This is a genomic window from Pectobacterium carotovorum, from assembly GCF_900129615.1.
Taxonomy (GTDB): domain Bacteria; phylum Pseudomonadota; class Gammaproteobacteria; order Enterobacterales; family Enterobacteriaceae; genus Pectobacterium; species Pectobacterium carotovorum.
The window spans coordinates 576,715-692,057 of the sequence record NZ_FQWI01000001.1; the positions used below are offsets into that span (position 1 = coordinate 576,715).

At 52.9% G+C, this 115,343-nt stretch carries 95 protein-coding genes (2 of these 95 only partly in view); 47 read left to right on the forward strand and 48 right to left on the reverse strand.

The features are described 5' to 3' along the window. The 4 genes in view from sctR to sctU are tightly spaced (at most 13 nt apart) and all read left to right on the forward strand, a layout consistent with a single transcriptional unit that may run on beyond the window. Positions 1–143, forward strand: the 3' portion of a protein-coding gene (gene sctR / locus BUB06_RS02540; protein WP_039471866.1) for a type III secretion system export apparatus subunit SctR. Its footprint begins 511 nt before the window's first position; the window shows 143 of its 654 coding nt (coding positions 512–654); its start codon lies beyond the left edge, outside the window; its stop codon occupies positions 141–143. Positions 144–150: 7 nt separating this feature from the next. Continuing rightward, on the forward strand, positions 151–411 hold the full coding sequence (gene sctS, locus BUB06_RS02545) for a type III secretion system export apparatus subunit SctS (RefSeq protein ID WP_010302163.1): 261 nt from the start codon (positions 151–153) through the stop codon (positions 409–411). Positions 412–417: 6 nt separating this feature from the next. Then, positions 418–1,218, forward strand: a complete 801-nt coding sequence (gene sctT / locus BUB06_RS02550) for a type III secretion system export apparatus subunit SctT (RefSeq protein WP_039471864.1) — start codon at positions 418–420, stop codon at positions 1,216–1,218. 13 nt (positions 1,219–1,231) lie between these two features. After that, complete coding sequence (sctU, locus tag BUB06_RS02555; protein WP_039471862.1) at positions 1,232–2,311, forward strand: type III secretion system export apparatus subunit SctU; 1,080 nt, start codon at positions 1,232–1,234, stop codon at positions 2,309–2,311. A 115-nt stretch (positions 2,312–2,426) separates the two neighbouring features. On the opposite strand, the gene BUB06_RS02560 is transcribed toward sctU, so the two are convergent. After that, positions 2,427–3,359, reverse strand: a complete 933-nt coding sequence (locus BUB06_RS02560; protein ID WP_039471861.1) for a LysR family transcriptional regulator — start codon at positions 3,357–3,359, stop codon at positions 2,427–2,429. Positions 3,360–3,501: 142 nt separating this feature from the next. On the opposite strand from BUB06_RS02560, the gene BUB06_RS02565 reads away from it, so the two are divergent. Then, positions 3,502–4,920 (forward strand): M20 family metallopeptidase, encoded by a 1,419-nt coding sequence (locus tag BUB06_RS02565; RefSeq protein ID WP_039471859.1) that lies wholly within the window; start codon positions 3,502–3,504, stop codon positions 4,918–4,920. Between the two features lie 92 nt (positions 4,921–5,012). On the opposite strand, the gene BUB06_RS02570 is transcribed toward BUB06_RS02565, so the two are convergent. The 6 genes from BUB06_RS02570 to BUB06_RS02595 all read right to left on the reverse strand — a co-directional run bounded on the left by BUB06_RS02570 (position 5,013) and on the right by BUB06_RS02595 (position 10,007). After that, entirely contained in the window at positions 5,013–5,333 is a 321-nt protein-coding gene (locus BUB06_RS02570) for a helix-turn-helix domain-containing protein (RefSeq protein WP_039471857.1), read from the reverse strand. Continuing rightward, positions 5,326–5,715 (reverse strand): type II toxin-antitoxin system RelE/ParE family toxin, encoded by a 390-nt coding sequence (locus BUB06_RS02575; protein WP_051982095.1) that lies wholly within the window; start codon positions 5,713–5,715, stop codon positions 5,326–5,328. The genes BUB06_RS02570 and BUB06_RS02575 overlap by 8 nt, the downstream gene beginning before the upstream one ends. 78 nt (positions 5,716–5,793) lie before the next feature. Next, the gene (locus tag BUB06_RS02580) at positions 5,794–6,618 is read right to left on the reverse strand and encodes a MetQ/NlpA family ABC transporter substrate-binding protein (protein WP_039471855.1); all 825 of its coding nucleotides are present in this window, start codon (positions 6,616–6,618) and stop codon (positions 5,794–5,796) included. 560 nt (positions 6,619–7,178) lie between these two features. After that, the gene (gene menC, locus BUB06_RS02585) at positions 7,179–8,291 is read right to left on the reverse strand and encodes an o-succinylbenzoate synthase (RefSeq protein WP_039471853.1); all 1,113 of its coding nucleotides are present in this window, start codon (positions 8,289–8,291) and stop codon (positions 7,179–7,181) included. A gap of 41 nt (positions 8,292–8,332) precedes the next feature. Beyond that, positions 8,333–8,992: a methionine ABC transporter permease gene (locus tag BUB06_RS02590; protein WP_039471851.1), complete on the reverse strand. Its 660-nt coding sequence runs from the start codon at positions 8,990–8,992 to the stop codon at positions 8,333–8,335. Further along, the gene (locus tag BUB06_RS02595) at positions 8,985–10,007 is read right to left on the reverse strand and encodes a methionine ABC transporter ATP-binding protein (protein WP_039471849.1); all 1,023 of its coding nucleotides are present in this window, start codon (positions 10,005–10,007) and stop codon (positions 8,985–8,987) included. Before BUB06_RS02595 ends, BUB06_RS02590 begins: the two co-directional genes overlap by 8 nt. A gap of 593 nt (positions 10,008–10,600) precedes the next feature. Here BUB06_RS02595 and BUB06_RS02600 point away from each other — a divergent pair. Next, entirely contained in the window at positions 10,601–11,932 is a 1,332-nt protein-coding gene (locus BUB06_RS02600; RefSeq protein ID WP_039471847.1) for an acid phosphatase, read from the forward strand. Between the two features lie 460 nt (positions 11,933–12,392). Beyond that, complete coding sequence (locus tag BUB06_RS02605; protein ID WP_461786853.1) at positions 12,393–13,880, forward strand: methyl-accepting chemotaxis protein; 1,488 nt, start codon at positions 12,393–12,395, stop codon at positions 13,878–13,880. 37 nt (positions 13,881–13,917) lie between these two features. On the opposite strand, the gene BUB06_RS02610 is transcribed toward BUB06_RS02605, so the two are convergent. The 9 genes from BUB06_RS02610 to BUB06_RS02645 form a co-directional block, all read right to left on the reverse strand. Further along, positions 13,918–15,216 carry an aspartate aminotransferase family protein gene (locus tag BUB06_RS02610; RefSeq protein ID WP_039471843.1) on the reverse strand — a complete coding sequence of 433 codons (1,299 nt, stop codon included), beginning with the start codon at positions 15,214–15,216 and terminating at the stop codon, positions 13,918–13,920. Beyond that, positions 15,213–16,337 (reverse strand): phosphotransferase, encoded by a 1,125-nt coding sequence (locus BUB06_RS02615; RefSeq protein ID WP_039471841.1) that lies wholly within the window; start codon positions 16,335–16,337, stop codon positions 15,213–15,215. The genes BUB06_RS02610 and BUB06_RS02615 overlap by 4 nt, the downstream gene beginning before the upstream one ends. Then, positions 16,330–17,064: an SDR family NAD(P)-dependent oxidoreductase gene (locus BUB06_RS02620; protein WP_039471839.1), complete on the reverse strand. Its 735-nt coding sequence runs from the start codon at positions 17,062–17,064 to the stop codon at positions 16,330–16,332. The genes BUB06_RS02615 and BUB06_RS02620 overlap by 8 nt, the downstream gene beginning before the upstream one ends. 501 nt (positions 17,065–17,565) lie before the next feature. Beyond that, positions 17,566–18,384, reverse strand: coding sequence for an ABC transporter permease (locus BUB06_RS02625; RefSeq protein WP_039471837.1), 819 nt, complete (start codon positions 18,382–18,384; stop codon positions 17,566–17,568). Positions 18,385–18,410: 26 nt separating this feature from the next. Then, complete coding sequence (locus BUB06_RS02630; RefSeq protein ID WP_039471835.1) at positions 18,411–19,679, reverse strand: ABC transporter permease; 1,269 nt, start codon at positions 19,677–19,679, stop codon at positions 18,411–18,413. A gap of 42 nt (positions 19,680–19,721) precedes the next feature. Further along, entirely contained in the window at positions 19,722–20,801 is a 1,080-nt protein-coding gene (locus BUB06_RS02635; protein ID WP_039471833.1) for an ABC transporter substrate-binding protein, read from the reverse strand. A gap of 185 nt (positions 20,802–20,986) precedes the next feature. After that, on the reverse strand, positions 20,987–21,124 hold the full coding sequence (locus BUB06_RS22070; RefSeq protein ID WP_153266399.1) for a hypothetical protein: 138 nt from the start codon (positions 21,122–21,124) through the stop codon (positions 20,987–20,989). A gap of 18 nt (positions 21,125–21,142) precedes the next feature. Continuing rightward, positions 21,143–22,615, reverse strand: a complete 1,473-nt coding sequence (locus BUB06_RS02640; RefSeq protein WP_039471831.1) for an NAD-dependent succinate-semialdehyde dehydrogenase — start codon at positions 22,613–22,615, stop codon at positions 21,143–21,145. Positions 22,616–22,625: 10 nt separating this feature from the next. Beyond that, positions 22,626–23,891 (reverse strand): 4-aminobutyrate--2-oxoglutarate transaminase, encoded by a 1,266-nt coding sequence (locus BUB06_RS02645; RefSeq protein ID WP_039471829.1) that lies wholly within the window; start codon positions 23,889–23,891, stop codon positions 22,626–22,628. A 181-nt stretch (positions 23,892–24,072) separates the two neighbouring features. Between BUB06_RS02645 and pdxR the strand changes: the two genes are divergently transcribed. The 8 genes from pdxR to BUB06_RS02685 all read left to right on the forward strand — a co-directional run bounded on the left by pdxR (position 24,073) and on the right by BUB06_RS02685 (position 32,525). Continuing rightward, positions 24,073–25,566, forward strand: coding sequence for a MocR-like pyridoxine biosynthesis transcription factor PdxR (gene pdxR, locus BUB06_RS02650; protein ID WP_039471827.1), 1,494 nt, complete (start codon positions 24,073–24,075; stop codon positions 25,564–25,566). Between the two features lie 192 nt (positions 25,567–25,758). Beyond that, entirely contained in the window at positions 25,759–26,853 is a 1,095-nt protein-coding gene (locus BUB06_RS02655; protein WP_010276935.1) for an ABC transporter ATP-binding protein, read from the forward strand. 367 nt (positions 26,854–27,220) lie between these two features. Beyond that, positions 27,221–28,000, forward strand: a complete 780-nt coding sequence (locus BUB06_RS02660) for an SDR family oxidoreductase (RefSeq protein WP_039471825.1) — start codon at positions 27,221–27,223, stop codon at positions 27,998–28,000. A 165-nt stretch (positions 28,001–28,165) separates the two neighbouring features. Then, on the forward strand, positions 28,166–28,981 hold the full coding sequence (locus BUB06_RS02665; protein ID WP_039471823.1) for a TauD/TfdA family dioxygenase: 816 nt from the start codon (positions 28,166–28,168) through the stop codon (positions 28,979–28,981). A 13-nt stretch (positions 28,982–28,994) separates the two neighbouring features. Next, positions 28,995–30,044: a sulfotransferase family protein gene (locus BUB06_RS02670; protein ID WP_080726770.1), complete on the forward strand. Its 1,050-nt coding sequence runs from the start codon at positions 28,995–28,997 to the stop codon at positions 30,042–30,044. Continuing rightward, entirely contained in the window at positions 30,028–31,272 is a 1,245-nt protein-coding gene (locus BUB06_RS02675) for an aminotransferase family protein (RefSeq protein ID WP_039471822.1), read from the forward strand. The genes BUB06_RS02670 and BUB06_RS02675 overlap by 17 nt, the downstream gene beginning before the upstream one ends. A gap of 54 nt (positions 31,273–31,326) precedes the next feature. Continuing rightward, a complete protein-coding gene (locus BUB06_RS02680) occupies positions 31,327–31,980 on the forward strand; it encodes a 2OG-Fe(II) oxygenase (protein WP_039471820.1) in 654 nt (217 codons plus the stop codon). Then, positions 31,977–32,525 (forward strand): AAA family ATPase, encoded by a 549-nt coding sequence (locus BUB06_RS02685; RefSeq protein WP_039471818.1) that lies wholly within the window; start codon positions 31,977–31,979, stop codon positions 32,523–32,525. The genes BUB06_RS02680 and BUB06_RS02685 overlap by 4 nt, the downstream gene beginning before the upstream one ends. Positions 32,526–32,572: 47 nt before the next feature. Here BUB06_RS02685 and BUB06_RS02690 read toward each other — a convergent pair whose 3' ends face one another. From BUB06_RS02690 to BUB06_RS02700, 3 genes are all read right to left on the reverse strand, one after another. Next, entirely contained in the window at positions 32,573–32,821 is a 249-nt protein-coding gene (locus BUB06_RS02690; RefSeq protein WP_010300843.1) for a GlsB/YeaQ/YmgE family stress response membrane protein, read from the reverse strand. Between the two features lie 308 nt (positions 32,822–33,129). Then, a complete protein-coding gene (locus BUB06_RS02695; RefSeq protein WP_051982093.1) occupies positions 33,130–34,212 on the reverse strand; it encodes a GTP pyrophosphokinase in 1,083 nt (360 codons plus the stop codon). A 170-nt stretch (positions 34,213–34,382) separates the two neighbouring features. Next, positions 34,383–35,006, reverse strand: coding sequence for a helix-turn-helix transcriptional regulator (locus BUB06_RS02700; protein WP_039471816.1), 624 nt, complete (start codon positions 35,004–35,006; stop codon positions 34,383–34,385). Positions 35,007–35,313: 307 nt separating this feature from the next. On the opposite strand from BUB06_RS02700, the gene BUB06_RS02705 reads away from it, so the two are divergent. The 3 genes from BUB06_RS02705 to BUB06_RS02715 are packed head-to-tail and all read left to right on the forward strand — an operon-like array spanning position 35,314 to position 38,379. Continuing rightward, positions 35,314–36,288, forward strand: coding sequence for a threo-3-hydroxy-L-aspartate ammonia-lyase (locus tag BUB06_RS02705; RefSeq protein WP_039471814.1), 975 nt, complete (start codon positions 35,314–35,316; stop codon positions 36,286–36,288). Positions 36,289–36,298: 10 nt separating this feature from the next. Beyond that, positions 36,299–37,240: an ornithine cyclodeaminase family protein gene (locus tag BUB06_RS02710; protein ID WP_039471812.1), complete on the forward strand. Its 942-nt coding sequence runs from the start codon at positions 36,299–36,301 to the stop codon at positions 37,238–37,240. Then, the gene (locus BUB06_RS02715) at positions 37,237–38,379 is read left to right on the forward strand and encodes a DSD1 family PLP-dependent enzyme (protein WP_039471810.1); all 1,143 of its coding nucleotides are present in this window, start codon (positions 37,237–37,239) and stop codon (positions 38,377–38,379) included. Before BUB06_RS02710 ends, BUB06_RS02715 begins: the two co-directional genes overlap by 4 nt. 103 nt (positions 38,380–38,482) lie before the next feature. Here BUB06_RS02715 and BUB06_RS02720 read toward each other — a convergent pair whose 3' ends face one another. Beyond that, positions 38,483–38,950 carry an OsmC family protein gene (locus BUB06_RS02720; protein ID WP_010300828.1) on the reverse strand — a complete coding sequence of 156 codons (468 nt, stop codon included), beginning with the start codon at positions 38,948–38,950 and terminating at the stop codon, positions 38,483–38,485. Between the two features lie 97 nt (positions 38,951–39,047). Continuing rightward, entirely contained in the window at positions 39,048–39,593 is a 546-nt protein-coding gene (locus BUB06_RS02725) for a MarR family winged helix-turn-helix transcriptional regulator (RefSeq protein ID WP_039471808.1), read from the reverse strand. A 62-nt stretch (positions 39,594–39,655) separates the two neighbouring features. Here BUB06_RS02725 and BUB06_RS02730 point away from each other — a divergent pair, with 62 nt between their 5' ends. Next, the gene (locus BUB06_RS02730) at positions 39,656–40,528 is read left to right on the forward strand and encodes an EamA family transporter (RefSeq protein ID WP_039471807.1); all 873 of its coding nucleotides are present in this window, start codon (positions 39,656–39,658) and stop codon (positions 40,526–40,528) included. 268 nt (positions 40,529–40,796) lie between these two features. On the opposite strand, the gene narI is transcribed toward BUB06_RS02730, so the two are convergent. The 5 genes from narI to BUB06_RS02755 form a co-directional block, all read right to left on the reverse strand. Further along, positions 40,797–41,486, reverse strand: a complete 690-nt coding sequence (narI, locus tag BUB06_RS02735; protein WP_010276906.1) for a respiratory nitrate reductase subunit gamma — start codon at positions 41,484–41,486, stop codon at positions 40,797–40,799. After that, positions 41,486–42,205, reverse strand: coding sequence for a nitrate reductase molybdenum cofactor assembly chaperone (gene narJ, locus BUB06_RS02740; RefSeq protein WP_039471805.1), 720 nt, complete (start codon positions 42,203–42,205; stop codon positions 41,486–41,488). The genes narI and narJ overlap by 1 nt, the downstream gene beginning before the upstream one ends. Further along, positions 42,198–43,763 (reverse strand): nitrate reductase subunit beta, encoded by a 1,566-nt coding sequence (narH, locus tag BUB06_RS02745; RefSeq protein ID WP_039471803.1) that lies wholly within the window; start codon positions 43,761–43,763, stop codon positions 42,198–42,200. Before narH ends, narJ begins: the two co-directional genes overlap by 8 nt. Then, a complete protein-coding gene (locus BUB06_RS02750; protein WP_039471801.1) occupies positions 43,763–47,524 on the reverse strand; it encodes a nitrate reductase subunit alpha in 3,762 nt (1,253 codons plus the stop codon). The genes narH and BUB06_RS02750 overlap by 1 nt, the downstream gene beginning before the upstream one ends. A 716-nt stretch (positions 47,525–48,240) precedes the next feature. Next, positions 48,241–49,629, reverse strand: a complete 1,389-nt coding sequence (locus BUB06_RS02755) for a NarK family nitrate/nitrite MFS transporter (protein WP_039471976.1) — start codon at positions 49,627–49,629, stop codon at positions 48,241–48,243. Positions 49,630–49,965: 336 nt separating this feature from the next. Between BUB06_RS02755 and narX the strand changes: the two genes are divergently transcribed. From narX to BUB06_RS02775, 4 genes are all read left to right on the forward strand, one after another. Continuing rightward, entirely contained in the window at positions 49,966–51,774 is a 1,809-nt protein-coding gene (gene narX, locus BUB06_RS02760; protein WP_175552151.1) for a nitrate/nitrite two-component system sensor histidine kinase NarX, read from the forward strand. Then, entirely contained in the window at positions 51,767–52,417 is a 651-nt protein-coding gene (gene narL / locus BUB06_RS02765; protein ID WP_010276892.1) for a two-component system response regulator NarL, read from the forward strand. Before narX ends, narL begins: the two co-directional genes overlap by 8 nt. Before the next feature lie 325 nt (positions 52,418–52,742). Next, positions 52,743–54,017: an acyltransferase family protein gene (locus BUB06_RS02770; protein WP_039471797.1), complete on the forward strand. Its 1,275-nt coding sequence runs from the start codon at positions 52,743–52,745 to the stop codon at positions 54,015–54,017. A 302-nt stretch (positions 54,018–54,319) separates the two neighbouring features. Then, positions 54,320–55,360: a DUF481 domain-containing protein gene (locus BUB06_RS02775; RefSeq protein WP_039471796.1), complete on the forward strand. Its 1,041-nt coding sequence runs from the start codon at positions 54,320–54,322 to the stop codon at positions 55,358–55,360. A 78-nt stretch (positions 55,361–55,438) separates the two neighbouring features. On the opposite strand, the gene BUB06_RS02780 is transcribed toward BUB06_RS02775, so the two are convergent. Next, on the reverse strand, positions 55,439–56,122 hold the full coding sequence (locus BUB06_RS02780; protein ID WP_039471794.1) for a gamma-glutamylcyclotransferase: 684 nt from the start codon (positions 56,120–56,122) through the stop codon (positions 55,439–55,441). Between the two features lie 441 nt (positions 56,123–56,563). Here BUB06_RS02780 and BUB06_RS02785 point away from each other — a divergent pair, with 441 nt between their 5' ends. The 3 genes from BUB06_RS02785 to dauA all read left to right on the forward strand — a co-directional run bounded on the left by BUB06_RS02785 (position 56,564) and on the right by dauA (position 60,664). Further along, positions 56,564–57,367, forward strand: coding sequence for a siderophore-interacting protein (locus tag BUB06_RS02785; protein WP_039471792.1), 804 nt, complete (start codon positions 56,564–56,566; stop codon positions 57,365–57,367). Positions 57,368–57,696: 329 nt separating this feature from the next. Beyond that, complete coding sequence (gene chaA / locus BUB06_RS02790) at positions 57,697–58,797, forward strand: sodium-potassium/proton antiporter ChaA (RefSeq protein WP_039471790.1); 1,101 nt, start codon at positions 57,697–57,699, stop codon at positions 58,795–58,797. Positions 58,798–58,960: 163 nt separating this feature from the next. Continuing rightward, positions 58,961–60,664: a C4-dicarboxylic acid transporter DauA gene (gene dauA, locus BUB06_RS02795; RefSeq protein ID WP_039471788.1), complete on the forward strand. Its 1,704-nt coding sequence runs from the start codon at positions 58,961–58,963 to the stop codon at positions 60,662–60,664. Positions 60,665–60,702: 38 nt separating this feature from the next. Here the strand turns inward: dauA and BUB06_RS02800 are convergent, their stop codons facing one another. Next, on the reverse strand, positions 60,703–61,119 hold the full coding sequence (locus BUB06_RS02800; protein ID WP_039471786.1) for a hypothetical protein: 417 nt from the start codon (positions 61,117–61,119) through the stop codon (positions 60,703–60,705). A 138-nt stretch (positions 61,120–61,257) separates the two neighbouring features. On the opposite strand from BUB06_RS02800, the gene folM reads away from it, so the two are divergent. From folM to BUB06_RS02815, 3 genes are read left to right on the forward strand one after another with little or no spacing between them, the layout of a single operon-like run. Further along, positions 61,258–61,980 carry a dihydromonapterin reductase gene (gene folM, locus BUB06_RS02805; protein WP_039471784.1) on the forward strand — a complete coding sequence of 241 codons (723 nt, stop codon included), beginning with the start codon at positions 61,258–61,260 and terminating at the stop codon, positions 61,978–61,980. A 30-nt stretch (positions 61,981–62,010) separates the two neighbouring features. Next, a complete protein-coding gene (locus BUB06_RS02810) occupies positions 62,011–62,526 on the forward strand; it encodes a sigma-70 family RNA polymerase sigma factor (RefSeq protein ID WP_048329280.1) in 516 nt (171 codons plus the stop codon). After that, positions 62,523–63,326: an anti-sigma factor family protein gene (locus BUB06_RS02815; protein WP_039471779.1), complete on the forward strand. Its 804-nt coding sequence runs from the start codon at positions 62,523–62,525 to the stop codon at positions 63,324–63,326. Before BUB06_RS02810 ends, BUB06_RS02815 begins: the two co-directional genes overlap by 4 nt. Positions 63,327–63,375: 49 nt before the next feature. Here BUB06_RS02815 and BUB06_RS02820 read toward each other — a convergent pair whose 3' ends face one another. Both BUB06_RS02820 and BUB06_RS02825 read right to left on the reverse strand, forming a co-directional pair. After that, the gene (locus BUB06_RS02820) at positions 63,376–63,951 is read right to left on the reverse strand and encodes a YceI family protein (protein WP_039471777.1); all 576 of its coding nucleotides are present in this window, start codon (positions 63,949–63,951) and stop codon (positions 63,376–63,378) included. 210 nt (positions 63,952–64,161) lie between these two features. After that, positions 64,162–65,364, reverse strand: coding sequence for an immunity 26/phosphotriesterase HocA family protein (locus BUB06_RS02825; RefSeq protein ID WP_080726769.1), 1,203 nt, complete (start codon positions 65,362–65,364; stop codon positions 64,162–64,164). A 219-nt stretch (positions 65,365–65,583) separates the two neighbouring features. Between BUB06_RS02825 and rstA the strand changes: the two genes are divergently transcribed. The 7 genes from rstA to BUB06_RS02860 all read left to right on the forward strand — a co-directional run bounded on the left by rstA (position 65,584) and on the right by BUB06_RS02860 (position 73,217). Continuing rightward, a complete protein-coding gene (gene rstA / locus BUB06_RS02830) occupies positions 65,584–66,321 on the forward strand; it encodes a two-component system response regulator RstA (protein ID WP_039471776.1) in 738 nt (245 codons plus the stop codon). Further along, positions 66,318–67,631, forward strand: a complete 1,314-nt coding sequence (gene rstB, locus BUB06_RS02835; RefSeq protein ID WP_039471773.1) for a two-component system sensor histidine kinase RstB — start codon at positions 66,318–66,320, stop codon at positions 67,629–67,631. Before rstA ends, rstB begins: the two co-directional genes overlap by 4 nt. A 178-nt stretch (positions 67,632–67,809) precedes the next feature. After that, entirely contained in the window at positions 67,810–68,277 is a 468-nt protein-coding gene (gene asr, locus BUB06_RS02840; protein WP_039471771.1) for an acid resistance repetitive basic protein Asr, read from the forward strand. A 405-nt stretch (positions 68,278–68,682) separates the two neighbouring features. Continuing rightward, positions 68,683–68,985 carry a type 1 fimbrial protein gene (locus tag BUB06_RS02845; protein ID WP_039471769.1) on the forward strand — a complete coding sequence of 101 codons (303 nt, stop codon included), beginning with the start codon at positions 68,683–68,685 and terminating at the stop codon, positions 68,983–68,985. A 234-nt stretch (positions 68,986–69,219) separates the two neighbouring features. After that, positions 69,220–70,080: a trypsin-like serine peptidase gene (locus BUB06_RS02850; RefSeq protein ID WP_039471767.1), complete on the forward strand. Its 861-nt coding sequence runs from the start codon at positions 69,220–69,222 to the stop codon at positions 70,078–70,080. 472 nt (positions 70,081–70,552) lie between these two features. Beyond that, positions 70,553–72,331, forward strand: coding sequence for a sensor domain-containing phosphodiesterase (locus BUB06_RS02855; protein WP_039471766.1), 1,779 nt, complete (start codon positions 70,553–70,555; stop codon positions 72,329–72,331). Between the two features lie 46 nt (positions 72,332–72,377). After that, positions 72,378–73,217 carry an EcsC family protein gene (locus BUB06_RS02860; protein WP_039471764.1) on the forward strand — a complete coding sequence of 280 codons (840 nt, stop codon included), beginning with the start codon at positions 72,378–72,380 and terminating at the stop codon, positions 73,215–73,217. Between the two features lie 16 nt (positions 73,218–73,233). Here the strand turns inward: BUB06_RS02860 and hrpA are convergent, their stop codons facing one another. Continuing rightward, a complete protein-coding gene (hrpA, locus tag BUB06_RS02865; RefSeq protein ID WP_039471762.1) occupies positions 73,234–77,121 on the reverse strand; it encodes an ATP-dependent RNA helicase HrpA in 3,888 nt (1,295 codons plus the stop codon). 305 nt (positions 77,122–77,426) lie between these two features. Here hrpA and BUB06_RS02870 point away from each other — a divergent pair, with 305 nt between their 5' ends. After that, positions 77,427–78,032, forward strand: coding sequence for an FMN-dependent NADH-azoreductase (locus BUB06_RS02870; protein ID WP_010295909.1), 606 nt, complete (start codon positions 77,427–77,429; stop codon positions 78,030–78,032). A 43-nt stretch (positions 78,033–78,075) separates the two neighbouring features. On the opposite strand, the gene BUB06_RS02875 is transcribed toward BUB06_RS02870, so the two are convergent. Together BUB06_RS02875 and BUB06_RS02880 are read right to left on the reverse strand one after the other, a co-directional pair. Beyond that, positions 78,076–78,309, reverse strand: coding sequence for a YnbE family lipoprotein (locus tag BUB06_RS02875; protein WP_039471760.1), 234 nt, complete (start codon positions 78,307–78,309; stop codon positions 78,076–78,078). A 15-nt stretch (positions 78,310–78,324) separates the two neighbouring features. Then, positions 78,325–80,916 (reverse strand): YdbH family protein, encoded by a 2,592-nt coding sequence (locus BUB06_RS02880; RefSeq protein WP_039471758.1) that lies wholly within the window; start codon positions 80,914–80,916, stop codon positions 78,325–78,327. Positions 80,917–81,288: 372 nt separating this feature from the next. Here BUB06_RS02880 and BUB06_RS02885 point away from each other — a divergent pair, with 372 nt between their 5' ends. From BUB06_RS02885 to BUB06_RS02895, 3 genes are all read left to right on the forward strand, one after another. Continuing rightward, a complete protein-coding gene (locus BUB06_RS02885) occupies positions 81,289–82,842 on the forward strand; it encodes a methyl-accepting chemotaxis protein (protein WP_010295901.1) in 1,554 nt (517 codons plus the stop codon). Between the two features lie 369 nt (positions 82,843–83,211). After that, positions 83,212–84,765 (forward strand): methyl-accepting chemotaxis protein, encoded by a 1,554-nt coding sequence (locus BUB06_RS02890; protein ID WP_010295898.1) that lies wholly within the window; start codon positions 83,212–83,214, stop codon positions 84,763–84,765. 111 nt (positions 84,766–84,876) lie between these two features. Further along, complete coding sequence (locus tag BUB06_RS02895; RefSeq protein WP_010295895.1) at positions 84,877–85,869, forward strand: 2-hydroxyacid dehydrogenase; 993 nt, start codon at positions 84,877–84,879, stop codon at positions 85,867–85,869. A gap of 33 nt (positions 85,870–85,902) precedes the next feature. Here BUB06_RS02895 and BUB06_RS02900 read toward each other — a convergent pair whose 3' ends face one another. The 3 genes from BUB06_RS02900 to BUB06_RS22075 form a co-directional block, all read right to left on the reverse strand. Next, positions 85,903–86,193, reverse strand: coding sequence for a putative hemolysin (locus BUB06_RS02900; protein WP_039471756.1), 291 nt, complete (start codon positions 86,191–86,193; stop codon positions 85,903–85,905). A gap of 578 nt (positions 86,194–86,771) precedes the next feature. Then, a complete protein-coding gene (locus tag BUB06_RS02905; protein ID WP_072012994.1) occupies positions 86,772–87,122 on the reverse strand; it encodes a 2Fe-2S iron-sulfur cluster-binding protein in 351 nt (116 codons plus the stop codon). 36 nt (positions 87,123–87,158) lie between these two features. Continuing rightward, the gene (locus tag BUB06_RS22075) at positions 87,159–87,311 is read right to left on the reverse strand and encodes a hypothetical protein (protein WP_153266398.1); all 153 of its coding nucleotides are present in this window, start codon (positions 87,309–87,311) and stop codon (positions 87,159–87,161) included. 556 nt (positions 87,312–87,867) lie between these two features. Here BUB06_RS22075 and BUB06_RS02910 point away from each other — a divergent pair. Both BUB06_RS02910 and ttcA read left to right on the forward strand, forming a co-directional pair. After that, on the forward strand, positions 87,868–88,137 hold the full coding sequence (locus BUB06_RS02910) for a hypothetical protein (protein WP_039471754.1): 270 nt from the start codon (positions 87,868–87,870) through the stop codon (positions 88,135–88,137). A 374-nt stretch (positions 88,138–88,511) separates the two neighbouring features. Further along, complete coding sequence (ttcA, locus tag BUB06_RS02915; RefSeq protein ID WP_039471752.1) at positions 88,512–89,447, forward strand: tRNA 2-thiocytidine(32) synthetase TtcA; 936 nt, start codon at positions 88,512–88,514, stop codon at positions 89,445–89,447. 121 nt (positions 89,448–89,568) lie between these two features. Here the strand turns inward: ttcA and BUB06_RS22080 are convergent, their stop codons facing one another. The 3 genes from BUB06_RS22080 to BUB06_RS02925 form a co-directional block, all read right to left on the reverse strand. Beyond that, positions 89,569–89,745, reverse strand: coding sequence for a hypothetical protein (locus tag BUB06_RS22080; protein ID WP_162847964.1), 177 nt, complete (start codon positions 89,743–89,745; stop codon positions 89,569–89,571). Positions 89,746–90,309: 564 nt separating this feature from the next. Further along, positions 90,310–91,293: a zinc transporter ZntB gene (gene zntB, locus BUB06_RS02920; protein ID WP_039471750.1), complete on the reverse strand. Its 984-nt coding sequence runs from the start codon at positions 91,291–91,293 to the stop codon at positions 90,310–90,312. Positions 91,294–91,417: 124 nt separating this feature from the next. Beyond that, positions 91,418–93,034: a peptide ABC transporter substrate-binding protein gene (locus BUB06_RS02925; protein ID WP_039471749.1), complete on the reverse strand. Its 1,617-nt coding sequence runs from the start codon at positions 93,032–93,034 to the stop codon at positions 91,418–91,420. Between the two features lie 164 nt (positions 93,035–93,198). Between BUB06_RS02925 and mpaA the strand changes: the two genes are divergently transcribed. Together mpaA and tpx are read left to right on the forward strand one after the other, a co-directional pair. After that, the gene (gene mpaA, locus BUB06_RS02930; RefSeq protein ID WP_039471746.1) at positions 93,199–93,918 is read left to right on the forward strand and encodes a murein tripeptide amidase MpaA; all 720 of its coding nucleotides are present in this window, start codon (positions 93,199–93,201) and stop codon (positions 93,916–93,918) included. 79 nt (positions 93,919–93,997) lie between these two features. Then, positions 93,998–94,501: a thiol peroxidase gene (gene tpx, locus BUB06_RS02935; RefSeq protein WP_039288920.1), complete on the forward strand. Its 504-nt coding sequence runs from the start codon at positions 93,998–94,000 to the stop codon at positions 94,499–94,501. A gap of 51 nt (positions 94,502–94,552) precedes the next feature. On the opposite strand, the gene tyrR is transcribed toward tpx, so the two are convergent. From tyrR to BUB06_RS02980, 9 genes are all read right to left on the reverse strand, one after another. Then, complete coding sequence (tyrR, locus tag BUB06_RS02940; protein ID WP_039471744.1) at positions 94,553–96,121, reverse strand: transcriptional regulator TyrR; 1,569 nt, start codon at positions 96,119–96,121, stop codon at positions 94,553–94,555. Positions 96,122–96,257: 136 nt separating this feature from the next. After that, positions 96,258–97,802 (reverse strand): M20/M25/M40 family metallo-hydrolase, encoded by a 1,545-nt coding sequence (locus BUB06_RS02945; protein ID WP_039471742.1) that lies wholly within the window; start codon positions 97,800–97,802, stop codon positions 96,258–96,260. Positions 97,803–97,908: 106 nt separating this feature from the next. Beyond that, positions 97,909–98,913: a LacI family DNA-binding transcriptional regulator gene (locus tag BUB06_RS02950; protein ID WP_080726768.1), complete on the reverse strand. Its 1,005-nt coding sequence runs from the start codon at positions 98,911–98,913 to the stop codon at positions 97,909–97,911. A gap of 72 nt (positions 98,914–98,985) precedes the next feature. Next, the gene (locus tag BUB06_RS02955; RefSeq protein WP_039471738.1) at positions 98,986–99,291 is read right to left on the reverse strand and encodes a PTS lactose/cellobiose transporter subunit IIA; all 306 of its coding nucleotides are present in this window, start codon (positions 99,289–99,291) and stop codon (positions 98,986–98,988) included. 31 nt (positions 99,292–99,322) lie between these two features. Continuing rightward, positions 99,323–100,612, reverse strand: coding sequence for a PTS sugar transporter subunit IIC (locus BUB06_RS02960; protein ID WP_039471736.1), 1,290 nt, complete (start codon positions 100,610–100,612; stop codon positions 99,323–99,325). A gap of 27 nt (positions 100,613–100,639) precedes the next feature. Continuing rightward, a complete protein-coding gene (locus tag BUB06_RS02965) occupies positions 100,640–100,945 on the reverse strand; it encodes a PTS sugar transporter subunit IIB (protein ID WP_039471734.1) in 306 nt (101 codons plus the stop codon). A 23-nt stretch (positions 100,946–100,968) separates the two neighbouring features. Next, positions 100,969–102,129 (reverse strand): mandelate racemase/muconate lactonizing enzyme family protein, encoded by a 1,161-nt coding sequence (locus tag BUB06_RS02970; RefSeq protein WP_048329276.1) that lies wholly within the window; start codon positions 102,127–102,129, stop codon positions 100,969–100,971. Positions 102,130–102,434: 305 nt separating this feature from the next. Further along, positions 102,435–103,478, reverse strand: coding sequence for a YcjF family protein (locus tag BUB06_RS02975; protein ID WP_039471732.1), 1,044 nt, complete (start codon positions 103,476–103,478; stop codon positions 102,435–102,437). Further along, positions 103,475–104,872, reverse strand: a complete 1,398-nt coding sequence (locus BUB06_RS02980) for a YcjX family GTP-binding protein (RefSeq protein WP_039471731.1) — start codon at positions 104,870–104,872, stop codon at positions 103,475–103,477. The genes BUB06_RS02975 and BUB06_RS02980 overlap by 4 nt, the downstream gene beginning before the upstream one ends. A gap of 375 nt (positions 104,873–105,247) precedes the next feature. On the opposite strand from BUB06_RS02980, the gene BUB06_RS02985 reads away from it, so the two are divergent. The 3 genes in view from BUB06_RS02985 to BUB06_RS02995 are tightly spaced (at most 27 nt apart) and all read left to right on the forward strand, a layout consistent with a single transcriptional unit that may run on beyond the window. Next, on the forward strand, positions 105,248–106,990 hold the full coding sequence (locus tag BUB06_RS02985) for a ShlB/FhaC/HecB family hemolysin secretion/activation protein (protein ID WP_039471730.1): 1,743 nt from the start codon (positions 105,248–105,250) through the stop codon (positions 106,988–106,990). Positions 106,991–107,001: 11 nt separating this feature from the next. Further along, positions 107,002–107,517 carry a toxin-activating lysine-acyltransferase gene (locus BUB06_RS02990; protein ID WP_039471729.1) on the forward strand — a complete coding sequence of 172 codons (516 nt, stop codon included), beginning with the start codon at positions 107,002–107,004 and terminating at the stop codon, positions 107,515–107,517. A gap of 27 nt (positions 107,518–107,544) precedes the next feature. Then, on the forward strand, positions 107,545–115,343 hold the 5' portion of the coding sequence (locus tag BUB06_RS02995; RefSeq protein ID WP_039471728.1) for a hemagglutinin repeat-containing protein. It continues 37 nt past the right edge of the window; the window shows 7,799 of its 7,836 coding nt (coding positions 1–7,799); it begins with the start codon at positions 107,545–107,547; the stop codon falls past the right edge of the window.

Sequence of the window (115,343 nt, forward strand, 5' to 3'; positions counted from 1 at the left end):
TCATTGTCTCAAACGTGCTGCTGGCGCTGGGGATGCAGATGGTCGCGCCAATGACGCTCTCGCTGCCGTTAAAGCTGCTGCTGTTCGTGCTGGTCAACGGCTGGACGCGGCTGCTGGACGGCCTGTTCTATAGCTACTTGTGAGGCCGCGATGGAAATAATCACACTTTTCCGTCAGGCCATGGTGATGGTCGTGCTGCTCTCTGCGCCGCCGCTGCTGGTTGCGGTGATCGTCGGCGTGCTGATTTCTCTGCTACAGGCGGTGATGCAGTTGCAGGATCAGACGCTGCCCTTTGCCGTCAAACTGATTTCCGTCGGGCTGGCGCTGGCGCTCTGCGGGCGCTGGATTGGCGTAGAGCTGATGCAGTTGGCTATCACCGCATTCAACATGATTGCGCACACTGGGGTATAAAGCCGCATGATCGCCACCATTCAGCACGTTTACGATTTTATCATCGCCATTACACTCGGCATCGCCCGGCTGTATCCCTGCTTTATTCTGGTACCGGTTTTTTCACTCAACGTGCTGAAAGGCATGACGCGCAACGCCGTAGTGATTTCCCTGACGCTGCTGCCCGCCCCCATCGTACAGCAGCAGCTGCTGCTGACGCCGCTGTCCTGGCCGATGCTGCCCGGCCTGTTACTGAAAGAGGTTATTGTCGGGCTTCTCATCGCGCTGATTCTGGCGATGCCATTCTGGCTGTTTGAATCCGTCGGTGCCCTGTTTGATAACCAGCGCGGCGCGCTCATGGGCGGCCAGCTCAACCCCGCGCTGGGCTCGGACGCCACACCGCTCGGCCATCTGCTGAAACAGACGCTGATTCTGCTGTTGATTATCGGTATCGGCCTGAAAGGACTGACGCAGCTGATTTGGGACAGCTACCAGATCTGGCCAGTGCTGTCCTGGCTGCCCGCGCCGGGAGAACAAGGATTTGAGGTCTATCTCAGCCTGTTGGCCGACACTTTCACTCATCTGGTGGTGTACGCCGGGCCGCTGGTCGCGCTGCTGCTGCTGTTGGAATTCAGCATTGCGCTACTCAGCCTGTATAGTCCGCAGCTTCAGGTGTTCGTCCTCGCTATTCCAGCCAAGTGTCTGGTGGGGATGGCCTTTTTCATCATCTACCTGCCCATATTGCAATATTTAGGCAACCACAGACTTCAGGGGCTGCCGGATCTCAAGCACCTGCTCCCGCTGATTTTTACGGCATCGAACAACTAATAAGGCGGAGCTGATGAGTGAGAAAACGGAAGAACCCACAGAGAAAAAACTCGAAGACGCGCGCCGTAAAGGGGAAGTCGGGCAAAGTCAGGATGTGCCCAAGCTACTGATTTGCGTCGGCCTGCTGGAATGCGTATTGGCATTAGCAGACAGCACGATGGGGAAACTGCAAACGCTAGTGCAACTGCCGCTGCAACGGCTGGATGCCCCATTTGCGCAGGTGGCGAAAGAGGTGTTTCACGATGCTGCCGTGCTGGCGGGCACGCTCTGCCTGTTAGCCGCCGCCATTGCCGTGTTGCTGCGCGTGGTCGGCGGCTGGCTCCAGTATGGCCCGCTGTTTGCGCCCGAAGCCCTGAAGCTCGATCTCAACCGTCTGAACCCCATCAACCAGTTCAAGCAGATGTTTTCGATGCGCAAGCTGGTGGAAATGCTGACCAATATTCTGAAGGCGGTGGTGATTGGTACGGTCTTTTATAAAGTGGTGGTGCCGGAGCTGGAAGCGCTGGTCGAATTGTCCTATGGCGATCTACACGGCTTCTGGCAAGGGGTGAAAGCCCTGCTCACGCGCATTGCCCGCACCACGCTGACGGCGTTGCTGGTGCTGTCCGCACTGGATTTCGGCCTGCAAAAGTATTTCTTTCTCAAGCAGCAACGGATGAGCCACGAGGATTTACGCAACGAACATAAAGATTCCGAAGGCGATCCGCATATGAAAGGTCACCGCAAGTCGCTGGCGCACGAACTGATGAACGAGCCTGCCGCCCCGCGTCCCAAAGCCAACATAGAAGACGCTGATATGCTGCTAGTCAACCCGACGCACTATGCAGTGGGGCTCTACTATCGCCCCGGCAAAACGCCGTTACCGCGCATTTTGTTTAAGGGGGAAAACCAAGCCGCACGCGATCTCATCGCGCAGGCGCAAAAAGCGGACATTCCGGTGATTCGTTTCATCTGGCTGACCCGTACACTGTATCGCACCACGCCGGAGGGCCATTACATTCCGCGCGAAACGCTTCAAGCCGTCGCGCAGGTGTATCGCGTCCTACGACAGCTCGAAGACGAGCAAAAGCGCGACATTATCGAGATGGAATGAAGGCGTAAAATCGCTCGCGGAAAGATCGAGATACCCGGAGCGACCACGGGGCGAGGCATCCCTGCGGGAACCTCATCCCCGTGTTTCTCCTAATCAGCGACAGCAATGAACCGCATCAAACCGTATCGGTAGCAATCTGGCTCAGATAATACGCTTCTCCCTGACGCAGCTCCGCCATCATGAAATCAAGGAAAGCCTGTTGCTGCGGCGCGTGCGCTTTGCCTGCCAGCGTTTGAATCTGAAGCGAGCGCTGGTCAAGCTGCTTGATGTTCAGCGGCTTCAGGCGCATCGGTTGCTGTAAGCATTTATACATCACGGAATAGAAGCTACAGGCGGTAACCGCCCCCGGCGTGCTCATCGCATAATAATACAGCGTGGTGAAGTTGTTGCAGCACAGCGTCGGTTCCAGAAAGGTACCGTTCATGCGGCATGAGAGGTCGAACAGCTGCCGCAGCGTGGTGGAGGATTCCGGCAAGGCCAGCGGGAAAGGATGCAGATCCGCCAGTTGGATAGACTGCTGAGCCAGTGGGTGATCGTCAGACATCAGCAGCATTAGCGGCGCAGGCAGCGCCAGTTCCACATTCACGCCCTGTTCGGGCGCCAGCGCAAACTGGAGCGCGATATCCACTTCGCCATTGCGGATCATCTGGGACACCTGCATCGCCGACTCGACTTTCAGCGCAAAGGTGGTATCCGGGTCATGCTGGCGGAAACGCGCAAATAGCGTCGGCAGCAGATCAAACGCCATCCCTTCCGTACAGCCGATGCGCAGCAGCGCCCGACGGCTGGCTTTCAGCCCCTGAATCTCCGCCACGGCGGCATCCATGTCCATCATGCTCTTGCGCACATGATTTTCCAAAATCCGCCCCGCATCATTAAGAACCATGCCGCGCGCATGGCGTTCGAACAGCGGCACGCCGATGCGTTCTTCCAGCCGCTGGATTTGGCGGCTGATAGCAGAAACGGCCACAAACAGGTGCTGGCTGGCGGCGCTAAGCGAACCGGTGGTGGCAACCACTAGAAAATAACGAATCTCGGAGCTGTGCATGGCGGCGTTCCTTTCAGACATCACGGGGGATTCGCAGGTTTATATTAAAAGCAAAGCTTAATTGCAATTTTTATTATTGTTGCAAAGCTCGTTTTTTCTTTAAATATCGGTAACTTCGGCACATTATCCAGCAAGGAAAGGCATGACCAACGCAGACCTTATTCGTATCGCCTGTGAACGTTTCGATCGCGGAGAATTTAAACAGACGCTGGCCCGGCGTATTGCCTACGCTAGCGAGAGCCAAAAAGCCGGTAACCATCCCGCGCTGAACCGCTATCTGACTGACGAGATCCAGCCTGCGTTGCAGGCGATGGGATTCAGCGTGAGGCTGATTGCTTCGTCGGATGAACGTCATCCCCCTTTTCTGCTGGCCGAACGTATTGAAGATCCCAACCTGCCGACCGTGCTGTCTTACGGCCACGGTGACGTGGTTTTCGGTGATGAAGAAAACTGGCGCGACGGGCTAAAACCGTGGGAATTGGTGGAAGAAGGCGACCACTGGTACGGGCGTGGCAGCGCCGATAACAAAGGCCAGCACAGTATCAATCTGATGGCGCTTGAGCAGGTATTTCAGGCTCGCGGGCAGCGTCTGGGCTTCAACTGCAAACTGCTGTTCGAGATGGGCGAAGAAATTGGTTCACCGGGACTTGCCGACCTGTGCCAGCAGTATAAACAGGCGCTGGCCGCCGATATCTTTATCGCCTCCGACGGTCCGCGCCTCAGCGCAGAACGCCCGACACTGTTCCTCGGCTCTCGCGGCTGCATCAATTTCCGTTTGCGCATCCAGGCACGCGATCGGGCCTACCACTCTGGTAACTGGGGTGGATTGCTGAGCAATCCGGGTACGCAGTTGGCGAACGCCGTGGCGAGTCTGGTGGATGGACAAGGACGGATGAAGATCGATACCCTGCTGCCACCGCCGTTAACGCCCGCACTGCGGGAAATTCTCAGCACCATCGACCCCGCAAGCAGCGAGGGCGATCCGGCGATTGATGAAAATTGGGGCGAAGACGGTCTCACGCCTGCCGAACGGCTATTTGGCTGGAATACGCTGGAAGTACTGTCGTTCATTACCGGCAATCCGCACAAGCCGGTGAATGCGATTCCCGCCGACGCCACGGCGATTTGCCAACTGCGCTTTGTGGTCGGCACCGACTGGCAGCATCTGGCGCAACATGTGCGCCAACACCTCGACCAGCACGGCTTTACGCGGGTGGACGTTGAGGTGCTTAACACCTCTCCGGCGACGCGCTTTAACCCTGAAGATCCGCTGGTGAACTGGACGCTGGCACTGATGCAACATATCAGCGGCAAACAGCCCGCGCTGTTACCGAATTTGGGCGGATCGCTGCCTAATGACGTTTTCGCCGATATCCTCGGTCTGCCGACGCTGTGGATCCCCCACTCCTATCCGGCATGCGGCCAGCACGCGGTCAACGAACACCTGCTGAAATCCGTCGCCCGCGAAGGGTTAGCGATCATGACTGGCCTGTTCTGGGAACTGGGGGAGCAAGGAGATGCGTTACTAGACGAACACAGAGGGTATGCACATCAGAAGTGATGTTTAGAACCTGGTCACTGCTGTATAAACGCAAAAGTGGCCGTCTTAGGCGGCCACTGAACATAATAAAAACAGACTTCGCAACGATCTTATCAGAGAATAGCGCTTAATCCTTTTCTCTCGATGACCTCCAGTATTCGTAACGCCGCCCCCGTTGGTGCGCTTACTCCACGTTCCCATTTCTGAACGCTGTTGGCTGACATATTAATGATGCCAGCCAGTTGGCTTTGACTAATTTTTTCACGCTCACGGATGGCCCGCACTCTGCTCGCGTCCATACTGGCGCGTGATTCCGTTTTTTGACTTTCCGCCACCAAGCGATTGATAGCGTCAAGGTCGACGTCACTGGCCGTACCTGCGGCATGTTGACGCTGAATCATGCTCTGTATATTTAATAAGCGATTATCAACCATTTATCACCTCAACAAGCTCTTTGTTTTTAAGGTCTGTTTCGAGATCGGCATCAGATTTATTTTTAAACACCGTTGACGCAATTTTAAAAGCCGCCAATACATCATCGGGAATTTCTTTCCCACGCGTTGATACCGTGTTTTTCTCCCATCCTTCAAAGAAAAACACCTTACCTTCTCGATGATAAGCCACTATTGTCCGGGCACCGCCACGTTTACCCAGACTGGTAGCAACGCGCTTCTTATAAACACCGCCACCGAGGCCTCCTTTATCTGGATGATCCATAATGTCTGCCGCAATATCACGTAACTGTTGATCGGTTATGCCTGATTTTCTACGAGATTTATTGTAGTGACGCTCAACAAAAATCCTTTTTTGTCCCATAAAAGAATGCCCGATATTACTATGGTAATAACTACCATAGTAATATCGGGCAATAGCGTCAATCGATTCGGGAGTCGTTTACTCGGATTGCGTGCCTTTCTTCATCCACTCCGGTTTCTGGAACGCGTGGAACATGGAGTTTTTATCCTCAAAGAACGCGGCGAATTCCGGGGATTGAACGGCGGCTTTCAGATCCTGAGCGAACGGTTTATCGGCATCTTCCGCACGCACAACGATCATGTTTTTCAGATCTTCCGGCAGCACGTCCAGTTGAATGGCGTCAGACAGGTTCAGGCCAGCGGAAATCGCGAAGTTGGCGTTAATCAACGAACCCGTTACGCCGCCCAGCGCACGCGGTAGCTGTGCGGCTTCCAGCGGTTTAAAGACCAGCCCTTTCGGGTTTTCTGTGATGTCACGCAGCGAGGCTTTAGTCGGCGTAATCTCTGGATTGATCTTGATCAGACCGTATTTTTGCAGGAAATCCAGCGAACGTGCCAGATTGGACGGATCGTTTGGCAGCGTCACGATATCGCCCGCTTTCAGCTCGTCCAACGAGCGTACTTTGTTGGAGTAAAAGCCCATGCTGGCCGTCGGCACGGTGATCACTTCTGCCAGTTTCAGCCCTTTATCCGCGCTGAAACGATCAAGATAGCGGCGGTTTTGGAACAGGTTGGCATCGATACTGTTGTTCGACAGCGCCAGATTCGGCTGGATGTAGTCGCTGAATTCACGCACTTTTACGTCGTAGCCTTTTTTCACCATTTCCGGCTTGATCGCTTTCGTGACCATATCGCCATACGGCCCCGGCGAGACGCCGATGGTGATTTCTTTGCCTGAATCTGCTGCGTAAGCCTGAGAGATGCCCAACACCAGCATGAGTGGAATGAGTTTTTTCAATCGCATCGTCGCGTTCCTGTCTGTCCGATTTAGTCAGTATTCGCCGTTTTGCTAACGGCATTCTCGTTATGTTAGGCGTCTGTAGCCACGGTTAAGCTCGAGATACCGGGAGCGACCACGGTGTGAGGCATCCCTGCGGGAACCTCATCACCGTGTTTCTCCCTAAATCCCAACTCTTACGCGTGGTGCAACATCGCTCATTATTTTTCTCTATTTTGATAACGTTATTCCCTGGTGTTGGATAACGTTTTACTGCTCACACTTATACCCGTCATACTTCAAGTTGCATGTGCGTTGGCTGCGCTACTCGGTACACTTGCGTGTGCCTCACCCCGTTGGGGCCGCTGCAAGCAGCGTTCAAACCTGCCTCTGGCTGGTTTGTCACTCACCCGAATCACTTACTTATGTAAGCTCATCGGGATTCCTTCTCTTGCCGCGTTATTCGGCCTTATGGCCTCACCCCTTGGGGGTCAGCGCAAGCGCTGTTCAAAAACGCCTTGCCGTTTTTGTCCTGAAACTCGAATTATTTAGGGTATATGATTTAAAATTTCTGATTAAAGAATCAGTTAAAACAAAAAGGTTTCCTGTCCGTAGCAATATTTTTCGTACAGTTCAGGGTTAATATCGAAGCCGATTCCCGGTTTATTTGGCACAGCAACACAACTGTCTTTGTCTAGTTCGACAAACGGCAGCATGAAGTCTTCATGCCAGTAGCGGGAAGATGGCGGAATATCGTGCGCGTAGATAAAGTTCGGTAGCGTAGACACCGCAATGTTGTGCGCTTTGCCGACCGCCGTATCCAGCATACCGCCGCACCACACCGGAATATTGTGGGCCTGGCAGTAATCATGAATCAGCTTAGTTTCGGTAATGCCGCCCACGCGCGCGACTTTAATATTGATGATTTTGGCGCTGCCCAGCTCGATCGCTTTACGCGCATCTTCTACCGACGCAATACTTTCATCCAGACAGATCGGCGTATTCACCGCTGCCTGAAGTTTGCGGTGGTCGATAATATCGTCATGCGCTAGCGGCTGTTCGATCATCAGCAGATTGAATTTATCAATGCGCTTAAAGAAATCGATATCGTCCAGCGTATAGGCGGAATTAGCATCCACCATCAGCGTGATATCACCAAACGTCTGACGCAGTGCCGCAATATAGTCGTAATCTTTTCCCGGCTTGATCTTTATTTTGATGCGCTTGTAGCCTTCGTTCAGGAAATTATCGACCACGCTGACCAATTGATCCGGCGTGTCCTGAATACCAATACTCACACCCGCTTCAACGTTATTCCGCACGCCGCCCAGTAATTGATGTAACGGTACGCCTTTTATCTTCGCGTAAGCATCCCAAATACCGCCTTCGATTGCCGCTTTAGCGCAGTTATTACGTTTTACCGGGGCGAAAATATCGCGCACCTGCGAAGGATGCTCAATATCCCCAACCTGCTTAATCATCGGGATCAGGAAGTCACGCATAATATGCCAGGCGGTGACGTTGGTCTCTTCGTTATAAAACGGCAGCGAAATGGCCGAGCAATCGCCGTAACCAATGTGTCCGCCAGCGTGCACTTCCGCGATGGAAAAGTGTTTTTCCGTCTGTGTCGCAAAGCTGGTGGTAAATGGCGTTTTCAGCGCCATTTTCATTTTTCTTAATACAATTTTGTCTATTTTCATGACATCTCTCCGCTGCCCTGAATACCCTATTCTGCCGTGGTTTAGCGGCGTTCGCGCTTATTCGCACGGCGCGATAGCATATCACCCAGCGTTTGCACGACCTGCACCAGCACCACCAGCGCAATTACCGTCACCACCATTACTTCGGTTTCATAGCGGTAATAGCCGAAGCGGATCGCCAGATCGCCGACACCGCCGCCGCCAACAATTCCGGCCATCGCCGAGTAGCCAATCAGGCTGACCAGCGTAATCGTCAGGCCGCGTAGCAATCCTGCCAACGCTTCCGGTAACAGCACGGTCGCAATGATGCGCGTTGGGCTAGCGCCAAAAGCTTCAGCCGCTTCCACAATGCCCGGATCGACTTCACGCAGCGCGGAATCCACCAGACGAGCATAAAAGGCAATCGCCGCGACCGACATCGGCACCGCCGCCGCAACCGGCCCTATCGTGTTCCCCAGCAGCAGTTGCGTTAATGGCAACAGCAGCACCAGCAGGATCACAAACGGGATCGAGCGGATGATATTCACCAGAATGGTTGAGATCAGATAGATAAAACGGTTCTGCCAGAACAAATGACGATCGGTCACATAAATCGCGATACCTAATGGCAGGCCGAATATCACCGCACAGAGCGTTGAAATACACACCATCGTGAAGGTTTCACCGAAAGCGAAAACTAATTCACCCCATAACTCAGCCATTGATGACCTCCACCCCAAAGGTATTCTGTCGAATATAAGCAATAGCCGCGGTTAAATTATCCGCCGCCGGATCGTCACGGTATGAAATCTGAGCGATAATATGCCCCAGCGCGCGATCGTTAATGTATTCAATATTGCCGTGCAGAATATTGACCGAGACCTGAAACTGCTGCGCCACGTCGGATAATATCGGTTGTTCTACCGAATCATCGGCGAAAAGTATTTTCAGCAAGACGCCTTTATTATTCAGCTTAAAGCGTTCAGGTAATTCGACCGGACTGGTATGGCTAACCAGCTGTTTGGTGTAGGCGTGCTGCGGTGAAGAGAAGATCGTAAAGACGTCGCCCTCTTCCACAATATTTCCACCCGTCATCACCGCCATGCGCTGACAAATACTTTTAATCACGCTCATTTCGTGGGAAATAAGTACGATCGTAATACCTAACCGGACATTGATGCTTTTCAATAGCGCCAGAATAGACGCCGACGTTTCCAAATCCAGCGCCGAGGTGGGTTCATCACACAGCAGCACTTCGGGATGGTTGGCAATGGCGCGAGCGATGCCCACACGCTGTTTTTGTCCACCACTCAACTGCGCTGGATAAGACGTTCCTTTATCCTGCAACCCGACCAGCGCCAAGATTTCCGGCACGCGTGTTGCAATCTCTTCCTTACTCTTTCCCGCCGCACGCAGGCTGAATGCCACGTTGTCATACACATTGCGGGTATGCATCAGATTAAAATGCTGGAAAATCATTCCGATACGCTGCCGATGCTGACGCAGTTCACGGCCGGACGCATCGCTAATCAGCGTATCACCCAGAAATACACGCCCTTCGGTGGGGCGCTGCAATAAATTGATCGTCCGCAGCAGCGTACTCTTTCCCGCGCCGCTGGTGCCGACAATCCCAAAAACTTCACCCTGTTGAATGGTCAGGTTGACGTTGTTTACCGCCCTGGACTGTGCTGCTTTACCGGCGGGAAAATCAACGCTCACGTTTTCTAACCGAATCATTACCTGACTCACTCCTGCTGTTACTGACTATTTTATCGGCATACACAAACGTATACCTGTTTGATGTAGGGAAACCATTGTTCTTGAGAAACCATTGTTCGTAGGTAAAGCTGTTCGTGGGTAAAATCATTTCGCATTAGTTGACGTTGAACCTATCCCACAGGACTGTTTCACTTGCCACTTTGAACAGGGGTAGGCTCGCCATCGCCTTTTTGCGTTGAGGAATAACCGGGCTATTGATGTCTGCCATTTTTGTTATAATTAGATTAATTACTTATAAATCAATAAAATATTGAAAAATAATCGTCTGTTTAAAGTAGAGAGAAATGAGCTTTGCGTCAATGATAAAAAAAGCAAATCACCTTTCCATTTTTTAGAAACTTTTTTATGCCTTTTTCTTCTATATAAGCAACTAGATAAGCTGCTGTTGCCCCCGGTTACCGCGTGAGGTTCACCGCGTCACCAAACATAACAAATCATAATAATGCGTTGATAAGCATCTCAAAATATATCCTGAAACATAACCGTCACAATCAGCACCTAGCCTGATCCCGCACCGACAAGCATTTATCCTCCCAATTAAGGATGCCACCATGCGTTATCGCTCTATGCTGTTCCCGGCGACGGCAACCAACGTGTTACCCGCGCTCAAACTGCTGCCTGTTTTCAGTCTTTTCCTGTTGCCGTTTTCTGGGTTTGCCGCAGCGCCGGAGCCGGATAGCGCGAGTCTCCGCACCATTATCGATTCCACTACGCAGGCCAGTAGCAGCCCTCGCGTTGTTGAACTGGAACAATCCATTCAGGCTGCGCTGCGCAAGGCGATCCAGGGCGATGCACCGAAACTGACCCGCTCGCAGCTAGAGCAGGCGAAACAGACGTCGCTGATGGCAGATACCGAGTGGTTAAACGCCAGCGGTTATGACTTTGCGGTGAAGGCCAACCAGCAGGCTGGCATTGCTTTGCTGGATTCCTTCTCACATCTTTCTACCGATGTGTTGCAGCAAAATATGGCTATCGTGACGCGCATTAATCGCGACGCGACCAAGGGGCAACGCGAACAGGCACTGGTAGATGCCGAGAGTCAGGGATATCTCTACTATCTGGCCGATGCACTGGGCCCAAAGCTCGGTCATGCGTTTATCAGCGCTTATAATCGCGGTGAACTGCGCAAAGCAGCAGCCTTAATCAAGGCTTCTGAAGTCAGTACGTCCGCCGCTAAACAGCATTTCGACTACCCTCGACCTTTCCTACAGCCGAATAACACCATTCATCTGGTGCCGGATACCGCCGTGATTGGCGATAACAAGCCCTACACCGCTTCCGGCGGCGCGTTTCCGAGCGGGCATACCAATACTGGCTACACCGATGCGCTGCTGTTAGCGGAAATGATCCCCGAGCGCTTCGTCCCGCTGATCGATCGCGGCGCACGCTATGGCTATTCGCGCATCGTGCTGGGCGTTCATTATCCATTAGACGTGATCGGTTCGCGGATGATCGCCGAACGCAATGTGGCGCACTACCTCAACGATCCACAGTATCGTCGGCTGTTTGAACAGGCAAAGACGGAGTTGCGCAGCGCGTTAGAGAAAGCCTGTGGCACAACGCTGAGTGCCTGCGCCCAGAATGCGCCACAGGACGACCCTTACGCCGCGCCAGAAATGAAGACGTTTTACCGCTACACGATGACGTACGGTCTGCCAGCCCAACCTGGCGCGACCTCTCCGGTTAGCGTTCCCGAAGGTGCAGAAGTCCTGCTCGACCCCGTGCTTCCGCATCTCTCCGTTACCGAGCGCAGAAGCCTTATGGTGAAAACCGCGCTGGCTGACGGCTACCCGCTCTCCGGCGCACCGGGCGATAAAGGCCCGCAGAATTTCTGGCAGCGCCTCAATCTGCATGACGCCGTACAGTTAGCTCAGCACCAATAACGGCTCTCCTCTTCCCCCGCATTTTCCTGCGCAGGGAAGAGGAACGTCACAAGGTGATACTATTTAATAACGGAAAGTTAATAACGGGAATTTATTATCGCGTCATTATCCCATCGTGGTTTTGTTTCATTTTTTTAAAAATAAACGCCTCTGTTTTTTTAAAAATCGGCAATTATGGCGTTACCTTAAATATTATCTCCGTTAGTTAGCTGTAACGGTAACTTTCCGGACAGGATAATATTTTAATGACTATTTCCCAAGCAGCATAGAATGCCAATTGGTTTGTAAACCAATGTAAATCGACGCTGTCGCAAGTCCCCTGATGCCATTTTTTAATTTTAGTTAGTCTCAACATAAATATTCTCTTTACTCCGTCGATATAGGAATACCGCTCCTTATCCGGGAGTAATTAGAGGTATTTATGAGCATTAAACTTAAATTAATTTCGGTTATGGTATTAATGGCATTATTGCTGTTGGTTGTCTCGCTTATCGGGCTGTTTGGCATGAACAATACCAACCAGTCGATGAAAACCCTGTACCAGGATAGGCTGATCGCACTGGGGTATCTGGACAATATCACCAGACAGGTGAACAGCGTGATGTTTGAGATCGCCAGCGTTGACCTCTCACAGCCGAACGATGTTAAGACTGGGTTGGAGCACATCGCGGAAGCACAAAAAATTTATAATGTGCAATGGGATTTATACAGCAAAACGTATTTAACGGGCGACGAAAAAATATTAGAAGAAAAGTTTGCAGTATTATACAAGCAATACAACGAGAAAGTCTTTATTCCTGCCATTAGTGCAATACAGAAGAATGATAAAGACGCATTAGAATATATTATCAATCACACATTAAAAAGCGAATACGCACCGCTGCAAAAAACTGCCGACCAGTTGATTAAATTACAATCTGATGTAGGCCAGGAGCTCTATTCGGAATCACAGAGTAGTTTCAGTAATATATTATTTTCCGTAGTGATTACCCTTCTGGTGGGGATAGTTATCGTTGCCCTATCCGGCTGGCGGTTGATTCTATCGATTGCCGTACCGATAAAAAATGCCGTGGATTTAGCCAGAAAAGTGGCAGATGGCGATTTGACGCATCGCATCGAAATTACGTCGAACGATGAAATGGGACAGTTGCAAACCGCCCTGCGGGAAATGGTGCTGAACCTGACCGATATCGTCGAGCGTGTACACAGCAACGCCGACATTATTGCGACGGCATCCAGCCAGATCAACAGCGGCAATATCGATCTCTCCTCACGAACCGAGCAGCAGGCGAGTTCTCTGGAAGAAACCGCGGCATCAATGGAACAGATGACGTCCTCGGTCAAACAGAATGCCACCCATGCCGCTCACGCCAGCCAGTTGGCAACCACCGCCTCACAACGCGCTGTCGACGGCGGCAAGATGATGGGTGATGTGACATCTGTGATGCAGCAGATGGTGTCATCCGCAGAGAAAATCACCAATATTATCAGCGTGATCGACGGGATTGCGTTCCAGACCAACATCCTCGCGCTGAACGCCGCCGTGGAAGCCGCCCGAGCAGGAGAACAGGGCCGAGGCTTCGCTGTCGTCGCGGGTGAAGTGCGCACGCTGGCACAGCGCAGCGCCAGCGCGGCTAAAGAGATCAAAGAACTGATCGGAACGTCCGTCGAACAGGCAAGCCGTGGCCACCATGCCGTCATCGACGCAGGCAGCACGATTCAAAGCGTGGTGGAGGATATCAAACGCGTGGCCTCGATCGTGACCGAAATCTCGACGGCCAGCAATGAACAAAGTCTGGGCATCGGGCAAATTAATACCGCGATTTCACAGATGGAAACGGTCACGCAGCAAAACGCCGCGCTGGTGAACGAAGCCGCCGCGGCCGCCAGTTCGCTGTCCGAACGTGCGGGTGAACTCAGCCATGCCGTTGCGGCGTTCCGTATCTAATCCCCTCGCCTTTTTCACAGCACCTGCGCGCGATTGATTATTCCCACGTGCGGGTGTCGATGACCTTTAACACGTCGCTCAATGTGGTTAAAAACACATCGGCGTGCTCTTCCTGAAACACCAGCGGCGGGCGAATTTTCAGCACGTTTGCCGCTGCCCCCGTTGCGCTGATCAGCACGCCGCGCTGGCGCATGGCATTCACCACCTGCGACGCCGATTCACTTGCCGGCGCTTTACTTTCACGATCGCTGACCAGTTCTACGCCAATAAACAAACCGTAAGCCCGAATATCGCCAATCAGCGGGAAATCCTGCGCCAGTTGCTGTAGCCCTTGCCGCAGATAATCACCAACCCGCAGGGCATTTTGCTGCAACTGCTCTTCGCGAATCACCCGCAGCACCGCGTGCGCCGCCTGACAGGACACCGGATTGCCGCCGAACGTATTGAAATAGCGGACATCTCGCCCAAATGCATCGAACAGCTCGGAACGTCCAACCAATCCGGCGATAGGATGCCCGTTGCCCATCGGTTTCCCTAAACTCACCAGATCCGGGACGATGCCGTGGCGCGCAAAGCCCCATAGCGATTCCCCCGTACGCCCAAATCCCGGCTGTACTTCATCCGCAATAAACAGCCCGCCCGCCTGACGGATCAGCGCCGCCGCCTGCGCCATTTCGCCTTCCGGCGCGCTGAACACGCCATCGCTGGAAAAAATCGTATCCACTAGCAGCGCGGCAGGATGAATCCCCTCCTGCTGCATCTGCGCCAACGCTTCACGAATGCTGGTAAGAAATGCGCCGGGCTGACGATAGGTATCCGGTGCGTCGATCAGCTTCACGTGATTGCCACGCGCTACGCCATCCCCCAGCGACGGCGACAGCTCCGCCAGCGCACTGGTCACGCCATGATACGCCCAGCGCGTCACCAGAATCCCCGTTCCTCCCGTGGCATGTCGGGCAATGCGCAACGCCAGATCGTTGGCTTCACTGCCGGTACAGGTCAGCATCACGTTGTTCAACTCGGCAGGAAACTCGCTCAGCAGATCTTCTGCAAAATCGACAATCGCATGATGCAGATACCGCGTATGGGTATTGAGCTGTGCGCTCTGTCGCGCCATCGCTTCCACCACCGCGGGATGGCAATGCCCAACCGAAGCCACATTGTTATAGACATCCAGATAGCGCTTCCCCTGGTGATCGAACAGCCACACGCCCTCGCCACGCGCAACGTGCAGCGGTTCGTTATAAAACAGGCGGTAACCGCTGCCCAATACCCGCTGACGGCGTGCCAGCAAATCTTCTGTCATCGTCATTTCAGAATTGATTCTCTGATTCATCGTACGTTCTCCGGGCAAACCTGCTGTAGGCGAGTCACAAACAGCGCATGGGAATAGGTCGCGATGCGCTGCAAACTATGCCAACAGCGCGGCACATTGCGCAGCAGATACTCCCGATTGTCGGGGTAGCGCGATGCACGCCACTGCGCAATGGTCAGGGTGAGCGCCATGCGGGTCGCTATCAAATCGGGTAGCAGTGCGATCTCCGCCGATGTCAGCGACCTGTGCTGGTGATACGCGGCAATAAACGGCACAACCTGTTCCAGCAGATCCGCCCCATCGCCAATTTGATACGCCAGCGCCGTTGCCACTTCGCAGATTAATGGGGCAAAGACGGCGTCGCCAAAATCGATAATGCCGGTGACTCGCGTCGGCGACGTGCCATCGACCAGCACATTATGCGGATTCAGATCGTTATGAATGACCTGACGACGTAGCGTCGTCAATTCTGGCGCGACGTGGCTGTCATAGCGGTCAAAAACACGCTGAAGATGCTGATACTGCTGCGGTTCAGGAACGAAATCGAGATAAGGACGTACCTGTTCCGCGCGGCTGATATCCCACAGCAGCGAACGGTTCGCTGCCGGATGCGTAAAGCCGTGAAGCGCGTTGTCCAACTGCGCCAGCGAGCCTCCCAACTGCGGCATCAGTGTCGTTGAAGGCGAGGTCAGATATTGCGGCATACCCGCCAGATAGCTCACCAGACGCACGCGCAGCAGTACGCCATCAATCTCAACGCTCGTTTCCGACAGACCCGCCGTTGTCGGCCTGATGCGCGGGACGGGCAATTCGGGCGCCCGCTGAGCAAGGTGCAACAGCAGCGCGGTCTGAAAGTCGCTGACCTCGGCGGGTTCCGCCGCGTTGATGACTTTCAGCATGTAGCGTTCATCCGGTGTGACCGTCAGACAGAAATTTACATCTCGCTCGCCTTGGAGCAGCGCCATCTGCCCGGTCAATCCATATTCTTGCTGCGCGATAGCCAAGGCCTGCTGACAGGAAACCTGCGGGACGGCCTGCGTCATTAACTCATCGCCGTGCGGCGTAGCCTCGACAAAAACGGGCTGATTGGACGCCAGACGTGGGAATGAAGGAAAAAGTGTGCTGAGTCGTCTGTCAGACATGCTGCCCCCCGTTTACGTGAATTTCCGCACCGTTGACATAAGAGGCACCGGAAGTGCAGAGAAAATAGATCAGGCTGGCGACTTCTTCGGGCTTGCCTAAACGTTGCATCGGCACCTGCCGTTCAATGATGTCGCCCGTACCGGGTGACAGAATCGAGGTTTCAATTTCTCCCGGCGCAATCGCATTCACTCGCACGCCGTGTGGGCCAAAATCAAACGCCATTTCTCGCGTCAGCGCAGACAATGCCGCCTTTGACGTGGCGTAAGCCACGCCGGCAAAGGGGTGAACGCGCGATCCGGCAATCGAGGTCACATTAATCACGCAGCCCTGTGAGGCCTTGAGTTCATCGAACAAGCCGTTTGCCAGCAGCGCACAGGAAAACAGATTGACGTTAAAGACCCGCAGCCAGGTCGCATAGTCCGTATCGCGGACGCCCAAGCGCTGTCCATCAGCGCCTTTTGGCGAAATACCCGCGTTATCGACCAGCGCATCCAGCCGCCCGCCCAGCTTTTCCTTAATCAGAGGCAGCGTCTGTTGCAGGCTGTCGATATCTTCCAAATCGAGATGAATATGATTAAGCAATTTTTCCGCCCACGGGCACTCCTCCGCCCAGTTCTGGCGCGACGCGGTAAAGATCCGCCACCCCGCCGCGTGGAAATGCTTAACGGTGGCATGCCCGATTCCCCGGCTGGCACCGGTCAGCAGTAGTGTTTTTTGCGCTGTCATACCGAACCTCCTGAGTCTGTGTACAATCATTTTTTACACAACACACATCAAAATGGTGTTTGATGCATCATAAATTGAGTTTTAAAAAAAGCTGAAGAAATTTTCAGCAAAATTTAGATTCGCCTTTTCACTACTACATGCACCTTACCGTGAAAGTTTCGTGCGTATTAGTAGCAATATTTCTCTGCGACTTCATCACACGCCCGACGCAGGGCGGCTCACTCGCCGTCGCCCTGCGAACCCTGGCTTTTCGGCGCTAATTATGTCGCTGCGCGATGCCTTCGTCGGTATCAGGCTTAACGGACCGCTTGCGACACGTTCCCTACGTGGCGCAAGCTTTCGCGGCATCCATGCCGCTCATCCTAAGCCTGCTATCTCCTCAGCATAATTTCTTACGCCGGATAACAGTCTCCCGTTGTGCTGTGTATTACGTGTGTAAGAAACGGCACGCAAAGGGAGAAATACAATATCAACGCGCACGAAACATAACTCTGACACTTATTAACCCCCACTCCGTAACCGCTCCGAGCGGCGGCGTAAAATCTCCATCACGATTAGCAGGATAAGCGCAGCACCGACCATCATGGTCGCGGCAGCGGCTATCGTCGGGTCGAGGTTTTCGCGGATACCAGCAAACATCTGTAGCGGCAGCGTGCGCTGGCGCGGGCTGGCAAGAAACAACGTGACGATCACCTCATCAAACGAGGTTGCGAAAGCAAAGAGCGCGCCGGAGAACACGCCGGGGGCAATCAGCGGGAACGTGACCTTGCGAAAAGCCAGCAGCGGCGAAGCGCCCAGGCTGGCGGCGGCTCGCGTCAGGTTGTGATCGTAGTTCTTCAATACCGCCGTGACCGTAATCACCACGAACGGCACGCCGAGCATCGCATGGGCCAATACCAACCCCAGATAGCTATTCAACAGCGACAGTTTGGCGAAAAAGAAAAACATCCCTACCGCGACAATCACCACCGGCGCAATCATCGGTGAAATCAGCACCGCCATCACCAGTGACTTACCGCGAAATTCACCGCGCACTAGCCCGACTGAGGCCAGCACGCCAAGCACCGTCGCCAGCAACGTGGCAAGCGGCGCAATCAGCAGGCTGTTGCCCAGCGCGCCCAGCCACTCGCTGGAGTTGAAAAATTCACGATACCAGCGCAGGGAAAATCCCGTCAGCGGATAGCTCAGAAACGAACCGGCATTGAATGAGAGCGGCACAATCACCAGCACGGGCACGATTAAAAACAACAGCATCGCCGCCCCGTAGAAATTAAACAACGTGCTCCACAGGCGGATAACCACTTCACCCTGCTGTCTCATTTGTTATCTCTCCTATAAAAGTGTGCTTAGTGCGCCGCGACTTCCGCATTGGTGCGCGTTACACGGATGTACACGACATACAGCAGCGTCACGATGATCAGCAACTGAGTCCCCAGCGCGGCCGCCATTCCCCAGTTCATGGTGGTATTGGTGAAGAACGCGACAAAATAACTCAGCATCTGGTCACTCGGCCCGCCCAGCAGCGCAGGCGTAATGTAGTAGCCAATCGCCATCATAAAGACCAGCAGCGCTCCCGCCGTCACGCCCGCGTACGTTTGCGGCACGTAAACCCGCCAGAAGGCGATAAACGGATGCGCACCCAGCGAAATCGCCGCGCGTACGTAGTTCGGGGAAATGCCTTTCATCACCGCGTACAGCGGTAAAATGAAGAACGGCAGCAGAATGTGGGTCATTGAGATGTAGACACCGATGCGGTTGAACACCAGCACCAGTGGCTCGTCGATAATGCCGATGTGCATCAGCGAACGGTTGATCAAGCCACCGGACTGCAACAGTACAATCCAGCTTGCCGTCCGCACAATCAGCGATGTCCAGAACGGCAACAGCACCAGAATCAGCAACAGGTTGGCGCGGTTAGAGGGCTGTTTCGCCAGCCAATAGGCCAGCGGGTATCCCAGCCCCACGCACAGCAGCGTCACCACACCCGCCATCAGCAACGTACGCAGCAGCACATCGACATACAGCGCCTGATCGGCAGGCTGCGGGACAATCTGCTGCGTGGTGGCATCGACTTTGTGGTCAAACACCGCCAGCAGGTAATAGCTGGTAAAAGGCCGCGCCGCGCGATCGAACGTTTGCCAGGTCGCCAACTCGCCCCACATCGGCTGTTCACGTATCAGTTGGTCACGAATATCGCTGCTGCCCTCAGCGGGCAGCTTACGCAATGTGCGGGTAATCAGCGTGCGATATTCCGCCCCTTCATACCCCAATCGTTTGGTGATCGTGCTTAACTTGCCGCTGCTGCGGGCATCGCGCAGATCGCCGACTAACGCCCGAAACACCGCCTCATCCGGCACATCGTTGCCAGACCAAAGCCGCATTGCGGCAATGGTCTGTGGCATATTGTCGCGCAATTCCGGGTTGGAGACGCTTTTCCCCAAAATCGAGGTGATCGGGAAGAGAAAACTCACCACGATAAACAGAAACAGCGGCGCAATCAGCAGCAGAGAGCGTTTTTTATAGGCTTTCTGCGCCACCGACAATTGCTGTTTCAGTGTCGAATAATCCTCGTTTCCGCCAGACGGCGCAGCGGTTACGATATCGCTCTGGGACATAGGCTCTTTCTCCATCATCACGTACGGTCACTCACTGCGGCTTTACTGCGCGGCCCAGGCGTTAAAACGTTGCTCCAGCTCTTCACCATGATCGATCCAAAACTCAGTATCGACCTGCAAGGCCTGTGCCAGATTATCCGGTGCGGTCGGCAGATTGGCGGCGACCGCCGGTGCCAGCAGGCTGGTGGTTTTGACGTGCGTCGGGCCATACGGAATATTCTCGGCGAACACCTTCTGATTTTCCGGCTGGTTGGCAAACGCGATAAACAGCTCCGCCAGTGCCTTGTGCTTGGAGCCTTTGACGATCGCCCAACTGTCCAGATCGTAAATGCTGTCAGCCCAGACAATCTTGAAGTCATGCCCTTCTTTCTGCGCCGCCGCGACGCGGCCGTTATAGGCAGACGTCATCACCACATCGCCCGACACCAGCCATTGCAGCGGTTGTGCGCCGGATTCCCACCACTGGATATTCGATTTGATCTGATTCAGTTTCTTGAAAGCGCGCTCGACACCTTCCGGCGTCGCCAACACCGTGTAGAGCTCGTCACGCTTCACGCCATCGGCCAGCAGCGCAATTTCCAACGTAAATTTGGCACTTTTACGCAGCGCACGTTTGCCGGGGTAATCTTTCACATTCCAGAAGTCGGCCCAGCTTTTCGGTGCCTGTTTCAGCTTCTGTGCGTTATAGGTCAGCACGGTAGACCACAGGAAGATCCCCGCACCGCACTCGGTCACAGCGCCTTTGACAAACTGAGATTGATCGCCCAGCTTTGACCAGTCCAGCGGTTCAAACAGCCCTTCGCTACAGCCGCGCATCAGTTCAGGGCCTTCGACTTCCACGACGTCCCAGCCTACCTGTCCGGTTTCCACCATCGCCCGGATACGCGCCATTTCACCGTTATACTCGCCAGCTTCCACCGTGCCTTTGCCTGCCGCGGCGAACGGCTTGTAAAACGCCTTATCCTGCGCATCTTTGTTCAACCCGCCGAATGAGATCACCGTGACGGATTCCGCCTGCGCCTGACAGGCCATCGTCACCAGAAAAACCGTGGCCGCAATTTTCTTCAGTACCGGACGATTGCTGAGGCCTTTCGCTTTGGATGTGTTGTTGAGTTTGGACATCTTTTCGCTCCTGGAGTGTTAGCCAACGTAATAAGGTCAAATACGAACCACAATTTTGCAGACTGCCTTTTTGATGCATCATGTATCATGATAATCATGCAAAAAAATATGAGCATAAATTGTGCCAATTCAAAAATTTTATTGATGTTTTACTGCTGCGGCGGCGGGAACGGTGAGGAGAAGCATCAGGGATACACGACCTCACTCTCCGCCTGATGCCATTTCGCCATTTTTGCCATCTTGTGGTGCAAGCCAGCATTGCCTTGCACCACCCAGACACATTGTGCGTCTGGCGTGCGCGTGCCGATAGGGGCTATCGACACACGTTTCTTACCGACGATCTATCGTGAAAGATCGACGCAGAGATATTTCATTTCCAGATAGTCTTCAATACCGAAACGTGACCCTTCACGTCCCAGTCCAGACTGCTTCACCCCGCCAAACGGCGCGACTTCATTCGAGATCAATCCGGTATTAATGCCTACCATGCCGTAGTCCAGCGCTTCCGGCACCGTCCACTGACGCACGGCATCACGCGTGTAAACATAGGCCGCTAGCCCAAACTCGGTATCATTCGCCATCGCTATTGCCTCCGCCTCATCGCTGAAGCGGAACAGCGGTGCCACAGGCCCGAACGTCTCTTCGCGGGCGAAACGCATTTCGCGCGTTACCCCGCCGACGATAGTTGGCGTGAAGAACGTGCCGCCCAGTTCGTGACGTTTACCGCCCAGCAGCAGCGTTGCGCCGTGCGATAAGGCATCAGCAATGTGCTGCTCAACCTTGCTCACCGCATCGGCATCAATCAGCGGCCCCTGCGTCACGCCCGGCTGTGTACCATCGCCGACGTTCAACTTGCGCACTTCCTCAACCAGCCGTTCGACCAGCGTCGGATAAATACCGTTCTGCACGTAGATCCGGTTGGCACAAACGCAGGTCTGCCCGCTGTTACGGAACTTGGAGGCCAGAATGCCTTTCACTGCCTGATCTACATCGGCATCATCGAACACGATAAACGGCGCGTTGCCACCCAGCTCCAGCGACAGCTTTTTCACCGTTGGCGCGCTTTGCGCCATCAGGATACGGCCCACTTCCGTTGAGCCGGTAAAGCTCAGCTTGCGCACCACCGGGCTATCGCACAGCACTTTACCGACCGACTGCGCATCACCGACGATGACCTGCAATACGCCGCGCGGAATACCGGCCTGCTGTGCCAGTTCCGCCAGCGCTAGCGCGGTAAACGGCGTTTGCTCGGCGGGTTTAACGATCATCGTACAGCCTGCCGCCAGTGCGGGCCCGACCTTACGTGTAATCATCGCCGCCGGGAAATTCCACGGCGTAATCGCCGCACACACGCCAATGGGCTGCTTAATCACCAGTAGACGCTGCTGCCCCTGCGGGGATTGCAGCACGCTGCCTTCAATGCGCTTGGCTTCTTCCGCAAACCAGTCGATAAAGCTGGTCGCGTAGGCGATTTCACCCCGCGCTTCCGCCAGCGGTTTTCCCTGCTCCGCCGTCAGCAGCGCAGCCAAATCCTCCTGATTGTCCATAATCAGGCGCGCCCACGCCTGCAATAGCGCGGCACGTTCTTTTCCCGTCTTCTTACGCCATTCAACTAACGCCAACTCTGCGGCGGCAATCGCCTGCTCTGTTTGTGACACCGTCACTAACGGTACGTTACCCAACACCGCGCCCGTCGCCGGATTGGTGACATCCAGACGTTCACCGTTTTGGCTGTCTTGCCATTCGCCGTCAATCAGGCAGTGTTGACGGAATAAGGTTTGTTGTTTCAATGAAATAGATGATTTCAGTTGCATAGCTTCTCTTCTATCGTGTTAATACGCGCGTCAGGATGCTCATCGCCTTGCTGAACTGATCGTCAGGCACCGTTAACGGATACAGGAAACGGATCACGTTGCCATGTACGCCACAGGTCAGCAGCAGCAGACCGGCTTCCAACGCGCTTTTCTGAAATTGACGGGTAATCTCTGCCGACGGTTTACCCGTATTCGGATCGTTAAATTCTGCCGCCACCATCGATCCCTGTGCACGAATCGCCACCAGTGCCGGACACTGCGCTTTGATTTTCTCCAGCGTTTCCACCAGTGCAGCCCCCAGACGCTGTGCTCGTTGGCACAATTTCTCTTCTTCAATCACGTCCAATACCGCCAGCGCGGAAGCGACCGACAGTGGGTTACCCGCATAGGTGCCGCCCAATCCGCCCGGCGAGGGAGCGTCCATGACGTCAGCGCGACCAACGACACCAGAGATCGGGAAGCCGCCGCCCAGGCTTTTCGCCATGGTGATCAGATCCGCTTTTTCCGCGTAATATTCCATCGCAAACAGCTTGCCGGTACGGGCAAAGCCGGTCTGCACTTCGTCGGCAATCAGCAGGATGCCATGCTCGTCACACAGTTTACGCAGCCCGCTGATAAAGGATGGCGGCGCGACGTGGAAACCGCCTTCGCCCTGTACCGGTTCCAACAGAATAGCGGCAACCTGATCGGCGGCGATGTCGGTATGCATCAGACGTTCGACGCTTTCCAACGCCTGTTCAACGGTGATGCCTTGCTTCTCATTCGGATAAAGCGCGTGAAAAATAGAACCGGGGAACGGGCCGAACCCTGTGGAATACGGTGCCACTTTGCCCGTCAGCGTCATCGTCAGCAGCGTGCGGCCGTGGAACGCCGCGTTGAAGGCGATCACACCCGGGCGCTTGGTGTATGCACGAGCGATTTTCACCGCGTTTTCTACCGCTTCAGCGCCGGTGGTAAAGAACGTAGTCTTTGCCGCCCCTTCAATGGGTGCCAACGCGTTGATGCGCTCGGCCAACGTGACATAACTGCCGTAAGGCACAATCTGGTAGGCCGTGTGGGTAAAGCGATCCAGTTGCTCGCGCACCGCCGCGACAATCTTCGGGTGGCGGTGGCCGGTGTTCAGTACCGCAATCCCAGCGGCAAAATCGATAAATTCCCGCCCTTCAACATCCCACAGGGTGCTGTTTTCCGCACGCTCGGCATAGAAATCACACATGACACCCACACCACGCGGTGTGGCGGCCAGACGGCGTTGATTCAGTTCGCTATTCTTCATGGTCTGCTCCGGTATCCCAAACACATCTGCTAGTCGTTAAGCGATGCTGTAGTTGAATAATGATCTAGTTGAACAATGATCTAGTTGAACGATGACAGGTTGTCGAAAGATGATGATGTCATTTAGACGCGAGATGGTTCTATAATCCAGTGCCAGTTTTGAATATTTGAAGGATCCACTTTTGCGCTCGCTTCTGACCGACTTATTGCTTCAGCGTTTAGCGAACCAGCAAGACGGCGCGCTGAACAAGCGTTTGTACGACTGCATTCGGCTAGCGATTCTTGATGGCGCGATTGCTGCTGGCGAGCGTCTGCCGTCGTCGCGCGATCTGGCGCAGCAGCTGTCGCTGTCGCGCAATACCGTGCTGACGGCTTACGAACAGCTACTGGCAGAAGGCTATATTGAAGCGCGCAAAGGAAGCGGGACCTTCGTCACGGAACAGTTACCCGATGGCAATATGCAGCCGGTGAACAGCGACAACGCCGGGGAGATACGTGAGCCTAAGCATGAGCTCTCGCGTCGCGGCATGCATCTACTGGGCTATGCCGGTGCTTCCGTCCGGCAATGGGGGGCTTTTATGCCCGGCATCCCGGATATCGCCAGCTTTCCTCATGATTTATGGCGGCGTATTCAAACGCGCCTGACAAAGCGTGTTCGCCCCGAACAGCTCTCCTATTCGCCGATTGGCGGTTGCCCCGAACTCCAGTTGGCACTGGTGGATTACCTGCGCGTCGCCCGTTCTGTGGAGTGTACGCCGGAGCAGATTCTGATTACCGAAGGCACCCATCAGGCGATGGATCTGCTGGCCAAAATGCTGTGTAACCCCGGCGATTTGGCGTGGATTGAAGATCCCTGCTATTGGGGTATTCGCAATGTTCTGACGATTAACGGCCTGCGCATTGCTCCCGTCGATGTGGATGAACAAGGGCTGGCACCGCCAGAAACGCTCTCACCCGACGTCGCCCCGCGCCTGATTTGCGTGACACCGTCACATCAATATCCGCTGGGTGCGGTGATGAGTCTGGCACGCCGTCAGCGGCTACTGGCACTGGCGCAGGAACACGGCTGCTGGGTGGTGGAGGATGATTACGACAGCGAGTTCCGCTTTTCCGGCAGCCCGATCCCCGCGCTGCAAGGGCTACAGACACAATCGCCAGTGATCTACATCGGTACATTCAGCAAAACGCTCTACCCCGGCCTGCGTGTGAGCTACATGGTGCTACCGCCGCTGCTGGCGCAGTCGCTAAAGACGGCGCACTCCGAACTTTATCGCGGCGGACACTGGCTCACGCAGGCGACGCTCGCGCAGTTTATCCGTGAAGGCCACTACGCTGCGCATATCCGCCGCATGCGCCTGCTGTATGCCAAGCGCCGCGCGCTATTGACGTCACTAATCGAACAACATCTGGGCGCAGATTACGTCGGGGACAACAGCAACGCCGGGCTGCATATGCTGCTCAGCCTGCCTTCCCATATCGATGATGTCGTGCTGAGCGCCGCGATTTTGCGCCGTGGCGTGATGGTCAAACCGCTTTCCAGTTACTACCTGCAACCGACACAGCAGCGTGGTTTATTACTGGGCTACGCCAGCGTGGAAGAGAGCCAAATGACGCAGGCTTTCTCGGTGATTGTGGCCTGTATTCAGGCGCTACATACACGTCATTCCGACGCCTGACAGCCCCCGTATTTATACGTGCTCCTTCGCACCGTTACGGTGCCATCCTCCATCGATGCGCCCCATTACGGCGCACCCGTTGTGGTGAACAATGGCGTTATGACGCATTGCAGCGCGGTATTTTCTGCTCGTTAAGCATCCGGCATGGTTTATGCATTCTTATGAATAACAGTGACTGCCGGAGAGTGAAAAATGAGAAATTATGTCAGCTTCAGGAATGTTCAGAAGACCTATGACGGCGACCGCCTGATCGTCAAAAACCTCAATCTGGATATCCGTGAAGGTGAATTTCTGACCCTGCTTGGGCCTTCCGGCTCGGGAAAAACCACCAGTTTGATGATGCTCGCCGGGTTTGAAACCCCGACGCAGGGGGAAATTATGCTGCGCGATGCCCCGCTGCACCACCTCCCACCGCACCAGCGCGACATCGGTATGGTGTTTCAGAACTACGCCCTGTTCCCACACATGACCGTGGCGGAGAATCTGGCGTTTCCACTCTCCATCCGTCGCCTGAACCGTGCCGATATCAAAGAGAAAGTGGATCGGGTACTGGACCGCGTGAAGCTCACCAGCCTGGCCGATCGCTACCCCGCCCAGATGTCCGGCGGCCAGCAGCAGCGTGTCGCGCTGGCTCGCGCACTGGTTTTCGAGCCAAAGCTGGTGCTGATGGATGAACCTTTGGGCGCGTTGGATAAGCAACTACGCGAGCATATGCAGTTGGAAATCAAAGAGCTGCATCAGTCGCTGGAGTTAACCGTGGTGTACGTCACCCATGACCAGAGCGAAGCGATGACCATGTCCAACCGCGTCGCGGTGTTTAACGATGGCGTGATTCAGCAAATGGACAGCCCCAGCGACATCTACGAAAAACCGGAAAACGCATTTGTGGCGCAGTTTATCGGCGAAAACAATACGCTGCTCGCCACACGCGCCGAGGCCGAAGGCGCATTCTATCGGGCAACGCTGGACGATGGCACCTCGCTGCGCGCGCTGAAAGTCCGCCCCAGCTCACCGGGTCGAAAAATCACCCTCTGCATCCGCCCCGAACGTATTCACGTCAACGCGGCTCACGTCGATGACGGCATGCAGCACGTCAAAGCCCGCATTCAACAGTTCATCTATCTGGGCGATCACGTCAGGATGATGACGGAAGTGGCCGGTCAGCCGCAGTTTATGGTGAAACTCCCCGCCAGCGAGATTCAGCCGCACTGGAAAGCGGGTACCGAAGTCAATCTGTCATGGCAACCGGAGCACCTGCGCGCGCTGGATAGCATCATTACGCATTAATAGTGCTCTGGCAGCATCAAGAGATGTGAAAAGCCGAACAGAAAAAATAAATACGTTGCCCTGAATAAGGGCAACAGATACTGAATTAATATAGTGGGAACAGAGAAAATAATTAGCGCCATAGGGTATAATTTTTATTTAGGTAATTAATGCGTGACCACTCACAACTCAAAAACATCCTGTTTATTAATGACAGAATATCGCTGGAATTTTTTCCTGATATCTATTTACACTCAATACAGTTGCTCGTGCTAACCCTTCCTATTTTAAGTTTCAGGTACGTTATTCAATAATAACGATTTATTCTGTAACTTGAATTAATAAGGGCACATTCTAATGGACAGAGATCTCATATAAGGGAATACGTATGGATACGCCGCACTTCTTTGATCTGTCTGGAAAAACCGCGCTAATCACCGGAGGATCGCGTGGATTAGGGCTACAAATTGCTGAAGCACTCGGCGCACAAGGGGCTCACATAATCCTCTCAGCGCGCCACGCCGATGAATTGCAGACCGCGCAGTCACACCTTTCCTCATTGGGTATTCGTGCCGAATTGATTGCCGCCGACAATGCGCAGGATCGCGATATTGAGCGCCTCGCAGAGGAAGCCATCGCCAAGACGGGCCAGATAGATATTCTCGTCAATAATGCCGGTACGGCATTCGGTTCCCCAGCGGAAGACCATGCGATTGCTGACTGGGATCGCGTCATGAATCTGAATATCCGCAGCCTGTTTTTATTAACGCAGAAAATCGGCAAAGGCAGCATGATCCCTCGCCGCTATGGGAAAGTTATCAACGTGGCGTCGCTTGCTGGCTTACAGGGCAATCTGCCCGGCTGGCTGGAAGGCATCGCGTACAGCACCAGCAAAGGTGCCGTGGTGAATTTTACCCGTGCATTGGCAGGTGAATGGGGTGAATTTAATATCACCGTCAATGCGCTCGCCCCCGGTTTCTTCCCTTCCGCCATGACACAGAATTTGCTAAATCGCCTTGGCGTTGATGCACTGGCGCAAAAATCACCGCTGCGGCGTATTGGGGACGATGAAGACTTAAAGGGTGCAGCGATCCTATTTGCCTCCGATGCCAGTAAATATATTACGGGTCAAATACTTTCCATTGACGGAGGCATGAGCGCTATATAAACCGCGCCTATATTATTAGCTATCAATTATTCTATCTTTAATCATTCCAAATCAACGAGGCTCATGGAGGAGGCGCGTAATACAGCCAATTGGCATGCAACTTGAAGTATGACGGATATAAATTCATGTACGTTTTCAGTCGAGCTAATTACAGGAGTAATAGCGATGAAAAGTTGCTTTGATGGATGGTCACCACAAGTCATTGATAGTGAAGATAAGAAGGCAGTCATTGCGCATATCGAAAAATATCGCTTTGCCGTCGTTACCCGCGAATGGAAATACGATGATTCCGACTTCCAAAAAATGTCAGCGCTTTATTCGTTGGGTGATATTTATCAGTCAGCCTTTAACCGTCAGGAACACAAAGAGGGCGTATCGACATCCGGGGTGAATCAGATTGGCGGGCTCTCACACGGCACGCATATGGTTTTCAACAGTACCTCACACCTTTCTCTTCATACCGATGGCTCTTATATCCCGATAGGAAGCATAAAAACATCGATCCTCCTTTGTAAACAACATGCAAGCCAAGGGGGTGGAACCGTCCTGTTTGATAGCGTATCCGCGTTTCAGAAGCTCCGGGCTGAGCACCCTGACCTAGCGAATATTCTGCTTGAAGAACAGATTTTCAGACGCCGTTCAACTGGGACACAATCCGGGACACAGTACGCCCATATCGGTCCAGTTTTTCGGCCCGATCGGGACGGCGGATATATTGGCGGGTTTACGCTGGATGTGACCGCCGACTGGGACTATTCACGCAATATCAATCCGCGCGTTGTCGAGGCTGTCGAGTACATGTCGCAGTTGGCCGCTGAAGGTAGCCGCTATCACCTGACATTCCCTCTTTATCGCGGACAGGCCTTGATCATGCGTAACGATAAAATCTCTCACGGACGCCATGCCTATACGGACGATCCCGCCTCCCCAAGAACCCTGCTGCGAGGCATGTTCACCCGCGCCCCCACCCTGATCGCATAATCAAGGAGAGATCATGACCGATCGTTCAATGACGGAATCCGCGTTAGCGGCGCGCTGGGATGGCTGGCTGACGTGCCCGCAAGAGCACCTTCAAGCCCGGATGCGGGATGAGTTAACCGAGCTACCGATAAGCGAGAAAACGCGGGCAGCGATGCTGGCCTTCGTTCATGAATACCGTCTCAACGGCGTCAACTGGAGCGCTCAGGGAATACGCGGAGACGAAGTTCAGGCGCAGCTACAGGATCTTCAACATGACGCGCCGCCTTATTTTGCGTGGTTCTGCGAAAAAATTGCCCTTGCTGAAAAATACAAATGGGTCGGCGGCAGCGTGGATGCGGATGTTCTGGCGGCACAAACCCGCTATCAGAAATTTGCCATCGTCTCTACGCCCAGAGCGGGTACCCACCTGCTCCGCACGCTGTTAGGTTCCCACCCAAATATTGAAATGCACGGCGAAGCCTTCAACCGGTTTGGCCAACATTTGCTGCCCTATTCCGTTAAAGACACCGCTATCGAAACGATCCTACATCGCCACCTGTTCAGACCCTATTTTGAATACGTCGAAGCGGTCGGTTTCGTACTGTTTCGGGATCTTGATACCAACTGGGGCGATGCGCCGATCTGGCCTGCCTTGCTGGCAATCCCCGATCTGAAGCTGATCCTGCTGGAAAGAAGAAGCCGGCTACAGCAATTCGTGTCGTTGAAGAAAAGCCTGCGCGACCGCATCTGGTACGTCGGCCAGCATGATAGTCGCCCGATTTCTCACGAAAAAATGGCAGTGTCGGTCGATGAGCTAACGGCGTTCATCGATAGCAATCTGGAAAATCAGGCCGCGTTTTATCAAGCTTTTCAGCACCATGACATCCTCACCCTTGACTACGAAGAAGTGATGTCAGCGCCCGATATGGCTTCCAGCACGGTGCTGTCTTTCCTGGGGATTTCCGATTCCAGGCTCTGTGCCGGTACAGGAAAAAAAGAGACCCGAACGATTGATTCGATCGTGAGTAACGTTGACGACATCAGAACCGCGCTGACAGGGACACAATATGAATCCTACCTCTAGCCCATACTGGCCACCTTATACGGCTCTCACTGAAAAAGACGAGCGCCCGATTATTCACCGTGGCGAAGGTGTTTATCTTTATGATGAACGCGGGCAGCGCTACTTTGACGGGATGTCGGGCTGTTATAACCATTGCCTAGGGCACTCCCACCCTGAATTCATTGCCGCCCTGCAACAACAATTATCCACGCTGATTCATGCCTGCAATATCTATTCAAATACCCAACTCCCCGGCGAACTGGCCGAAAAACTCGCCACTAAGCTACTCGGTACAGGCCTTCGTAAAACGTTCATCGTCGGGAGCGGCAGCGAAGGCGTTGAAAGCGCACTAAAAATGGCCTGGCAATATCAGGTCAACCGTTCCCGTCCAGCGAGAACGAAAATCGTGGCGATTAACGGCGCGTACCACGGCTGTACGCTCGGTGCGATGATGGCGACCAGGCGCCCTTTTATCAACGAGGGCATTTTACCGTCTCTGCTCGACAGCAATACGATCACGATGCCCCCACCTGAACACCTCAACGATATTCGCGGCTGGGAAACGCTGTTAGAAGAGCAGGAAGCGACCATCGCCGCCGTCATTATTGAACCGATCATGGCAATGGAAGGCACCCGACAGCTACCTGAGGGCTTCCTGCAACAGCTTTCGCAGTTAACAAAAAAACACGACATTCCGCTGATCTGTGACGAAGTTTACTGCGGCGTTGGCCGTGCGGGGACGTTCTGTGAATCGGTCTCACAAGGTGCACAGCCTGACATTGTCATTTTCAGCAAGTGTCTGGGTGGCGGCGTTCCCATCACCGCCGTGCTTGCCACGGAGGCGATTACCGACAGCTTTAAAGGGCAAATGCCGCCGTTTTTCCGCCACGGCCATACGCAATCCGGCAACCTGCTGGGCTGCCGCGCGGCGCTGTTTGTCATGGATTATCTGGATGCGCATCACCTCTACGATGAGGTCACGGCAAAAGGAAGAACGATCCTCCAGCTCGCCAAACAGCATTTCCCTCAAACCGAGGGGCTGATCAGCCTGCAAGGTAAAGGGCTGATGCTATCGATGACGTTTGAGTCCCTCGAACAGTGTGGCCGTGCGCAGGCGGCGATACGCCAACATGGCGTCATCGTTGGCGCAGCGGGTCCGTACTTAAAACTGGCACCCGCTTTCACGATTTCAGCCAACGAAACAGAGGAACTGATTCAACGTATGACTACCGCACTGGAAAGCCTCTGATGGGCGTTAACCGCCACTATCCGTCAGGTGTGATTAATAACAGGGAGTGAAAAAATGTCCGACTATTTTGATCTTGAACGCATCATCCACGGCAAACGGCATGAAACCCCTTTCCAGTGGGGAGAATTAACCCAGATATGGCGTAACAGCACTATCGCCTCGACGCTTGCTCACGAGTTCCCGACCGACGGGTTTAACTATCGTGAACGTAACGGCGGTTACTTTTATCGTCGTACCCTTATTCCTTTAGCCTCCGGCAAGGTGAGCGACACCACGACGCTGTCCGACGCCTGGCTGGGAATGTGCAACGACTTGGTTTCTGACGACTTTACTGCCGCCCTGTCCGCCTTCTGCGGTGCCGACCTTTCCGAATTCAAAATGGAAGCCGTGGCCTTTCGCGGCGGGCGAGATACACACTACCTTCCCCATGTCGACGCATCCCTAAAACGCGGATTCCGCCTGATTATCTATTTTAACGCCGAATGGGAAGAAAGCTGGGGCGGTGCCTTTCAGATCCTCAACCCAGAGAATCATGCTGACGTCTGCCATTCCGTTCTCCCGATTATGGGCAACGCCAGCGTCATCATCCGCAACGGGTTTTATGAAACCTGGCATGCGGTCATGCCGCTAACCGGCGTTTCCGTCAAAACACGTAATGCGCTGAATATCACCTATTACGAACCCGGCACGACGAGTACAGCGCAGTGAAGAAGCTTATTTTTCTCTACGGGCCGCCTGCGGTGGGGAAACTCACTATCAGTCGCCTGCTGGCAGAGAAAATGGGTGCAAGGCTATTTCATAATCATCTGACGTATGATTTAGCGATGGCGGTGCTCCCGCCGGATAGTACATTTAGCACGCTCCGGCGCTTCGCCTGTCAGCTAAGGCTCTATGCCATCACGTTACTTTTTGCAGAGGATGAGCGCGATTTGATCACGACTTTCTGCTATGAGGGAAGCAAAGACGACGGGTACATTGAGGCGATAAAGACACTGTGCGCGGAACATGGCGTGACGCCATTTTTCGTTCAACTCTGTAGCGACGAAGTGCACCTCTTAAATCGCGTAGAAAACGCTGATCGACATCAGTTCGGTAAGGTGAATACACAAGATAAGCTCAAAGAAATTCTGAGGAATTGCGACTACACCGACACGATCGATGCAGCTCATCATCGTTCACTGCACACCTCTGCGCTGGCGCCTCACGAAGCCGCAGAACAGTTACTCGACTGGTTTTATTCATCTTCATATTGACGTAACAGAAAGCACGTTGCCCCTGAACAGGGGCAACGGATACAAAATTAATCCCGAATCTTGCGGTATACCCACAGCACGACAATCGCGCCGACAACCGCCACCACAAAACTGCCGAAATTAAAGCCATCGACCCGGCCGAACCCAAAGAAAACGCTGATATAGCCGCCCACAACCGCACCGACAATCCCGAGCAACACCGTCAGGATAAAGCCGCCGCCGTCTTTACCGGGCATAATCCACTTAGCCAGAATCCCCGCAATTAAGCCAAAAATAATCCAGGACAGAATACCCATACCTACTCCTCGCGTTTTCGTTTCACCACACCCGCTCTCTCGCCACTCATCGGCAAAGCGGGCCGTTAAGCAAGTATAGGTTAGGATTGGGGAAGTGGTGGGTTGGTGTGGCATATTTGGTTGCCTTACACCGATCTGTTTCTCAGTACGTTAGGTTATTGAGTTAGTTATCCAGCAAGTATCGATAAAATGGAATATACAAGCCCAGAGCTAGTGACTAGATTATTGATGACCGCCGAACGGTCATCAATAACTGTATAGCAACCACACCGAGTTATTTACAAGAGCATCCATAAGTGGAATGTATTTTACACCTGAATATCATAAAAGTTTTTTTCAAAATCACCAACGTTTGACCACACATTCACTAATGGGCTAAGGTTTTTCTTTTCCGAGTAATAATTGATGTAAACTAGAAACATAAAAAGTGTGTATTTCACATATGCTCTGTTTGGTCGTATTCTTTTATTCAGTAACAATACATTTTTAATGGCATTCTTCGACACGGACTTCTTTATTATAATCTGAAGCTCACCAATATATTTCAAATCAAGAAGTTTCAAAATTTCAACACCTTCTTGAATGTGAAAAAATTCAATTTCATTAGTGCTGATTTCATTAACATCAAGTCCTGAATCCTTAGCAAGTTTTTTATATTTACAATATTCTGATTCTAGATCGCTGTCTGAATCAATGAGAGCGGTCAACGACATTTCGTTAATCAATATATCGCCCGCCCTACTGTTTATAACTTCGCCTCTAACTGTTTCATCATATTCGTATATTTTCCTTTTTATATTTAAAAATTCCTTATCGACCAACTCTAGGTTACCAGATAATATAGAAAATAAACGTCTTATTTCGTCTGGCATAGAATTTTTAGATTTGTACCCTAATTTATGCTCTATTTCAGCCCAGCAGTGTTGCAATATTGTTCTTATTTGTATTTCGAATTTATAATCGCTAAAATCCGAATACTCAGGTAAAGATGATCTTTCTTCTTTCAAAGAAACAATATAGTGAAGTGACATATATCCGAATCTATCTGGCTCTATAGCTTTTCTCTTATCTATAGAGTTTTCTTCGTCTATTATAAATTCTTTTCTTATTAAAATTTCAATATCATCAATATCAGACGAATAAAAGGTTATGATTCTAAATCCAAGAATGTCAGTGATATCTTTCAGATTTTTATATTTTTTCTTCTTTTGTATTTTATTTTCTAAGCTAATGGAAGTCTTAACTCTATGGGATATAGAGTGTGTATCAATATTATTTTTCCTAACCAAAGTATTTAACAATGCATTTATTGACACCCCCATTTCTTTTATCTTTTGTTCATTGGATAAAAAATCTTCAACAATGTTTTCATCTGAAGAAAAATCACTCATAGCATCACCTCTACTTGATAATTAATCCTTTGCTAGATTTTCAGTTCTTTTGGGATCAAAGACAACACTTAGATGGGCACAAACCTAAGCAAGGATATACGCCCCAGATTCGGCGAAAAATCAAAAAATAAAGTACACCAGCCACGTATAAGGGCCACACAATTAGCATCCTAATCCTTCGCATACAAATACACCGACGCCCGTGATACGCCGAGGTGTTGCGCAATGGTTTCCATGGATTTTTTGACTTCCAGCAGGCCGTTGTCTTTCAGTTCCTGAAGCAGGATTTTTCTGTCCTGCGCTTTTAACGCCCGTGGCGTGGTAGCAAGCCGGGCGGCGAAGTGATCGATGTGTTGTCTGATCGCCGCCGCGCCGTTTGGTTCCAGATGCTCGGTCACCGAGTCCGACGCAAGCTGGGTGAACTGCGCCAGCGCATTTTGCATGCCGCGAAACAGCGTCATATCGACGTTCAGGCACAGCGCGGCGACATATTCACCTTCTGCATTTTTGATGCCGACCGAGGTGCTTTTTACCGGACGCCCGTCGGCAAACTGGTTGGCGTAGTTCGCCAGAATGTTAGGAAATTCGGGCGAGGCAATGCGGGCAAGGCCCAGTTCCGTTGCAGGCGCGCCCACCTCCCTGCCGGAGAGGTTATTGTGAATGGAAAGTATCGCGTGGTCCGGGTTTTTCAGATCGTGCACAACCACTTCACAGAATGGCGCGAACGTTTCACTCAACCCTTTTGCGATGGCATCCAACTGCGTCAGCAGCAGACCTTCTCCAGATGCAGACATATTCCTCTCCACTGTCCATATTCAATACCCATGCCTGCACAAGCGCGTTTTCTGGCGCTGAGTGTACTGTAAGTACACCTGATTTAGTACCACACGCGGTGTCAGCGGCGGTCACGCCTTGCTCCGTGACACGTACTCGTTCCGTTTTTTTTCAGCAGCATACGACGCACCTCACGTAGGTTGAGAATCTAAAGATAAATCACATTAGACAATTTATCTAATTTTATATATTTTGTTTATCAGGCATTCGACAGCATCGGGCCAATGGCCACGATATTCATAATCACTAACATCGGATTATCCAACTATGAGCGACTTACGCCTCCCAACCTACGACGATGTGGTAGCCGCAGCGGAACGTATTGATGGCTATGCCAATAAAACGCTAGTGATGACATCGCGCACGGTCAATAACGCATTCGGTGCAGAGCTTTTCTTTAAGTGTGAAAACTTGCAACGCATGGGCGCATTCAAGTTTCGCGGTGCGATGAACGCACTGTTGCAGTTCTCGGACGAGCAGAAAGCCGCTGGCGTAGTCACCTTTTCTTCTGGTAACCATGCGCAGGCGATTGCGCTGGCTGCCAAATTACTCGGCATTCCAGCAACGATTGTCATGCCACACGATGCCCCGGCGGCAAAGGTCGCAGCCACGCGCGGTTACGGCGGAAACGTGGTGAAATACAACCGATATACCGAAGATCGTGAGCAGATCGGCAACGATCTGGCGAAAAAGCATGGCCTGACGCTCATTCCCCCTTACGACCACCCGCACGTTATTGCTGGGCAAGGCACCGCCGCGAAAGAGTTGCTGGAAGAAACGGGTGAATTGGACGCCCTGTTCGTCTGTCTGGGCGGCGGCGGATTGCTGTCAGGTTGTGCGCTTGCCACCCGTCAGCTATCCCCACACTGCAAAATTTATGGCGTCGAACCTCTCGCGGGCAACGATGGGCAGCAATCTTTCCGCAGCGGCAACATTGTGCATATCGATACGCCCAAAACCATCGCCGACGGCGCACAGACTCAGCATTTGGGTAACTATACCTTCCCTCTGATTCGTCAGAATGTCGACGATATCCTGACCGTGACGGATGACGACCTGATTGACGCGATGCGGTTTTACGCCGAACGCATGAAGATCGTCGTTGAGCCAACGGGGTGCCTCAGCTTTGCGGCGGCACGCAATCTCAGGGAATCGCTACGCGGTAAACGCATCGGCATTATTATCAGCGGCGGGAACGTCGATATCAGCCGCTACGGCGCATTTCTGACCGGCAATGCCTAAGGAAAAAACGATGATCTTTATTTCTGAAGCGGAATCAGCGGAACTCATCAACCATGAGCTGGCTTATGACGCCGTTCGTGAAGCCCTGCTCGCCGCCAGCAAACCGGAAGCACGCAGTTTTCCGGTGGTACACGGGCAAGGTTCCGATCCGGTCAACACCTTCAGCATCAAGGCTTCAGCAACCGGTGAACTCGCGGGACTAAAAGTCGGTTCGTTCTGGCCGGGAAACCCCGCTAACGGGCTACCTCGCCATAATTCCCTCATTCTGCTGTTCGATCAGCAAATCGGCAAAATCGCTGTCGCGATTGAAGCCGGAAAAGTGAACGCCTTTCGTACCGCCGCCGCCAACGCCGTTGCAGCCGATTTACTGGCAAGACCTGATTCCTCAGTCCTGGCCGTGTTCGGAACCGGTCATCAGGCCCGCTATGAGTGCGCCGCGCTGGCAAGAATACGACCCATTCGTACCGTGCTAATTGTCGGACGCGATAGCAGTAAATCCGCAGAGATGGCGCAAGAATTCAAGGCAGCCGGACTGGATGCGCAAGTCAGCAATGCCGAAAGCGCGTGTCGCGCAGCAAATATCATCGTGACCGCAACGCCCTCACGCGCGCCGCTGTTTAACGCCGAATGGGTTAACGCCGGAACGCACGTTGTCAGCATGGGATCGGACGCCGTCGGCAAGCAGGAATTGCCGCCCGAGCTGTTTACCACAGGCCGCCTGTTTTGCGATCTGCCTTCCCAGTCCCGAATGATTGGTGACTTCCAGCATGCGCCAGCCCATGTGACGCTGACCGCCATTGGCGATGTGATTAGCGCAAACGCAGCAGGACGACAAACGCCGGACGATATCACCGTGTTTGACAGCTCTGGCTTGTCCATTCAGGACTTATATATTGGCCAGCGTATTCTTGCCGCCTGGCAACAGGCTAAACGAAATGAAGGTGCACAATGAACAAGAGTGAATGGCTTAACGCGCTGGAAACGCCCTTTTTGCTGATTGATGAGTTCCGCTTTCAACGCAATATCGACAGGCTTTATCAGCGTACGGAAAAATTAGGCAGCCAGATTCGACCGCACCTCAAAACGCTACGCTCGATTGAAGCTGGTCGCTATCTACTCAAAGACGCCGCTTCACCCGCGACAGTTTCGACGCTGGCAGAAGCAGAGGCCTTTGCCAACGCGGGTTACACCAACCTGCTCTACGCCGTGGGGATCGCCCCGCACAAGCTGCCACGCATCGCCAACCTCATCCACAAAGGTGTGAATATTCATATTCTTCTCGATAGCGCAGAGCAGGCACGCGCGGTGACCGATTTCGCACTCGCCAATAGCGTGACGTTTTCGGTGTTTATCGAGATTGACTGTGACGGACATCGCGGCGGTATTCCGCCGGAAAGCGACGCGTTGCTTGAATTGGCAAAGCAGATCGACGGCAACGGTGCAACGCTTACCGGCCTGCTGGCGCATGCGGGAGAATCCTACGCCTGCCGCACGGACGAGGCGATCAGAGCCGCCGCGCGTGCCGAGTGCAAAGCCATCAATACCGCCGGACAGCGTGTACGGGCACTGGGAATTGCCTGCCCCGTACTCAGCGTCGGTGCCACGCCAACGGCGCACTTTGCTGAGGATTTAACCGGTGTTACCGAAGTCAGAGCGGGCGTGTTCACCACGTTCGATCTGGTGATGAAAAATGTCGGTGTCTGTTCGCTGGATGATATCGCGCTGTCGGTCGTCAGCACCGTGATTGGGCATAATCGCGAAAAAGGCTGGGTGTTTATCGATGCGGGTTGGATGGCGCTCTCCCGCGATCGCGGCACCGCATCTCAGGCAAAAGATTACGGTTACGGGCTGGTTTGCGACCTGGACGGCCGCCCTTACGACGATCTCTGCGTAACAATCACCAATCAGGAACACGGCATTATCGCACTACCCGCCGACAGTGGGCTTTCTGTGGATGATTTCCCCGTCGGCACCCGACTGCGGATATTGCCTAACCACGCCTGTGCAACAGCTGCAATGCATCAGCACTATCAGGTGCTGAAATCACACACGCATGAACAAGAAACCTGGCAGCGTATTACCGGCTGGTGATGATTTGCTGAACATCATCGATCATACCGCCCGATCTGAACACGTCGGGCGGTCATTGTCGTGCTACTCGTGGTTATCTTTCCGTGTCGACAACCCGTTCGGCTCAGCCTAACGTCGGCTCGCAGTTCACTGGGAAATTCACCGAGTGAGCGATGTAGCAGGCATCGTGCGCCAGTTCGTGCAATTTGGCATATTGCTCGGCGGTAGGCTGCTTCTCACCACTGAATGTCACCTGCGGACGCAGCGTAACGTCCAGCATCGCCATTTTTCCCGCCGCATTCACCCCCATCGTCCCCACCGCGTGGTCCTGATAGTCATCCACGCAGAAGCGTTTTTTAGCCGCAATGGAAAGAAACCACAGCATATGGCAGCTCGACAGTGAGGCTACCAGCGCTTCTTCGGGATCGACCGCATCTTCCAGCGAAAAAGGCAGCGGAACGACATGAGGTGACGACGAGGCACGCAGCGTAATCCCACCGTCAAACTGCCACTGATGCAGGCGGCTGTAGCGGTTATCAATAAAATCTTGCCCATCGCGTTGCCAGCATATTGAAGCACGGTATTCAGACATGACCCAGTTCCCTGTGTTGTGACAAATTAAGTGTTGTGACAAATTAAGTGTTGTGACAGATTCAGCGTTATGAAACATTCAGGTTTTGTCCGACGACTTAACTCTTCTCTTTCGGCGCAGCACGCCCAGAGTGACTCTCCAGCCCTCGCAATAGCGCAGCAAGGTTAGCATCAAGAGAAGCCAGAACCTCGGCAGGCAGCACCGATAACACCTGACGCTCATTCTCAATGTGTGCTTCAACGGCGCGGTTAATCAGTTCAAGCCCCGTGCCGGTGAGTTGCACGAGCATGCTGCGCGCATCCTGTTCGTTCTGTACGCGTTCAATAAAGCCGCGGGTTTCAAGGCGTTTGAGTCGGTGAGTCATGGTGCCTGACGTCACCATCAGCGCGGAGAACAGCTCCGTCGGGCTAAGGCAATGCGGCGCACCTGCACGCCGCAGCGTAGCCAGCATATCAAACTCCCAACTGCTCAGTTCAAATCTGGAGAAACAGGCTTCCAGCCGCAGTTCGATGAACGCGGCACATCGTCTGAGGCGTCCAATCGGCCCCATGGGGCTGGCATCCAGATCGGGCCGCTCGCGCCGCCACTGTTCAAGGATGGCATCTACCGCATCATATTCGCGTTCGCTGGTTTGATTTTTCATTTATCTTGACTTCAAGGTAATTAATCAACACTATCATGATATCTTGAATTGAAGGTAAAGTCATGAACACTACATCCTCACCACACTATTGGCGTGACGTCATACTCACGGCGCTGGCTCCCGCGATTTGGGGATCTACCTACATCGTGACATCAGAAATTCTGCCACCGGATCGCCCCTTTACGGCGGCGCTTATCCGCGTGCTGCCTGCGGGTCTACTGCTGCTCTTATTCACTCGCCGCTTCCCCGCCCGGCGAGACTGGTGGCGCGTGCTCGTGCTCAGCGCTTTGAATATCGGCGTTTTTCAGGCACTGCTGTTTGTCGCGGCTTATCGCTTGCCTGGTGGGCTGGCGGCGGTACTTGGTGCGATCCAACCGCTGCTGGTGATGGTGTTAGTCTGGGCAGTGGATCATCGCGCGCCCAGACTGGCGACACTGTGGTCGGCGATAATCGGTGTGGTCGGCATGGCTATTTTACTGCTGTCGCCGCAGACGACATTTGAGCCCGTGGGCGTTGCGGCCGCACTGCTGGGCGCGGTCTGTATGGCGACGGGAGTCTGGTTAACACGTCGCTGGCAACTTGATTTGCCCGTACTGCCGCTGACCGGCTGGCAACTCTTCCTCGGCGGATTGATGCTGGCACCCGTCGCGTGGGTAGTCGATGCGCCTCTGCCTGCGTTAACGCTGTCGCAATACACCGCCTATATCTATCTCTGCTTGGCTGGTGCTGTGATCTCTTATGGGCTGTGGTTTCGTGGCATAACCCGTCTGCCGACAATTGCCGTTGCGTCATTGGGATTATTGAGTCCGTTAACGGCCGTCGTGCTGGGTTGGGTGTTACTTTCACAGTCGATGACCGGTACGGTGTTTCTGGGTTTGGCAATCGTATTAGCCAGCGTCTTCGCCGTGCAATGGACGACAGCACGAAGCAAGTAATCGGCTGAGCTGCCGATGACGATCGTTGTTGGCGGGGAAAGATGAAAAGGAAGGCATTAAAATGGCGGCGTTATCATAACGCCGCTGTTTTAAATTGATGACTGATCTATTTGTAAAACGAAAACGGGGTAATGGAATAGAAGAGTAAAGCGTCCGCGCCAGGGATGGCGCGGCTCGAGCTTACAGGGAGGTACTTGCAGCGTCTTTACGATCTATCCATTATCCCCGCTTCACGTACTTCATCAGCAAGCATTATTTTCTATCATATCTAGCGACGGTTACGTACTAACTGGTAGCGACGCGTCAGGTACTCGACCGGTGCGCTCCAGATGTGAACCAGACGGCAGAACGGGAACAGAACGAACAGCGTCAGACCCAACACGATGTGCAGCTTAAAGATCAGCGCGACACCCGCCAGATGCTCAGATGCTCCCCCCTGGAAGAACGCCACGCTCTGCGCCCAACCGACCAATTTCAGCATTTCACTGCCGTCCATATGCTGTGCAGAGAACGGGATGGTCAGAAGACCCAAACCCGCCTGAATCACCAGCAGAGACAGAATGAGAATGTCGCCAACGCTGGACGTGGCACGAATGCGTGGGTTGGTCAGACGGCGTTTTAACAGCAGCACGCCACCGACAAACGTCAGCAGACCTGCCGCACCACCGCCGAACATCGCCATTTTCTGTTTTACATCCATCGGCAGGAAGGCTTCGTACATCCAGTGCGGCGTCAACATACCGAGGAAGTGCCCGGCAAATACGCCCAGAATCCCCAGATGGAACAGGTTAGACGCCAGACGCATCCCTTTCTTATCCAGCATTTGGCTCGAACCTGCGCGCCAGCTGTACTGGCCGTAGTCATAACGCAGCCAACTGCCAATCAGGAAAATCGCCATCGCCAGGTAAGGATAGATGTCAAAAAAGAACACATTAAAATAATTCGTGATTGCACTCATTAGCGTTGCCCTCCCGCCGATGTCGCGTCAAGATTCAGATATTGCGGCACCACCGCGCCAGCGAAGCGGCGTTGGTGTTGCGTTTGTTGGGCCGATGCGCAGCCTTCTTCGCCGAGGAACTTAACCTGCTCCTCTTCCCACACGGCATCCAGCGCCTGCGGCGTGTCGTCACGCGCTTCGTCAGCCACCTGATGTGTGACATCGTCACTTTTCAGGTCACTACCGGACAACGCCAACAGCAGATCGAACAGCGTGGCATAGCTGCTGTCACGCTGCTGCAAACGCGCGCCAATCAACGCCAAAATCGGCGCGATGTCGAGTAAACCCGCGCGACTCTGCGCGGGCTCCAGACGAGAAAGGTACTCAAGATACAGCGGCAGGTAGTCCGGCAGCTCACGGCAATCCAGCGCCAGACCGGCATCCTGATATTGCTGCATGAGATCGACCATCGCCTGACCACGATCGCGAGACTCACCGTGAACGTGTTCGAACAGCAGCAACGAGGTCGCCCGACCGCGGTCAAACAGGCCGCTATACTCCGCCTGTTTGTCCAACAGATCCTGCGCACACAGCGTGTTGATGAACTGCATGAGCTGATGACTCTCACGCAGCGGTAAAGCATCAGCCTGCTCTACCGCTTCGATCAACTCAGCCCGATTTTCCCACAGCTCGCTATCGGGATAGTCCAGCAGGCGGGCAATAATCCGCAGGCTAATCATGGTTCGTCTCCCGCATGATTTTGCTGTTCATATCGCGCGTTTTGCTGCTGACATCGATGGCATCAATACGTTTGCTGTTGAACAGATTGAATTTGGTATCGCTGCCGTGGCAGCCATCGCCAAAGCTGAAGCCGCAGCCTTTGCTTTCTGGGAATGCTTCACGCGCCAGTTCACGATGGCTTGATGGAATCACGAAACGGTCTTCGTAGTTCGCAATCGCCAGATAGCGGTACATTTCCTGCGCCTGCGCTTCGGTCAGCCCAACCTGCTCCAGCGCGCTGGTATCAATTTTGCCTTCTACGGTTTCTGCACGTTTGTAGTGACGCATCGCCAGCATACGTTTCAGCGCCAGCAATACGGGCTCGGTATCCCCTGCGGTCAGCAGGTTCGCCAGATATTGCACCGGGATACGCAGGCTTTCGACATCCGGCAATACGCCAGTGTGCGCCAATTGACCCGCATCCGCGGCAGACTGAATCGGTGACAACGGTGGCACGTACCACACCATCGGCAGCGTGCGGTATTCTGGGTGCAGCGGCAGCGCCAGCTTCCAGTCCATCGCCATTTTGTACACCGGCGACTGTTGTGCCGCTTCAATGACGCTGTTTGGAATGCCATCTTTCAGCGCTTGTTCAATGACTTTCGGGTCGTGCGGGTCAAGGAACACATCCAGTTGGCTCTGGTACAGATCTTTCTCGTTTTCCACAGAAGCTGCTTGCTCGATGCGGTCTGCATCATAGAGCAACACTCCCAGATAGCGGATACGTCCGACGCAGGTTTCTGAGCAGAGCGTAGGTTGACCACTTTCGATACGCGGGTAGCAGAAAATACATTTTTCTGATTTGCCGCTCTTCCAGTTGAAGTAGATCTTCTTGTACGGGCAACCGGTCAAGCACATACGCCAGCCGCGACACTTGTCCTGATCGATCAGGACGATGCCGTCTTCGCCGCGTTTGTAGATCGCGCCGCTCGGACAGGTTGCCACGCACGCAGGGTTCAAGCAGTGCTCACACAGACGCGGCAAATACATCATGAACGTGTTTTCGAACTGGCCGTACATCTCTTTTTGCATGTTGTCGAAGTTCTTATCCTTCGAACGCACGCTGAATTCACCACCCAGATCGTCTTCCCAGTTCGGGCCGTTCTCGATTTTCTTCATCCGCTGACCGGTAATCAGCGAGCGCGGACGGGCGACAGGCTGGTGCTTACCTTCCGGCGCTTTACGCAGATTCTGGTAGTCGTAGTCGAACGGCTCATAGTAGTCGTCGATTTCCGGTACATCTGGGTTAGCGAAGATTTTGGACAACACGCTGATACGGTTACCCATACGCGGTTCGAGCTTGCCGCTGATTTTACGGATCCAGCCGCCCTTCCATTTTTCCTGATCTTCCCAGGCATGGGGATAACCCACGCCCGGTTTGGTTTCGACGTTGTTGAACCAGGCGTATTCCATCCCTTCACGGCTGGTCCAGACGTTTTTACAGCTAACGGAGCAGGTGTGACAGCCGATGCATTTGTCCAGATTCAGCACCATGCCCACTTGTGAACGAATTTTCATCAGGCTTTCTCCTGCTGTACCGCTTTCTGTACATAGTCCTGGCCTTCATCATCCAGCCAGTCGATGCGTTTCATTTTACGAACCACGACGAACTCATCGCGGTTTGACCCGACGGTGCCGTAGTAGTTAAAGCCATAAGCCAATTGGGCATAGCCGCCGATCATATGGGTCGGTTTCGGCGTGATGCGGGTTACCGAGTTGTGAATACCGCCGCGCTGCTGGGTAATTTCCGATCCCGGCAGGTTAATAATGCGTTCCTGCGCGTGGTACATCATGGTCATTCCCGCTGGCACACGCTGGCTGACAACCGCACGCGCCGTCAGCGCACCGTTGGCGTTGAACGCTTCTACCCAGTCGTTATCCGCAATACCCAAATCACTGGCATCGTCTTCGCTCAGCCAGATAATCGGGCCGCCGCGACCCAGCGTCAGCATCAACAGGTTGTCGCTGTACGTGGAGTGAATGCCCCATTTCTGGTGTGGCGTCAGGAAGTTCAGCGGTTTTTCCGGGTTGCCGTTAGGTTTCTTATTCATCACCGGCTCAGCCGCACGGGTATCAACCGGCGGACGGTATACCAACAGGCTTTCACCGAAGGCACGCATCCACTCATGGTCTTGATACAGCTGTTGGCGGCCAGACAGCGTACGCCACGGAATCAGCTCATGAACGTTGGTATAACAGGCGTTATAGGAAACGTGTTCGTCTTCCAAACCAGACCAGGTCGGGCTGGAGATGATCTTGCGCGGCTGCGCCTGAATATCGCGGAAGCGAATTTTCTCGTCTTCTTTATTCAGTGCCAGATGCGTGTGGTCACGACCGGTGAATTTGCTCAGCGCTTCCCACGCCTTCACGGCCACCTGCCCGTTGGTTTCCGGGGCCAGAGACAGAATCACTTCTGCCGCATCGATCGCCGTTTCAATCTTCGGACGACCTGCCGCCGCACCGTCAGCCTTGGTGTAGTTCAGTTTTTTCAGGAAATCGACTTCGGTCTGTGTGTTCCAACCGATGCCTTTACCGCCGTTGCCCAGCTTGTCCATCAACGGACCAAGCGAGGTGAAACGTTCGTACAGGTTCGGGTAATCGCGCTCCACCATCATCAGGTGTGGTGCAGTTTTGCCCGGAATCAGATCGCATTCGCCTTTTTTCCAGTCATCCACGCCGAACGGCTGCGCCATTTCTGCCGGGGAATCGTGTTGAATTGGCAAGGTAACCAGATCGGTTTCCTGACCAAGGTGTCCCTGACAGACGCGGGAGAAGGTTTTCGCGATGCCTTTGTAGATTTCCCAGTCGCTTTTGGAATCCCACGCCGGATCGACAGCCGCAGACAACGGGTGAATAAACGGATGCATATCCGAAGTATTCATGTCGTCTTTTTCGTACCAGGTTGCCGTTGGCAGGACGATGTCGGAATACAGGCAGGTGCTGGACATACGGAAATCAAGCGTCACCACCAGATCCAGTTTGCCTTCGACGCCTTGATCGCGCCATTCCACTTCTTCCGGCTTCACGCTGCCCGCCGTGCCCAGATCTTGCCCTTGAATACCGTGCTCCGTACCCAGCAGGTACTTCAGCATGTATTCGTGGCCTTTACCGGAGGAACCCAGCAGGTTAGAACGCCAGATGAACAAGTTGCGCGGGTAGTTTTGCGGGCTATCCGGCTGTTCAGCGGCAAATTTGATTTCGCCTGATTTCAACGCGGCAACGGTATATTCCTGCGGCGTAACACCGGCAGCACGCGCTTTTTCTGCGATATCCAGCGGGTTAACGTTCAACTGCGGTGCAGATGGCAGCCAGCCCATACGTTCGGCACGCACGTTGAAGTCAATCATGCTGCCAGTAAAGCGGGATTTATCCGCCAGCGGTGACAGCAGTTCCTGCGGCGCGACGGTTTCATAACGCCACTGGCTGGAATGGTTATAGAAGAACGACGTACTGTTCATGTGACGAGGAGGACGCTGCCAGTCCAGACCAAACGCTAACGGCGTCCAACCGGTTTGCGGACGCAGTTTTTCTTGTCCGACGTAGTGCGCCCAACCACCACCGCTCTGACCAACACAGCCGCAGAAAATCAGCATGTTGATAATGCCGCGGTAGTTCATGTCCATGTGGTACCAGTGGTTGATACCGGCACCGACGATGATCATCGAACGACCGTGCGTTTTATCGGCGTTATCCGCAAATTCACGCGCAATGCGGATGATGTTCTGACGAGAAACGCCAGTAATTTTCTCAGCCCAGGCTGGGCTGTACGCTTTCACATCGTCGTAATCGCGCGCGCAGTTGTCGTCGTCCAGACCACGATCCAGGCCGTAGTTCGCCATCGTCAGATCATACACGCAGGCAACCAGCGCTTCGCTACCGTCAGCCAGCGTCAGACGCTTAACCGGCAGTTTGTGCAGCAGGATTTCTTCTAGCGCAACGTTGTTGAAATGTTCGCTGACCGCGCCGCCAAAATACGGGAAGCCGACATCAACCACATCGTCGTGCGACCCCAGCAGGCTCAAGCGCAGCTTCACTTCTTCGCCGCTCACGCCGTCGCGTTGTTCCAGGTTCCATTTGCCCTGATCGCCCCAACGGTAGCCGATCGACCCTTGCGGTGCAGTCAGGTTGCCGCTTTCATCGTCAATCGCGATGGTTTTCCACTGCGGGTTGTTGTCTTGGCCAAGGTTATCCACCAGATCGGAAGCACGCAGCATACGACCTGCCGCGTAGTAGCCATCTTCACGCGGCTCCAGCAGCACCAGCATCGGTAAGTCCGTGTATTGACGAACGTACTCGCTGAAATACTGGCTCGGTTTGTCGAGGTGGAACTCTTTCAGAATAACGTGGCCCATTGCCAGCGCCATCGCGCTGTCGGTACCTTGTTTCGGGTTCAGCCAGTGGTCACACAGCTTGGCGATTTCAGCGTAGTCCGGCGTGACCGCAACGGTTTTGGTGCCTTTATAGCGAACTTCCGTAAAGAAGTGGGCATCTGGCGTACGGGTTTGCGGAACGTTAGAGCCCCAGGCAATGATGTAAGAGGAGTTATACCAGTCTGCCGACTCCGGTACGTCAGTCTGCTCACCCCAGGTCATGGGTGACGCCGGTGGCAAGTCACAGTACCAGTCATAGAAGCTCAGGCACACGCCGCCGAGCAGAGAAAGGTAACGCGCACCGGCCGCGTAGGACACCATCGACATCGCAGGAATCGGTGAGAAACCGATCACGCGGTCTGGGCCATAGGTTTTGGCGGTGTAAACGTTAGAGGCAGCGATCAGCTCGTTAACTTCGTTCCAGTCAGAACGAACGAAACCACCACGGCCACGAATTTGTTTGTAGTATTTGGTTTTTTCGGGGTCATTGACGATGGACGCCCAGGCATCAACCGGATCGCTGTGCGTCAACTTTGCTTCACGCCACAGCTTCATCAGGCGCTTACGCATCATCGGGTATTTCAGGCGGTTAGCGCTGTAAAGATACCAGGAGTAGCTGGCTCCGCGCGGGCAGCCGCGAGGTTCATGGTTAGGCAGGTCCGGGCGGGTACGCGGGTAGTCAGTCTGCTGCGTTTCCCACGTCACCAGACCGTTTTTCACATAAATCTTCCAGCTGCATGAACCGGTACAGTTTACCCCGTGGGTAGAACGTACGATTTTGTCATGCTGCCAGCGACTGCGATAGCCGTCTTCCCAGTCACGATTGGTATTGAGGGTCTGGCCATGACCATCAGAAAACGGTTCGGCCAGTTGTTTGAAGTAACGTAACCGGTCAAGGAATTTGCTCATCCGGACTCTCCTGCTGCGAAGCCTGCTGGCCCCTGTCGTTATGAAATGCTCGTAGCAGACATCTGTTTTTGCTTACGACACATCGCTCAAGTTGGCGCTAGGGTATCCAGCAACCGCGTGGTCAAACTTGATAACGATCAAGAGTGTCACCCTGTGAAAAACGGAGTACACCGCCAACTACCACCAAAGAATTATTATGAAAAAATCACATAATTAATTGATTTTAAAAGATAAAAATAAAACCATTCGTTTTGTGCTTATACTGAATTCATACACACGACTATTTAGAGGTAGTAGTCGGGAGGCGACGAAAAATTGCTCGAACAAGAGAGATGACATATGGACGTTTTAGTATGGGGATAAGCCCCAAGATCACAGAATGTTCTGTCCTTATTTTTTCCGGCGTAAGAATTGTGCTGAGGTGAGCGTGACTGCCGGGTGAGCCGCATGGAAGCGGCGAAAATCCGTGCCGCGTCGGGAACGCGTCACGGGTGGCCCGAATAGCAGTCACGAACGCCGAAGGTATCGCGTAGCGACACAATTAGCGCCAACAAGCCAGAGGTCAAGGAGCGCGGCAATTGAGCGCTCTTTGTCGGGCGCACGCTACGGAGTAGCATGAAAATAACAGTGTTAATAGCGCACGAAACCGCCTCTTAGCCGGCATAAAAATGTAGCTAGGAGGCAGTTGGGAGGAATGAAGCAAGTCAACTCAACGCTTAGCGTTGCTTTCTGGCATAGAACAGCCAGGTCACCAATACGCACACGACGTAGCACACCACAAATACCTTCATCGCACCGGTGGGTGAACCCGTTAACTCAAGCGACATCCCAAAAGCCTGAGGAATGAAGAAGCCGCCGATAGCACCAATGGCTGAGATAAAGCCCAGCGCCGCTGCGGTATCCGTGGCTGCCGCACGCTGCGCATCCGCATCACTTCCACCCTGTGTTTTCACGCGATCTGCCGTTAATTTACGGAAAATTACGGCGATCATCTGGAATGTGGAGCCACTACCCAGGCCGGCCGTCAGGAACAACATCATGAAAATACCAAAGAACATGCCGAATGAACCGGCAGAGTTCGCACCAGGCAGAGACTGGAATAACAACACGGAGAAAATCACCATCAGGATGAAGTTAATCAACGTCACCTTCACCCCACCAAAGCGGTCAGACAACATTCCGCCAACCGGACGCGCCAGCGCCCCCAGCAGTGGCCCAAAGAACGCGTAGTACAGAATTACGATATCGGGAAACTGCGTTCTGGCCAGCATACCAAAACCAGCCGAAAAACCGATAAATGAGCCAAAGGTGGACAAATACAGAAAGCTAAGTACCCACAGGTGCATTTGCTTCAAAACGGGCAACTGCTTGCGTATCGACGCATTGGCAGTCGACAGATCGTTCATACCAAACCAGGCAGCGGTTGCAGCAATAACCAAAAATGGTACCCACATCCAGGCGGCATGATGCAGCCAGATCTGGTTGCCGTCAGGCTGAACAACGCCATTGCCGGAAAAACCCAGAATCGGCAGGAAAATCACCACTGGCACCAGCAGTTGCATCACGCTCACGCCGAGGTTACCCAGTCCGCCGTTGATGCCTAACGCGCTACCCTGACGTGATTTAGGGAAGAAGAAGCTGATGTTCGCCATGCTGGACGCGAAATTCGCCCCCGCGAAACCACACAGCAGAGAAATCGTCACGAAGACGCTGTACGGCGTTTGCGGATTCTGTACGGCAAAGCCAAGCCAGATACACGGGATAACCAGAATGATGGTACTTAACGTCGTCCAACGGCGACCGCCAACCATGGGGATCACGAAGGAGTAAGGAACGCGTAACAGCGCGCCGGAAACGGAAGGCAGCGCGGTAAGCAAAAATAGCTGGTCTGTGGTAAAACTAAATCCGACCTTGTTTAGGTTAACGGCCACGGTGCTGAAAATCATCCAGACACAAAACGACAACAGCAGGCACGGTACGGAGATCCAAAGGTTACGCTGTGCTATCCGTTGTCCACCAGATTGCCAGAATTTTGTATCTTCAGGATTCCATTCCCTTATCAGCGTGCTTTGCGATACTTTTTCGGGTGATGAAGGCTGCGTCATAAAAACCTCGATAAATAAAAACGCGGTAGAATTAAGGCGCAACATTAGGGATTACACCGCAGGTAAAGTTGATGCAAATCAACGCGCTGTCAGGTAAAAAAACCGAGTAAAAATAACCACACTCCTTAATGAGTAATAAAAATAGAAAAATAAGCAACGATAATTCAAGCTGTTATATCTCTATTTTTTCTTACTGTCATATCCCCTTTCAAGGCGCGGATATTCGGTGGTACTCACTAGTAGGTATGGGGTTATCATGTAGGATCGGGAAAAATGCCAAAAGGGTTATCCTTCTCGGTACTGGTTTTCTACTCCTCCAGCAGAGGTCGCTTTATTATGTTGAAACGTTTCCTGCTGCCGCTGTCGCTCGTCAATCAGGTTGTACTATTGATGCTGCTACTCGGTTTGCTGGGTATTGCAGGTATGTCGGTTTCCAGTTGGATGTCTCAAAGCATTCAAGGGAACGCGCACGCCATTAATAAAGCGGGCTCGCTTCGTATGCAGAGTTACCGCCTGCTCTCGATGGTGCCACTCTCTGCCGAGAATGAAATTTACCTGCAAGAACTGGAAGAAGACGAAATCAGCAGCGACCTGCAACAGGCAGTACGTCGGGAAGGGCTCAGTGAACAATTCACTGAACTGCGCGTGTTCTGGCTGGAGAATCTGCAACCGCATTTGCGGCAGGCAACGCACTCCGCGGATGCCTCGGCGGATGTCGCCCGCTTCGTGAAACAGCTCGACGATCTGGTTTCCGCCATCGATCATAAAACCGAACAGCGGTTGAGGATGGTCACGCTAGTGCAGCGCATCTTCATCGGCATCATGTTTATTCTGCTGGTCACGACGTTCTTTTACCTGCGTCGCCGCCTGTTGGGGCCGTGGCGACGTCTGGTTGCGATGGCGCAGGCTATTGGTCACGGTGATTTCACCCAGCGCGTTGCCATCAACGGCCATGATGAAATGAGCACGCTGGGACAGGTGCTGAACAGCATGTCGGATGAACTTTCCGCCATGTACCACAGTCTGGAACTGCGCGTCGCCGAGAAAACAGCCGACCTGCAACAAAAAAACGATCTGCTTTCTTTCCTTTATCGCGCCAGTCGACGCCTGCATACCGGGGCTCCGCTGTGTAGCCGACTAATGCCGATCCTGAACGAACTGCCGTCGCTGACCCCGCTGCGCAATATTCAACTGCGACTATATGAAGATAATAATCAGGAACAATTTCACCAGTTTAGCGATAGTAGCCAGTCGCAGCCGGATCACTGCCCGGATAACAGCTGTCAGAGCTGCGGTATGCAGGCAAAACGGGAAGAACTGCCGGGCGAACCTCACTGCTGGGATCTGCACGATAAACACGGACAATATGGCGTCGTGTTAGCCACGCTGCCGGGCAACACCGTGCTGAGCCGCGATCAGAATCAGTTACTGAATACCTTATTGGAGCAGTTGACCAGCACGCTGGCGCTGGAGCGTCAATCCAACCATCAACAGCAGTTGATGCTCATGGAAGAACGCGCCACGATTGCACGCGAGCTACACGACTCTATCGCCCAGTCTCTCTCCTGCCTGAAAATTCAGGTGAGCTGCCTGCAAATGCAGGGCGGCGATTTGCCACCCGCGTCGCAGCAGTTGCTGACGGAAATGCGGGAAGAGTTGAATACCGCCTATCGCCAACTACGTGAGCTGCTGACGACGTTCCGGCTGAAGCTGTCGGAATCCGGTTTACTTGCCGCGCTGCGGGCGTCGGTCGATGAATTCAGTAAGCGGCTTGGATACCCCATCGAATTACATTACCGCCTGCCGCCGCAGTCGGTCTCCGCTCATCAAGGCATTCACGTTCTGCAAATTGTGCGTGAAGCGCTGAGCAATATTTATAAACACGCGCAGGCCACACAGGTCGATATTACGCTGCAACTGCGTCAGGGTTATATCGAACTCAGCGTAGCCGACAATGGCATCGGTATCCCTGATGATGCCAGCCGTGCCAACCACTATGGGCTTATTATCATGCGCGACCGTGCACGGGGTTTGCACGGCGAATGCATTGTTCGACGCCGGCCGTCGGGGGGCACTGAAGTCAATGTCAACTTCCTCTCCGAATACCGTCACCGGCTGCCATTAACAGGAGAAACTCATGATTAACGAAGATGCCGCCACCCTACTGCTGATTGATGACCATCCCATGTTGCGGAATGGCGTTAAGCAACTCATCAGCATGGACCCAGAATTGCAGGTGGCAGGTGAAGCCAGTCACGGCGAACAGGGTGTCGAGCTAGCGGAACAGCTGGACCCGGATTTGATTCTGCTCGATTTGAACATGCCCGGCATGAATGGTCTGGAAACGTTGAATCGTCTGCGGGAAAAATCGCTGTCTGGCCGCATTGTCGTCTTTAGCGTTTCCAACCATGAAGACGATGTTGTCAATGCCTTGAAAAATGGTGCCGATGGTTACCTGCTGAAAGATATGGAGCCGGAAGATTTACTGGCTGCGCTGCATCAGGCGGCATCAGGAAAAATGGTGCTGAGTGAAACGTTGACGCCGATTTTGGCCGCCAGCCTGCGTGAAAGCCGCCACAGCAGCGACCGGGACATTCAGCAGCTCACGCCGCGCGAACGCGATATCCTGAAGCTGCTGGCTCAGGGATTATCCAATAAAGTGATTGCCCGCAAGCTCACGATTACTGAAAGTACCGTTAAGGTTCACGTCAAACACCTGTTGAAAAAAATGAAGCTAAAATCACGGGTTGAAGCGGCCGTCTGGGTATTACAAGAAAAAGTCATTTAATCAAATCGTCACAAGATACCGCTATTGTCAGCGGTACGGATAAGGCGCTCTGGCGCCCTTCCGTCCGAGATTATCCTCGCGTGAGCGAGGATGCCGCCGTCGTTGATAAAAACCCCGTCGTTGATAAAAACCCGTCGTTGATAAAAACAAAGTTGATGAAAATAATTGTTGGAAATACCATCAACGCCCCGCCCAATCTAAACGGTTGCTAAACGGCACCGGCATTTATAGCCATTATCCTAATTAATGTGACGTTGCTCTCGTCTAAACTAGTTCGTAATCGCATTTATCGGCTTTTACACCGAGTTTAACGTTGAGGAACAACATGAAAAAGGTCAGTAAGGAGCGGTTTATCGGCCTGGAATGGTTACGATTTTTGCTCGGCTGCTATGTGATGATTTATCACACAGTCCACGTTTATCCCCAGCGTGAGCGCATTCCGTTTTTGAGCGAGCTCACCAGCATGGGATTCTTCGCGACCAGCACGTTCTTTGTCCTGTCTGGCTTCTTGCTAGCCCATGTCTACATTAAGGACGGACGTCTGCGTGAACCTGTTCGCCAGTTCTGGGCCAAACGCTTCTTTAATCTTTATCCCATCCATATCATTGCCCTGCTGTCTTCGATTGCCGTTGTCACGCTGATGCAGTGGCTGGCCGTGCCGCCGGAAGGACAAGTCGCCAGCGCGCGTTTCGTCATTTATGACACCAACGATCCCGCAGCCGACCCCGAAACGCTGCGCCATTACATGACGAATGCGCAGTTGGCGTTCAACGGGATATTGCAGGTACTGATGTTGCAGGCATGGAATCCTTACTTCCTGACCTTCAATGCCCCGTTATGGTCGCTTTCCACACTGTTCTTTTTCTATCTGGCGTTCCCGCTGTTAGCCCCGCGTCTGTTGAACAGCCGCCATCCGTGGCTGTGGATGGGGATCGTCTGCCTGCTGTATCTGCTACCGCCAATTTGGGTGATCTGGCAACAGCAGTTCGGCATGCCGTACACCGGATTATTACAGCGTGGACCGATTTTCCGTCTGCCGGAGTTTCTGGCCGGGATTTTGGGCTATGCGCTGTTCCGTCATTATCGTCAGAAAGATCGTTTACCGCTGACCAAAGGCCAGCGCTACGCACTCGCCCTCTTTATCGGTGTGAATTTCCTTGTCGCTACCTGGTTGTTCACAAAAGGCGAAGCCTATTGGTACTTCTTGCTGCATAACGGCTTGCTTCTGCCGGCTCAGGTCGGTCTGGTTTGTCTCAGTGCGCTGGCGCGTGAACCTAACAGTGAATGGCTGCGGCACTGGTCGCCCCGACTGGGAGCAGCCTCGCTGTCTATCTTTGCGCTACACGTTCCGCTCTTTAATCTGTTCCGTACGCTGGAACAGCTGGTGCGCGGTAACCCGATGGCCTGCTTCAGCGATTGGGATCAATGCATTACCGCGGCAGGCCAAGTGCAACTGTCCATGACGGGCTATATCATTTTTCTGCTTAGCACCGTGACGCTCTGTGTTCTCTTCCAGGAACGGATCGTGTTCCGCGTAAGGACGTTCCTGACCGCGCGCTTCCTGAGCAACAACACTTCCCGCACACAGCGCACCGCATAGCGTCATCTATCGCTCATGCTCTCTGACCTGAAACAAGCAGGGTCAGAGAGCCTCATCCCCGCACGACTCATCCCCTTTCCGCTAGCCAAAAATGTGACAGATATCGCGTTATAGCTGTTAATCATCAATAGCCACTTTTATAACTATTTACATTCTAATCAATTTTCGTTTTCGGGTAGAGCATCACTACGATTCCTGTTAATGTTTGCCGTTCCGGACTAAACCGGTTCGTTATCATCGGCTGTACGTCTTTGTCTTTGACGGACATCTCACTACCTGTCACCACTGTTTACTTGGCAATAATGACACTATCCAAACACGCACTCTCTTCCCTCAGCTTGGTTATCGCCCTCTCTGCTGGCATTACACAGAGCCGCGCTGACACCATTTGGCTGACCAATGGCGACCAGCTTACAGGGAAAATCACGCTGCTTGACGGCGGTAAACTCTTTATCAACACCGACTATGCTGGCTCTATTTCTGTAGCCTGGGATAAGGTGAAAACCTTTGAATCCGACCATGGTCTGGTGATTCAAGGCGAACGCTACGAAAAAGGCGTACTGTATCCGACGATCAAAGCGAGCGAAAACCGCGCCATCGTCGCGAACCCGTCGCTGGCTAACGAAGCGGCAGGCCCGCAAACATTGCCGCTTTCTGAAATCACGTCCATCGTCGCGCAGAAGCCGCTGGTGACCGATTTCGCCTGGAAAGGCAACATTGACGCCGGCATGTCGCACAAGAAAAGCTCGACAGAAACCGACAACTACGATGTGACGCTGAACACCAAAGCGCGTCACGATACGTGGCGACACAACCTTGATGCCAGCTACCATTTGGCAAAAGAGAATAAAGTCGAGAGCACCAAGAATGCGGCTGGCGAATATGCGCTGGATAAATTCGTGGATGAGAACTGGTTCTGGCAGGGTCGTTATCAGTACAAACGCGACTGGATTGAAAGCATTAAAATCAACCGCTCTTTCGGTCTCGGTCCCGGTTATCAGTTCTGGGATAACGATTTAGGCGCGTTCTCACTGACGTCGCTGGTCAACTCCCAAACCTTCGTTTACCGCGATCAGGGCGATGATGACTTCTACTCCGGTGCGATTAAGTGGGCGTACAACCGCTACCTGTTCAGCAAATCGGTTGAAGCCTTCACCAACGGTGAATTGGGTCGTTCATTTGATGGCACTGCGCCAATCTATCTGAAAGCGGATGCAGGTCTGCGCTTCAAGCTGACCGACTGGTCTTCTATGAGCATGAAAGTGTCACGTACCCGTATCGAAAGTAATCAGGGGAATGTTGACGACACGCTGTACACCATGGGTGTTGGCGTCGGCTGGTAAGTCAGTTGCTTCACATTGTCTCAAGGTGAACGGCGATCTCGTCGTTCACCTCAATGTTCCTGCTCACCGCTGTCACTATTAGCAACTCCCTGCTGCCGCAGAACATGACTGTTGCAGGATTCGCACCCGCTGCGCCAGTTCGCTCACGCTTTCATCTTCCGTTCCGTGATTCTTCAGTTCTTGCTCAAGCGCAAACAGATATTGCGCATTGGTGCCGAGCGGACCGCTCGCGCTCGCAATCAGCGGTGCAACGCTCTGAATGCAGGTATCATTTTCGTTGAGGGGATGTTCCGGTTCGGAAACAAACACCAGCGCTGTCAGCGGTGCACCGTTCTTGCGATGCAGTTCGCACCAGAGCGGACGATAGCATCCCGTCAGCATTTCACGCTTCCACAACAGCTCCAGATCTTCACGCAATGAGGTTTCCGGCAGTCGGAAAGCCAACCCCGTCGTTTGCCCACCGGGCTTCAGCGCCAGCATCCGTCCCGGCTGCGTTACCGTGCCTCGACCGATGGTCAGGCGCAGACAAAAGGCACGCTGCCACCCTGCCAACGTGGCCAGACAGGTTTCTTCGGCGTCAAAAACCGGATTCCACATAAGCGAACCGTAGCCAAATACCCAGACAGGACAGCTATTTGGCCGGAGCGCCAGCGTCCTGTCCAACGAGTCAGCCCGCTGTTGCGGGGTGAGCAGTAAGGTTTCTTCAATACAACCAAAAGACGTTCTACAATCTGCTTTCTGCAAAAAATCGCGTGTTAACACTACTTACTACCCCCAACCTTACTCTTTTGCTGCTCGTCAGATCGGCTCTCGCCCTGCGTGTAAAAACCTAACTGCTTCATCTGCTTAATTTTACAACACTATCAACCCTGAGGTTATTCATTTATGGCTTTGCGATCAAGTTTGATACTAGTCACAAAAACTGAAAAAGTTCGTGATAATGTTTCAGTCACACAAGATTCAGCTTTTATATCAACTTAATCGGCAACTCACCGTCAGACTTGACGTATTCCTGATACAAACCTCATTTTTGTGACGTCAGGAACCTGTCGAAAGCCGTATGCTTGACGTGAAAGCTCTCGACATCAATAAAAAGTATCCACTACGACAAGAATAATAACGGGCAGACATCAAATGATAATAATTATCATCTCGTGTTATTATCATCCTTAATTTGGAATCGACTATCCACGGAGACACTGAATGGCAACGCCGCGTCAGCCTGTTTTAGTTCAGGTTAAACACATCCACGATATTTCCCCTCATTTACGCTGCATTACGTTCCATCACGACGCGTTGCGCGATTATCCGACCGAGCGATACGGTGCACACATCAAGCTCTTTTTGCCTCAGGCCGGACAGCAAAAACCGGCTCTGCCCGCAATTGGCGAACGCGGTCCGATCTGGCCAGAAGGCGAAGCCCGCCCCATCGTTCGCACCTATAGCGTCCGTGCCCTGCGCCCGGAAGAGGCGGAACTGGATATGGTTTTCGCGCTGCATGAACACGCCGGGCCTGCCGTCACCTTTGCCCGTCAGGCAAAGCCCGGCGACTGGGTCGGTATTTCACAACCCGGCGGCCCACTTCCGATGCTGCCGCCAGCGGCCGCTTATTATCTGGCCGCTGATCCGTCATCGTTCCCTGCGCTCATGGCGCTGCTGGAGAACCTGCCTGATGACGCCACGGGACATGCGGTAATCCGTGTCGACAGCGAGGCTGATAAACTTGATATCACTAAACCAGCACAGCTTCAGCTACATTGGATTATCGGCGGAACGGACGTGACCGATGTATTTTTGCAGCAGTTTCAGTCACTTCCGTCGGCTGAAAATGTGTTTTACTGGTTAGCGGGTGAGGATCGTATCGTAGTTCAGCTTCGTCGCCACGTGCGTCGCGAACGCGGGTGTGAACGAAATCAGATGTATGCCGTGCCTTATTGGCGAGAAGGGTTAAATGAAGAGGATTATCATCATAAACGTCACGATATCATGGATAATCCTGACGAATAACCACAAAAAATACATTTGATATTATCATGATAGGGAGAAGACACGCAGATTCTCCCCTTTTCATGTGAATTTAAGCGCAAAGCGTAAAAATCCGTAAAACATCCCGCACCAACATGACAATCTGTTATCATATTGTTCGTTTTATTACGTTATAACTACTTTTTAGTAACCTTTTGCTGTTTATTGTTGTTCTACGTCTTTAATAAAGGGGTTTGCGACCTCAATAAATTGCTTTATGCCCTAAATAGTTTGAGCTGCCAGTAGGCGGGCTTGAAATATGACGGGGATATTTTGCCGTATCATTCCTCTGGATAAGGAGAACTCCCGCAATGAAGTCTCATGCTGAGGTGGTCAAAACTCGCCATCACGAATACTCACTCATTTTTCCGGTTATTGCGCTGGCCGTACTCTACATGTGGGGCACTTCACAAAATTTTGTCGCCATTCTTGGCATCAACGCCATCGCGCTAGCCGGGATACTGTTCAGCGCCTTCAGCGTAGTACGCCACGCCGACGTACTCGCACACCGTCTGGGTGAACCCTACGGTTCATTGATCCTCAGCCTGTCCGTCGTCATTCTTGAAGTCAGCCTGATTTCTGCGCTGATGGCAACCGGTGACGCGGGTCCAGACCTGATGCGTGACACCCTCTATTCCATTATCGTGATTGTCACCGGTGGTCTGGTCGGTTTCGCCCTCTTACTCGGCGGCCGTAAATTCGCCACACAGTACGTCAACCTCAGCGGCATCAAGCAGTACCTGATGGCGATCTTCCCATTGGCCGTGATTGTGCTGGTTTTCCCCAGCGCCTTGCCCGGTGGTAATTTCAGCGTAGCGCAGTCGTTGATTGTTGCCGCTATTTCTGCGGCGATGTACGGCGTGTTCCTATTGATTCAAACGCGTACGCACCAAAGCCTGTTTGTGTATGAGCATGAAGACGAAGGGGACGGTGACGATCCACACCACGGTAAACCGTCCGCGCACAGTTCACTGTGGCATACCGCCTGGCTGCTGGTTCATCTGGTTGCTGTTATCGCGGTCACCAAGACGAACTCCATGCCGCTGGAAACACTGCTGACCGAAATGAACGCGCCGACGCAGTTTACGGGCTTCCTGGTCGCGTTATTAATCCTCTCTCCTGAAGGGCTGGGAGCGATCCGCGCGGTCTTGAAGAATCAGGTGCAACGCGCCATGAACCTGTTTTTCGGTTCCGTGCTGGCAACCATTTCACTGACGGTCCCTACCGTTACGATCATCGCCATGCTGACCGGCCGCACGCTGAATTTCGGTTTGGATATGCCACACATTGTGGTGATGCTGTCGGTACTGGTGCTGTGCCACATTACGTTCTCTACCGGTAGAACCAATGTGTTGAGCGGTAGCGCGCATCTGGCGCTCTTCGCCGCCTATCTGATCACCATCACGCTGTAATTCCCCTGCCGACGCGGTTTTCGCCGCGTCGGCCTCACCAAAACTCACTTCTCTTGATGTATATCTGGATCTTCTGAGCGCGTCCGGCGTATCGTAAGGCTGTCGTCGACGGACCGGCAGGCCCGCCATATTGATTTACTTCCTTACTTTGGTTTCTGCTTAGATGAAAACGCACGGAATTAACGGCGTCAGGCCGTTCAGCGCGCTGATTGACGCGTGCTGGCGCGAAAAATATACGCTGCAACGTTTTACCCATGACATTATCGCTGGCGTGACCGTCGGCATCATCGCCATACCACTGGCGATGGCACTGGCCATTGCCAGCGGCGTTCCTCCGCAGTACGGACTGTATACGTCAGCCATTGCCGGGATTGTCATCGCCGTCAGCGGCGGCTCACGCTACAGCGTCTCAGGCCCGACGGCAGCCTTCGTCGTTATTTTGTATCCGGTATCGCAACAGTTCGGGCTATCCGGGCTGCTGGTTGCCACCTTGCTGTCCGGCATATTTCTGCTGCTGATGGGGCTCTGCCGCTTCGGCCGTCTGATTGAATATATTCCGCTTTCCGTGACGTTGGGGTTCACCTCCGGGATCGCTATCACCATCGGTACCATGCAAATCAAGGATTTCTTCGGCTTGCAGATGGCGGTAGTCCCCGAGCATTATGTCGAAAAAGTGGCGGCGCTGGCGCAATCGCTGCCGACGCTGCATCTTGCTGATACGCTGATTGGCGCAACGACGCTTTTGGTTCTCATCGTCTGGCCCAGACTCGGTATTCGCTTGCCCGGCCACTTGCCTGCGCTGTTGGCAGGTGTCGCGGTGATGGGGATCATGTCGCTACTTGGTGAAAATGTGGCCACCATCGGTTCCCGATTCAGCTATATGCTGGCGGACGGTTCGCAGGGGCAAGGGATTCCGCCTATCCTGCCGCAGCTCATTCTGCCGTGGGATATTCCGTCGCCGGATGGAAAGACGATGACGCTGGATTGGCAAAGCATTTCCGCTCTGCTGCCTGCGGCGTTCTCGATGGCGATGCTGGGGGCAATTGAGTCGCTGCTGTGCGCCGTCGTGCTGGACGGGATGACGGGCAAAAAACACAATTCTAATGCAGAGCTGATGGGTCAGGGCTTCGGTAACATCATCGCACCGTTCTTTGGCGGCATTACCGCGACCGCGGCGATTGCCCGCTCCGCCGCCAACGTGCGTGCAGGAGCAAACTCGCCGATCTCCGCAGTGATTCATGCGCTGCTGGTGTTACTGGCATTGCTGATACTGGCGCCGTGGCTGTCTTATCTGCCGCTGGCGGCAATGGCGTCGCTGTTGCTGATTGTCGCCTGGAACATGAGTGAAGCGCACAAAGTGGTGGATTTGCTGCGCCACGGGCCGAAAGACGACATTATCGTGATGCTGCTTTGTATGTCGCTGACCGTGCTGTTCGATATGGTGATCGCGATTACCGTCGGCATCGTGCTGGCATCCCTGCTCTTCATGCGTCGCATCGCGCAGATGACCCGTCTGAGCGAACTGCCGGACACCAAAATCCCGGATCATCTGGTGCTGCGTGTTAACGGCCCGCTGTTTTTCGCTGCGGCGGAGCGCATCTTCAACGAACTGACCGTACGCAGCGAAGGCTATCAAAATATCATCTTACAGTGGGATGCGGTGCCGGTGCTGGATGCAGGCGGACTCAATGCGTTCCTGCGCTTTAGTGAAACACTACCCGAAGGTAAACAGCTCATCATCACCGATATTCCCTTCCAGCCGTTAAAAACGCTGGCGCGGGCGAAGGTTCATCCGATTGAAGGACGGCTCAGTTTCTACGGTTCATTAGCGCAGGCGATTGAGGCGACGACGGTGCGTTCAGCGTAGCGGAAACAGAATAGAAATAGTCTGCGGGCCACGCCGTGCTAATGCTGCACGGCTGGCATCTTAAATCGGACGGACAGGCGTTCGTCCCGCAGCGTTAAATCCAATGTGTCATCACATTCGCGGCTAATGGCGCTCAGTTGCTCGTTCGTCAGCGCATAAGGCAGTTGGATATCAAACGCGGTCAGACCTTGCTGGCGTGCCAGCGTAATCAGCCTGATGATGTTGGTTTCGTCACTCACCTGCGTAGAAAGCACCTGTAGCGCCAATCCCTTCAGCCGCTCTTTCGGCGCACTCTGCCGAGCTGGTGCCATCTTGGTTACCATGCCAAAAATCGGCATCACGCCGTACATCGCATCCATGAAGCGCCAACGTTTGTTGCACAGTGCCGCTAAATAATCCGTGTAATCCAGACAGAGTGGCTCACTGGAACTTGTAGACTCAGGGGACTTTTCCATATTCCCTTTTCTCCTCTTCGCCAGTGGTTTGCCGCGCACTACCCTGACAGGTATAAAACCGTAAACTACATAGTGTTTAATTCAGGTATATTGTCACGCTTCGCCCCCTTTTGACTAGCGTGTTGAGGAGACCTAATTGTGACAACTTTTTCTTCTGCTCCCGTGTTAATTACCGGCGGCGCACGGCGTATTGGGCTGGCGCTGGCGCGTTCGTTTCTGGCCCAGTCGATTCCAGTCATCATCAGCTATCGCACGCCTTATCCTGAGTTGGAGACGCTACAGCAAGATGGCGCCGTTTGTCTGACCGCCGATTTTTCCACCACGGAAAACATCTATGCGTTTGCGGAGCAAATCCAGTCGCTCACGCCGCGGTTGCGCGCCATTATTCACAATGCCAGCCGCTGGGAGCCTGAAAGCCCCACCACACCGCCAGAAAAAACGCTGGACGATATGCTGCAAATTCATGTCTATACGCCCTATTTACTCAACCAACTGCTGGAACCCTGCCTGCGTGGGCAAGGCATCGCGGGTGCAGATATCATTCATCTGACAGATTACGTGGTAGAAAAAGGCAGCGACAAGCACATTGCCTATGCCGCCAGCAAAGCGGCACTGGATAACATGACGCGGTCGTTTGCCCGCAAGCTGGCACCCGAGGTGAAAGTCAACGCGATCGCCCCCGGTCTCATCCTGTTTAATGAAAAGGATGACGAATCCTATCGTCAGCAGGCGCTGGAAAAGTCATTGATGAAAATTGCCCCCGGTGAAGAAGAAATTGTCCGGCTGGTGGATTACCTGCTCAGCAGCCGCTACGTCACCGGGAAAACGCTAGGCGTTGATGGTGGACGAGCTTTGCGCTAAGCCCCTGAGTATCAATGCGAGGATAAAAAAATCACCACCAGTGAAGTTCGCCAGCAGCTTACTACACACCTAACACGTCTGTGGCGTTACGGGTTAGTCCTGTCGCGCAGCCACGAGGTTGCCGAAGAGTTAGTCCAGTCTACCTGCGTTCGGGCACTCGAAAAAAGCGGGCAATTTACACCGGGCACTCGAATCGACAAATGGCTGTTCTCCATTCTCCACTCGATATGGATTTCCGAACTGCGCGCACGCCGCGTGCGTCTGGGACAAGGTTTTGTCGAAAGCGAAGCCCTATTGGCCCCGGATACCCATGAGCGGGATGACGATCGCCTGCATTACCAGCAAATAATGCAGCGTGTCAGCGCCTTGCCAGAAGCGCAACGCAATACCGTATTTTTAGTTTATGTCGAAGGATTTACCTATCAGGAGGCGGCAGACACGCTATCGGTACCCATCGGCACCATTATGAGCCGACTCGCCACAGCACGAAGTACGCTGGCAAAATCAGTTGAGGCTCTGCCCGCTGCAAAGGAGAAACGGTCTTGAAACCCATGCGTTTTACGCCCCCCTACGGTGATGAAGCCATCGTTGCCTGGTTGGATGGTGAGATGGATGACGACGAGGCGCAACAATTCGCGACGCAGTTGGAGAAAGACGAACAACTTGCCGAGCGTACCGCCGAGCTGATGAAAAGCCATCTCAACTTTGAAGAGGCCTTCGCGCCGTTACTCAACAAAGCGCCTCAGGCGAAAATGCAGGCCCGGCTTGAGGAACTGCTAGCAACGCATCCGGCGTCTGTAGAGCCGCCATCGCATGCTGGTGTCAGCCGCCGCTCGCTCATTGCAGCCTCACTCAGTTTTTTGGTGATTGGCTCAGGGCTAGGCTACCTTGCCCGTCCTGTTTCGGTTGTTCGTAACGACAGTGAGAAAATTCGCGATCTTGAAGCGCAGTACATGTCACTGTACAACACCGAAACCCTGCTTGATGCAGACAGTTCCTTACCCACCTTACAGCGTGGGCTGTCTCGTGCCACTCAAGACATTGGGTTGCCACTCAATGAACGGCAGCTGACGCTTCAAGGCGCGGAGCTGAAAATAGTGCGTATGCTGCGCTACGACAGCACCGCCATTGCACAGATTGCCTGGATGCACGCCGAGTATGGCCCCATGGCGTTGTGCATTTCTCCCGATCGGGGAGCAAGCGCTTCTACGCTTAGCAATGAGCAGCGCCATGATATGCATGTCGTCTGGTGGCACAATCGTGGCTATCAGTTCGTATTAATTGGCCGTAATCCTGTACCGCAACTGACTGAAAGCGCGCTCAGGCTGCAAACGTCGTTGGCCTAGCCATTGGCGCTCCCGCCACTCGCTGATTCCCCTGAGTGGCGGGACATGTTTATGAGGTGTGTCGCGCTTTCGCCTGGATATCAATACTGATTGCCACGCGGTCATCAACCACCCCGGTAAAGCGATCCATATTAAAGGCCGAGCGAGAAATCGCCGTAGTGGCATGGAGAGACAACGCCTCTTCTCCAGATACGTTTCCGCCATGTTCTTCAAGCGTGGCGTCCAGAATAACGGGGCGTTGAATATTTTTTACCGACAGTGAACCGAAAACCCGAAAATGGCCATGACCTAGCGCCACCACCCTGCTGCTGGTGAACCTGATATCGGGATAGTGTTCAGCATCAAAAAATAGGCTGCTTTTTAACTGGTAAGTCAGCAGGCCGTTGGAAGCCTGTAACGTCGAGATGGGGATTTTCACATCAATACGGTCATCCATTTCCTTTTCAGCATCCAGTGTGATGTTTCCCGTCACGCCGTCGAGAGAAGCCTGTGAAAGGTGACCAAATGCTTGCCATGAAAGCGCAATGGCGGTTTTATCCGTGGCAATGGTGTAGTTGAGAGGCATAGCGTGCAACAGTGGGCTGATGAGCAGCCCGGCGGCCAAAACGGGAACGATGCGCGTCATAACAGGATTCTCCTAAAAGTAGACAACGTGTAAACGCACCAACGAACGAATTTATTCGGCCAATTTTCATTATTTTTATCAATGTGGAAGAAATTTGTCAGACGGGTGGCATCCCTTTCACCTCTGGCGTTCTCCCCCGAGGAAAAACCCAGTGCCAGTGGTAAGCAGGAATGCCGCTAAACCCCGCCAGATGCGACAAGATAACGGATGTTATTTCGCCTCTTTTTTCTTCACTCGCCCCTTACGCTGGTACGCTTTATTGTCAGCGATATACGCCAGATAGGCCGCACGCGTCAGGCCGCCAGTACGCTGGGCGAAGGCATCGTAGGTCGTATCAGGTGGAAAGCCAAACTCCGCCAATGCCTGTTCCCACGCCTCACGGTGTTCCGGTTTGTGCAACGTTCTATCGTAGTCAGGGAAACCGTTACCGGCGAAGCATTCGGCTGATACGCTGCTATAAGCCCCATTGTTCATATAGCTGCGCCCAGCCTTAAAAGCAGTATCCTGACTGGCTTTCTCGATCGAACAGGGCCCCCATGACAGGCGATAGCCACTTTTCTGTGCGCTGATGCTTGGGCCATAGCCAACCGGGAACAGAATGTCGTCTTCCGACAACGTTTTCGATCCCACATACTCATAGTTACCGCGCAGAAACGAGTTATCCATAACAATCGAGCACTTTTCAGACAAGGGTGATGCCACGATCTCCGACAGAGGGAGATTACGCTCGGTTGTGCGAAGCAGATAAGGTCGAACAAACAGCGGCATCGTCATCACATCATTCCAAATGCTGTGTTCCGCAAACAGTTCGTCCTTTTGCATCTGACGCAGGTTACCAATCACCAGAACATAGCCATCGGTATGCAAATCTATTTCGACCCGAAAGATATCGCCCGGAACCGTTTTATGCTGCTGGTTTTTCGCACTCATCAAGCGTTCCAGCTTGTGCGCATAATCCGCCGGCAATCGCTCGCGATAAGATCGCAGCCAGTCGACAATCTCTTCTTTAGTGGTCAAATGACGGCATTCTGGCAACGGTAGTCCGATTGAGTTGCGGTAATTACTGGCGTTGATATAACCGTAGCTTCCCGAGTTCAGCGTTCTGACGCCCGCAGAAAACACAATGCCATCGGCCATCACGCTGGAAACGCTGGTGTACGTCAGCTTCTTTTCTTTACCGCGCGCGGTTCTCGGCAAAATAACGTCACGTTCGCGCGTGTGAATAATGACGTCTTCTTCCTGATAATTTAACTCGGTGGCGGTAATGCGCTTACGGACCGTGTCGCCATCGAAGCAGATGAAATAGTCGTCACGCACGGTGATAATATCCCATTCAGACGACAACGGTTCCAGCCCGAAATAAGGGCGTAAGGCTTCCTGCATCCAGCTGTTTATCTGGTCAATCGGTTTCATCTTCAGCGCGGTTCCCAGTGGAATAATTGATTATTATGTCGTGACAGCTCTCGGTAAACGCCGAGAATCAGGCGCAATATCGCCTAAAAATCACGCCTCGCAGCTTATCTAATTTGAGCAAATAAACAAACACTTAACACCCATTTACGCTTCATTTCTCGTTTATCGCCTCTCATCAGGCTATGCTAACAACAGTGAGTTCGGGATGACGTAGAGACCATGCATAAGATTGTTTTTATAGAAGATGATACCGAGGTGGGGAAATTGATCGCAGCCTACCTTGGCAAGCATGACATTGATGTTCAGGTTGAAGCTCGGGGCGATCAGGCATTGGCCTTTATTGAACAACAGCAGCCCGACCTTGTGCTGTTGGACATCATGCTGCCCGGCAAAGACGGCATGACCATCTGTCGGGAATTGCGGCCACAGTACAGCGGCCCGATTGTGCTGCTGACCTCGCTGGACAGCGATATGAATCATATTCTGGCACTGGAAATGGGTGCCGATGATTACATTCTGAAAACCACGCCGCCCGCCGTGTTACTCGCCCGCCTGCGCCTGCATTTGCGGCAATACGCGACGGCACCCCAGGCCGTGACGGAAAACGCCGCGCCCGCCGCGTTGCAGGTGCATAAATCCCTGCACTTCGGCCTGCTCTGTATCGATCCGGTCAATCGGGAAGTGACATTAGGACAAGAGCACATCGTGTTATCCACCGCGGATTTCGATCTGCTCTGGCAGTTGGCGACCCACGCTGGTCATATCATGGACCGGGATGCGCTACTGAAAAATCTGCGCGGCGTGACCTACGACGGCATGGATCGCAGCATTGACGTCGCGATTTCCCGTCTGCGTAAGAAACTGTACGACAACCCGCTGGAGCCGTTCCGTATTAAAACGGTGCGCAACAAAGGCTATCTGTTTGCCCCCAATACCTGGGAGAGCGTCACGCTATGAGAAAGCTGTTCGTCCAGTTTTTTCTATTGCTGTTCGCCTGCTTTGTCGTCATGACACTTCTGGTCGGGCTTGTCTATAAAGTCACGGCCGAACGCGCCGGACGTCAGTCTATGGATGACCTGATGAAAAGCTCGCTGTATCTCATTCGTAATGAGCTGCGCGCGATTCCGCCCCGCGACTGGCATAAAACCATCAGCCAGCTTGATTTAAACCTGTCATTCAAACTGCACATCGAACCGGTGAGCAAATATGCGCTGAGCCCCAAGAACCGGCAGCGTCTGAATCAAGGGGAAATTATTGCGCTGGATGATGAATACACATTTATCCAACGCATCCCCCGCAGCCACTATGTTCTTGCCGTTGGCCCTATTCCTTATTTGTTCTTCCTGCACGAAATGCGGCTGCTGGATTTACTGCTGGTGATGCTCATCGGGCTGTCGCTGGCGTTGCCGGTTTTCCTCTGGATGCGCCCACACTGGCAGGCCATGCTAAAACTGGAGAATGCCGCACAGCGCCTCGGGGATGGTCATCTGGAGGAGCGCATTCACTTCGATAGCACCTCAAGCCTGTACCGGCTTGGCATCGCCTTCAACCGCATGGCGGATAACCTGAACCAGCTCATCAACAGCAAAAAGCAGTTGATTGACAATATTGCGCATGAACTGCGTACGCCGCTGGTCAGGCTGCGCTATCGGCTGGCCATGAGCGACAACCTGACAGAAGACGAGCAGCAGGCGTTAAACCGGGATATTGGTCAACTCGAAGCGCTGATTGACGAGCTACTGACGTATGCCAGACTCGACCGCCCGCAGGTAACGCTGCATCTTGCCGATATTGATATTCCTTCGTGGCTACAGGCAAAAGTTGACGATTTCCGCCTGATCCACCCTGACAAACACATCTCGCTGGACATGCCTCATTCAGCACAGATTGGTGCGCTCGATTTACGCCTGATGGAACGGGTATTGAATAACCTGATCGGCAATGGGTTGCGCTTCTGCCACAGCCGATTGCATGTCAGCCTGACGTCCGACGCCGAGCATATCGCGTGTCTGCAAGTCGAAGATGACGGCCCCGGAATTCCGCCCGACAGCCGGGAAAGCGTGTTTGAACCGTTTGTCCGTCTGGAAGCGGGTATCGAGAACAGCAGCGGTGGATGTGGGCTGGGGCTGGCGATTGTTCATGCTATCGCCCGGGCTTACGACGGTAGCATTACCGTGGATGACAGCCCGATCGGCGGAGCCCGTTTCCGTTTTTGCTGGCCAGTAAAAACCACAACAACGCAGGCCGCAATCGCCATTCAGCACTAGTACCGAGACGGCGGTCATTCCGCCGTTTCTCCCTGTCTTTCCCACTTTTGCTGGCTTGTACATTAGGTTACACGCCGAAACCAATCACTCACTGAAGCCGCCCTCTATTTCTCCTATTCTCTCTCTACCAGCCCGACTGAGGGCTACGAAACGTGAATGAGACAACGAGGAAATGATGATGAATAAAGTATTAGTTATGATCGCAGGTGCGGCACTGGGTCTGTCCTCTGTAGCGTTTGCCGCGGATACCGTAACCAGCGCACCCGCTCAGCCTACAGCGACCACTTCTGCGCCGGCTAAAGCCGTTCACCATAAAAAATCGGTGAAGAAAGCCCAACCAGCACCTGCTCAGAAAGCACAGGCTGCCAAAAAACACGTGAAGAAAGCTAAACCAGCCCCTGCACAGAAAGCACAGGCTGCTAAAAAACACGTGAAGAAAGCTAAACCAGCCCCTGCACAGAAAGCGCAGGCTGCCAAGAAACACGTGAAGAAAGCCAAACCAGCTCCTGCACAGAAAGCGCAGGCTGCCAAGAAACACGTGAAGAAGGCTAAACCAGCTCCTGCACAGAAAGCGCAGGCTGCTAAAAAACACCACGTGAAGAAAGCGAAAACGGCAAAACCAGCGACCACTACGCCAGCAGCGTAATCGGTAAGCACCCACGCCTTCCTCACGGGGAAGGCGTCACTTTCGGTTAGCCCTATTTGAAACCTATCTCTAAAGGCTTGCCGTAGAACAATCATCAAACACCCGGTTTACCGGGTGTTTATTTCATGGGGGGACGGGAGAATGATGCGGCGTTACTCATTTGAAATTATGTTATCCCTCGTTCTGCTCTGTGGCCTTATCACCCTGAGTTTTTTTCTCTAGCCGCAGGGTCTGCATCACGCAGTGATTAATCGCACCGCTATTAATCATGAGGTTATTGAACGTCAAAAACAGTAAACGTCAAAAATGTAGACAGCTAGCCAAATAAAGATTGTGGAGCAGTAAAGTTTTATCACTCAGCGCCGTTTATATCATTACACTCCGGGCAATACCGAGAACCGTATAATGAAAAGAACCCTGCAAATATCTGCCCTATTGCTGAGCACGCTGGTTGCGACATCCTATACCTTCGCCTCTTCCTCTCCATCGTCCGGTATCATCCGTTTTTCGGGTGCCATCGTCGAACCGGTCTGTGATGTGACAACACGCTCAAATAATGTGACCGTCAGCTGTGAACGACAAGGAGAAGTACAAACGCTACACGTGAACAACAGCGCACAACATGCTGCTTTGCCGCAAGGTATCGGTTCTGTGAGTTCAAAAACGCTAAGTCCAGATGCGCGTATCGTGATCGTCAGCTACGAATAAAACGAGCGTCATTCTCTGTACTGCTGATATGAAAATGCGACGCCACTTCAGATGGTGGCGTCGCATTTTGCGCATAAGGGGAGGATGAAATAAGCGCAATGATGTTATGCGATGCCTTTTACACTCAATAACATTTTAATTCTCAGTCCCTCACCAACAAATACATCTATAGTTAATTCAACGCGCTATATTTAGCGCCTTAAGATGACTCTTCTCATAAGGTTTATTTACTACATGCGCATATCAGCCTGGTTGTTATGTTCATTATCATTTATCGCCCCGTTCAGTTGGGCGGAATCCTCACCGACAGACACCGCCGCGCAGAAGCAGCAGCAAATCTTATTTTTCAACCATGACGATCGGGATATCGTTCCCGACACATCGGTCTGGCCGTGGCAAGCCATTGGACAGTTGGAAACCGCCAGCGGCAACCTCTGTACCGCGACGCTGATCTCACCACATCTGGCGCTGACAGCCGGGCACTGCGTGGTCACGCCACCGAAAGGTGAGATAGATAAACCCGTCGCGCTGCGTTTTCTGGCAACAGAAAATGGCTGGCGTTATGAAACAACGGAAATTGAAGCGCTGGCGAATAAAACGCTCGCTAAAAAACTGAAAGCCGACGGCGAAGGGTGGATCGTTCCCCCTTCAGCAGCACCGCTGGATTATGCGCTGATTCGGCTAAAGCAAACGCCACCTGGCATTCTCCCGCTCCCACTCTGGCAAGGCAGCCGCCAGGAGTTGATGCAGGCCTTGAAGGATAACGGCCAGCGCGTCACGCAGGCTGGTTACCCAGAGGATCATCAGGAAACGCTTTATCGTCATCAAAACTGTTTGATCACTGGCTGGGTTCACACCGCCGTTATGGCGCACCAGTGCGACACGCTGCCTGGCGATAGCGGCTCCCCGCTGATGCTGAACTCAGCAACAGGCTGGGTGCTCATGGGCATCCAAAGTTCCGCACCCGATGCCAGTGAACGCGATAGAGCCGATAATCGCGCCGTTTCCGTTACCGCTATTCGCCAGCAGTTAGAAACGTTAGCAAAACTAAGTTTACCAAAACCAGGTTCACCAAAACCGGACTCACCAAAATAACGCTAACGTTCCGCAGAAACGCACCGTCAGGCGGAAACCGGTATTCAGGATACCGCCTGACACCACCGTTTTCCGCCGATTTCATGGTACAAAAAAATATCTGTTCTATTCTTATCAGAGAGATAGGTTAATCATCCATATTGTCACCCCACAATGGGTATAACAATTATCAGGATGCTATTTTTATCTTATGGAAGCGGCCATTTTTTATAATTAGATTCCCCCTTTATTTGCAGAGCACGTTCTCAGCCAGACCGTTTATCTCTACTGGTAACTTACGGGAAAATATCATGAATCCATACGGCATACTGAAAACCTAAAACATGATTTAAGACAAAAAAACGCCCAAACCTTAACGGAAAGATAAAGCCGATATAATAAGTTACCTCAATTTTTAGCCTCTATGTTATTGTGTCGCCGTTAAATTAAATTGATGTTGTCGCGATTATTATTGCGGAAAGGAAGAGTCTACATGTTAAAACATTTGAGCCATGACGAAAAAAAACGCATGCAGACTCTCGACGAACTACAAAAAACCGATATATCTCAAGACGATATTCTTCGAAAACTCACGAAACTGGCCTGCCAACTCCTTGAAACCCCAACGGCTCTCGTGACGCTAACCGGTTCCAAATCTCTGCATGTCAAAGCGAAAACCCATTTTCCTCTGGATGATATGGATAAAATCGGTTCTTTCGACCATTTTACCGTACAAACGGGCCAATCCTTTATCTGCCCCGATGCCACTCAGGACGACCGTTTTAAAGACAGCCCTTACGTAACCAGCGAACCTTTTATCCGTTTTTACGCCGGTGTACCGCTGAAAACCAAAGACGGCTATTCCATCGGTACGTTCAGCGTCATCGATTATATCCCACGCACTTTCAGCAAGGTCCAATTGCGACTCCTGCATGACTTAGCGACCATTGCGATGGTGTTAATGGAATACCGCAACGCGATTGGGCTGATTGATGCAGTCACACTGTTACCCAATCGCCAACGCCTGATTGACGACATTAGCCACATTACCGACATCCACGAGCCCTACCTGCTAATTCTGATTGATACCATCGACATTTCTTACGCCTATGAAATGGGATGTGCGCTGGGTATGCCGACCGTAGAAGGCCTGCTGAAAGATATCGGCGTCTTTTTGCGTCTTAGCTTAAATTCATCAGACAATCTGTACTCTGCTGCCGTAGGCCGTTTCGCCCTGCTGGTGAAGGCCGATAGAAAAGAGCAGGTTCTGGCGGAGCTTGATGCCTGTGCTGAGCGGATCCATGAAAGTATCACCAGCCATATTCCGCTCAAGCTGGAGTTCTTCGTTGGCTATACCGAATTCCAGATTCCGGCCAAAGATCCGCAGCAAATCTTACGTGAATCGATGAGCGCACTGCGTGCCGCCATCCTCAGAAATATCCGCCAGTTCGCTTATGACCCTGAGGCCGATCAGGCGCAGCAAATCGCTTTTACCTTGCTCAATGAGCTGGCTGACGTGTTACAGAATAATAAACCGGGTCTCTATTTGGTTTACCAGCCGAAATTGAGCATTAAGACCAACACCGTGATTGGTGCCGAAGCGCTGATTCGCTGGCGACACCCTGAGTTAGGTGAAATTTATCCCGATCAATTTATTCCGCTAGCGGAAGGCACAACGCTGATGCGTCCATTAACGGACTGGGTCACGCGAGAAGCGGCATGCCAGGTGAAGCAATGGCGTCAGGAGGGGCTAACGTTCCCCGTATCGATTAACGTTTCTGCACGAAATTTTTCCGAGAATGACTTTATCCCACGCCTCATCACCATTCTGGAGAATCACGGCCTTACCCCTAAGGACATTGACATCGAGTGTGTCGAGACGCAGAAAATCATCGAAAGCACGGAAACGCTTGCCACTATCCAAACGCTGCAACAGCTCGGATTTACTATCGCGCTTGATGATTTCGGTACGGGATATAGCAACTTAAGCTATCTGCGCAATATTCCCTCTACGGTGATCAAGCTGGATAAATCGCTGATTAAAGATATAAAAACTGACCACAAAAGCCGCGTCATTGTGCAATCCATTATCAGCATGCTGCACAAACTGAATTACATTGTGCTGGCGGAAGGCGTAGAAAATAAGGAAACGCTCGACTATCTGGCTCACTTTGGGTGTGATGAAGTCCAGGGCTACTATTTTTCCCGGCCTATCCCACCCGATGCGTTCACCACCTGGTTAACAACGCGTTCGTCACAAACGTCTGCATAACATCCCCTTCAGGCGGGCTATTCAACCAACGGTACGGAGAACGCACATGACTCTTCTTACTCAACAAGATGCGCTCGCCATCAGACAGGCCATCGCGCTGCTGGAAGCCCCCTCTTTTACCATACAGGCAGCGAATCTGGTTGGAAAACCGATTGAATGGAGTCTGTCGAAGCTACCCGTCATGGTGAAAAATAAAATACAGGATGTGGTTCATTCCGCGCTCTACAAAGCGGTAGACGCCGCACTCTATACGCTAGACGATGCGCCTGATCGCGTCGCATCGCCAAAGACACACAAGCTGGTCGTTGCCGCTTCCGGTGCAGTCAGCGGTTTTTTTGGCGCGGCGGGCCTGCTGGTCGAACTGCCTATCAGCACCACGATCATGATGCGTTCCGTGGCGGATATTGCCCGCAGCGAAGGTTTCTCCCTCAGTGATTTTTCTGTCAAAGCCGCCTGTGTGGAGGTTTTCGCGCTCGGCGGGACACAAGAAAGCGACGACGCGACCGATTCTGCCTATTACACGTCACGCGCCGTTCTGGCCGATATCACCCGACATGCCAGCCGCGAATTAATCGGCATTGCTGGCAAGAAAAGCGCCGGGAAAGCGTCAGCCAGAATGAGTACCTCACAGGCAGGGAAAACGCTGGCAAAACTAATTGATGCGGTCGCTACCAGACTGGGCGTAACCATGACGGAAAAAATGGCCGCGCAGATTGTTCCGGTGATTGGTGCCGCCAGCGGTGCGGCCATTAATACGCTGTTTATTCACCACTACCAAAACATGGCGAAAGGTCATTTCATCATAAAACGTCTGGAACAGCAGTATGGTGAAGAAGCCATCAGGTCGGCTTACCTTGAGATCAAAAAGCAGCCCTTGCCGACCTGATGTGATACCGAGAGGATTACCCTTCTACCTGCTCCATCGCCTGCAACACGCGCTTATCCGAGATCGGGAACGGCGTTCCTAACTGCTGAGCAAAGTAGCTGACGCGCAGTTCTTCAAGCATCCAGCGCACCGCTTTCACATCGTCGTCATCACGTCGCTCCGCAGGCAGTTTATTCCACCACTGCTGCCACGCCTGTTGAACGTGCTCCACTTTCAGCATCTGCGCCCGGTCGCGGTGAACATCCTGCGCCAGTTTCTCCAGACGGCGCTCTATCGCGTGCAGATAACGCAGCACATCCGGCAGACGCTGCCAGCCGTTTTCGGTCACAAAGCCACGGAACACCAGCCCGTTCATCTGGCTCTTGATATCGCTTAACGCCAGCGCCATCGCCATATCTACACGCCCTTTCAGACGCTTGTTAATGGTGAAGACCGCCGTCAGGATTTGCTCAACCTGCCTGGCGATATCAACCACCGTATCGTTCAGTTCCGCGCGCACTTTTTCATGCAACTGCTGGAAGGCCTCTTCCTGCCAGACGGGACCACCGGATGATTCAATCAGCTTATCCACCGCGCAGGCGATACAGTCATCAATGAGATCCAACACCTTTCCGTACGGGTTGAAATAAAGACCGAGTTTCGCCTTGTTCGGCAGCTTTTCATGCAGATATTTAATCGGCGACGGAATGTTCAGCAATAACAGACGGCGCAGCCCCTGCCGCATCACCTGCTGTTGCTGGTGCGGCGTATCGAACAGGCGAATCGCCACGCTATCCTTTTCATCCACCAGCGCCGGATAGGCCTTGACAGAATAGCCGCCCCGCTTCTGCTCATAACAGTCCGGCAGCGAACCAAAGCTCCAGACGTGCAGGCCGCGCTGCTCCAGCCCGTCATCCACTACGGATGACAGCGTTTGCTGCACTTTATCCTTAAGCTGATCTTTCAACGCATTCAGGTCTTTGCCTTCGCGCTGCGTCCGATTCTTCTCATCGATAACGCGGAATGTGATTTTCAGATGATCGGGCACCTGATCCCACTGCCACGCCTCACGCGGTACCGTGACGCCCGTCATCAGCCTCAACTCACGTTCCAGCGCATCCAAGAGTCCTTTCTCTAATGGCGTAGTACGGGCCAGAAACGCTTCGGCATAGTTCGGCGCGGGAACAAAGTTACGACGTAACGGCTTAGGCAATGACTTAATCAGCGCGATCGTCAGTTCGCGGCGCACACCGGGAATCTGCCACTCAAAGCCCTCTTCACGCACCTGATTGAGAATAGGCAGCGGAATATGTACCGTGACGCCATCCGCATCTGCACCCGGTTCAAACTGATAGGACAAGCGTAATTTCAGGCTGCCTTGATGCCAGAAGTTCGGGTAGTCCAGCGCGCTCACCTTCTCCGCGCCGTCTTTAATCAACATGCTCTTTTCAAAATTAAGCAGGTCAGCATTATCCCGGCTGGCGGCTTTCCACCATGTGTCAAAATGGCGCGACGACACCACATCGTGCGGCAAGCGCTGATCGTAGAAAGCAAACAGCGTTTCGTCATCCACCAGAATGTCGCGGCGGCGCGATTTATGCTCGAGATCTTCCACTTCCGCCAGCAGTTTGAGGTTGGCGCGGAAAAAGGCGTGATGCGTTTGCCAGTCGCCTTCCACCAGCGCGTGGCGGATGAACATTTCACGCGCCAGCGTCGGATCGATTTGGCTGTAGTTCACCTTGCGCGCCGCGACAATCGGCAGCCCGAAGAGCGTCACCTTCTCCTGCGCCATCACCGTGCCCTGCGCTTTCTCCCAGTGAGGATCGCTGTAGCTCCGCTTAATCAGGTGCTGGGCCAGCGGCTCAATCCATTCGGGTTCAATACGCGCGGCAATGCGTCCCCACAGGCGGCTGGTTTCCACCAGTTCAGCGACCATCGTCCACTTAGGCGGCTTTTTGAATAGCCCAGAGCCAGGGAAAATCGCAAACCGTGCGTTACGCGCGCCGCTGAATTCCTGTTTCTCAATATCTTTCTGCCCGATATGCGACAACAAGCCAGTGAGCAGCGCGCAGTGAATACTCAGGTAATCAGCCGGTTCACTGTTGACCGGCAGCCCCAGTTCTTTCACTACCTGACGCAGCTGCGTGTAGATATCCTGCCATTCACGCACGCGCAGATAGTTAAGGAAATCCGTGCGGCATTGGCGGCGGAACTGGCTGGAAGACAGCGCCTTTTGCTGGTCACGCAGGTAATCCCACAGATTGACGAAAGCCAGAAAATCGGAGTCTTTATCGGCAAAACGACGGTGTTTCTCATCCGATGCCTGCTTCTTATCCATCGGCCTTTCGCGTGGATCCTGAATCGACAGCGCAGCGGTGATGATCATCACTTCACGCACACAGCCGGTTTTACGCGCTTCCAGCACCATTCGCGCCAAACGCGGATCGATCGGCAATTGCGCCAGCTGTTGCCCCTGCGGCGTCAGGCGATAATGCCCGTTCTCGGCCAGATTAATCGCGCCTAACTCTTCCAGCAACCGCACGCCGTCCTGAATATTGCGCTTATCCGGCGCTTCAACAAACGGGAACGCGGCGATATCGCCTAGCCCCAACGACGTCATTTGCAGAATAACGGAAGCCAGATTGGTGCGAAGAATTTCGGGATCGGTAAATTCAGGCCGCGACAGGAAATCCTGTTCGGAATAGAGACGGATACACACCCCAGCGGCGACACGGCCGCAGCGTCCTTTACGCTGATTCGCCGACGCCTGCGAGATCGGTTCAATCGGCAGACGCTGTACCTTGGTGCGAAAGCTGTAGCGGCTGATACGCGCGGTGCCCGGATCGATGACATAGCGAATCCCCGGTACGGTAAGCGAGGTTTCCGCCACGTTGGTCGCCAGCACAATGCGGCGGCCGTGATGTGACTGAAAGACGCGGTTCTGTTCCTGATTCGACAGGCGCGCGTACAGCGGGAGGATCTCGGTATGCGGCAAGTCCAGACGGGTCAACGCCTCTGCCGTATCGCGAATTTCACGTTCACCGCTCATGAAGACCAGAATATCCCCCGGCCCTTCGCGCGTCAGTTCATCGACCGCATCAAAAATCGCCTGTAGCTGATCGCGCTCGCTGTCATCCGCATCTTCCACCACGGGGCGATACCGCACATCGACCGGATAGGTCCGGCCGGACACTTCAATGATCGGCGCGTTATTAAAGTGGCGAGAGAAGCGCTGTGGATCGATGGTGGCCGACGTAATAATCACTTTTAAATCAGGACGCTTTGGCAGCAGCTGGCGCAAATAGCCCATGATGAAATCGATATTCAGGCTGCGTTCGTGCGCTTCATCGATGATCAGCGTGTCGTACTGCATCAACAGGCGATCCTGCTGAATTTCCGCCAGCAGAATACCGTCGGTCATCAGTTTGACCAGCGTATTGTCACCGACCTGATCGTTAAACCGGACTTTATAACCTACGCTGCCACCTAGCGGCGTTTCCAGCTCGGCAGCAATGCGGTCAGCAACGGTTCTGGCTGCCAGACGACGCGGCTGCGTGTGACCAATCAGGCCGTGCACGCCGCGCCCCAGTTCGAGGCAGATTTTCGGTAGCTGCGTGGTCTTACCCGATCCCGTTTCACCGGCGACGATAATCACCTGATGATGACGCAGCGCCTCCAGTATCTCGTCTTTTTTCTGGCTAACGGGCAACTGTTCGGGATAGTGAATCGCCGGACAGCTTGCCCGTCGGTTCTCGACTTTCTGGCGCGCAGCAGCGATTTCCCCCTCAATTTCCTGAGCGATCGCCGCCTGAGCCTGCGGGCTGCTGACCTTTGCCGCGCCCTGTAAACGGCGGCGCAGGCGTTGCCGATCGCGAAGCATTAGCTCACTTAACTGCGTAGATAATGCACTGAGAGGTGATTTCACGTTGCTCTTCCTTAATCGTTTTCTCTAATTCTTGTCTCTGCCGGGGCGATGCTCGCCGCCGAATCTGGCTCGATGGAGCCTACCCTGATTTTAAGGTACTGAATTTTTAAGCCGTGGATAGTAGCACATTGTCATAGACGGCTCTAATCGCCCCGGCCCGGTCTTAGTCAAACATCGTCTTATTCAATAAAATCGAATAAAGACCTCGAATATTTGCACTTTTCACTTTCCAGAGCACCGCATAAGATGTGACGCATCAAAGGGCGTTATGTTGTCGCCCACTTCAATCACTAAAGGAATTGGCAATGAGCAAAGTATTGGTTCTGAAATCAAGCATTCTGGCAGGTTATTCTCAGTCAAACCAACTGGCCGACCACTTCACCGCCGAGTGGCAGTCTGCACATCCAAACGACAGTATCACCGTCCGCGACCTGGCCGCTCAACCGATTCCGGTTCTTGATGGCGAATTAGTTGGCGCGCTGCGTCCTTCCGATGCTGCCCTGACTCCTCGTCAACAGGAAGCACTGAAACTGTCCGACGATCTGATCGCCGAACTGCAAGCACATGACGTTATCGTGATCGCCGCACCAATGTATAACTTCAACATTCCGACTCAGTTGAAGAACTACTTTGACCTGGTGGCGCGCGCGGGTGTAACGTTCCGCTACACCGAGCAAGGCCCAGAAGGTCTGGTGAAAGGTAAACGCGCTATCGTATTAACCAGCCGTGGTGGCATCCATCAAGGCACGCCAACCGATCTACTGGAACCGTACCTGCGTGTATTCCTGGGCTTCCTCGGTCTGACTGACCTTGAGTTCGTGTTTGCAGAAGGTTATGGCTACGGCCCAGATGTGGCACAGAAAGCCACCGAAACGGCGAAAACTCAGCTGTCTCAGTTAGTTACCGCATAAAGATTCATCATTACCGACCTTGCCATTGGTTTACTTGGCTTGACTATTGCGCGCCTTCCGGCGCGCTTTTCTTTATCTCATCGCCAGCCGCATTGTCCGATCTTTCCAGCAGTTGCGTCGCCTCTTTATCCGCCTTGATGTGAATCTCATGCTCGATCTTCACGTTCATATTGATGGTGATCGGCTCTTTGGGCGCAGCCACTTCGATACGCGGCACACACCCCGTCAGGAAAGTGACCGTGCAACCTACCACCAGCAATGTCTCGCGCTTGTTCATTGTTCTACCTTGAATTTATTCATTGGCCTGCTGCTCCAGCGTATCCCGCAAGTTATCGCCAAAACGCAAGCTGCGCCATAGCTGGAAGATATTCTCCTGATGGCGATAGTTAAGAATCACCTGACGTTTCGCGCTGAGCTGCGAGTTTTTCCCCTGCACCTGCGACGTCAATGTCAGTTCGCCCTGATTAGTCAGGTCAAGCGTGGCATAGGAACGCCCAATCTCCAGATAGCGCAGCCAGCCAATCGCCGCCCCACCTGCCAGATTTTTACTCGCTAGCTCATCGGCCAGTTGGTTATCCAGCCGCAACGTCAGGAAACCATCATTGGTAATTCGTCCGCCTTCAATCAGCGTGGTCGGGTGATTAAAATTCAGCGGAAGCGTGCCGCTCACGCGCCCAGACAGGGCAAACTGCTTTTGCTTCAGCACCGTCATTAGCTCACTAAGATCCACGCTCTTCACGGTGAATAGCGCGGGTTCTCGCTGTGGCCAACGCAGCGTGGACAGCCCAATATGCCCATCTAATACGTCCATGTCGGCCTGAGACATAACCAGCGGCTGTCGTTCACTGTACGGGTAAAAACCCTGGAGATCGACGCGGATATTGCTCATCCGAAACAGGTTATCCAACACGTCAATTCGTAGCGCGACAGGCTGCTTGACGCCCAACTGCCAGCGCTGATCTTTCAAACGGTAAGGCAGGACAAAGTTGACGCCGCTAACTTCACCATCCTGTAGCCACAGTCCGCCATTTTTCACGACCCAATGTCCGCCTGCAATGAATCCTTCTTTACGTGCGGCGGAAAATGCCGCCTGTGCGTAAAACTGCCCAGCACGAATGTTCATTTTTAGCAGCGGAGAAAGCAGAGGCTGAAACACCTTAAGCGGCTGTGTCGGCCACCACGCGCCACCACGCAGTCGCTCTCCATCCCAGCGGCCACGCAGCCTAACTGGCCCGATATCCTCAGCCTGTAGCTGCCCCTGTAGCTGGAAATCATCTGGGCTACGCCCCTGCATCGCCAGCGTTAGCAACGAAGGTGGCAAGTAGCCCCCGTTGCTGAAGTGTGCCCGTTCGGAGGCCAGTTGCAGCGCGCCTTGAAAATGCTCACCGGAACGGGCGCGCTGCCACCGGATCGGCTCAGTGATCGTCAGGCGGGGCTGGTGTACCGTCACAATGCCATAGCCCAACTGATCCAAACCGCTCGACAGTTGGTTGACTTCAATCAGCGTATCCTGCCACTGGCCTCGGCCGGCAACGTCCCACTGACCTTTGAGCGGCGGTAGCTGGCCATTGCCCCAGTAACGCCATTGCCACTGCCCTTGATCCGGCCAGAAATCCTGTGCCTGACCGTCAAGGTGCAGGCTAAAGCGCCCCCAGTATACTTCCCGCGCCTTCACAATCGCCTGTAGCCGCCCATTCACGCCCGTTGCACTGACTCGGACACCCGCCAGCGGCCAGCGTGCTTCTTCAAGATAAATTTGCGGCGCAGGCGTTCCCCAGGCACGCAGCAGCGCCCCCGGTAAAAGTGCGAGTTCAGGATTGAGAATCGAGCCCTGCAATACCCCCGGTAGCGTCGCCGTCAGGGAGAGCGCGGGTAAGTTCGCCTGCCCGGTAAGCTGAAAGCGCAATTCGCTGTTGAGCAGGCCGATGTTGCCCGGCCCCAACACCAGCACGGCGTTCGCCTTGCCATTATGCCCTTGCGTCAGCATGTTCAACCGCGCGTTAATCGTGGTGGCATCCAGCCCTTGTCGCCAGTGCTGTAATGTTATGGCAACCTGCCCGGAGAGTGGCTGATCGGCATAAGGCCAACGCCAGACGCCGTTAGTCACCTGAATAACCTCATCCGTCAGTTGCCACGGCAACGATATCAGCGGCGTATCATCATTCGCCGCATTCAGTACCAGCTCACCCGCTTGATGATGCCAGTCCAGCAGGAGCGAAAGCGGATCCGGCGTTTGCCCTGAATCCAGTTTTCCGGTGAGTCGCCCCTGCACCGGTGCAGCATCCAGCGTATCGGCCAGTTCCATCTCACCACTGACTTGCAGGCGCACGAACCCCGCCGGCGTTGCGAGCATGCTCTCATGCAAGGTCAGACGCTTATCGTTCAGTTCTGCCTTAAACGCCAGTTGATCGCCCTGATAGTCCAACGTTTGTCGCCGCTTGCCGTCGCTGCTGAGTCGCACCTGTCCGGCATAATCCTGCCAGGGCTGTAGCGTAAACGTCTTCACCTGAATATCGGCAGCAGGCAATCGCTGCTGCCATTGCGCCAGCAGCATCGCTGGCTCGGTACTGCTGCTTGCTGGCACATGCTGCAAGCAGTCGCTGTTTAACGTCACGGCATCAATATCAACATGCCATCGCCAGCTATGCCAACGCAGCGTCATATTCCGTACGTCAACGAGCGTGCACTCCCCGGCCGTAAGACGGAATCCCGCGCTATGCAGCCCACCGCCCTGCCAGCCAGGTGTCCCATCCACGGTCAAAGACATCTCCGTCGGGAGCCAGATGTTGGCAAGGTGCGGTAGCCACTGCGACAGTGTTCGCCAGGAAAGAAACAGCAATACGGCGAACAGGAAAGCAATTGAAAGTGCACGTTTTTTAATCATTAGCGCGAGTTAAGCATCCTGTTCAATAGCGGTAAAAATTCGTCCTGTATGACTCTGCCGATTATTCATTCACAAATCGCTCTTTTTGTTAACAAACAATCCTATCCAACTCACATTTACTACTATTGTGCATACGTACTCATTACCCTTTCGTGGTAAAATGTTTAATTGAGGTTATATTTTGTAATGAATCACGTTATCTCATCATGAACAAAGCGTTTACGGGTGGATATCAGGATTATCTCCTTCTGCCCGACCGCCTTAAAAAAAGCAATGAGCAACCTGAACCATTACCGCTATCCGCTGATTCATTGTCGTGGGTATGCCTCATGTTAAATCAGTATTCGGACACAGCATATCAAGGACTGCTTTATGCGTAATAACACCCCTGTAACCGACCGCCAACTCCCTCTTTCTGAAAAAACCAGACTCATGTCGGTCACCACGCCAGAAAGCCATATTACCTACGCAAACAAAGATTTTATTGATGTCAGCGGCTATACCACTGATGAGCTGATGGGGCAGCCCCATAATCTTATCCGACACCCGGATATGCCACCAGCCGCCTTCGCGGATATGTGGAAAACGCTGCGCGCAGGCAATATCTGGACGGGGATTGTGAAAAATCGGTGCAAAAATGGCGACCATTACTGGGTAAAATCCAGCACCACGCCCCTGAGAAAAGGCGGTGAAATTGCCGGTTATATGTCTGTGCGGACCGCCGCCTCACCCGAAGAGATTCACCAGGCTGAGGCGCTCTATGCCAGTGCAAACGAAGGTAAACTGAAATATCGCACCTTCCATCATGGCCTGCTTATTTATACCGGGCCATTGCGCATCCTGAGTCTTTTTAAAACCATGCCATTACGCTGGCGCATCCGCAGCTATTTTCTGCTCTTTAGCCTGATTCCGCTCATCGCCGCCTATTCCCTGCTGGCGGGAACGGCATTGGCTTCCGTACTCTTTCCGCTGCTTATCGCCTGCTGTTTTGTCAGTGGTGAGCTTCTGGTGCACCATGTTGCCCGTCCTATTGAGCAAATTCTGGCTCAGGCCATGCGTTCCGCCGCCGGACAGGCGGACAACCTGACGCAGCTGAATCGCGTGGATGAAATTGGCATGTTAATGCGCGCGGTAAATCAGTCCGGTATGAATTTCCGCACCTTCGTGGACGATGTGAACACCAATCTGAGCGAGCTGAAAAACGCCTGTAATGAAATCGCGCAAGGCAACCATACGTTGGCACAGTGCTGCGAGGAAACGGAAGAGAGCCTGCAACAAACCGCCGCCTCCGTGGAACAGCTTACTGCAACAATAAAAAGTAATGCGGAAGCCTCGCTTCAGGCCTCACTCTATACGCAGGATGTGAATCAGGCGGTGAACTCTGGTGAGCAGGCTGTCAGCCAGGTCTCCGATACGATGGAGACGATCACCCGTTCCAGCGAACGGATTACGGATATCGTCAGCGTGATGGATAATCTCGCGTTCCAGACCAATATTCTGGCCGTGAACGCGGCTGTTGAAGCTGCCCATGCCGGAGAACAGGGTAAGAGCTTTGCGGTGGTCGCCAGTGAAGTGCGTTCGTTGGCGCAGCGCAGCGCCTCCTCTTCCAGCGATATCTCGACCATTATTGATGAAACGCTGAATAGTATTCGTACCGGCGAACAGCAGGTTTCACACACGCATAAATCCATGAGCAATATTCTGCTGCAGGTTCAGCACGTCACCAATTTGATGAATGAGATCAGCCTCGCAACGCAGGAGCAATCTCAAGGGCTGGAGCAAATTAATGAAGCGGTAAACCGCATCGATGAGCTCACACATCAGAATACCGCGCTGGCGAGTCAGTCACATTCGGCCACCGATCACCTGCAACAGCAGATCTCGAGTATGGTACAGGCAGCCTCTGTCTTTAGTCTTTCCCGCTAGTTAATCTCATGCTCACGGGCGCTCATATCAGGGCGTCCGTCGCCTTATCCCCTCGTCATTTTTCCCATACTTTAACCTGCATTGCCCACCGTGCAAATTCGCAGAGTCATAATATACTTAGCAAATGAATGCTTTTGGTCACCGGCGCAGGCTCTTGCAGCGAGTCGGGCTAGGCAACAACTTTCCTGAAGAAAAAATAACGGTTTCCTAAAGAAAAAATAACGGGCGGAACTAGTAAGAATATATAAGTCTACTCGCTAAGTATTTCGTGAAGATTGCCGTTAATTAAATAGCATTAATCGCTTTTCAGTTAGCTAATGGATCTAAAAACATTATGTTTATGCTTGCTTATACTAAAAGGATCAATAAATGCGTAAGAATTTTCCAGTCAGTGATATTCAGTATTTATTAGATGAAAAAGCAAAGCTAATGTCGGTTACCACTACCGATAGCCATATCACTTATGCCAATGACGATTTTATTGATGCCAGTGGTTACGACTTTGAGGAAATCCTCCACCAACCTCACAATATCGTGCGCCACCCGGACATGCCCCCGCAGGCGTTTGCCGACATGTGGGCAACGCTGAAGGCAGGTAAAATCTGGACGGCCGTCGTCAAGAACCGCCGCAAGAGTGGCGACTATTATTGGGTAAAAGCCAGTACGACGCCGCTGATGAAGGAAGGGAAAATCACAGGATATATGTCGGTGAGAACCCGCGTTTCACAGGAAGAGATTCGGCAAGCAGAAGCGCTTTACCACCAAATGAACGAGAATAAATTAAAAAACCGCCGGCTCTTTCAGGGACTATTGATTTATAAAGGGCCGCTGAAACTTCTTAGCTTATTTACCGTCATCCCCATACGGTGGCGGATAAGAAGCTACGTTTTCCTTTTCATGCTATTTGCGCTTCTTTTCTTATTGGCGACCCTTCCACTCACCACACCGCTATTAACTTTTGTTCTGGCACTACTCGCTGGCGCGACAATAACCAGTGAATTATTAGTTCAACATCTGGCAAAACCACTGGAAAAGATTCTACGCCAGGCTATTAATTCCGCATCCGGGCAGGCGGACAACTCGTTTCAACTTAATCGCGTGGATGAAGTTGGCATGTTATTACGCGCCGTCAACCAATCCGGCATGAATTTCCGCACGTTTGTCGATGATGTTAATGGCAAGCTGGCTGAACTACGCCACGCCTGCGGCGAGATTGCTTCTGGGAATTACACACTCAGCCAGCGCTGTGAAGATACCGCGCAAAGCTTACAATCCACCGCGTCATCAATGGAAGAACTGACGGCGACGATCCAAAGTAATGCGTCTGCCACACAGTTAGCAACGCGTTGTGCGAATGATGCCAATCAGGCTGTCAATGCCGGAGAGAAAGCGGTTAATCAGGTAACCGATACCATGGCGACCATGACCCGTTCCAGCAAAGAGATCACCGACATCATTAGCGTGCTGGATAATCTGGCGTTCCAGACCAACATTCTGGCGCTTAATGCGGCAGTAGAGGCCGCTCACGCCGGAGAACAGGGCAAGAGTTTCGCCGTGGTCGCGGGGGAAGTCCGTATTCTGGCGCAGCGTAGTGCCGCTGCCGCCAAAGACATCGCAGCGATTATCGATGCCACAATCGCGAACATTCACACCAGCGATAAATTGGTCAACCACACCAGTCAGTCAATGAACAACATTCTGGCTCAGGTACAGCAGGTCTCACAGCTTGTGAATCAAATCAGCCTGGCGACACAAGAGCAATCGCAAGGGCTGGGGCAGATTAATTCTGCGGTGAACAACATTGATGAATTGACGCGCCAGAACACCATTTTGGCTACGCACTCCAGTTCTGCCATTAACAGTCTGGAACAGCAGATCTCCACGATGTCCGAAGCTGTGTCAGTTTTCAGTACGTCGCGCTAAATCCGCTATTGCCGCCTCTCAATTTCAAACCGTTACTGTCAGTCAGGTAACGGTTTGTCACCGCCCGATTTTCTGATAGCTTAACCTAAGGATTTTTCGGAGAAACTATCAATGAAACTGGCAATTTACAGCACGAAGCAGTATGACCGTAAATATCTGGAGCAGGTCAATCAGCAGTTTGGCTATGAGCTGGAGTTTTTTGATTTCATGCTGACATCGCGCACCGCGAAAACCGCCGCGGGCTGTCAGGCCGTCTGCATCTTTGTAAACGATGACGGTGGGCGCGAAGTGTTGACCGAACTGGCAGCGTTGGGCATTAAAACGCTCGCGCTGCGCTGTGCGGGCTTTAACAATGTCGATTTGGAAGCCGCTAAGGAGCTGGGTATCAGCGTAGTACGCGTTCCCGCATATTCCCCTGAGGCTGTCGCCGAACACGCCGTCGGCCTGATGCTGACGCTTAACCGCCGCATTCACCGCGCCTATCAGCGTACTCGCGACGCGAACTTCTCTCTGGAAGGGTTGATTGGCTTCAATATGCACAACCGGACGGCGGGCATTATTGGCACCGGAAAAATCGGCATCGCCACGATGCGCATTCTGAAAGGCTTCGGGATGCGGCTGCTGGCCTTCGATCCCTATCCAAACCCGCAGGCCTTGGAATTAGGGGCGGAGTATGTCGATCTAAAAACGCTGTACGCCAACGCGGACGTCATCTCCCTGCACTGCCCGCTGACGCCGGAGAATCATCACCTGCTGAATCAGGCGGCCTTCGCGCAAATGAAAAACGGCGTCATGATCGTCAATACCAGCCGTGGTGGACTGATCGACTCGCAGGCCGCTATCGACGCGTTGAAGCAACAGAAAATTGGCGCGCTGGGCATGGACGTTTATGAAAACGAGCGCGATCTCTTCTTCGCCGATAAATCCAACGATGTGATTCAGGACGATATTTTCCGCCGCTTATCCGCGTGCCACAACGTACTGTTTACCGGGCACCAGGCGTTCCTGACGGAAGAAGCACTAATCAGCATTTCCCAAACCACGCTACAGAACCTGAAAGACATCAGCCAGAACGCGTCTTGTGTAAATCTGGTTACACCGTAAACCTTCCTGCGGCAGTGCTGACTGCCGCAACACTCACCCTGCCGGACAACTTCCATTCATCAGCGATTGCTCGCTACAGCGCTTACCGTTGGCTAACTGACAGGCCCCCACGCTCGCACCATCAAGCTGTCTAGAGATCGCCATAGTTCCGCCAATCAACGTACAGTTGACGTCAACTGGCGAACTGCTTTTCAGCAACACGACGGCGTTCGTATCATCATTTTGCGTGGCGTTTTGCTGGGTAGCGGCAGTGTTCTCACGATGATTACTGCATCCCGCCAGCAGCAACGCAGCGGCAGTACATAGCCATGGCAATAGTTTCATGTTTCAACTCCGAGTCATGTGTGGGAGGCGAGCTGGCGTGATTTTTACGCTCAACGCCGATGCGTATATTTTCAGATAAAGACTATATCTACTACATTTATTTTTTTGAAGTATAAAAGACACTTTCGCCAAAAAAGCCATGTTAAGTAGCATACCAGTCGGCAGTATCATACTGATTCAGATATATCGAAACATCACACCTCTACCCATATTTATCGGGGAGGTTACCCTCCCCCTTATTTCTATCCCATCAAGGATATTGAATTCAGATGGTATACCAGATAATGTATCAAGCAAGGTTTTCGCCCATTTTTCTAAAATATCATAATGAGTGCTTGGATTTACATCATAGATGAAATTGAAATTTCGTCCAAAGAGTCGCTCAGAATAAAATCGCTATTAGTATTAATAGTGGCGACATGGCCACTTCCCAATAGCGAAATAATCAGTGAGATTCGGCTCGCGTTAATATTACAATTAACATTATTGATATCTGAAAATATTTAAAAACCATCATCAAGAAATTAGTAGGCTAGAACTTCAACTGGTTTTATTATATATCCAGAAAACTCGCAATTTTAACTGGATTCATTTTCAAAGCCACTAATCAATTCCCACCCATTTTCAAGCTTGTCAAAATCAACTTCTGTAAGCAATTCTTCGACACCACTTTTAATGACACAGTCACTTTGAGGGTAGGCACTGCATAGCAGAACAAAATATTTCTTCTGGATATCATCTAAAAATGAAGCATCTGACTGATCAACCTGACCGCTAATACGTAGTGCAACACATGAAGAACATGCCCCAGCCCGACATGAGTAAGGTAAATCAACACCTGCTTCTTCAAAGGCATCTAAAATATACACATCATCAGGGACCTCAATTTCCGTACGCGTAGCGACATCTTTAACTTTATAAACAGCCATTTTCATTCCTTTTTCATTAATTAATGAAGATTAATTTTATCGTGCGCAAAAACATTTTTTTCGATTGCATCCAGGACGTCTTTTATTTGAGTCATTGGCGCTATTTTCTTTCTCAATGTGCTCCTCTTTTTCATTAATTTCTTCTGATACCGTTTCATTTCTCAAACGTTCACTGCTTTCTTTTTCCATTGTTCCCTCTTTATTAAATTAGATTCATGATTATTACAGGAGTTTCGCTCAACTGATGACGACAACCACAGCGCAAGAGAGATATTACATTGAATATTTATTTTCTTATTTTAAAGTACGTTAATAATTAGATGATTTATTAGGCTGAACCGAATGCGACTCGATTTACCGAACCAGACGAGTGAGCTGAAGCGGCAGCAGAAGTGTACGATGCATTCGATAGCAATATTATGAGGAAGTTAAGGCAAACAACGTTCAGAACGTGACATGATCCATTGATGCCTGTCACATAAAACTCTTGATATTTATATTAATGAATGTAATTCATGTAAAATAGTTTTAAGCATATCTAACTCACTCTAAAACCATCATTAACAAATCACCTAAAGGCTCTTATTTTATTTTTTGATATACTTTCATTTTATTCATATAAAAGGAATGACATTCATCCTTGCCAAATAAAATCAAACAACCTAGTCTCATTTCACTGCCCTATGAATATATTAATAGGGCAACACAGCGATACATTACTAATCAAATTAAATGAGGTGAAATAATGTCAGATCAACTTACTGGTGGATGGACTGCTTTCCGTGATTTGAATGATGCAGATAAAGAAATTTTTAAATCCACCGTACATTTGCTAGGTGTGACCTACACGCCTTTGTTTGTCGCAACACAGGTGGTATCGGGTACGAACTACTCCTTTCTGACGAAGGGTACGGTAACGTCACCCGAGGCACCACTAAAAATTGTCAAAATCCATATTTATAAACCGCTAAGCGGCGATGCACATATTACTAAAATTGAAGATGTTCTCCCGTAATAAATAGTTCAATCAATGACGCTACGGCTAGTGTATTTATCTCACTAGCCGTAGCGTTGTTTTATATCTTCTACTTCCCTGCCCTACCTGAATTTTCACCTGAAAATGGGGGGATCATGACTTCTATTGCCCCTCAGTTTCCACGGCCTCAGCATCAAACCGTAGCCGACGCTGTGCGATAACATTCCTCTAAGACGCGCAAAAAGCAGCGACTCCCCCTCACCCACAGGGGAATTCAGGAACACCGCTGTAAAACGATCTGGTATTCGTCGCCGTAATCCGTACCATACACGCCATGATCGTGCAGACCGTGTTAGCGTCTGCGCTGAACCGTTTTCCATCCGCAATGCCTTTTGCAACGAGCACAGATAAAAATGTCAGAAAAACAAGAAATTAACCCAAAAACTCAATACAACCTCAATAAATTGCAAAAGCGCCTGCGTCGTAACGTTGGCGAAGCTATCGCTGATTTCAATATGATCGAAGAAGGCGACCGCATCATGGTGTGCCTGTCCGGCGGGAAAGATAGCTTCACCATGCTGGAAATTCTGCGCAATCTGCAACAGAGCGCGCCGATTAACTTTTCTCTGGTCGCGGTAAATCTGGATCAAAAGCAGCCGGGATTCCCGGAGCACGTTCTTCCGCAGTACCTTGATAGCATCGGCGTGGAGTACAAGATCGTCGAAGAAAATACCTACGGGATTGTGAAAGACAAGATTCCAGAAGGGAAAACCACCTGCTCGCTGTGTTCACGCCTGCGCCGCGGGATTTTGTATCGTACCGCGACGGAGCTCGGCGCAACGAAAATTGCCCTCGGTCACCACCGCGACGATATTCTACAGACTATGTTCCTGAACATGTTCTACGGCGGAAAGCTGAAAGGCATGCCGCCGAAGCTGATGAGCGACGACGGTAAACATATCGTCATCCGCCCTCTTGCTTACTGCCGTGAGAAAGATATCGAACGCTTTGCTGAAGCCCGCCAATATCCGATTATTCCGTGCAACCTGTGCGGATCGCAGCCAAACCTGCAACGTCAGGTGATTAAAGACATGCTGCGCGACTGGGACAAACGCTATCCTGGCCGTATTGAGACCATGTTTAGCGCCATGCAGAACGTTGTGCCATCTCATCTTGCCGATCATGCGCTGTTCGATTTTAAAGGCATTCGTCACGGTAGCGACGTGGTGGATGGTGGCGATCTGGCTTTTGACCGTGAAGAACTGCCGTTGCAGCCCGTTGGCTGGCAGCCGGAAGAAGATGACGATGTGCCATCCGTGACCCGTCTTGACGTGCTGGAAATAAAATAAGCACGACATTCCCGTGAGGGAATGGCATTACCATAACGAATAGAGACACGGTGGCAAGAAGCAGCGGTTGCTGTTTCACCACCGTGTTTTTTATTGCCGTTTTCTGCCGCGTAGAGTACCGCTATCGATCTTGCGGTGGTTCAGTGACGGGTTCGTGTTCCGGCCCTGTCGGCGGCGGATCAGGAATGGGCGGTGGATCGGGAAGCGGACGAGGTGTCGGATCGTTCGGTATAATGGGAATCGGTTCAACCGGAACCGTGTCGGCTTGCAGATAATCCGTGGCGTCTTGAGTGAGCATATTTTCCTCCTCGGTGTTGGATACTGTTAAGGCAAATCCAGCTACTGAAGCAGTACAGACATGCGTTACGGCTGACCAAGCAGCGCCAGCGCTTCCCTTTAAGCGTAGTAAGCTAATGAATAAAATGCCAAAGGCATTTTATAACGTCGCTTGCGACGGCCCGAAGGGTGTGGCGCGTAGCCCACCATAATAAAATGCCAAAGGCATTTTACAACGTCGCCTGCGACGGCCCGAAGGGAGGGGGCGCGATAGCCCACCATAATAAAATGCCAAAGGCATTTTATAACGTCTCTTGAGGGATAACGGAAAAGGTCAGGATCGAGGGGCAAAAAAAAGCCGACAAAACTGTCGGCATGGTGTGAATCAATTGTGCTATGCAGTAATTCAAAAAAGGAAGTAAGACAATATGGAGCGCAACGCCCATCGCTTGACGTTGCATTCACCTGCGGGAATGATAGTGCCGCACAACAGGGTAAAAAATGTTGATATTGCTCAATTTACGCGTGGTTTTTTAGCTGTTCACGACAGTTTGTGATTATCTGCGCACCCGTTCGCCACGAGTCGTTATAGCCATTTACTGCGTTTTAACCACCATGCAACGCCGCCCACCAATATCACCAACATCAGGCAGAACGTGAAAAAACCAAACGGCGCATCGCCGCCGGGAATTCCCCCTAAGTTGACGCCAAATAAGCCGGTTAAGAACGTCGTCGGCAGGAAAACCATCGCCAAAAGTGACATTGTATAGGTACGGCGGTTCATCGCTTCGGTCATCAAGGCGGTGATTTCATCCGAAAGTACCGTGGTACGCGCAATACTGGCATCCAGATCTTCCAGCCCGCGCCCTAATCGATCGGCGATTTCCTGCATTCTGCGACGATCGTCATCCTGCATCCAGGGCAGTTTCTCGCCGGAAATACGCGAGAATACATCGCGCTGTGGCGTCATATAGCGGCGTAACACGATAAGCTGTTTGCGGATCAGCGCCAGCTCACCGCGCGGTGGAATTTTTTGCTCCAGCAAATCCTCTTCCAGATCGATGATTTTCTCATGCAAATCATCAATAAACTCACTGGTATGATCGGTCAACGATTCCGCAATAGAGACCAACCAGCTTCCGCTGTCCGTCGGGCCGTTGCCTTCCTTCAGGTCGGTAAGAATTTCGTCGATAGCCAGAACCTTACGACGCCGGGTAGAAATGATCAGCTTGTCGGTAATGAACACCCGAACCGCCACCAGTTGATCCGGCCGCGCATTGGCATTCAGGTTAATGCTGCGCAGCGTGATCAGCGTACCTTCCCCCAAACGCGTGACTCTGGGGCGAGCGCTCTCCCCCGCCAACGCATTGCGTACGCTATCCGGCACCAGCGTCGTTTTATTCAGCCAGCGCACGCTGGCGGGCAAGGTAGAATCCAGGTGTAGCCAGCAGGGTTTCTCGCTGTTAACCACATCCTGCTCACCAATCGGGGTCACGCCCCCCTTCCCATCCAACTGATACGCATGAACCGCACCGCTGTGTTGCAACTCTTTTCCTGCAAAGGATTCCACGTCTTGCCTCCAACGGTTTTTGCTATCAGCGCTTTTGCTATCAGTTTTGCACGCTACCAGCCGGAGTGACCATCACGATCGCTCCGGCTTTATCGCCACATCATTCGATGTATTAATGCGGTACTTAATGTTTTTCGATGTAAAGCATGTGGCTGTACGCCACGTCTTCAGGGTTAGTAATGGGATAGCCCTTCACCCACGGTTTGATCAAGCGTCCGTTGGTATATTGATAGATCGGCGCAATCGGTGCTTCATCCATCAAGATCTGCTCAGCCCGGTTGTAGTCCGCATTCAGCGCCTGCGGGTTAGTCTGATTGCCTGCTTCATCCAGGACGCGATCGTAATTTGCATTTTTAAAGCGTGCGATATTTCCGCTGTGATGTGAGGCCAGCAGCGAGAGGAATGTCGACGGTTCGTTGTAATCACCGACCCAGGACGCTCGCACGACGTCAAAATTACCGCTATTGCGGCTGTCGATGTAGGTTTGCCACTCTTGATTAGACAAACGTACGTCCACACCCAGCGTTTTCTTCCACATGGAGGCCACGGCAATCGCGATCTTCTGGTGACTTTCCGACGTGTTGTACAACAGCGATAATTTCAACGGATTATTTGGGCCGTAACCTGCGGCTGCCATCAGCGCTTTTGCCTGCGCATCCAGCTCATCCTGAGAATATTGCTGCAACAGGCTTTCCGTTGGTTTGAAGCCCGCGGTGACATCCGGCGTAAAGTGCCAGGCTGGCTTTTCCCCTGTGCCCAATACTTTTTCCGCAATCACTTTACGATCGATGGCGTAAGACAGCGCTTTTCGCACTCGTACGTCATTGGTCGGCGCACGCTGCGTGTTAAACGCGTAATAGTAGGTGCCAAGCTGCTCTGGCGTATAAACCTGACCGGGCAAGTCTTTCAGCAGCTTCTGGTACAGGTTTTTAGGAAAGGACTCGGTGATATCGATATCCCCTGACAGGTAGCGTTTTGTCGCGTTCGATTCCTGATTGATCGGAACAAAAGTCACCTTTGTCAGGCGCGTGTTAGCGTTATCCCAATAATATTGATTCTGCGTGAGCACCAGCTTCTCATTCACGACGCGATGATCCAGCTTAAACGCGCCATTCCCGACCAGATTGCCCGGCTTCGTCCAGTCGTTTCCGTATTTCTCTACCGTAGCCTGGTGTACCGGAAACAGGCTGAAATTCGCCGTCAGACTGACAAAATAAGGTACAGGCTTACTCAGTTGCACTTTCAGTGTGTGATCGTTGACGGCCGTCACGCCAAGCTGATCGACGGGCAGCTTGCCCGCAAGAATCTGCTCGGCGTTCTGAATCCCCGCCAGTCGGGCAAACCAGGCGAACGGCGAGCTGTTTTCAGGCGTGACCAGACGACGCCAGCTGTAGACAAAATCGTTTGCCGTAACGGGTTCACCGTTAGACCAGCGGGCATTATCTCGCAGGGTAAAGATAAACGTGCGGTTATCGGTCGTCTGCCAGCGTAGCGCTACGCCAGGAACAATGTTTCCCTTGGCATCCTGATTGACCAGCCCTTCAAATAGATCGCGCGCCACCTGTGCTTCCGGCAGCCCTACCGCTTTTATCGGATCGAGAGAAGCCGGTTCATCTTTAATGTGGCGGACGATTTCCTGTTTCTCAGCCAGAACCGTTCCCGCCGGAACCTGCGCCGCGACAGCATTGCCCGTCATGGCCGCCATCAACGCGGCATAAAATGCAGAATATCCATAGTGCATGATGATTTGACCTGAAAGCGTAATGAATTGATTGAAGAATATAATAGTCAGAAATCAGCACTATCATCCAGCGATACCCCGCAATTTGTCAGCCTGCATCGCCGTTTGCGTCTCCGGGCCGATTTTTTTATGATGAAACGCATAGGCAATCACAGGGCGGTATCATGGAAAACACAATCATTCCTCTTCAGGCGCGCCAGCAACGAGGTAATTTGCCGTCGTTGGGCGAACCGTATGGGAAATCGCTGCTGGGCGCGCCGCTGCTGTATTTCCCCGCCGAATTAGCGCCTTCAGAGAGCGGGCTGATTATTGCCGGAACACACGGCGATGAAACCGCAGCGGTGGTGGCGCTTTCCTGCGCGCTGCGTACCCTCTTTCCAGGCCAGCGTCGCCATCACGTGATTCTTGCGGTGAACCCGGATGGCTGTCAGTTGGGGCTGCGTGCCAACGCTAACGGCGTCGATCTCAATCGCAATTTTCCGGCCAGTAATTGGCAACCGGGGAAGACGGTCTACCGCTGGAATAGCGCCGCAGATGAACGTGATGTCGAGCTCTCTACCGGTGAAACTGCGGGTTCAGAGCCGGAAACAAAAGCCCTTTGCACGCTGATTGAGAAACTTAATCCCCACTGGGTTGTCTCTTTTCATGAGCCACTCGCCTGCATTGAGGATCCACATCGTTCCGAACTGGGTCTATGGTTGGCGCAACAGTGCGAGCTGCCGTTAGTATCGAGTATCGGTTACGACACACCTGGCTCTTTCGGAAGTTGGTGCGCCGATCGTTCGCTTCATTGCATTACCGCTGAGCTTCCGCCAATCTCGGCAGATGCCGCCAGCGAATGCTACTTGAAAGCGATGGTGGCATTGCTAAGCCAGCAATTTTAATCGTAATTTTTATACCAATGTTGCTAATGTTGCCCTAAACTGAGCAGCGTGTTAATCACCTGTAATTAAGGACGCAAACATGTCACAGAACGTACATTTTCAAGGCAATCCTGTGCCAGTAGCAGGGTCATTCCCAGCCAAAGGAAGCAAAGCCCCAGCATTTACTCTGGTGGCTAAAGATCTGTCCGATACCCCGCTGAGCAACTATGCTGGCAAGCGCAAAATCCTGAATATTTTCCCAAGCATCGATACCGGTGTTTGTGCCGCGTCCGTGCGCAAATTCAACCAACTGGGTTCTGAACTGGATAACACCGTTGTTCTGTGTATCTCTTCCGATCTGCCGTTCGCGCAGTCCCGCTTTTGCGGCGCGGAAGGTCTGAACAACGTCGTTGTGCTGTCTACCCTGCGTGGCGGTGAGTTTAAAGAAAACTATGGCGTTGCTATTGCTGATGGCGCGCTGAAAGGCCTGACCGCTCGCGCGGTTGTCGTACTGGATGAAAACGACAACGTGCTGCATAGCGAGCTGGTGAACGAAATCACCACTGAACCAGACTACGACGCAGCACTGGCTGTTCTGAAATAAGCGACACTGGCATTACGTGAAAAACGGCTGCGCAAGCAGCCGTTTTGTTATTTACTCTTCGTCGTCCCCCGCCGCTTTACGCTGGCTGAGCCCATATTCCCGCAGTTTGTTGGCTATCGCCGTGTGCGATACCCCTAAGCGTTTCGCCAGTTTGCGTGTGCTTGGATAGGATTGATAAAGGCGGGTCAGTACAGAGCGCTCGAAGCGCTTGTTGATGTCGTCCAGCGAACCATCAAGCAGGGTTTCATCTTGCGGCACATCAATCGAAAACGCCGGGAGATCGATGTCCTGCATATGCAGTTCGTTACCTTCCAACTGCGTCAGCGCTCTATAAATGGTATTTCTCAACTGACGAACGTTACCCGGCCAGCCGTACTGCGGCAGGAAATGTTCCACATCTGCGGCCAATTTGGGACGCGAAATCCCCTGTTCATCGGCAAAGCGCGCCACGAAAAGCTCGGCCAGCGGCATAATATCCGCCGGACGCTCGCGCAGCGGCGGTAACATCAGCGTGAGTACATTGAGGCGATAATAAAGATCCTCCCGGAACTCACCGCGCTGCACCAGCTCCAATAAATTTTTCTTGGTCGCGCAAATCACCCGCACGTCAACATGGACTTCATGATCTTCACCGACGCGGCGGAATGTCCCGTCATTCAGGAAACGCAGCAGCTTAGTCTGCATCTGTGCCGACATTTCACCAACTTCATCCAGCAGAACCGAACCACCGTTCGCCTGTTCGAAGAAGCCTTTCTTGCCTTCCTGCGCATTGAGATACGCGCCGGGCGCATGGCCGAACAACTCGCTCTCCATCACATCATCGGGTAACGCCGCGCAGTTCAGCGCCAGGAAAGGGTTCTTGCCGCGTGGTCCACGCAGGTGGCAGGCACGCGCCAGCATATCTTTGCCCGTCCCCGTGTCGCCCACGATCAGCAGCGGCGCGTCCAGCATTGCTAATTTACGCGCCTGCTCAATCACCTGACGCATTTTCGGGCTAACGGCAACGATATGATCGAACTCATTCTCATCGTTCACGGCGAGATTCTGCAACTGTCGGCCCATACGAGCGGCCGATTTCAGCATCACCAGCGCGCCCGCCGTGGCCACTTTACCGGCATCATCTTCCAGACGGACCGGCGTCATTTCCAGCAAGAAATCCTGACCGCGAATCACCACACGTTCCGCCAAGACGGCGCTACTCTTCTCCAGCCAACTGGCGAAATTGAAACCGGGGATCATGCTGCCAATCGTCAGTTCGCTGATGGTCTCTGCCGACTGTTCAAACAGCGCCAGCGCGGCGGGGTTAAACAGCTCCAACTTTCCTTTCATATCCAGCGAAAATACGGGTTCAGGCATCGATTCCAGAAGCGCATTCAACGCCCGGTGTTCGCGCTCTGACGGCATGAAGGCCACGGTACGCACATCGCTAACGCTTTCAATACGGCGGATTTCCGTCATCAGCAGACGGAAATCATCAAAATCGAGGGTGGCAAAATTCAGGTAGATACGACCAATAGACGCAATTTCAATGCCGCGTAAATCAATATTGCGTGACGCAAGTAGATCTAACAGTTCACGGACCATACCAATGCGGTCTTCACAAATCACTTCCAGATGCATCAACGGCTACCTTCTTCAAGAGACACGACATGGCTATTGCTACTGATAATACCCTTTCGTTTGCACCGGATGAAGTAAGGTGGCAGCAAAAGTTGACACATCTGTACGTTTTTTCCACGTCAATGACGAAACGGGGTTAAGACAGCGGCGTCGTTGCCATCGCCACAATGGTTCGAATGCCTTCCAGATAGTTACCGAGGCGTAGATTCTCATCAAAACTATGCTGATTATTATCGGCATTCACCAGAGGAACAATGACGTAAGGCACTTTCAATACGCTGACCGCGCCGCTCATCGGCAGTGTCCCGCCCATCATACGATTCTTCTCCGGTGCGATGCCGCGCGGTGCGGTTGTCGTCGCGACGGCCCAATGGCCCAGCGGGGAGTCGATCTCCGTTCTCGCCGCATAGGCGCTGCTCGGATAGGCCGTCAGGCTAAGGGAAATCAGGTGCGGATACTGTTCGCGTTCGGCCTGTGTTGGTGCTTCACCGGCAATGATATGAAAGCCTTTGCTGGCGATATACTGGCGTAACAACGCATACATATCATCCGGCGGCGTTTCCGGCACGGTGCGAATATTCACGCTGGCCGTCGCGGTTGACGGAATAGCGTTCGACGCTTTTTTGCCCGTGTCGCCCGCTTTAATGCCGAGAATATCCAGCGAAGGATATTGCACCGCCTCTGCCGCATTGCTGGCGACATTCTCTAGCCGCGCAACACCAAAGCGTTTCTCCAACGCGCCAGCGGGAGGGGCGGTCTCCGCCACCTGTTTTTTATCGCTATCGCTAAGCGTGACGCGGTCATAGTAACCGGGGATGGTGACCTTACCGTCCGCATCTTTCATGCTGGCCAACAGCGTAGCCAGGTTTTGTACCGGATTGGAAATGACATTGCCATAGCCGCCGCTGTGCGCCGCCGCGTTCGCACCAAAAACCGTCATATCGATCTGGATTGAGCCACGATTGCCAAAGTTGATACCAGGGCGGTTACTAGACGGCATCGCGCCATCATAAATCACCATACCGTCACTTTTCAGCAGCGTCAGATGGTCGGCCATGACCGTCGTCAGACCGGGCGAACCTTTTTCCTCTTCAGAATCCAGCAGCACTTTGATGTTGACCGCGGGCTCAACGCCCTTATCTTTCATCGCGTCCATGGCGGCGAGAAACATGACAATCGGTCCTTTATCATCAGCCGAGGCACGAGCAAAGAGGCGCCATTCTGGATTGATATACCCTTTCAGAAGACGTGATTCAGGCAGCGTTTGCCATTTGCCCGCCGCGTCTTTTTCTTTCAGCACGGGCTGCCACGGCGGCGTTTGCCATTCGGTCGGATTCACAGGCTGTCCGTCAAAATGCATGTAGAACAAAATGGTTTTACGATCGGCTTTTGGCGTACCCAACTCAGCATAAACCAGCGGTTTATCACCATTCGTCAGTTGCTGCGTGGTGAAGCCACGCTTCTGAAAAGCCTTTTCCAGCCAGTCGGCATTACGTTGGATATCCGCGGGCACGGCAGCATCATTTGGCAACGTGAGTAATTCGAGATATTCAGGGAAGCTGTGTTGTGCGTAACGCTCAGCATCGGCAGGTGCCAGCACCAGCTGTGCGCTGGCAGGTAAACAGAGAATGGCTGCCGACAGCGACAGCGCCGCCAGCGTCAATTTTTTACCGGGAATCATAAAAACGTCCTGTTATACAGAAATGAGGAGTGTTAATCCTACACACGATTCTGTAACAACGGTACTGCTAGCCAGACCGGTATTCTGTCTGTTCTATATTAACGTACTATCGCGATGCATCACGCACCTGGCTAATAGATTGCCCCTCGATAAAGGAGTGAGGGAACTGCCGCGACTGTATAACATAATCCTTACGAGTCAGTTTCATAAGAATCTCTCTTGCCCCGTATTCCGCCATTTCTTTTACCGGGTAAACCACGCTATCAATATGCGGTGCCAGATATTCAGTGAGCCCAAAGCTGTCAAAAGAAATAACCGAGATATCGTCAGGAACAGATAGCCTCTGTAAACGTAGCGTTTTTAATCCCCCCGAGCAGGCGCGTTCACCACAATATACAATGGCGGTCATGTCGAGTTTTCGTTCTATTAATGTTAACGTCGCTTTCTCACCAAAGACATGATCATAACTGCCTTGAATATAATATTCGTCGCTCCACTCTTTATTCACCGAGCGAATAGCATCAATGCAGCCTTTTAATCGTTGAGATGCACTGTGACGCGACTCGGGGCCACCAATTACCGCGATCTTCTTATGACCTGCCGCAATCAATTTATTTGTCGCATCAAACGCAGATAAATAATGATCGAATGAAACCGAATGAATATCCGCCGAACAAGAGGCATCAAGTAACACTACGGGTTTATTTTCCGTATAGGCTTTAATCGTTTCGGTTGATAAATGACGGGTGTAGAGAAGAAACCCATCGCAGTTAATTTCATCCAATTTTCTTAATGCATTCTCTTCTTCAGCTTGCCCGGCGCTTTCCAGCACCATGAGCATTTTCCCTTTGGCATTCACTTCTTTATGAACGGCACTCATCACCGAACCAAAGAAGCCTGATACGTTGTTAGGAATAAGCATGCCTATCACGCCGCTACTTTTACTCACCAAAGAGCGGGCACTTAAATTGGGTTTATAGTTCAACAGCCTAATGGCATTCTCGACGCGTAACTTTGTCTCTTCCTTAACTTTTTCCGGCTCGTTAAGTACGCGGGTCACCGTTGCGCGCGAAACATTTGCCATCCGTGCCACATCGACTATTGTTGACATAAAATTCCATTGTAAAGAAAAGCAATGCCAGACTTCGGCACTGCTTATTTAATAGTAAATTAACTGAAACTATTACACTTTATCGCGATAAACTTCAATCATTTCTTTGATCAAGTCATTCGCCAGCATGGAGGTCATTAAATGATCTTGTGCATGCACCATAACTAGCGTAACAGGAATTTTACCTTCCCCTTCATCCATACCGATCAATTTAGTTTGCACGCCATGCGCCCGGCTTGCGGCCTCTCGTGAACGAATCAATGCATTATCACACGCTTCCCACTCGCCTTTTTTCGCATGTTGTAACGCGATCATCGCTTCGCTTTTACTTTCTCCTGCATTGGTAATGATCTCCATTATTTCCAATTCAAGATCCATAACGTCACCTCTTTCAAAATTAAATTATCTGTTACGCTTTAGATTCGGCTTCTTGCGCTAAAAGCTGCTTTTCATATGCCCGGTAAAAAGGGAGCCAAATCACACAAGAAATCGCAAAATTAGTCAGCACTAAGAGTATTGGCCCAAGTGACCACCCGGCCGCCCACGGGGCACCTAAAATAGAAGGCGTCGTCCAGGGAACAATAGACATCGGCTTATCAACAAATCCTGAACTCAACGCAAACCAGGCGACTGTCGCATTAATGAGCGGCGCGCCAATAAATGGGAGCAGCATCAGAGGATTCATGATAATTGGCGAGCCAAAAATAACGGGTTCATTGATATTAAAAAATGAGGGAACGACACTCAATTTTCCGATCGAACGTAAATGCGCGGAACGGCTGCGCAAATACATGATGACAAGCGCCAGGGTAGAACCACAGCCGCCAATAACAATATAGAAGCGCCAGAATGGATCAACGAAGCTATGAGGAAGCGCCTGCCCTAATTCCAGCGCCGTTTGGTTAGCGGCAATATTCGCCAGCCAGAACGGTTGCAGTAAATTAGTCACGATAGCCGCACCATGAATACCGCAGAACCATAGCAGATGGGAAACCAGCACACAGATGAGTATTGCGGTTAAGCTATCAGAAGCAGCAACAAACGGTTTGAAGGCAGCCATGATCACTTCAGGCACCAGCATGCCAGTAAAGTGCTGAATCAGCAGCGATAAGGGATAGAGCGTCGCGATCATCACGAGCACAGGTACAAGCAATTCAAATGACTGGGCGATCTTTTCAGGCACCTGCTCCGGCAGACGAATAGTGAGGTTTCTGGTTTTTAAAAACCGCATCAACTCAACCGAATATATCGATGTCATCAACGCTGTAAAAATACCCGTGCCACCCATAAATGCGGCCGGAATACTGCCATTGGTAAAGGGCGCGGCAACAATAAGGAAAGAACAGAGTGACAGCAATCCCCCCATCAGCGGGCTAAGATTATAGCCCTGCGAAAGGTTATACCCGATCCCAACGGCAATATAGATGGTCATAATTCCCATTGTCATGCGGAACGGCATCATGATTGCGTCTTTATTATTGGTCGCAAACTCCAACCATATCTGCCCTAGCGCAAACGTCGTATCTTTTGAAAAAGGCGGAAACGCCATAATCATCAAAAAACTGCCGACAATCATGAAAGGCATGGCAGAGATAAAACCATCGCGAACGGCAAGCACATGCCGTTGCCCACCGATACTCCCGGCTAAGGGCGCAATTTTTCTTTCAATAAAAGAGATCACATTATTATAGATACTCATTATCATCCCCCTGGTGTTAGCAAAATATTATGAAAGCAGACCAAGGGCGAATTTCAGTACATTGTCGCCTTTCATCATGCCGTAATCCATCGGGTTTATTGCCTCCACTTTTTTGTTCTTCTGTGCGGCAATTTTCTTGAATTCATCCAGTTTATATCTCACCTGAGGCCCCAATAAAAACAGGTCGTACTGTTCAATCCCTTCATTAAATTTCTCTAAAGGAAGCGCCGCCAATTCCACATCAATATTTTCTGCCGCTGCGGCTTCTTTCATTTTTTTTACGAGCATGGATGTGCTCATTCCTGCGTTACAGCAGAGAAAGATTTTTTTCATTTTTTCACCTTAGCAAGTTTTATTTATTGAAAAGTATGTTTTTTAAAGTTTGATAAATAGGAAGGGTTCAATTCCACTCCCAAACCTGGCTTCATTTCACCTACAGTGAAATAGCCATTTTTAGCCTGTAGCTCTAAAGCCTCTTGCACAATGTTGTAGCGTTCATCCTGCCAATAGGGAAACCATTCTTGTATTGGCACATTTGTCGTGCTGATATCAAATTGAATGCAGGCTGCCGTTAATATCGGGCCAGAGGCGTTATGCGGTTGAACCTGAATCTGATGTGTTTCCGCATAAGAAGCAATTTTTTTCATTTCCGTGAATCCGCCGGCCAATCCCATATCTGGCTGAATCAGCTCGAATACCCGGTTTTCAATAAAAGGTGCGAAATCAAAACGGGTATATAAGCGTTCTCCCCCGGCCAGCGATAAATTAACACCCGCCTTCACTTCCAGGCTTGAATTGATTAATAGCGTATCTGTCGGTTCTTCATAAAAATAAGGGTTAAACTCCTCTAACCTTCGTCCCCATTTAATAGCATCAGAAACATTCAGACAGCCATGAAGGTCGAGCATAATATCGACATGTTCGCCAACAGCCTCTCTTACCGCTTTAACCCGAGCAACCGCCATATCCCCCCATTCTTTACTAATGGGACGAGACGGTATTGATTTCTCACCTGTTGGCGACATTTTAAAAGGATCAAATTTTAATCCGGTATAGCCGTCGTTTATCACCTTCAGTGCTTTTTCAGCAAATTCTTCAGGACGCCAGGCATCAAAATACCAATGATTGGCATAAAGCCGGATAGTCTCACGGCATTTTCCTCCCAGCAGTTGATAAACAGGGACGTTTAATAGCTTGCCTTTGATATCCCACAGCGCCATATCTATTGCGCTAATCGCACCATAAATAGCCAGCGAACGCCCTCTTCCCCAGTAGGTGTTATCAAAACATTGCTGGAAAATTTTCTCAGAATCGAAGGGCGATTGCCCGATAAGGAATTTTTTCGTGAGCGCGTCCAATACTGGAATCACCGATTTAGCCCCGACGCCATAACTCATCGCGACTTCACCGATGCCCGTCACGCCCTCATCGGTTTCAATCTCAACCACGATAAGGTTATGTGCCGGTGCTCGATGCCTGAGATCCACATCGTAAACATTTAACTGCGTAACTTTCATAGTTCCCCCGAATACAGCCTGCAAGCATTATGTGCACGTTCACATTTTCATTCAAGGCTGAAAAAACGATCAAGATCACAGATAACATACAAATGTGAACGTGAACATTTTCATAATAAAGGGGGTTTTCTGGATGAGTGTATGGAGAATAAACAAAAGAAAAAGGAAGGGGACTCCCTTCCTCAGGCCGTTGACAAGCCTATTTGTGCAGAACGAAAACGGGAGTAATGGACGCTCTATCCGTTACTCCCGCTTGGCGACTTTTGTCAGCTATCCATTACTACCGCTCGATATACTTTTCACCCCTAACGCCCTTTTTGCAGCGTTTCTTTCACCTGGCCAATCAGTTCACGGCGGAAATCACCGAGGCGCGGTTTGTCATCCAGCCACGGTAACGGGCGACACAGTTCCATCGCTTTGATGCCCAGACGTGCGGTCAGCAGGCCTGCGCCAATACCCTGCGCAGCGCGGGTTGATAGCCGAGCGGCAAGATCCTGCGACATCCAGTCCATGCCAATCTCCCGCACCAGCTCCGATGCGCCAGCAAACGCGATATTAACCAGCACCAGACGGAACAGGCGAATGCGGCTGAAATAGCCGAGCTCGATTCCGTACAGCGCGGCAATACGGTTAATCAGGCGCAGGTTACGCCAGGCAATAAAGGCCATATCCACCAGCGCCAGCGGACTGACGGCAATCATTAAGGTGGATTCTGCCGCAGAGCGGCTGATCTCACGCCGCGCCTGCGTATCCAGTACGGGCTGAACCAGACGCGCATAAAGCTCCAGCACTTCGCGGTCATTGTGGGTTTCATGGAGTGAAGCCTGCCAACGCTGTATCGCCGGATGGCCGCTATCCAGTCCCGCCTGCCGCGCCAGTTTTTCACAGAATTCACGCCCGCGCCCCACACCGTGACTGTGCAGCAAATCGCGAGCCACATCGCGCTCTTCCGCACGTTCTCTCAAGCGATAGAGCCGCCGCCACTCGACAGCCAGCGAACCGACGCCCGCCGCCACAATCAGGCTGCCTGCGGTAATGCCGCCCAGCGCAATCCAGTCCTGCTGCACCCAGGCGTTATGCAGCGACTGCACGCCCTGCGCCAGCGCGCTGACGCCAAACAGCCCAATTCCCGCCATCACCATACGCCGCCACAGGCTGCGCTTCGGCCGCAGCGCCGCGCTGATCGCCTCTTCCGCCACGCCTTCTTCTGGCACTTCTTCTTCGCGGCTGATCGGGGAAAACGGCGTGCCGCTCTGCTCGTCAAATGCCAACCCAGCACGCAACTGCGGCTGTGGCTCTTGCGGTGAGACGTCATCGAACGTGACGCGGGGTTTCAGTGGCTCGTTCATCTCAATTTATCCTTTAACAGAAAGTCCATGACCGTATCCAACCGGATATGCGGCAACGGCGTGTCTACCGTCATTTCTCGCGGACGAAATTGATCGAAGTGGAAGCCCTGCGTTTGCCAGAATGCCGCACCCGGTAAACGCGCAGGCACTTCACCGGGGTAGACCGTCAATGGCTGACCGTCGCTGAGTCGATGCCCTTTCAGCGCCGGAATTTTCTGGCCCTGATGATCGACGACACCGCTCTGCGTTGACTGGATCGACGCAATGCCTTCACAACGCATGTCGATGCCTTCAAACGCGGCGTTCTGCCACGCCTCCTGCACCAGTTGCTGAAGCAACGACACAAGATTGGCATGCTGGTCAGCGGTAATGTGATCCGCTTTACTCGCCGCAAACATCAGCTTGTCGATGCAAGGCGAGAACAAACGCCGGAACAGCGTGCGCTTCCCGTAATGAAAGCTTTGCATCAGTTGGGTCAACGCCAGCCGCATATCGTTAAACGCATGAATGCCGCTATTGAGCGGTTGCAGGCAATCGACCAGAACAATCTGCCGGTCGAAACGCACAAAGTGATCCTTATAAAACCCTTTGACGACCGACTGACAGTAATAATCAAAACGCTTACGCAGCATGCCGATGTTGGTTTTCTCATCCGCCTGCGCCAGCTTGGCTTCACCGATATTATTCACCTGCGGCCAGGGGAAGAATTGCAGCACCGGCGCGCCCGCCAGATCACCCGGCAGCACAAATCGACCCGGCTGAATAAAGTGCAGCCCTTCCTGTTTGCAACGGTGCAGATAGTCGGTGTAGGCCTGTGCCACCTCGGCAAGCAGGTTTTCATCGGCCGGCGCCAGCGGATCGATTTTCTCGCACAGCGCCAGCCAGGGTTTCGCCCACTCGGTGCGCCCCCCTTGCAGCAAGCCGCTCATCTGCTGTGACCAGCTCAAATAGGTTTGCTCCAGCAGCGGCAGATCCAGCAACCACTCGCCGGGGTAATCGACAATTTCCAGATAGAGCGTCGACGTGTCTTTAAAGTGACGCAGCAATGAATCTTTAGAGCGATAGCGCAGTGCCAGACGGATCTCACTCACGCCGCGCGTCGGCGTCGGCCAAGCCGGCGGCGAGCCATACAGCGCGGCCATGCCTTCATCATAGGCAAAACGTGGCACGCCCAGATCGCGCTGGGGCACGCGTTTCACACCCAGCAAGCGCTCTTCGCGCACGGGGGAAAACATCGGCAGATGTGCACCGCTGTGGGTATTCAATAATTGATTGACGAACGCGGTGATAAACGCGGTTTTGCCACTGCGGCTCAACCCAGTGACGGCAATCCGCAGGTGGCGATCCACGCCGCGATTGACCAGAGAGTTAATTTCGTTCTGTAGTCGACTCATCGAATGAACCATCACTCCTTTGGTTGAGAGATATACTGTTGAGGACTCTATGTCGTTGAAAAATTTATGTCATTGAAAACTGTATGTCGTTGAAAACGATATATCGCTGAGAGATATATCGTATCAATATAATAAAATCAGACAAACACCTCACTCACGCCGACATAAATTCAACCGCGCTCACCCATCTCATACCGTATTTTTACCGCCAAAATGTAAAGAAACGATAATTTTAAGACAACTCTTAGCAAGCAATAGGACAACTCTTAGCAAACAAATTGTTAACGTATATAACCTGAAATTGTACCAAGTAACCAATTGTTTCTGGAAACGAATGGTGTCCCAATAACAATTAATAATTCAGGTTAATTAATTATGCTACGGAATGCGTCGTTCACTGACGGGTATCAACCTGCGCGTCTCAGCCAGCTTGCGCTATTTATTTTATTGACCACCTCAGCAAGCAGTTGGGCGGCAGATAATAATCTGACGCCTCTTGCCGCACCGGACCGGGTGGATGAACAGCTAAATATCAACCAGCAGGATCGCCAGCGTGCGATGCAGCAGCAATTAGCACCACAAACTCCCGATGTGCGTTTGCAGGCTCCCTCTTCATTCTTTACTAAGCTGCAATTTCCTCAGGAACAACAGTGTTTTAAGCTGTATCACATTATCCTGACCGGCAAAGAAGATTTCCCCTCCTGGCTACGTATCCCGCTGCAACAGCTGGCCGATCAGGGTAAAGGTCAGTGCCTGGGCGCACAGGGTGTCAACCTGCTGATGAGCGCACTGCAAAACCGTCTGATCGACCATGGCTACGTCACCGCGCGCGTGATGGCACCACCGCAAAACCTGAAAACCGGCACCCTGCATATCACCCTGATTCCAGGCAAAACGCGCCAGATCACATTGACCAAAGAGAGCGATCGCTACGTGAGCCTCTGGAGCGCCCTGCCAGCGCGTGAAGGCGAACTGCTGGATCTGCGTGATATCGAGCAGGGGCTGGAAAACCTGCAGCGCGTGCCAACCGTACAGGCAGAAATGGCGATTGTTCCAGGCGAACAGCCAGGCGAAAGCGACATTAACGTGACCTGGAAACAGGAAAAAATGTGGCGTCTCGGCGCGACGCTCGATGACTCCGGCACCGAAACCACCGGTCGTTATCAAGGCGGTCTGACGCTGTATATCGATAATCCCTTCGCGCTCAGCGATCTGTTCTACATTTCCGGCAACCATGACCTGGAATCCGGCAGCGAAAAAGGCAGCAAGAACTACATGCTGCACTACTCTGTGCCGTTCGGTTACTGGATGGCGGGCGTCACCGCCAGCGGCTACGACTACAACCAGAATGTGGCGGGCGCGTATGAAGACTACAACTACAGCGGCAACAGCAAAAACCTTAACTTCCAGCTGAGCCGGGTGCTGTACCGCAGCGGCAGTCAGAAAACCTCAATGAGCTATGAAATTCTGACGCGCGAATCACAGAACTTCGTCAACGATACCGAAGTGGATGTGCAGCGGCGTAAAACCAGCGCCTGGCGTCTGGGCCTGCAGCACCGCCACTACTTCGGCGCCACCACGCTTGATGCCGCAGTGAGCTACCAGCGCGGCACTCGTTGGTTCGGCGCGATTCCGGCACAGGAAGAGTATTTCGATGAAGGCACCGCGCTGGCGAAAATTATCCAGCTGAATGCACAACTCGATGTGCCGTTTACGCTGGGCAATCAGACCTTCCGCTACAACGTGCAGTATCTGCGCCAGATCAACCACACCAAACTAACGCCTCAAGATCAACTGTCGATTGGTAACCGTTGGACCGTGCGCGGCTTCGACGGTGAACGCACTCTGACGGCCGACCGCGGCTGGTTCGTGCGCAACGATCTGGCCTGGCGCACGCCGCTGCCCAATCAGGAACTGTATCTCGGCGCTGACTACGGCGAAGTTGACGGCACGCGTGATTACCTCGTTGGAAAACATCTGGCGGGCGGCGTCCTTGGTCTGCGCGGCAACGCCTTTAACACGGGCTACGACATGTTTGTCGGTGTGCCGTTCTCCAAACCGGAAGGTTTCCACACCAGCCCGGTCACCCTCGGTTTCAACCTCAGTTGGCAGTACTAAGGAGGCGCGTGATGAAGATTCCTGTTAATGGCTATCAGTTAACCGCCCCGCTGCTCGGCGGTCAGTTCAGCGAAGCGGAAGCACTTGGCGCGGCGGTCTGGCTGTGGATGCATTCGGAACAGCACCGCGATATTCCGCTCAGTGTGCTGCCGACGTTGCTGTTGCCCGCCATCAAACATCAGCAGTTTGTTATCGCCAGCCTCGATGATAAGCCCATGTTTTTCCTTAGCTGGGCGTGGATGGATGAAGAAGCGGAACAGCGCTACCTCACCGGCCCCGGCATTCTGGTGCAGCCGCAGGACTGGACCAGCGGCAACCGCCTGTGGTTCCGCGACTGGGTCGCGCCATTCGGCGATCAACAGGCATTTCGCCGCATCGTCGGCGGCACGCTGTTTCCCCACTTATGTGGCCGGGCGCTGTACCACAAAGGGGCGGAACGCGGACAACGGGTACTGCAATTCCGTGGCGATGATGTCACACAACAACAATTCAGACTCTGGCAGCAGAACACGCCGCTGGTTGCTTAACATCACTTTTAGCAGGGATAACTTTTCGTGAATAAGAACCTCTATCGCATCATTTTCAACAAAGCTCGCGGCCTGTTAATGGTGGTTTCCGAAATCAACCGCGGCCAGGGTAAAAGCGGCGCAAACGGCGTCGGCCATACGCTGAGCCAGCTGATTGGCCACATGAAGCCCACCGCCTTCCTGACCATGACCGCACTCGGTCTGGTCACGCTCGCGCCACAGGCGCTGGCGGCAGGGATTGTTGCCGACAAGAGCGCCCCGGGCGGCCAGCAGCCGAATGTCATGCAGAGCGCCAACGGCACGCCGCAGGTCAATATCCAGACGCCGAGCGCGGGTGGTGTTTCACATAACAAATACACCCAGTTTGACGTCGATAACAAAGGTGCCATCCTCAATAACTCGCATAAGCAAGTACAGACCCAGATGGGTGGCTGGGTGGCGGGTAACCCATGGCTGGCGAAAGGCGAAGCCAAAATCATTCTTAACGAGGTCAATTCGCGTGACCCAAGCAAGCTGAATGGCTATGTCGAAGTCGCAGGCCGTAAGGCGCAGGTGGTCATTGCCAACCCGGCGGGCATCAGTTGCGATGGTTGTGGCTTCATTAACGCCAACCGCGCCACCCTGACCACCGGCACGCCGCAGATGACCAACGGCGAACTGCGCGGCTACCGCGTGGGCAATGGTGAGATCGTGGTTGAAGGCGCAGGCATGGACAGCAGCCGGCAAGACTACACCGATCTGATTGCCCGCACCGTGAAAGTTAATGCCGGTATCTGGGCGAAAGATATGACCGTCACCACCGGTAAAAACGAAGTGGCCGCCGATAACAATAGGGTTGTCGATAACAATAGCGTTGTCGATAACAACAGCGCCACCGCCAGCACTACAGCGGAGAGCGACAGCAGCGACGTCAAGCCGACGCTGGCGATCGACGTCGCCCAACTGGGCGGCATGTATGCCGGTAAAATCCGTCTGGTGGCGACCGAGCAAGGGGTCGGCGTCAGCAACAAAGGCACACTCGGCACGCAGGCGGGCGATATCACCATTAACGCTAATGGCGATATCGTTAACAGCGGCACAGTCAATGCCGGACAGGATCTGCTGCTGGGCGGTAAAAAAGTCGATAACAGCGGCACGCTGTTTGCCCAGCGCGACCACAGCACCACCGCCAGCGATGGGGTGACCAACAGCGGCCTGATCGCCGCCAAAGGCAACACCCGTGTGCGCGGCGCCACCATCCGCAACAGCAAAGGCGCGGCCATTGCCGCCGGGATGAAAACCGATGGCACGCTGGCTGGCAGCGGCAATCTGACATTCGCCAGCGACGGCAAACTGACCAGCCAGGGTCAGGCGCTGGCCGGTGGCGATCTGAACGCCAGCGCTAGCCAGATTGATCTCAGCGGCAGCGATACCGCCGCGCATCACGCCACGCTGACCAGCAGCAGCGATATCATCACCGACGACGCGCAGTTGCTGGCAAGTGGCGACTTGAAACTCTCTGCTGCCGGTAAACTCAGCAACGATCGCGGCGTCATTAACGCCAATGCGCTACAGGTCAGTACGCCAGTTATCAGCAACCGTGGCGGACAGTTACTGCAAAGCGGCGACCGCGATCTGCAACTCAGCAGCAACAGCATTAATAACCAGAATGGCCGCATCGTCGCCAACGCCAAAAAATTCAGCGTACAGAGCGCCAGCCTGAATAACCAGAGCGGCACCATCATGGCGGCTGGTTCTGGCTCGCTGGATGTTGCGGCCAGCAGTGAACTGAATAACCAGAACGGTACGCTTGCCGCCGCCAGCGATCTGGCCATCGCCACGCCGGTGCTGCACAACAATCTGGGACAGATCTCCGCCAATAAACAGCTGACACTCGATCAGCAAAACAGCAGCACCCTCTCCCGTGCCGCAGCCACCAGCAGCGATCTGCGTATCAGCAATGAAGGGGGGCGTCTGGTGGCGGGTCAGCAGTTGATCTTCCGCGGTCGCGAGATTAACGGCAGCGGTGAAATTCTGTCGCTTGGCGATATGGATCTCAGCTTCGCGGACGGCTTCAGTAACAACAATAAAACGCTGGCAAATGGCGCTCTGACGCTGAACGTCAACAACAGCTTGATTAACAATGCGCTGCTTGGCGCAGGCGGTAAGCTGAATGTGCAGGCCAGCAACATCGACAACCAAGTCACAGGCGAACTGAGCGCGCAGCAGACCACGCTGAACGCCAGCGATACGCTGAGCAACCGTGGCCTGATCGACGGCGTACTGACCCGCATCAATGCCAGCACCGTCAACAATATCGGTACCGGTCGTATTTATGGTGACGGTCTGGCGATCGGCGCAGCGACACTGAATAACCTGGCGGAAAATAACAGCAGCGCCACCATTGCGGCGCGTCAGCGTCTCGATCTGGGCGTCGGCACGCTGAATAACCATACTCATTCACTGATCTACAGCGGTGGCGATCTGGCCATTGGTGGCAATCTCGATGAAAACGGTGTGGCCAGCGGCAAAGCGGGCAACCTTAACAACCACAGTGCCACAATAGAGTCTGTCGGCAATATGGCGCTCAGCTTCACCGCACTGAACAATATCAACGACAATTTTGTAACCCGCTTCGTACAACTGTCACAGAAGCAGAAAAATGAGTATATGGTGGTCGACCTAAATAATGGCGTTCACTATAGCCCTGACGACTACAACATCAGTTTCTACAAAAATGAAGTGCGTCATATCTGTATTGAAGGTGTGGTGTGTGGTCGTGACCACTATTATCAGTACAGCTACACCGAAACGGTGCGCGAAGAACAGATCGCACAGAGCGATCCGGCGAAAATTATCGCGGGCGGCCAGATCTCACTCGCCGGCGATAAGCTGCTGAATGACAAGAGCCAGATTATTGCTGGCGACAGCCTGCTGACCGCCGTCAAAGACCTGGTGAACACCGAAGTCACCGGTCAGAAACTGACGGAAAAAGTCGGACAGGTGATTGAGTGGGATCGTATTCATAAGAAAGGCACCGACAGCCAGAAAGCCAGAGCGTCCGCCTATACCCCGCCAACGGAAATTCAGTCCATCAGCCTCAGCCCGAGCGTGATGAAGGAGAATACCCAGGCGACCAGCAACGCGCCATCGCTGGCTGAGTATGCCGCGCAGCGCGTGGAAGTGGCCGGACAGAACACCGATGTGATTCGTTCCATGACGCCGGATGCTTCCCTGCCAACTGGCAGCCTGTTCACTACCCTGCCGGACGCCACCAGCAGCTATCTGATCGAAACCGATCCACGTTTCACCAATCAGAGAACCTGGCTGAGTTCCGACTATATGCTGAGACAGTTGCAAGCCGATCCGTCGATCACGCAAAAACGCCTCGGCGATGGCTTCTACGAGCAGCGTCTGGTGCGTGAGCAGATTGTTGAGTTGGTCGGTCAGCGTTATCTGGCCGATTACACCAGCGATGAAGATCAATACAAAGGCCTGATGGAAGCGGGCGTCAGCTTCGCGAAGAAATTCAACCTGGTACCGGGCGTGGCGCTCACCGCCGAGCAGATGAAACAGATCACTCAGGATATGGTGTGGCTGGTGGCGCAGGATGTGAAGATGCCGGATGGCACCACCCAGAATGTGCTGGTACCGCAGGTGTATGCGCAGGTGCAGCAAGGCGATATGGACGGCAGCGGTGCGCTGCTGGCGGGTAAAAATATCAGCATTGGCGTTAGCGGCGGCATGCTGAACAGCGGTCGCATCAGCGCCACCCAACTGGTCAGCGTTTCCGGCGACGATATCGTCAATGTGGGCGGCATCATCGCCGGTAAATCCGTGTCGCTGCAGGCGACCAACGACATCACCAATACCGGTGGCACGATACGTGCGACCGATACCCTGCTGGCGCAGGCCGGACGTGATATCACCGTCGCCAGCGAGACCAACCACGCCGAGAGCCAGAACGGCAGCAACCGCTTCAGCCGTGACAACATCGATCGCGTGGCGGGCATGTATGTACAGGGTGACGACGGCAAACTGCTGCTGCAGGCAGGCCGTGATGTCAATCTGCAGGCCGCGCAGTTGGTCAGTTCCGGTGAAAACAGCCAGACGCAGATCGCCGCTAACCGCGATATCAATATGACCACCGTCACCACCGGCAGCAGCGACAAGGTGGTATGGGATAAAGATAACCATGTCACGCAGAGGCTGACTCAGGTTCAGGGCAGTGACGTCACCAGCGACGGCAATATCACGCTGAATGCCGGCAATAATATTAACGCTCAGGCGGCGAAACTGAATGCCGATCGGCAGCTTGCGCTGACCGCCACCAATGATATCAACCTCGGCAGCGCCAGCAGCCAGGAATATCTGGATATGAACTCCAAGGTGAAAGGTTCTGGCTTCCTGTCGAAACGCACCACTACCACCCGCGCCGGTTACGATGCCACGCTAGCGAACGGCAGCAGTCTGGGCGGGGAAAATATCGCCGTCAACGCGGGTAACAATCTGAATATTACCGGCAGCGATGTGGCGGCGGATCGAGATCTGGCGCTGCGTGCCGGGAATGACCTCAACGTCACGGCGGCGGAAGAGAGCCGCGACAACTGGTCGATGAAGAAAACCACCAAGTCGGGCCTAATGAGCAGCGGCGGCATTGGCTTCTTTGTTGGCTCGATCAAAGAGAGTTCGACCTCCGATACCGCGGCGCTGACCCACAACAACAGCACGCTGGGCAGCGTCGATGGCGATACCAGCCTGGTGGCGGGCAATAATATTGCCGTGCAGGGTTCTGACGTGATCGCCGGTAACGACATCAATATAGTGGCGAACAATATCACCATTGATGCCGCGAATAACCAGAGCACTACCGACACCACTTACGAGCGCAAACAGACGGGTCTGACGTTGGCGCTGTCCGGCGCGATTGGCAGCGCGATCAACACCGCCTACACCAGTGCGAAAGCTGCCGATGAGCAGCAGGATGGCCGTATGGCATCGCTGCAGAAGCTGAAATCCGGTCTGGCGGGCGTACAAGCCGCTCAGGCGGCGGTACTGGCATCGCAGAACGCCACCGACCAGAACGCCATTGGTGTCAGCCTGTCGCTGAGCACCTCGAAATCGAAGAGCGAGAGCCACAGCGAAGCGGTCAACGCCTCCGGCAGCACCGTGCAGGCGGGCAACAATATCAATCTGGTGGCGACCGGTTCAGAGAATGGCGCCGATGGCGATCTGACCATCGGCGGCAGCCAGCTGAAAGCGGGCAACGATGTGCTGCTATCGGCAAACCGCGATATCAACCTGCTGTCAGCGCAGAATACCCAGTTGCAGACCGGCAAGAACAGCAGCAGCGGCGGCGGCGTGGGCATCAGCATCGGTGCGGGCCAGGGCGGTGCAGGAATCAGCGTGTTTGCCAACGCCAGTAAAGGTTCCGGTAACGAGAATGGCGATGGCCTGACACATACTGAAACCACCGTCGACGCCGGTAATAAGCTGACGGTCAACAGCGGGCGTGACACCACCCTGCGCGGCGCACAGCTGAGTGCCGATCAGGTAGTCACCAATGTCGGCCGTAATCTGACGTTGCAGAGTGAGCAGGACGTTAACAACTACGACTCGAAGCAGAAGAACAGCTCAGCAGGCGCCAGCTTTACCTTTGGCAGCATGACAGGCAGCGTCAGCGCCAACGTGGCGAAGGACAAAATCCACAGCACCTATAACAGTGTGCAGGAACAAACCGGCATCTTCGCGGGTGACGGCGGCTTCGATATCAACGTCGGTAACCATACGCAGTTGGACGGCGCCGTGATTGGCAGCACCGCCAGCGAAGATAAAAACCGTCTCAGTACCGGCACGCTGGGCTTCAGCAATATCGACAACAGTGCAGAGTTTGAGGTGTCACACAGCAGCGTTGGTATCAGCACTGGCGGGCTGGGCGCACAGGATCTGCTGAAAAACGCCGTGCAGAATCTGGCAGCCAATGGCCTGGGAGCGGGTGGCAGCGATGGGAATGCTTCCGGTACGACTTATGCCGCCGTTTCTCCAGGCTCGCTGATTATCCGTGACCAGGCGAACCAACAGCAGGATGTCAGCGAACTAAGCCGCGATGTCGAGCACGCCAACCAGAGCATCAGCCCGATCTTCGATAAGGCAAAGGAGCAGCAGCGTCTGAGCCAGCTTCGTTTGATTGGTGACGTTGTGAATCAGAGCGTGGATATCACCCTCAGCCAGGGCCAGATTATGGCGAACAACGCGGGAATGAAAGCGGCTGGTGAGTGGGATGAGACCAAGGAGACGCGTCAGGAGTACTGGGCTCGTGTACAAAATACCGCCGCGTATAAGGACATCAACGATCAATATAAAGCGGGTGGCGAGCTGAATAAAGGCATTCGTGCCGCAGCGGCAGCCATCACTGCGCTGGCGGGTGGTGATCCACTGAAAGCGCTGGCTCAGGGCGCGGCGCCTTATCTGTCCAGCACCGTGCGCGATTTGACTCTGCAGAATAGCGACAATCCAACTGCCGCTCAGATCGCGGCAAATGCCATCGGTCACGCTATCGTTGGCGGCGTGGTGGCTGAACTTTCCGGTTCCAACGCTACGGCAGGAGCGGTGGGTGCAGCAGGTGGTGAGCTGGCCGCGCGAGCGATCGTCGACTATCTCTATCCAAACAGAACGGTTGAGTCACTGACTGATGATGAACGGGCGAAAATCAGTAATCTGGCATCTCTGGCTGCCACCATGGCGGCAGGCCTGGCGAGCGATTCTTCGGCAGGCGCGGTGGCAGGACATGACGCGGGTAAAAATGCCGTTGATTATAACCTGCTGTCGAATAAGTACGGCGTTGAAAAACTGAGTAAAGAAGGCCGCGCGCTGTATGAAAAACTAAAAGCCGCCGGTATCGGGGGCATGGATGAACTACAGGAACGCTTTACCGCCTGTGGTTCTAATGGTAAATGCCAGACCGAGATCCGCAATGAGTACCGTAAACGGGAAAAAGAAGCGGGTGAAAAGCTGGTCGCGATGTATCAATCTGGAGCAATAACGGCTGATGAGTTCGGCTATCTCGTAACCGATTATGCCAGAACAATGATGAAGGGAGCGCAACAGGGCCAGCTAAATTCTGATTACTCTGGATTCATCGGTGACATCTATACACAGACGGGCATTGACTGGACACCGATGGGCGTCGCTGGCAATCCTTATGTCGCCGCCATTAAGGGCAGTGAACAACTTGCCGAATGGAAAGCGCAGGGACTGAGCGATGAGAAAATCCGTGAGCTGGCGCTGAAAAACGATATCATTACCTCAGCGATGACGCCTGTTGATATCAATGGGATCCTCAGCTTATACGATAATGGTGCATCGGCGCAGGAAGTTGTAAAATTTGCTGCGGGCATGGCGTTCAATAAAGTCATACAAAAAACGCAGTCAGGCAACAAAGGGACGTCGGGTACCATTGGTACTCCTGTGACGACAGCTAAAAATCCGCTAAGTCCCGTTCAGCAACGTGATGTTCATGGCAATGAAATTGTTTATCGGACGATGTCACCTGAGCAATTCAGGCAGTTTGAAAGAACAGGTGTGATGCCAGCGACCACTGAAACATCTGTTTCTCCAGTGCTATCATACTCTTCTAAGTACGATGGTATAACAGTGAAAATCACTGTTAAATCAGGCACTTTCTCCGAACTGGAAAAAATTGGTATTGCCGCAAACAGTGCTGCAGCTAAAGAATTGCCCAATATGTCCACCCAAACGGGTAAATGGATGGAAACCAATACTCGCTTCAAGGTTGAAGGAGGACAGATGACGACACAACTTGGACAAGGCAAAGGAATGGAGATTTT

Excerpts from the sequence above, each read along its gene's own strand:
- sctS (WP_010302163.1), top strand. The coding sequence starts at position 151 with ATGGAAATAATCACACTTTTCCGTCAGGCCATGGTGATGGTCGTGCTG.
- sctT (WP_039471864.1), top strand. The coding sequence starts at position 418 with ATGATCGCCACCATTCAGCACGTTTACGATTTTATCATCGCCATTACA.
- sctU (WP_039471862.1), top strand. The coding sequence starts at position 1,232 with ATGAGTGAGAAAACGGAAGAACCCACAGAGAAAAAACTCGAAGACGCG.
- BUB06_RS02560 (WP_039471861.1), bottom strand. The coding sequence starts at position 3,359 with ATGCACAGCTCCGAGATTCGTTATTTTCTAGTGGTTGCCACCACCGGT.
- BUB06_RS02565 (WP_039471859.1), top strand. The coding sequence starts at position 3,502 with ATGACCAACGCAGACCTTATTCGTATCGCCTGTGAACGTTTCGATCGC.
- BUB06_RS02570 (WP_039471857.1), bottom strand. The coding sequence starts at position 5,333 with ATGGTTGATAATCGCTTATTAAATATACAGAGCATGATTCAGCGTCAA.
- BUB06_RS02575 (WP_051982095.1), bottom strand. The coding sequence starts at position 5,715 with ATGGGACAAAAAAGGATTTTTGTTGAGCGTCACTACAATAAATCTCGT.
- BUB06_RS02580 (WP_039471855.1), bottom strand. The coding sequence starts at position 6,618 with ATGCGATTGAAAAAACTCATTCCACTCATGCTGGTGTTGGGCATCTCT.
- menC (WP_039471853.1), bottom strand. The coding sequence starts at position 8,291 with ATGAAAATAGACAAAATTGTATTAAGAAAAATGAAAATGGCGCTGAAA.
- BUB06_RS02590 (WP_039471851.1), bottom strand. The coding sequence starts at position 8,992 with ATGGCTGAGTTATGGGGTGAATTAGTTTTCGCTTTCGGTGAAACCTTC.
- BUB06_RS02595 (WP_039471849.1), bottom strand. The coding sequence starts at position 10,007 with ATGATTCGGTTAGAAAACGTGAGCGTTGATTTTCCCGCCGGTAAAGCA.
- BUB06_RS02600 (WP_039471847.1), top strand. The coding sequence starts at position 10,601 with ATGCGTTATCGCTCTATGCTGTTCCCGGCGACGGCAACCAACGTGTTA.
- BUB06_RS02605 (WP_461786853.1), top strand. The coding sequence starts at position 12,393 with ATGGCATTATTGCTGTTGGTTGTCTCGCTTATCGGGCTGTTTGGCATG.
- BUB06_RS02610 (WP_039471843.1), bottom strand. The coding sequence starts at position 15,216 with ATGAATCAGAGAATCAATTCTGAAATGACGATGACAGAAGATTTGCTG.
- BUB06_RS02615 (WP_039471841.1), bottom strand. The coding sequence starts at position 16,337 with ATGTCTGACAGACGACTCAGCACACTTTTTCCTTCATTCCCACGTCTG.
- BUB06_RS02620 (WP_039471839.1), bottom strand. The coding sequence starts at position 17,064 with ATGACAGCGCAAAAAACACTACTGCTGACCGGTGCCAGCCGGGGAATC.
- BUB06_RS02625 (WP_039471837.1), bottom strand. The coding sequence starts at position 18,384 with ATGAGACAGCAGGGTGAAGTGGTTATCCGCCTGTGGAGCACGTTGTTT.
- BUB06_RS02630 (WP_039471835.1), bottom strand. The coding sequence starts at position 19,679 with ATGTCCCAGAGCGATATCGTAACCGCTGCGCCGTCTGGCGGAAACGAG.
- BUB06_RS02635 (WP_039471833.1), bottom strand. The coding sequence starts at position 20,801 with ATGTCCAAACTCAACAACACATCCAAAGCGAAAGGCCTCAGCAATCGT.
- BUB06_RS02640 (WP_039471831.1), bottom strand. The coding sequence starts at position 22,615 with ATGCAACTGAAATCATCTATTTCATTGAAACAACAAACCTTATTCCGT.
- BUB06_RS02645 (WP_039471829.1), bottom strand. The coding sequence starts at position 23,891 with ATGAAGAATAGCGAACTGAATCAACGCCGTCTGGCCGCCACACCGCGT.
- BUB06_RS02655 (WP_010276935.1), top strand. The coding sequence starts at position 25,759 with ATGAGAAATTATGTCAGCTTCAGGAATGTTCAGAAGACCTATGACGGC.
- BUB06_RS02660 (WP_039471825.1), top strand. The coding sequence starts at position 27,221 with ATGGATACGCCGCACTTCTTTGATCTGTCTGGAAAAACCGCGCTAATC.
- BUB06_RS02665 (WP_039471823.1), top strand. The coding sequence starts at position 28,166 with ATGAAAAGTTGCTTTGATGGATGGTCACCACAAGTCATTGATAGTGAA.
- BUB06_RS02670 (WP_080726770.1), top strand. The coding sequence starts at position 28,995 with ATGACCGATCGTTCAATGACGGAATCCGCGTTAGCGGCGCGCTGGGAT.
- BUB06_RS02675 (WP_039471822.1), top strand. The coding sequence starts at position 30,028 with ATGAATCCTACCTCTAGCCCATACTGGCCACCTTATACGGCTCTCACT.
- BUB06_RS02680 (WP_039471820.1), top strand. The coding sequence starts at position 31,327 with ATGTCCGACTATTTTGATCTTGAACGCATCATCCACGGCAAACGGCAT.
- BUB06_RS02690 (WP_010300843.1), bottom strand. The coding sequence starts at position 32,821 with ATGGGTATTCTGTCCTGGATTATTTTTGGCTTAATTGCGGGGATTCTG.
- BUB06_RS02695 (WP_051982093.1), bottom strand. The coding sequence starts at position 34,212 with ATGAGTGATTTTTCTTCAGATGAAAACATTGTTGAAGATTTTTTATCC.
- BUB06_RS02700 (WP_039471816.1), bottom strand. The coding sequence starts at position 35,006 with ATGTCTGCATCTGGAGAAGGTCTGCTGCTGACGCAGTTGGATGCCATC.
- BUB06_RS02705 (WP_039471814.1), top strand. The coding sequence starts at position 35,314 with ATGAGCGACTTACGCCTCCCAACCTACGACGATGTGGTAGCCGCAGCG.
- BUB06_RS02710 (WP_039471812.1), top strand. The coding sequence starts at position 36,299 with ATGATCTTTATTTCTGAAGCGGAATCAGCGGAACTCATCAACCATGAG.
- BUB06_RS02715 (WP_039471810.1), top strand. The coding sequence starts at position 37,237 with ATGAACAAGAGTGAATGGCTTAACGCGCTGGAAACGCCCTTTTTGCTG.
- BUB06_RS02720 (WP_010300828.1), bottom strand. The coding sequence starts at position 38,950 with ATGTCTGAATACCGTGCTTCAATATGCTGGCAACGCGATGGGCAAGAT.
- BUB06_RS02725 (WP_039471808.1), bottom strand. The coding sequence starts at position 39,593 with ATGAAAAATCAAACCAGCGAACGCGAATATGATGCGGTAGATGCCATC.
- BUB06_RS02730 (WP_039471807.1), top strand. The coding sequence starts at position 39,656 with ATGAACACTACATCCTCACCACACTATTGGCGTGACGTCATACTCACG.
- narI (WP_010276906.1), bottom strand. The coding sequence starts at position 41,486 with ATGAGTGCAATCACGAATTATTTTAATGTGTTCTTTTTTGACATCTAT.
- narJ (WP_039471805.1), bottom strand. The coding sequence starts at position 42,205 with ATGATTAGCCTGCGGATTATTGCCCGCCTGCTGGACTATCCCGATAGC.
- narH (WP_039471803.1), bottom strand. The coding sequence starts at position 43,763 with ATGAAAATTCGTTCACAAGTGGGCATGGTGCTGAATCTGGACAAATGC.
- BUB06_RS02750 (WP_039471801.1), bottom strand. The coding sequence starts at position 47,524 with ATGAGCAAATTCCTTGACCGGTTACGTTACTTCAAACAACTGGCCGAA.
- BUB06_RS02755 (WP_039471976.1), bottom strand. The coding sequence starts at position 49,629 with ATGACGCAGCCTTCATCACCCGAAAAAGTATCGCAAAGCACGCTGATA.
- narX (WP_175552151.1), top strand. The coding sequence starts at position 49,966 with ATGTTGAAACGTTTCCTGCTGCCGCTGTCGCTCGTCAATCAGGTTGTA.
- narL (WP_010276892.1), top strand. The coding sequence starts at position 51,767 with ATGATTAACGAAGATGCCGCCACCCTACTGCTGATTGATGACCATCCC.
- BUB06_RS02770 (WP_039471797.1), top strand. The coding sequence starts at position 52,743 with ATGAAAAAGGTCAGTAAGGAGCGGTTTATCGGCCTGGAATGGTTACGA.
- BUB06_RS02775 (WP_039471796.1), top strand. The coding sequence starts at position 54,320 with ATGACACTATCCAAACACGCACTCTCTTCCCTCAGCTTGGTTATCGCC.
- BUB06_RS02785 (WP_039471792.1), top strand. The coding sequence starts at position 56,564 with ATGGCAACGCCGCGTCAGCCTGTTTTAGTTCAGGTTAAACACATCCAC.
- chaA (WP_039471790.1), top strand. The coding sequence starts at position 57,697 with ATGAAGTCTCATGCTGAGGTGGTCAAAACTCGCCATCACGAATACTCA.
- dauA (WP_039471788.1), top strand. The coding sequence starts at position 58,961 with ATGAAAACGCACGGAATTAACGGCGTCAGGCCGTTCAGCGCGCTGATT.
- BUB06_RS02800 (WP_039471786.1), bottom strand. The coding sequence starts at position 61,119 with ATGGAAAAGTCCCCTGAGTCTACAAGTTCCAGTGAGCCACTCTGTCTG.
- BUB06_RS02820 (WP_039471777.1), bottom strand. The coding sequence starts at position 63,951 with ATGACGCGCATCGTTCCCGTTTTGGCCGCCGGGCTGCTCATCAGCCCA.
- BUB06_RS02825 (WP_080726769.1), bottom strand. The coding sequence starts at position 65,364 with ATGAAACCGATTGACCAGATAAACAGCTGGATGCAGGAAGCCTTACGC.
- rstA (WP_039471776.1), top strand. The coding sequence starts at position 65,584 with ATGCATAAGATTGTTTTTATAGAAGATGATACCGAGGTGGGGAAATTG.
- rstB (WP_039471773.1), top strand. The coding sequence starts at position 66,318 with ATGAGAAAGCTGTTCGTCCAGTTTTTTCTATTGCTGTTCGCCTGCTTT.
- asr (WP_039471771.1), top strand. The coding sequence starts at position 67,810 with ATGAATAAAGTATTAGTTATGATCGCAGGTGCGGCACTGGGTCTGTCC.
- BUB06_RS02845 (WP_039471769.1), top strand. The coding sequence starts at position 68,683 with ATGAAAAGAACCCTGCAAATATCTGCCCTATTGCTGAGCACGCTGGTT.
- BUB06_RS02850 (WP_039471767.1), top strand. The coding sequence starts at position 69,220 with ATGCGCATATCAGCCTGGTTGTTATGTTCATTATCATTTATCGCCCCG.
- BUB06_RS02855 (WP_039471766.1), top strand. The coding sequence starts at position 70,553 with ATGTTAAAACATTTGAGCCATGACGAAAAAAAACGCATGCAGACTCTC.
- BUB06_RS02860 (WP_039471764.1), top strand. The coding sequence starts at position 72,378 with ATGACTCTTCTTACTCAACAAGATGCGCTCGCCATCAGACAGGCCATC.
- BUB06_RS02870 (WP_010295909.1), top strand. The coding sequence starts at position 77,427 with ATGAGCAAAGTATTGGTTCTGAAATCAAGCATTCTGGCAGGTTATTCT.
- BUB06_RS02875 (WP_039471760.1), bottom strand. The coding sequence starts at position 78,309 with ATGAACAAGCGCGAGACATTGCTGGTGGTAGGTTGCACGGTCACTTTC.
- BUB06_RS02880 (WP_039471758.1), bottom strand. The coding sequence starts at position 80,916 with ATGATTAAAAAACGTGCACTTTCAATTGCTTTCCTGTTCGCCGTATTG.
- BUB06_RS02885 (WP_010295901.1), top strand. The coding sequence starts at position 81,289 with ATGCGTAATAACACCCCTGTAACCGACCGCCAACTCCCTCTTTCTGAA.
- BUB06_RS02890 (WP_010295898.1), top strand. The coding sequence starts at position 83,212 with ATGCGTAAGAATTTTCCAGTCAGTGATATTCAGTATTTATTAGATGAA.
- BUB06_RS02895 (WP_010295895.1), top strand. The coding sequence starts at position 84,877 with ATGAAACTGGCAATTTACAGCACGAAGCAGTATGACCGTAAATATCTG.
- BUB06_RS02900 (WP_039471756.1), bottom strand. The coding sequence starts at position 86,193 with ATGAAACTATTGCCATGGCTATGTACTGCCGCTGCGTTGCTGCTGGCG.
- BUB06_RS02905 (WP_072012994.1), bottom strand. The coding sequence starts at position 87,122 with ATGGCTGTTTATAAAGTTAAAGATGTCGCTACGCGTACGGAAATTGAG.
- BUB06_RS22075 (WP_153266398.1), bottom strand. The coding sequence starts at position 87,311 with ATGGAAAAAGAAAGCAGTGAACGTTTGAGAAATGAAACGGTATCAGAA.
- BUB06_RS02910 (WP_039471754.1), top strand. The coding sequence starts at position 87,868 with ATGTCAGATCAACTTACTGGTGGATGGACTGCTTTCCGTGATTTGAAT.
- ttcA (WP_039471752.1), top strand. The coding sequence starts at position 88,512 with ATGTCAGAAAAACAAGAAATTAACCCAAAAACTCAATACAACCTCAAT.
- BUB06_RS22080 (WP_162847964.1), bottom strand. The coding sequence starts at position 89,745 with ATGCTCACTCAAGACGCCACGGATTATCTGCAAGCCGACACGGTTCCG.
- BUB06_RS02925 (WP_039471749.1), bottom strand. The coding sequence starts at position 93,034 with ATGCACTATGGATATTCTGCATTTTATGCCGCGTTGATGGCGGCCATG.
- mpaA (WP_039471746.1), top strand. The coding sequence starts at position 93,199 with ATGGAAAACACAATCATTCCTCTTCAGGCGCGCCAGCAACGAGGTAAT.
- tpx (WP_039288920.1), top strand. The coding sequence starts at position 93,998 with ATGTCACAGAACGTACATTTTCAAGGCAATCCTGTGCCAGTAGCAGGG.
- tyrR (WP_039471744.1), bottom strand. The coding sequence starts at position 96,121 with ATGCATCTGGAAGTGATTTGTGAAGACCGCATTGGTATGGTCCGTGAA.
- BUB06_RS02945 (WP_039471742.1), bottom strand. The coding sequence starts at position 97,802 with ATGATTCCCGGTAAAAAATTGACGCTGGCGGCGCTGTCGCTGTCGGCA.
- BUB06_RS02950 (WP_080726768.1), bottom strand. The coding sequence starts at position 98,913 with ATGTCAACAATAGTCGATGTGGCACGGATGGCAAATGTTTCGCGCGCA.
- BUB06_RS02955 (WP_039471738.1), bottom strand. The coding sequence starts at position 99,291 with ATGGATCTTGAATTGGAAATAATGGAGATCATTACCAATGCAGGAGAA.
- BUB06_RS02960 (WP_039471736.1), bottom strand. The coding sequence starts at position 100,612 with ATGAGTATCTATAATAATGTGATCTCTTTTATTGAAAGAAAAATTGCG.
- BUB06_RS02965 (WP_039471734.1), bottom strand. The coding sequence starts at position 100,945 with ATGAAAAAAATCTTTCTCTGCTGTAACGCAGGAATGAGCACATCCATG.
- BUB06_RS02970 (WP_048329276.1), bottom strand. The coding sequence starts at position 102,129 with ATGAAAGTTACGCAGTTAAATGTTTACGATGTGGATCTCAGGCATCGA.
- BUB06_RS02975 (WP_039471732.1), bottom strand. The coding sequence starts at position 103,478 with ATGAACGAGCCACTGAAACCCCGCGTCACGTTCGATGACGTCTCACCG.
- BUB06_RS02980 (WP_039471731.1), bottom strand. The coding sequence starts at position 104,872 with ATGAGTCGACTACAGAACGAAATTAACTCTCTGGTCAATCGCGGCGTG.
- BUB06_RS02985 (WP_039471730.1), top strand. The coding sequence starts at position 105,248 with ATGCTACGGAATGCGTCGTTCACTGACGGGTATCAACCTGCGCGTCTC.
- BUB06_RS02990 (WP_039471729.1), top strand. The coding sequence starts at position 107,002 with ATGAAGATTCCTGTTAATGGCTATCAGTTAACCGCCCCGCTGCTCGGC.